Genomic DNA, 101,536 nt, shown 5'->3' with positions numbered 1-101,536 from the left:
AAGGACCGCAGGGATCTGGCCCGTGCGCTGAAGCTGATCTATTCTGCCGTCGATGACACGGCTGCCGAAGCCGCGCTGACCTCGTTCGAGGCGGGCTTTTGGGGCCAGAAATTCCCGGCCATCGGGAACATGTGGCGGCGCGCCTGGCAGGAGGTCATTCCCTTCTTTGCCTTTCCCAGGGACGTGAGGCGGATCATCTACACCACCAACGCAATAGAGGCCTTGAATTCCAAGCTGCGACGGGCTGTTCGAGCCAGAGGGCACTTCCCTTCTGACGAAGCTGCGACGAAACTCCTGTATCTGGTCTTGAACAGATCGGAGAAAGCGTGGAAAATGCCACCCAAAGAATGGGCGATGGCAAAATCCCAATTCGCCGTTCTCTTCGCGGACCGCTTCCACGCCGCGAGGGCGTAAAACGAAATGTTTAACCGCACGCCCGTACACGAAATTCCTGACACTCCCTGATAGTGACCTCCCACCGGACGGCTTCTCGACGGACTTCCGCAGCCTCTCGCGGTCGCGACGATAGAGAAGTCGACCCATCGTCTTCCGCTTCGCTCCCGACTGATCGAAGCCCCGAGACTCAAGGATGCGAAGGGCGTCGGCGATGACCGCCTTGAGCGGAGCAGGCACGTCGTCTCCGGACTCCTGTACTCGTGCAAGATAGACCGACACTGCTGCAGAAAGGGCAGTGTCGACATGGCACGCTTCGGGCACCGCTGCTGTCCGCAGTCCCGCTCTCCAGCGCTCGGTTGCGCGTCGTCCTGTCTCGTTGCTCGGATCAGCTACCCTCGGCATGACCGTCACTCCCTCTCGTCACTACGGGAATGATCGGCTTCGGCGTTGCAAGCGACTAGCCGTTGCAACAGGCTCGGCCGTGGAGGATGATCTCCGGAGATGGTCGAGCGGAGCAGCGCGTAGCGTCTGCGAGAGACGTAAGTCTCTCCCCCTCCGGAGGGTGAATCATCACTCCTTCACTACGGAAACCACCGACAAAAATGGCTCTGTAGAATCTCTTAAGAATATCCGGGCTCTTGACCCCCGACCTGACAAGTCCACGCCTAGTGCCGTCAACTTCTTAGTGTCGGAACTTGTCATCGAAACCCACTGTCTATGTCGGAACTTGTCATTCCTGTCGACTCCCTGCATGGCCCGACTTAGTCATCACTACGGGATCGGGATGCGTCTCTGTCGGAAAACTTGCGCCACCCGACATAATCTCCTTGCCCCATTCCGCCGGCGGACAAATCATTGTTGCAGGACAGGAGACAACGTATGCGCAACACATTCCATCGCCGCCCGGCAGACAAGGCCCCGATCACTGGCGCCGACCGCAGCGGCATCCAGGGCGATCTCTCGGCAGTCCTCGACAAGACCCGCATCGAGAAAGAGGATCCACGTGCCGAGCGGCCACTGGTGATGATCCGGAGCCTGCGCTACGTCGGCGAGACCGAAGGCGCGACACCTGCTGCGGCGATGTCAGCCAAGAGCCACGCTCTCTACGAGTACCTGATGGCTTCCGCCCGAACCCAGATCGCGAAGACCGAGGATCATGTCGTGCCGTTCGCTGCCGCGCTGGCGTATCTGGACACGCCGAGGGCTGACCGGATTCGTGAATACGTCGAGTCGATCAACGGCACGTTCGTTGCGTACGATTTCACTGACGAAGACGGATCTCGTCGTGCCGCCAATCGCATCCAGCTCCTGCAGTGCGAAGACGTCACACGCCCGTCCGGCACTCGCGTGATCGAGTACAGAATGCATCCTTCAGTGCGGAAGGTAATCCTGGCTGCGACTCAGTATGCGCACCTCGAAGTCGCCGCCTTCGCGCGCTTCCGTTGCAAGTATTCGGCCCGGCTCTATCCGAAACTGGCTTACGTCGCTGGCCTCGATGAGCAGCATCCGCTCGTCTACAAGCCGGAAGACCTGGCCGCCGAACTCGGGTGGGTCGGCAAGAGGGGGAGGTTTCACTGGGGGCACTTCGAGAGCGACGTGCTCAAGCCCGCGATGGACGATATGTTCGGCGCCGCAGACGGCTCAACATCCGCCAAGGTCCGCCGCTTTTCTGGGGACTACGAACTTCGCCGCGCCGCGACCCGAGGTCGTCCAGTAGAGGCGGTTATCATCCGAGTCGGAAAGGCGAAGAAGCACCTCGCCGAGACCCAGAAGCCGCCAATCGACGCAACGGAGCGCGATCGCATCCGGGAGATGTTCGAGCGCGCGAAGCTCGACACTGCGACCGAAGTTCCCAGCGAGGAAATCTTGGCCCAGGCAGCGGGCAAGCTGAAGGTTGATGTCATTCTGGTCGCGGAGCGCTGGATTACGACGATGTCGCTCGCGAAAGAGGATCCCGATATTCTTATCGGCTCTCTCGGCATCCTGACAGGCCGTCAGATCCTGACGGCGATGGCCACAGAGGGCATCCGCGATGCGTTCACGAGATGGCTCGCGGACTGGAGAGAGCCTGACGGCATCAACTACCGCCATGGGCACGAGCCCGCAGTGACTCCGGTCACCGAAGTCGCCGAGATCGATCCCGAGGTCGAAGCCGACGATTCCGAAGAAGGCGCGGAACTCGACACCTCGACGCCGCTGCTGCTTACGCTCGCGACAGGCTACCGCGTCTCTGATGCGGAGGCTGTTCTTCAAGGACACACGTGGTCCGGCAAGAAGCCGATGACGATCCGCCTGGTCGCGCCGAATGCGGATGGATCTCAACGTGAGCACAGCGTCGAAGTGACACCGACCGCACTCGATCTCGGGCGCTTAATGCGAGACCACAATCACATCATCACAAACCTGGAGTACGCAGCATGAGCAAGCAACTTCCGAATACAACCCTGACTGCCAATCTCCTGGCTCTGGTCGCTTCCGAGGCGACTACCGACGGCGAACATCGCGCTCGTTTTGATCGCCTGGTCGCGCGGATCAAGAGCGCACTGGCCGCAGCTCAGGGACCTGAGGTGATCCACGACCGCGGCCTGGACTCGGACTTCGCTGAGGCGCGCCTCATAGCTAAGGATAAGCTCCGGATGGCACCGAAGGAGTTCGAGAGCGTCGTGGCGGTTCTCACCACCCCATTCTCGCGTGTTGTCAACACATGCCCGGGCGGCAAGGATCCCCGAAATATTCCTGACTTTCTGAAGATGCCTGATGACGAGATGCGCTTCGCCTACGATCTCAGGACGCCGTATGATGCCGCGTTCTTCATCGTCAGGCACGGAAAGACCTGGGGCTATTCGGAAGCTCAGATCCTGAAAGCCGAAAGCGAACTGAGACCGCTGGATCAAGCGCGTCGTAAGAAAATCGCCGAAGCCGACGCGCGAGCGTCAGCAGGGTACACCGCGACACTGTACGCGGCTGACGGAACTTCGCGGACATATCCGTGAGTTCGATCGCCACTCATTAACCCTGCCGACGCCTCGTCGCATTGGCGGGGCTCACAACTCCTCCGGGTCCTGTTACTAAGGATTCGAACAAGGACACCACCGATGACCGCAGGACTCCGAATAGCCATAGCCGCCTGACTTCCGCACCAAGCGGAGCCGCTCGTCTATGCCTATTCTCGGAGTCTTCCCGTGCCCTTCGTCCGCAAGTTCTATACGTCAGACACTCACTTCAATCACGCCAACATCCTGCACATGCAGCCGCGCCCGTTCTCGACGATCGACGAGCACGACGATCACCTGATTGCGCGCTGGAACGCCGTCGTCGGCGAACACGATGTTGTCTATCACCTTGGCGACTTCGCGATGGGCCTCAACAATCCCGAGCGCATCCGCGAGATCTTCTCCCGTCTGAAAGGTCGCAAGCACCTCGTCTACGGCAATCACGACGTCCGCCGAGACGGCGATCTCCACCCCACTATCCTTGCTCTCGATTGGGCAGCGCGGCCGGAAGCTATCATGTTTGTGAAGGACGAAGGCCAGCATGTCGTCCTCAGCCACTACGCGCAGCGGGCTTGGCAGGGCCACCTGAAAGGCCACTGGCACTTCTACGGCCACGCCCACGGTCGACTGCCGGCCGAAGGCCGCTCCCGGGACGTCGGTGTCGACATGCCCGACGTGGACTTCACGCCCAGGACGTTCCGACAGCTCACGAAGGGAATGCTCGATGTCTGATGACCACATCCCGTCCGGTTGGTCCGCTCTCGTCGCCGATCTGCGCAGCACCCTCCGCCGCGACTATCCCGACGTCCGTGTAAACGCACTGACGGCCGACCGCGGATGGCTCCACGTTGATGTCGATCAGACCAGCATCGACCCCGGCACGGCATATCAGCTCGGCCGCCGCATCCAGGGTTTTGTCACCCAGTCGCTGTCGACGTGCGGCTGCTGCGGGTCTGCACACGCCAGAGATCGGGGGAACGGCCGCATCGTGACCTGCGATGAGTGTGAGGAGGCTTCCTACGATGCATGATCCCGACTTCCCGCGTATCAAACTCGACGACCTTGTTGCCGACTATCCGGGTGTCTTCGACTCGGCACGCTACGTAGACGTCGGCATCGGGTGGCTCGGTCTCGTCCGCGATTTCGTCGCGGAGGCGCTGCCCCATGATCCCGCGCTCGTTGTGCACGAGATCAAAGAAAAATGGGGCACGATGCGGGTTTGGTGCGACACCGATGTCTTGGCAGCGCGGCTCGCGAAGGGCAAAGCCGAAGCGAAATCGGGCATGACGTGCGAAGTCTGCGGTGCTGAGGGCTGGCTCAGACGGCCGCCGCCGGGGCGTATGGCCTGGTGGCGGACGCTGTGCCAGGAGCATGCGTCGCCTGATCAGGCTGCTTGGGGACAGCAGGCCCGGTGGACGGCGGGAACGATGCAGGTGTCGGGCCAGTGGTACCGATACGATCTTGAGACGGACACCATGATTGAGATCGAAACCCCGGAGAGATTTCGTTGACGACTGCGCAGAGACGCCGTCTCGGTCTGCCGCCGGTGACAATCCACGTAGAATCCATGGACAGAGAGGATCTCGTGATCGCCGCTCTAACTCGCTGCCGCGACATCGAGACCGTCCTCGACCTCCACGCTTTCGACGACGACGAGACCGTTGAAAGGATCGGATGGCACATGGCGAGCAGGACTGGCACCGATTTCCGCATCGGCAGGCGCTTGCTGCAGCTCCTGTCGCCGGGCGGCTACCTTCTGCCTCCGAAGGAATTCCGGCTGAGCCGTGTGACGGAGCCGACCGACGAGGAGATGTACTGCGCGCCGTTTGTGACCCCTTGGAGCATCCAGCTCTGGCAGTCGGGCAGCACGCCAGCCGAATGGCGGGTCAACGGATCCGTCTATCACCGGGACTGGGAGCCGCGCTGTGGAGCAGGCTGCTGTATCTCAATCGTCCGAAATCGATGGCGCTGACGACCAAGGCTGGGTTCGACTCGGAAGGAGGATTTGATGACTGAGGATCGTAAGAAGGAACTCTCGCAGATGTGCCGTCTCGAAATCCGGAAGACGTCGGTGCTGATGAAAATGGCGCTGGCTGAGTACGGATACCACTTCGCGGAGAGCGTTTTCGATGTCGAGTTTGCGGCTATGTTTGAACGACTCAATCAGGAGTCCGTGTTGCCGGATGATTACGAGATTCTTGGCAATCTCGTGCTTTCCGATCTCTGGCCGAGACTCAAGCAAGCTCACCGTGAGCAACGCGAGAACGTCTTCGGGCATCTGAAAACGATGTACCCGGAAACGATCTCTAGCGATGCCGAATTCGCGTTCGACATGGGCTGGGCAGGTCTGGTCCAGGACGCGGTCCCCCGGATCCAGTCTTACCCGGCGGCATGGCGAGCGAAGATCACGGGCGGCAAGGAAAAGCTGGGTTGCCTCGTTCTCCACATCGCATGCGACTATGATCACCCAGGGTGCCGGTCAGAAGTCGAGCGGTTGCGGGAAGAGGTCCGGCTCCGAAGCCTGGCGACGTGCGAGATCTGCGGCGGCCAAGGTCGGCTGCGGCTCTCGTCTGTGGCGAAGACGGTCTGTGCCAAGCACGCTGCCGTGCTCGGAGAGATGCGAGAAGACGACGGTCTCTGGGCGGATGCGTATCGCTGGCGCGACGAGCAGCCGATCGAGGACCACATCGCTGACGTCATCGCTACCGGAAGAGCTGTCATTGGCGCGGTAGAATCTGAACGCAACAAGGACTGATGTTGATTATTTCCGACCAAAAGGTGGAGAATGTCTGAAATTTCCGTCGCTAGCGGCTGGCAGCACATCCTCGCCGAAGCCGTTGAAGAAGCATCGCGGCTGCCTCCGGAGTGGTGCTTCGAGATCACCCATGCTGAGACCGTCGACGGCGCGCTGCGGCTGTCGGCGACCTATGTCAGCGGCGATATCCCGCTGGATGACCATCTGCCGCCCGAGCGCAAGATGCCGCATCCCTGGCGGAGCATGATGCGGATCCGGGAGAACGCCAAACAGCAATCCCTGGTGACGTGCGAGTGCTGCGGCCGAGAAGGGCGGCTGGTCGGTGTCGGTGATGAGGCGCGGGTGCGGTGCGGGCGGCATGAGTATGTCGTCGACGTCGCGGAATGGGAGGAAAAGCGGGCGTCGATGCGGACGATGTTCGAGACCGAGGAGGGAGCGGTCGAGCATTTTAGGCAGGACTACGGCAAGGGCGTCGATATGATGCGGGATCTGCAGACGGCTGTTGAGCAGGATTCGGGCGAGCCCGATCCGACGTCGAAGCACTGAAAACTGGCACCCAGTGCTCGAGGAAGGGAATCCTTGGGCACTGGGATAGGCTCTGGGTTACTCGGCGGCGTCTAGGAAGGCTGTTTTTTCAGCCTTCTGGCGTTCGTATTCGTCGAGAACGACGTCCGCCCAGATCTTCATCGCTTCCTTCTTCAGCTTGATATACTGACTGCCGCCGTAAGCCATCTTGGTGATCCTGGCGGTGCGAAGACGCTGAAAATCATCTCGTTCGCGTTCTGATGCAGTGACAGCAAGAGCTTCTTTTTCGTGGATATCATGGGCGAGGATGACGGTCGCGCCGCCGGGCAGACCATGCTCGTCGAGAACGTTGGTGATTGTTCTCCGGAGGTCGTGGAGGCTCCACCAATCAATGCCAGCCTCAGCGAGCAGATCACGTCGAGCTTCCTTTGCCTTCGGCACTTTCTTGCCCTTGAGGTCGCCGCGTGGCTTATGCTCCTTATCGCGACCGGCGAGGCGGTACAGGATCCTGTAGACGCCGGACGCGGTCGCATGAACGCCGACTACCTTCTCGGAAGGAAAGGCCCAGTCGTGGCCGTCCGTGTTCGCGTGCTTGCCTTGCTTGATGAGTGCGTTGACATGTGACCATGCGCGGTCTGGGATGGGCAGGACGTGTGCCATCCCCGCTTTCATGATGTCCTCAGCCCACACAGCGAGCAGGAATTCGTTCGATTCCGGATCAGTGACCACGTCATGAGCTAGCAATGACATCCCTGCAGTAGCGCGCTGGCACGTGAGGACGAGCCACCAGAGACCAGCTAGAGTGCCTGGATTCACGCCCGATTTCTCTACAGCGCGACCAGGTAGCCTTTTACCGAGGTATTCCTCCGCGATAATCATCGTCTTCACGATCGCCTCGACTTCGGGTCGACGGCTGCGCGGCTTGATTTCGTAGGGTGCATTCAAGAACATCCACCACGAATCCACTTTCTCCAAGCCGCTCTGACCCGCGTGGTTGCGGGCGCAGTACGTGAAGACGGCACGGGTATACGTGATCACCTTCGTCGCCGGAGATGCACCCACGTTCTTCTTGACCCAGTCTCGGACCGACTCGATGTCGCCCCGGGTGACCAAGACGGCAGGCTTGTCGAGAATCTTCTGGAAGCATTCACGTCCAAAAGTGCCACGGTAATCTTTCACGGTGTTGTCGGTGATCCGGTTCTTCGCGTCGGGTGCCGTCTTTCCGGCGATGGTCTGCTCGACGCACTCGCGCAGCGTCCATGTGTCTGCAGTCTTGTGAACGGCCTGCAGCGCGGCGCTCTTGCTCTGTCCTGACCAGTGCGCGTCTAGGAACGGCCGCGCCTTCTTCGGATCGTCCTTGAGGATCCCCATGACGGTTGCCGCCAGGTCGCGGACGGTCTTCGGCGCGGTGATCGTGCGATCTCCGACGGGGTGGACGTATCCGATCGTCACGGAGTTGTCTCCCCACCGCACGATCCAGGATGCTTTCTTCGCCTGGACCAGCAAGCGAAGGCCAGTGAACTTTTCGTCGGTGAAGATGAAGGGCTTGCCGTCCGGGGTCTCTCCAGCTTCAGCCATCTTCTTCGCCCGCCCGATCTCCTTGTCCGTGATCACCAGCTTTTCAGTCGCCATACCGCCCGCACTCCGTTCTATACCGTCGCCAAAATCTATACCGCTCCTATACCGCTTCCAAATTGGTTGACAAGAGCAGGCAGTACCGAGCCTGATCCAGCTTGCTGAAACAAGCAAGAGGGGCGTAATTGTTGACAACGCTATGATTTTGCTGATTTTTGTAGAAGGGAGATATCGTGATTTCGACGCTTGTCAACAAACTTGCAAATGGGCTATGAATGAGACATTAGGATTGAAAATCCGCGTGTCGGTGGTTCAAATCCGCCTCCGGGCACCATTTTTCCCCTTGACTGTGAATTCGGCGGAATTGGTCTATTCGCCTGCGGCTCCGCAGGACGAACTTCCGAGGTCCTCACCCGCCCTCATGCAGCCGATACCCCACTCCGGTCTCCGTCAGGATGTATTGCGGCTGGTCCGGCGTCTTTTCGATCTTCTGCCTGAGCTGCCGAACGTAGACGCGGAGATACTGCACGTCCGTCAGCCCGTCCCAGACGTGTTCCAGCAGGAAGCGGTGGGTCAGCACCTTGCCGGCGTGCTGCACCAGGATGCGCAGGATGTCGTATTCCTTGGGAGAGAGCTTGATCTCCTTGTCGGCCACCTTGACGATGCGCTTGACGAGGTCGACGGAGAGTTCGCCGGTCTGGAAGACCGGTTTTTCGCCCTGGGCCTGCAGGCGGTGGCGGAGCGCCACGCGGATGCGGGCGCCGAGTTCGTTCATGCCGAAGGGTTTTGTCATGTAGTCGTCGGCGCCGAGTTCCAGCGCCTTGACGATGCCCGCCTCGTCGGTGCGGCTGGAGAGGATGACGATCGGCAGGTCGAGGCCTTCGGCCCGCCATTTGGCCAATAGGTCGTGGCCGGACATGTCCGGCAGGCCGAGATCGAGGATGATGAGATCCGGCTTCTCCGTCCTGACCAGATCGATCGCCACCTTGGCGTTCATCGCCTCGCTGATGGCGTAATCCTGGGCGGAAAGGCCGACCCGGATCAGCTTGCGGATGGGTGGCTCGTCATCGACGATCAGGATGCGTACGGCGGTACTGGTCATTCGTTCTCTCCCGGCTGGGGCGCTTCGGCCGGCGCAAAGACGTTATCCGCGACCGGCAGGCGGATGGTGAAGATCGCGCCGGACGTGTCCGGCCCGTTGCCGGTTCGGTTGGCGGCGCGGATCGTGCCGCCCATGGCCTCGATGAAACCGCGGCAGATCGAAAGGCCGAGCCCGGTGCCGGCCCGCACATGATCGCCCTTCCGCACCCGGTAGAAGCTGTCGAAGATCCGTTCCAGGTCGTCGGGCGGAATTCCCGGCCCCTCGTCCATCACCGATATCAGGATCGAGCCGCCGTCCCGCCAGCCGCGTATGTCGATCACCGTGTCGTCGGGCGCGTATTTGGCGGCATTGTCGATGAGGTTGAACAGCACCTGCTCGAAGAGGACGGGATCGACCTTCAGCATCGGCAGGTCGGCGGGAATGCTGACATTGACCCGATGGCGAGCCGTGATCTTCGCCGTCCGGGAAAGCGCCGTGCCGACGATGTCGCCGGCGAAATGGAAGGCGTAGTTGGGTTCCATGGCGCCCGAGCCGATGCGGGTCATGTCGAGCAGGTTGGAAATGAAGCGGTTGAGCCGTTCGGACTCGTCGACGACGGTCGACAACAGGTCCCTGCGGGCCTCCTCGTTGAGCTGCGGGCCAAGGTCCCTCAGCGTATCGGCCGAACCCATGATCGCAGCAAGCGGCGTCTTCAGATCGTGCGAAATGGAGGTCAGCAGCGCGGTGCGCAGCCGGTCGGTCTCCGCCGCGAGCTTCGCTTTATCGACGTCGGAGACGAGCTGGACGCGTTCGATGGCGAGCGCCGCCTGGTCCGCCAGCGCATCGAACAGCCGCTGCTGTTCCGGCGTGAGCAACGGCCCCTGCCTGTCGTTGTCGAGGCCGATGACGCCGACGGCCTCACGGCCGGTGCGCATGGGAAGATAAAGGCGCTTGGCGCCCGGCAGCGTATCGGCGGCACGGCCGGCAGGGCGGTTATGCTCCCAGGCCCATTTGGCGGCGGCGATGTCGGCGTCCACCAGCGTGTCGTCCGGCGGATAACCCGCCTTGACCGCGATCGAGCCGCCTTCCGGCAGCAGGATGACGACGCGGACCTTCAGCATCGAGGCGATCTGGAAGGCGGTCGCCCACAGCACGTCGTCCAGCGTGCCGGTGCCGGCAAGTTTCTTGGAGAAGAGATAGAGGTCTTCCGTCGTTCGGGCCCTGAGCCGTGCTGCGGCGGCCTGGCGCTGCACGGCGGCCGTGAGGTTCGAGGCGATGATCGCGACGCCGAGATAGAAGAACAGGGCGACCAGGCTTTCCGGATCGCGGACGGTGAACGTGTAGCGCGGCTCCAGGAAGAAGAAGTTGAAGGAAAGCGCGCCGAGAAGCGAGGCGAAAAGGCCTGGGCCGAGACCGCCGCGCACGGCCGCCGCCAGCACCGCCATCAGGAAGACGAGCGCGAGGTTCTGGACGTTGAGGGTCTGGTCGAGCATGGCCCCGGCGAGAACCGCCAGCGCGACGAACCCGACGCTCAGCAGGTAGGGTTTGATGCGGAAGGGTTTCGGCGGCTTGGCGGCCTTCACGCCGCGCCGCATCTCGCTTTCCTTCGTGTCGCCGGAAATCACGTGGACGCTGATGTCGCCCGCGTAACGGATCAGGTCGTGGGTGATCGAACCGTGCCACCATTGCCGCCAGCGCGGCTTGCCGGGCCTGCCGACGACGATATGGGTGAAGTTGTGGGCATTGGCGTAAGCGATGATGTCCCGCGACGGATTGACGGCCGGCAGCGTCACGGTCTCGGCGCCGAGCTGCTGGGCAAGCCGCATGTTGGCCGCCAGCCGGTCCTTGTCCTCGTCGGAAAGGTTCATCGCCTGCGGCGTTTCGAGGTGCAGCGTCGTCCAGGGCGCGCGCAGCCGGTCGGCCTGGCGGCGGGCGTAACGGACGAGGCTCGCGCCGTTGCGGCCGTGGTCGAGGCAGACGAGCAGCCGGTCGCCGGCGGCCCAGGGGCCGGAGATCGCATGCGTCTGCATGTGGTTCAAAAGCTGCTCGTCCACCCGCTGGGCGGTGCGGCGGAGCGCGAGCTCGCGCAGCGCCGTCAGGTTGCCCGGCGAAAAATAGTTCTCAATGGCGCGCCGTGCGGTTTGCGGCACATAGACCTTGCCGTCATGCAGCCGCTTGATGAGGTCGTCGGGCGTGATGTCGATGATCTCGACGTCGTCGGCGCGGTCGATGATCAGGTCCGGCACCGTCTCGCGGACGCGGACGCGGGTGATCTGCGCCACGACGTCGTTCAGGCTTTCGACATGCTGGATGTTGAGGGTCGAATAGACGTCGATGCCGTTCGAGAGGATTTCCTGCACATCCATGTAGCGTTTCGGATGGCGGCTGCCGGCGGCATTGGTGTGGGCAAGCTCGTCGACGAGGACGAGGGCGGGACGGCGGGCAAGAATGGCGTCGATGTCCATCTCGTCGAGCATCTGGCCGCGATAATCGATCTTCCTGCGGGGGATGACCTCGAAACCCTCGACGAGCACCTCGGTCTCCTTGCGCCCGTGGGTCTCGACCACACCGATCACCACGTCCACGCCGTCCGCCTTGCGGGCGCGGCCGGACATCAGCATTTCATAGGTCTTGCCGACGCCCGGTGCGGCTCCGAGAAAAATCTTCAGCCGGCCGCGCGCCTCCCGCTCGGCATGCTCCAGAAGTGCATCCGGCGAAGGCCTGTTGTCGGTATCGCGGCCGTTCTCTCGATTGGCGTCGGGCATGAGGATAGTCTTTCTTGCATGTCGGTGCGTGCGGCCCTCTCACCCGGCCTCCGCTTACGCTCGGCCATCCTCTCCCCGAGGGGTAGAGGGGAACGGTGACGTTGCGGCAATTTCCCTTCTCCCCAGCGGGGAGAAGGTGCCGGCAGGCGGATGAGGGGGCTGCACGCTCGAAGCTTTACCGCGTCATAGGTGCATCAAGCTTCATATTAAGCGCAAGCACATTGACGACAGGTTCACCGAGTAAACCGAGTTCGCGACCCTCAATGCTCTGATCGACCAATGCACGAACCTTAACTTCATCCATCGCTCTCGCCTTCGCCACACGCGGCACCTGGAAATAGGCGGCTTCCGGCGAGATATGCGGGTCGAGGCCGCTGCCGGATGCAGTGACCAGATCCACCGGCACATCCGCATTCGGGTTGATCGCCTTGGCAGCTTCGTAATCAGTCTTCACGCGGTCGATCAGTTTCTGGCTGGTCGGGCCGAGGTTGGAGCCGGAGGACGAGGCGGCATTGTAGCCGTCGCCGGCGGCCGAGGGGCGGCCGTGGAAATACCGGTCGCCGGTGAAGGCCTGGCCGATCAGCGTCGAGCCGATCACCTGACCGTCCTTCTCGATCAGGCTGCCGTTTGCCTGGGCCGGAAAGACGGCCTGGGCGATGCCGGTCATGCCGAGCGGATAGATGAGGCCGGTGATGGCGGTGATGGCAACGATCAAAACGATTGCCGGACGAAGTTCTTTCAACATGATGTCAACTCCTTAGGCGAGGCCGATGGCCGTGATGGCCATGTCGATCGCCTTGATGCCGATGAACGGGACGATGATGCCGCCGAGGCCGTAGATCAGCAGATTGCGGGAAAGCAGTGCGCCGGCGCCGATCGCCCGGTATTTCACACCCTTCAGCGACAGCGGGATCAGCGCGATGATGATCAGCGCGTTGAAGATGATCGCCGAGAGGATGGCGCTCTGCGGGGTTGCGAGACCCATGACGTTCAGCACGCCGAGTTGCGGATAGAAGGCCAGGAACATCGCCGGGATGATGGCGAAATATTTGGCGATGTCGTTGGCGATCGAAAACGTCGTCAGCGCCCCGCGCGTCATCAGGAGCTGCTTGCCGATCTCGACGATCTCGATGAGCTTCGTCGGGTCCGAGTCGAGGTCGACCATGTTGCCGGCCTCGCGGGCGGCGACGGTGCCGGTGTTCATGGCGACGCCGACATCGGCCTGGGCAAGTGCGGGAGCATCGTTGGTGCCGTCGCCGCACATGGCGACCAGCTTGCCCTTGGCCTGTTCCTCGCGGATCAGTGACAGCTTGTTTTCCGGCGTCGCCTGGGCGAGGAAATCGTCCACGCCGGCTTCCGCGGCAATGGCTGCGGCTGTCATGGGGTTGTCGCCGGTGATCATCACGGTGCGGATGCCCATGCGGCGCAGTTCCGCAAAGCGTTCGCGGATGCCGCCCTTGACGATATCCTTCAACTGGATGACCCCGAGCAGCCTCCCGTCGCGGGCGACCGCAAGCGGTGTGCCGCCGGCCTTGGCGATCTCCTCGGTGATCGCCTGGAGTTCGCGCACGGCTTCCGACTGATTGAAGGAAACGGCGGCAGTGGTGCCTGCGACCGGCAGCGCGCCCGAGCCCACATAAGACAGAACCGCGTCGACGGCACCCTTGCGGATCTGCGAGCCGTCGAAATCGACGCCGCTCATGCGCGTCTGGGCGGTGAAGGGAATGAAGCTCGCCTGCAGGCTCTGCATGTCGCGGGCGCGGATGGCATATTTCTCCTTGGCCAGCACGACGATCGAACGGCCTTCCGGCGTTTCGTCGGCGAGCGAGGCGAGCTGGGCGGCATCGGCCAGCTGTTCCGCCGTCACGCCGCGAACCGGACGGAATTCGGTCGCCTGGCGATTGCCGAGCGTGATCGTGCCGGTCTTGTCGAGAAGCAGCGTATCGACGTCGCCGGCGGCTTCCACCGCGCGGCCGGACATGGCGAGCACGTTGAAGCGGACGAGGCGGTCCATGCCGGCGATGCCGATGGCTGAAAGCAGCGCGCCGATCGTGGTCGGGATAAGCGTCACGAAGAGGGCGACCAGCACGATGATCGGGATCGAGCCGCCGGCATAGGCGGCGAAACTCGGGATCGTCGCGGTGGCGAGCACGAAGATCAGCGTCATGCCGGCGAGCAGGATGTTGAGCGCGATCTCGTTCGGCGTCTTCTGGCGTTCCGCACCTTCGACGAGCGAGATCATCCGGTCGAGGAAGGTCGAGCCGGCGGCAGCGGTGATGCGCACCCGGATCCAGTCGGAAAGCACCTGCGTGCCGCCGGTGACGGCCGAGCGGTCGCCGCCGGATTCGCGGATGACCGGGGCGCTCTCGCCGGTGATCGCCGCTTCGTTGACCGAGGCGACGCCTTCGATCACTTCGCCGTCCGACGGGATGATGTCGCCCGCCTCGACGATGACGATGTCGTTCACCTTGAGGCTGGTGCCGGGAACCATTTTGTAGACCGTGCGGTCGTTGCCGGTCAGAAGCTTGGCCTGGGCCTCCGTGCGGGTCTTGCGCAGCGAATCCGCCTGCGCCTTGCCGCGGCCTTCGGCGACCGCTTCCGCGAAATTGGCGAAGAGCACGGTGAACCAGAGCCAGAGGTTGATCTGGAAGGAGAAGGCGAGATCGTCGCCGCCCGTGACGAGGTCGCGGACGAAGAGGATGGTGGTGAGCACTGAGACCGTGGCCACGACGAACATGACCGGGTTTCGGGCAAGCGTCCGCGGGTTGAGCTTGGTGAAGGCGGCGCCGACCGCCGGAACGAGGATGCGACTATCCATGATACTCGCGGATTTGGACTGGCTCATAAGAGACTCCAGCTTGAAAATGGGGCGACCGGAGGGCCGGTCAGCCGTGCAGGATTTCGACTGCGCAGACGATGGCGAAAACGCCCGCCATCATCGCGAGAATTATATTGGAACCGCACCAGCGGTCTGTTCCCCGGGGGCCGATCTTGCCCCGCTTCTGCGAGGCAAGATCGGACTGTCTGCGGAGGGCATGGCGGATGCTCATGACATTGTCCCCCTGGCGGCTCAGAAGGTCTGGCCGGCGATCATCACCAGGTGTTCGACCACCGGACCGAGCGCCAGCGCGGGCATGAAGGTGAGGCCGCCGACGATGAGGATCGTGCCGGCGAGCAGGCCGACGAAGAGCGGACCGTCGGTCGGGAAGGTGCCGGCCGAGGCGGGCACCGTCTTCTTGGCGGCGAGCGAGCCGGCGATGGCGAGCGCCGGGACAATGACCAGGAAACGCCCGATCAGCATGCCGATCCCGAGCGTCACGTTGTACCAGGGCGTGTTGCCGGTGAGCCCCCCGAAGGCCGAGCCGTTGTTGGCGGCAGCCGACGTATAGGCGTAGAGGATTTCGGAGAAGCCGTGCGGGCCGGCCGTGCCGACCGAGGCCACCGCCGACGACAGCACGCTGGCGATCGCCACGAAGACCAGCATGGCGAGCGGCAGGCAGAGGATGGCGAGCACGGCCATCTTCATTTCCTTCGCCTCGATCTTCTTGCCGAGATATTCCGGCGTGCGGCCGACCATCAGGCCTGCCACGAAGACGGCGACGATGATGAACAGCAGGATGCCGTAGAAGCCTGCGCCGACACCGCCGACGATGACCTCGCCGAGCTGCATGTTGATGAGCGGGATGAGGCCGCCGAGCGCCGTGAACGAGCCGTGCATGGCGTTGACCGCGCCGCAGGAGGCGGCGGTGGTGATCACCGCGAACAGCGACGATAGCGTGATGCCGAAGCGGACTTCCTTGCCTTCCATGTTGCCGCCCTCGAGGCCGAAGGCATGCATCAGCGGATTGCCTGCGGTTTCCGCCCAGTAGGTGACGATCACGCCGGCAATGAACAGCACGCCCATCGTCGCGAGGATCGCCCAGCCCTGGCGCTGGTTGCCGACCATGCGGCCGAAGACGTTCGTCAGGGCCGCGCCGATCGAAAAGATCGACACCATCTGGATGAGGTTCGAGATCGCATCAGGGTTCTCGAAGGGATGGGCGGAGTTGGCGTTGAAGAAGCCGCCGCCATTGGTGCCGAGCATCTTGATGGCAAGCTGCGAGGCGACGGGGCCGAGAGCGATGGTCTGCTTGGCGCCTTCGAGCGTGGTGGCCTCGACATAGGGCCCGAGCGTCTGCGGTACGCCGAGCCAGACGTAGACGAGCGTCAGCACGATGCAGAGCGGCAGCAGGAGATAGAGCGTGGCGCGGGTCATGTCGACCCAGAAATTGCCGATCGCCTTGCCGGATGCCCGCGAGAAGGCGCGGATGAAGGCAACGGCGATGGCGATGCCGGTCGCGGCGGACACGAAGTTCTGCACGCTGAGGCCGGCCATCTGGGTGAGGTAGGACATCGTGCTTTCGCCGCCGTAGTTCTGCCAGTTGGTATTGGTCACGAAGCTGACGGCGGTGTTGAAGGAAAGTTCGGGCGGCACGGCCGCCATGCCGGCGGGATTGTAGGGAAGTCCGGCCTGCAGGCGCATCAGCGCGTAAAGCACGAAGACGCCCAGGAGGTTGAACATCAGCAGCGCGAAGGCGTAGGCAGTCCAATGCTGCTCCTCGCGTTCGTTCGTGCCTGCCAATGCATAAAGTCCCCGTTCGATCGGAACGAGGACCGGCGAGAGGAATGTGCGTTCGCCTGAAAAGACGCGTGTCATGTAACCGCCGAGCGGTTTGACGAGCGCGATGAGAATCCCGCAGAAAACGAGAATCTGTAGCCATCCGTTGAGGGTCATGGGAGGAAACTTTCAAATACCCGGCTGCTTCTCTCAGAAGCGCTCGGGTCGGATGAGAGCGTAGGTGAGGTAGGCGGTGAGGAAAACGGTTACGGCACCGCTTAGGACATAATCGAAGATCATGGGTGCTCTCCTTTCAAAGCCTGTCGCAGGCTCGCGTATAGGCAAAGCAGAGGGCGAAGAAGACGGTCGCCGTGCCGAGTAGAATGATATCCATCATCGATCTGGACTCCTGGTTGTTCATGGAGCAAGACGAGGCAAAGGGCGCCTTCCGGGTGGAGGCGCCTTTTGTGCTTTCTGGCTGCGAGATGTTCTGTGCTGCATCTCGCCCATTAATATGCGTCTGGAGCGCATAGGGGTTCGAGATTGGCCGGATAGGAAAGATATAAGAATCCTATAGGAATTTCTCTTTCCCGATTTTGGAAGAGGGGCAAATTTCGATAGGATGGAGGCCCTTTTCGGAGGTGGCTCAAACCGCCGCCAGCGTAATCGCATAAGCCACGCCAAAAACCACGAGCATCACGCCGAGCATGCCGAGAATGATATTGGAGGCATGCAGGCTGTCGCGTTCCGAAAGCGCCCGCGAGCGGGGATAGACATGGCCGCGCACCCGGTCGACAGGATGAGGCATCGCCATTCTCCTCAGGTCCTGCCGACGATTTTCGGACGGAAGCGGGAGCCGGCATGCCATGTTTCGAAGGCCGGGCCGAGGCTCAGGGTTTCTGTTTCCGGCACGCAGCAGACGGCGCCCGGCGTGTGGTCGCTCTCGAACATCGCGAAATGCACGGCCGCGGCGCGGTCGGTGAAGAGCCCGCCGACAAGGCCGTCGCGGTCGGAGACGATCCAGCGGCCATTGGCGTCGCGGCCCACCGTGAAACGCACGCCCCGTTGTTGCGGCTCGCTTTTCGGCGCGTCTTTCGTACGGGTCCTGTTCATGGCGATCCCCCTCAAGCCACCATGATGGCGACCGCGCCGGCGGCGCAGAAGCCGATGCCCAGGACGCCGAAGAGCCTCAGAAAGATCCCGAGGTTCGCGTCGGCGGGGCTGAGGTTCGATGCGGGTTCCTCACGGCGGCGGGCGTCGCGTTCGGCAAGCTGCCGCGCCAGATAGAGATTGCCCAAACGGCCAAACATTTCAGTCACTCCTTTTTGGGATAGGCTCCGCCGATGTCGCGGAGCGGGCATCGCAACCGATGCACACCAGAAAGGTAGCGAGCGCCCCATAGGCTTTCGATTGGGGGTGGAGGACGAAGAAATAGGGAAGTCATAGTGGCAATCGCGCCGATGCCGAGCGGAGAAGGGAGACAGGCGGCCTCGCAGCCTCTATGCATGGCCGGTCACGGCAGGTGAATCGGGTTCTGTATGGATCGGCAGTTTTTCGACAGGGGTTCGGTGGAGGTCGCTCGCGGCCTGATCGGCGTGGAACTCGACGTTTCCGGTGTCGGCGGGGTGATCGTCGAAACCGAAGCCTACGAACCGGACGAGCCGGCGTCCCACAGCTTTCGCGGCCCGACGCCGAGGAATGCCGTGATGTTCGGCGAACCGGGCCATGCCTATGTCTATCGGTCCTACGGAATCCACTGGTGCCTGAACTTCGTCTGCAGGCCCGGCAGCGCCGTGCTGATCCGGGCGCTTCAGCCGGTCCGGGGACTGGCGGAGATGGAGAGCCGTCGCGGCCTTGCCGATCCCTTGCTGTTGTGTTCCGGGCCCGGCCGCCTCTGCCAGGCGCTCGCCATAACGATCGAACACAATGGCCTGTCGCTGGCCGAGGCGCCGTTCGAGCTGACGCCGCCCGAAACGCCGCCGCTCGTCGTCGTCGGAAGGCGCATCGGCATTTCCAAGGCCGTTGACCTGCCCTGGCGCTTCGGACTTTCGGGTTCGCTGCATGTCAGCCGGAAGTTCACCGGCAAGGGCGGACTTGGGGATGACCTTTCGATCGGTTCCCGGCCGAACTAGCCGGTCCTGACCGTCACTTGTTGCGTCCGAGCAGCGACAGCAGCCCGCCGGTCGCAAGCCCGAGCAGCACGCCGCCGGCGGCCAGCAGCAGCGCATAGGACATGATGTTGTCGGAAAGCCAGTTGGCGGCGATCAGGCGGGCGTTCTCGAACGAGAAAGGCTGGGTCGGCATGAACCGGAAGCGGCTCACGGGCACGGCCTGCGGCTCTTTCTCGCCGCCCTCGTAGACGAGGATCCTGCCCGTCATCCCGTCCCACTCTTCCCGCACGGAGAAGGCCTTCATGCCCTCGGCGAGCGATGCGGAATCCGGGGAGATGATCGCCGTCCAGGTGCCGATCTGGGTCGGGTCGCTTTCCTGGGCGATGATCATCCTGGCCGATCTGGGAGGCTTGAAGAATTCGTCCGTCGCCGGCGCGAAGCGCAGCGTCGCCAGGGTCAGGTCGAAATTTTCCCTGGCCCATTCGCTAAGGGTGGCAAACTGCTGGGCGAGGAAGTTGCTGCCGGTGCGCTGCTGCCAGTCTTGCAGGGTGATGGAGGAGCCGGCCGCCGCGTTGGCTGGTCCGCCCGCGGGATTCCAGCTGTTGCGGCTCTCCTGGTCGATCTTCAGCTGGGTCAGGATATTGGCGGGGAATTCCGAAATGGAGCCGACGAAAAGCGCGTTCGAACCGGAAATCCGGGCCGCCGAAATCGTCACGTCCACCGGCAGGACATGGTGCGAGGCGACCGATATCTTGCCGAGGAAGGTGGCCGCCGCCGAAAGCGACTGCTCCTCGATCCGCCCCATGAACAACGAGACCGGATCGGTGCTCGTGCGATAGGGAAAGCCGGTGCCGGCGGTCGCGGCGAGGTTGGGCACCTGGGCGATCCGCGCGAAACCCGGCATGGCGAACTGGGAACTGCCGAAAATCGCAAACCGCGGCTTGTTGTCGGCCGTCGCGCCGGGGGAGCAGGCGGCGTCCTTCCGGGTCAGGAGCGAGGCTTCTATGACGATCGTGTTCACGCCCGGCTTGAAGTGCCGCAGGGTCAGCTTGATCGGCAGGTGGCGCAGCACGGCGCCTCTGGAGGAGGTGACCGGTACCGTCGAGGCGATGTTGCCGTTGACGAAGATATCGATATGGCTGCCCGGCAGGACGTCGGACGAATAGGCGGCATCGAGCAGGATGCGCGCCTCGCCATAGGCGTTGGCGTAGAAATCCGACGGAACGCCGATGGTGAAGCGGGTGCGGAACAGCCGGCCGGCGAACTCCTGGCTGTCGATGCCGAGCTGCGTGAAGTCGAGCAGCGCGTTGGAAAACAGGAAGGGCGTATCGATGCCGTTCCACGCCTGGGTGGAAAGCGTTTCGCGTCTTTGCGTGGCGGTTCCGTCGGTGGAGGCGACGAAGCTGTCGACCAGCCCTTCGAGCGCCGGCCAGCTCGGACCGGAGAGGATGAGCGTGGAAGCGTGCTGCGTGCCGGGATAATCGAGGAAGCTTGCCACGGCCGCATTGGCGGCGGCAGGAGTCAGCGCCGGCAGCAGCGGGCGCAACTCGTCATAGGTGCCGATGAAGATCGCGAGTTCGCCCGGTTGCGGCAGGCCGCTCGGGGCTTTCTCGAACACGAAGGACTGGTTCGGCATGCCGCCCATCAGCGCCAGCCCCTGGGCGAGACGCATGAGCACGTCGGTCGATCCGAGCTGGTCAAGGGAGGGCACGATCAGCCGGAAACGCGTATTGCCCTTGTCGTCGACCCCGACGGCGCGGATGTCGTCCAGCCGCGAAAACCGGTGGAGGCCGGCCGTATCGAACGACAGGAACGTGCGGCCCGGATCGATCTCCGTCCAGAGTTCGAACGTCGATTCCAGCGTGCAGTCGGTCCGGTGCCGCTGGTCGGCGCGGAAGCGGATGATGTTGGCGCCCGCCTTCAGGGTGCCGGCCGGAACTTCCACCACCTGCTCCCCGACCTTTTCGGCAAAAGCGATCGGCTTGCCGTAGATCGGCACGTCGTTGATGGTGACGCCCAGATGCGAGACCTCCGGGGCCACGACGATCGAATTCTGGTAGCCGAGATGGAGCTTGGCCGGAGCCGCCGCCTGTTCCGGCGTCAGGTAGACCGACCACGAACGCTGTTCGATCTCGCCGGTAAGACGCAGGCTCTTTTCGGGGACGAGATATCGCCGGTTCGCAAGGTCGCCCGGCGAGGAGGGCTGTTGCGCCGGTGCCGAGGCCCGCGCCGCCGGGGCGGGTTGCTGTAAAGACGGCGCTGTCGGCGCCCGCGGGGTCGTAGGCGGTGCAGGCGCAGGCGTCGGATTGGCGGCGGGCGGCCGCACCGGCTGGCCCGTCACAGGCGGCGGAAGCGTTGGCCGGGCTGGCGTCGGCCCGGGAGAAGGCGTCTGTACCGGCGGCGATTGGGCCGGTGGAGTGCGTGCTGGTTCAGAAGGCGCCGGCGATGGCGACCGGACGGCCGGGGCCGGCGGTTGGGCGGGGTTTTCCCGTGCCCGTTCCTGGTTCATGTCGAAGGGGGCGGGCGCCTGGGCCGGCGCCATGCCGGGCGACAGAAGGAAAAGCGCCAGTGCGAGAGCCTTTTTCATCCTGCCCTCCTATTTCTGCGTGACAGACGCACTGTCGCGCGCGGTATTGCGGACGAGATAGGAAAGCCCGCGCACCGTCTGGTACATGGCAAGCCCCAGGAACCAGAGCGTGCCGCCGACGAGACCCGGGTTTTGCCGGCGCGACACCTGGAATTGGCTCCATTGCGCCGAGTTGGCGAAGATCAGGTCGGCGATCAGCCGGTGATCGGTCGCCTTTTCAGGCATGTAGCGGCATCCGATCGCGGTCACGTCCCCGACCGTGTCGAAATTGCGGATCTCGACCGGCAGGTCGCTGACGGGAAGATCGCTATAAGGCTGGAACCGCAGGACGCCTTTCTTCTCCACCGAGATATCCTTGAAGCCTTCGGTATAGACCTGGACCGCCGCGCCATGCACGGACACGTCCTCGATGGTTGCCGTGAACCAGCGGCCGTCGATGCCGAATTCGCAGCGCCGGCTGACCTTGACGCGCCGCGAGGACTGCCGCTCGCCGCGTTCCGACACGACGCCCAGCGCACAGCCGGCCAGGATGATGTTGAGCAGGTTCCAGCCGCCGACCACCAGCGTCACGTCGGCCTTGTAGGGTTCCGCATAGATGCGGTAGACGCTGATCGCGAAAGCGACGAGCAGCACGAAGAAGATCACGAAGAACGGCCGGCTGATCTCCGACAGGCGGCTCACGGAGACGGATTCGTCCTTGGCAGTCACCTTGAAGGTCGGTTTCCGGGGATTGAGCATGACCGAGACGACCGCCGGCAGCAGATGCACCGTCTGGACGTATTCGTAAAGCTCGGAAATCCAGGGCCAGCGGAACGACCCGTAGAGATAGTTCTGCATCATCAGGTTCACGACCATATAGGCCAGCGAATAGACCATGAACTCGCCGCCCGACGAGGTGAAGATTTCCAGATCGAAGAACAGGTAGAAGAGCGGTGCGAAGAGGAAGATCGTCCGCGGAAACGGAAACAGCCAGAACAGCGTCGACGACATGTAGCAGAGCCGCTGCGGGAAGGAGAGCCCGCGCTTGAGCGGCGGAAAGCGGAAGCGCAGGATCTGCATCATGCCCTGCGCCCAGCGGCTGCGCTGGCCGATGAAGCTTGCGAATGTGGCGGGCTGCAGGCCGGCGATCAGCGGCCGGTCGAGATAGAGGCTGTGCCAGCCGAGGCTGTGCAGGTCGAGCGCGGTTTCGCAATCCTCGGTGATGCTGACGCCCGAAAAGCCGTTCGAAACTTCGAGCGCCTTGCGGTTGAGGACGGCGGCCGAGCCGCAGAAGAAGGCGGCGTCCCATTTGTCGAGCCCGCGCTGGATGATGCCGTAGAACATCTCGTTCTCGCTCGGCATTTTCTCGAAGGTGCGCAGGTTGCGCTCCACCGGGTCGGGGTTCAGGAAAAAATGCGGCGTCTGGACGAGGAAGAGTTTCGGGTCCTCGTCGAAATAACCGACGGTTTCGAGCAGGAAGTCGCGCGCCGGCGCATGGTCGGCGTCGAACACGGCGACCAACGATCCAGTCGAATGCTTCAGACCGTTGTTGAGATTGCCGGCCTTGGCATGTTCGTTCTTCTCGCGGGTGAGATAACGGACGCCGAGGTCCTCGCAGAGCTGTTTCAGCATCTTGTGGCGCGTCTCGGCGGCCCGCGCATCGGCGACATTGGCGGATTTGCGCTTCTGCACGGTGCCGCCGTCGTCGAGCAGCCAGACGGTGAGCTTTTCCGGCGGATAATCCATGTTGCGGGCGGCGGCGAGCGTATTGGCGAGCAGCACCTCGTCCTCGTTGTAGCTCGGCACGAAGACGTCGACGGCCGGAAGCTCCCGGTCGCGGCGGCCATAGGGTGGCCGCGGCGGCAGCGGCATGGAGACGACGAACAGGCTGAGCGTCAGCATCAGCACGCTGTACATTTCCGCCAGATAGACGAGCAGGCCCGGAATGAAGTTTTCCAGCTGGTTGGCGGGCGGCAGCGTGCTGGTGGTGCGCCAGTAGACATAGCGCAGCACCATGGCGGTGCCGAAGGCGAGCGCCACCAGGCGCCATTTGCCGCCCGCCTTGAGGATCTTGATCACCGCCATGACGGTCACGGTCAGGAGGCTGGCGATCAGCTGGGTCCGCGTGTTGATCGGCAGCGTCACCAGGATGATGATCAATACGCTGGCGAGCGCCCAGGTGACGGCAGAAAGGAATGTCCGCATCTCGGGCTATCTCCGCCGGCCGGTTGGGGAAGGGTTATCGGCACGCATTGGCGGTTCCGCTGGTCACGTCGGTGCAGGAGGCGGGCGGAATGGTTGTCCGCGGGTTCGCCGCAATGCCGGACGGAGACGGCACGAGCGGTGCGCGGGCGGCGGCCTGCGCCGCGAGCGAGGGCTGGGCGGGCGGCGTCGCTGTCGATAAACCGGGCCTCGGCACGGTGACGCGCGGCACGCCGACCGCCGCCGCGCTTTCGGCAGGCGTGTTTGCGGCGGGTAAGGCCGGTCGGGCAGCCATACCCGGGTTTTGGGCCGGGTTTTGGGCCGGATTGGAGACCGGAGTTATGGCCGAAGTTATAGATTGCGTCGCGACCCGCTGGACGGCAGGCGCCAGCGTCGTGCGCGTATAGGCCGCGGCCTGGCGCTGAGGCAGGACCGGCACGATCGGCTCCGCCGCTGCCGGACGCGGATAGATGGGCGCGCCGATACCGCCGATGCTCGGCGAAACCGGCTGCGGTTCTCCATAGGGGTTCCAGCCGCCGGCATCCACCGAGCCGGTGATCGTATAGTTGTACATGACGGCGAGCAGCCTCTCTTCCGTCGCGTCCGCCTGACAGAGCCGCAGGCGGACCTGGATCGAACCGTAGTTTGCAAGCGGCGAGATGGTGCCGGAAGGGGCGCGGACCTGCTGCCAGGCGTACATGCACAGATCGTTGCCCGCGCCATGGCCGAAGGCGTAGCCGAACGGGCCGTAACCGTTCTGCACGAAGAAGGACGAGCGCGTCATGCGGATGCCGGGCAGGGACTGCCGCATCTCGGAGGCGGTGCCGGCTTCCGTCACGGGCGTCGAAGTAAGCGCGTTGTCGCTAAGCTTGAAGGGGCTGGCGGTGCCGAAGAACTGCACGGTGAACGCATTCTGCCCCGGCGTTTGCGCCGACGTCTTGAGATAGATGTCCTGCGCCACCGCATTGTCGTAGCGCCGCTCGATGACGCTGACGATGCCCGGTCCTCCCGGCGGCGGCAGAAGCATCGCCTGTTCGGAAGGGATGGCCCTGGCGAACGTACCCATCTGCGTCGGCTGGCCGGCGCAGCCGACGGCGAAGACCGGCAGCACGGAAAACAGAATCGCCGCTCTCAGATGGCCGGGACCACTCATTTTCTGCGTTCGAATCAGATGCATTCCCGCCATGCCGCACACTATCGATTGAATGCGGACATTCATTGTCCGCCGAATATCCGAAGAACCGGCACGCAGCATGCGCTTCGCGATCGCGGTTCCCAGGACCGACTCAAGTATTTGATTAGGTAAATCTAAATTGTTCGTTAACCATATGCGTTTATTCTTTCGGAATTAAATTCGCAGGAGCTGAAACCCGTTCGCATGAGGCGCATACGGGAAATGCGCACGGTAGCGGAGTGAGTATGCGGTTTTCGCTCATCTCATTGACAGTCTTGGGCGTTGTCGCAGTGGGACTCTATACGCTGAAAAACCGTCCGCCCGTGGACCTCAATGCGATGACGGGTTCCTTGACGCCGGTTCCGCCCGGTACGGCGACCGCCCGTCCCCCGGCAATCGTTCCGCCGGCGGCCGTTCCGGCATCGGGTGCGGAAAAGACCGAACGCATCGTCTCCCAGCTCATCTATCCGAACAGGCAGGCCGAAGCCAGATCGGGTCCCGCCTCGCTGGTCATCGCCCAGGCTCCGCCGGCACCGGAACCGCAGGACCTATCCTCCGAACCTTCCGAAACGGTGGCGCAGGTCAACCCGCAGACAGTGATCTCGGTTCCCGCGCCGCAGCAGGGAGAGCAGCCGGCGGTCGATGAAAGCGCGCTTCGCTACTTCGCCGCGCGTGGCGATACGGCCCGCCTGCAGGCGGAAATCTCCCGCTTGAAGACGCTTTACCCGAACTGGACGCCGCCCGCCGATCCGCTCGCGGTTCAGCTCAACGCCGACCGCCAGCTCGAAAACATGTGGGCGCTCTATGCCCAGTCGCGTTATGCCGACGTGCGCAAGGCGATCGCCGACCGCCAGGCGGCGGAACCGGGCTGGCAGCCGCCCGCCGACCTCCTCGACCGTCTCAAGCTCGCCGAGGCGCGGACCGGCCTTGTGGCTGCCTCGGATGCGAAGAATTACGATGCCGTGATCCGTTCGGCGGCCGAAAATCCCGGCTTGCTCACCTGCAGCGAAACCGACATCCTGTGGCGCGTCGCCGACGCTTTTGCGAGGACGGACAGGAAGAACCGGGCGCGCGATGCCTATGTCTACATCCTCGACAATTGCGACAATGTTTCGGAGCGTTTCGCGACCGTGCAGAAGGCGAGCGAACTGCTTCCAGCCGACATGCTGGAGGACGTGCTTGCCAAGGAACGCACTGTTCCCGGCAATCCGCCGGAATTCGACGCCCTGCGCGACGACATCGCCCGCCGCCTGGTGGCCGACGGCAATACCGATGCGAAGCTGGCGGTCCCGGAAAAATACCTGACCCGGCTGGAAAGGCTGGCGGAAGCCAATGGCATGGCCTCCGATGCGTTGCTGCTCGGCTGGTACTATTACCGCCGCGACAATCTGGGTTCCGCCGAGCGCTGGTTCCGCCGGGCCTTCGCCAAGGAAGAGACGGCGTCCGCCGCCGAGGGCCTGGCGCTGACGCTGGTCGGCCGGAACTCGCCGGCCGAGGCGGAGACCGTCCTCTATCGCTGGCGCGACTCCTCTCCGGGATCGAAGGAAGCCTATCTGGCGGCGGTCGCCAATCTCCTGGCGCTCGATCCTCCGCCGATCATCGAGGACGAGGTGCTCCGGCGAATGGCGCCGGTCGTCATTTCCGCCCGCAATGCCGATGCAGCCCAGCAGTTCGGCTGGTATGCGCGCGCCATGCGGCAATTCGAAACGGCGGCCGAATGGTTCGGGGCGGCGCTTGCCTGGAAACCCGATGACGAACCCTCCGCCTACGGCCTTGTTCTCACCCGCAACGATCTCGGCGACAGGGCGGGGGTGGCGCAGATCCAGCGGAGCTGGGCCGGACGTTCCGAACGCATCGCCCGGCTGGGCGAACCCGTGACCGAACCGGATGCGCCGCGGCGGCAGCCTCGCATCGCCGCCCGGCAGGAGGCCGATGGCGCGGAAACGCGGGCTCCGGCCGTCGCGTCCGAGTCCGGCCGGAGGGCCGCACCGCCGACAGTCCAGAAGACCGCCAGAGCGGTAGCGCAGCCTTCCGCGCCGCGCCGCGGCCAATGCTCGTCCACGCAGGATGCACGGCAGCTTCAGCCGGACGCGGCGCTCGCCAGAGGCTGGTGCCTGATGGATGTCAACCGGCCGCTCGAGGCGGTTGAGGCATTCGACACCGCCTATGCCAGCTCCTCGGCGGATGTCCGCTCCGATGCAGCCTACGGTAAGAGCCTTGCCTATCTCAGGGTGGGCCTGACCGACAAGGCCTCGGTCGCCGCGGCCGACACGGCCCAGACGAACAAGCGCGCGGTGGAGCTCCAGAGCGCCATACTGGCCGACCGGGCGTTGAACGCTTTCAAGCTCGGACGTTACCGGGAAGCGCTGCTGGCACTCGACCAGCGGGCCCGGATCGCTCCCGAACAGGCGGATCTCATGGCGCTGCGCGGTTATGCGCATCTCAATCTCGGAAGGTATGGCGATGCCCGCCGCATCTTCCAGGCGCTCGCCGACATGGGCGACAGGAGCGGCCTGCGCGGGTTGGCCGACATGGGCGCCACAAACTGATCTGGCCGTCGTAACCGAGCGCCGCGCAATTTCCAGGCATCACACCTACTGCGGGCAATATGCGGTATTCTGAAGCAAAAGAGGCGCTCTTCCATCCTCTATTAACCTTCACGCAAGGAATTAACCATACATATTAGAAACCACGGCGAATTGGGAAACCTGCTGTCTCCCACCAGGCATGAAGCCGCAAAGCCGTACCGGTGACAATCCGGTATCCGCTCATGAAATCCAGGAAAGCCTGCGGTGACCGTGTTGCCCATGCCCGACGGATGTTGATCCGATCAGGCCAGCACCCCCCATTCATCCCCGGCGCTTGGGCCTCAGGAGCCGCATGCAACCCAATCCTCGGGGGATTGGTTCGATTAATTTGGGGACGGTATTGGTGCAGGAAACGCCATCGGATCAGGCGCGACGGAACCAGGCGGGCAGCCTGGGTGAGAGACTGGCATTTGCCGGCCTCGATGCCGACCTGCGCGATCTCCTGCGTCGCCGTCGCCCGGAACTCGACCGGCATCTGAAGACCGGCCTTCGTGATCTCTTCCACCGTCTGCAGACCTTTCCGGAAGCTGCCCGCAATTTCGAGAGCGAACAGCAGATCGAGCGGCTGCACGATCTCCTCGCCTCCCACTGGGGCGTGCTGAGCGATGCCCGCTTCGACGCGCTCTACGCCGAACGGGTCAAGGTCCTCTCCGATACCGAAATCCGCATGGGGCTCGACCCGCGCTGGCACGTTGCCGGCCATGGCGTGATGCTCGAACACCTGATCGCCGGCGCGATCGTCGACATGGCGCCGAAGTCGCTGCTGCCGGGCGGGCGCAAGCGCGAGCAGGAATTGCTGGATGTGGTGGGCGCCATCACCCGCCTCGTCATGGTCGATGTCGAGATCGCCGTTTCGTTGCGCTTCAACGAACTGCGCCAGCGGCACCAGCGCGCGCTCGCCGAGCAACGCGAGGCGGACCATGCCCAGGCCATCGAGACATTTTCCGCGGTCATCGCCGCACTCGCCGACCGCGACCTGACGGCCGCTCTTCCCGCCGACGTTCCCGAGGCCTATCGCGAGCTTGCCGATCTCCTGAGCCAGGCCATCGGCGCCATGCGTTCGTCCGTCGAGACCACTGTTGTCCACGGCGAGAAGGCCGGCGGCCTGACGCAATCGCTTGCCGACGACGCGCGTTCCTTTGCATCGGCCTCCGCCGAACAGTCCGATCGACTGCGGAACGCGGCGCGGGCGCTCGTCGAGATCGGCCTCAAGGTCAAGGACAGCGCCGCCGAGACGGCGGCTGCGGAAAAGGCCGCCGCCGATACCCGCCGCTCGGCTGAAGAGAGCGGCGAAGTGGTCGGCCGCGCGATCAGCGCCATGGCGGATATAGAAACCTCCGCCGAAAAGATCGGCGAGATCATCGGCGTCATCGACGAGATCGCCTTCCAGACCAATCTTCTGGCGCTGAACGCCGGCATCGAGGCCGCCCGCGCCGGCGAGAGCGGCCGAGGCTTTGCCGTCGTCGCCCAGGAAGTCCGCGCGCTTGCCCAGCGTTCCGCCGAAGCGGCCCGCGAGATCAAGACGCTGGTCAACGGCACCAAGACGCAGGTCGATGCCGGGGTCGAGATGGTCCACCGCACCCAGGATGCGATCGGCGGCATCGTGCGCCAGGTCTCGGACATCAACGAAGCGATCGCCGGCATTGCCCGCGATACGGGCGAGCAGGCCACGGGGCTCGATCGCGTGACGTCGGAAATCGGTTCGGTGAGCGAACACGTCGCGTCGAATGCCGGCCTCGCGAGCCGGGCGGGCGAGGGTGCCGACGAACTCCATACGGTCATCCTGGAACTCGGCCGCACGGTGCGCGAGTTCCGGATCGAGCGGCAGAACCGCTTTTCGGACACGCGCCGGCCTGCGGCGCCAAGAACCCAGCCGGCACTCGTCTCGATCGCGCCGGCGACGGCCGAGCGGGTCGATGACGGCGAGTACCTCTTTCAGAAACGACAAGGAATGAGCTGATGGCAGCAAAGAAGGCAAGCCCAGGAAGTTTGAAGCTGTCCGCTGTGCTGGACCTCAACGAGGCTTCGAACCTGCATGGCAAGCTGATGTCCATGCGCGGAAGCGATCTGGTGATCGATGCTTCGGGCGTCGATCGGGTCGGCGTGCAATGCGCGCAGGTTCTGGTAGCCGGCGTCAGGGCTTGGGAAGAGGACAAGAAGTCGTTTCTCGTCGAGAAGGCTTCGGATGCATTTCAGAAGACGATGCAACTTATCGGCATCAATATCGAAAATTTGGTTGCTAAGGAGATCTAGCAATGAAGAAAAAAGTACTGACCGTGGATGATTCACGGACGATCCGGAACATGCTTCTGGTGACCCTGAATAACGCAGGTTTTGAAACCATTCAGGCCGAAGACGGCGTCGAGGGCCTCGAAGTCCTCGAGAACTGCAATCCGGACGTGATCGTCACCGACATCAACATGCCGCGTCTCGACGGCTTCGGCTTCATCGAAGGCGTGCGCCGCAACGAAAAATACCGCGCCGTCCCGATCCTCGTCCTGACGACGGAAAGCGATGCCGAGAAGAAGAACCGTGCCCGCCAGGCCGGTGCTACGGGCTGGATCGTCAAGCCCTTCGATCCCGCCAAACTAATTGATGCGATCGAGCGTGTAACCGCCTGAGCCAGGAATTCCTCCGATGGATATGAACGAAATCAAAGAGATCTTCTTTCAGGAATGCGAAGAGCAGCTCGCTGAACTGGAGTCTGGTCTTCTCAAGCTGAACGACGGGGATCGCGACCCCGAAACGGTCAACGCCGTTTTTCGCGCCGTTCATTCCATCAAGGGGGGCGCCGGTGCCTTCGGCCTGGATGATCTGGTTTCCTTCGCTCACGTCTTCGAAACGACGCTCGATTGCGTGCGTTCCAACAAGCTGGAGCCGACCCAGGACGTCCTGAAGGTCATGCTGAAATCGGCCGACGTGCTGGCCGACCTCGTCAGCGCATCGCGCGACGGCGGAAGCGTCGACGAATCGAGAAGCCGCGGTCTCGTGAAGGAACTCGAGGCGCTGGCGCATGGCGAGCTTCCCACACCCTCGGCCCATGCCGAAGCGCCGAAACCGGCGCCCAAGGCCGCGCCGGCTCCCGCCCCCAAGGCGGAAGCCCCGAAGCCGACCGACGACAGCGGCTTCCAGCCGATCCCCTTCTCCTTCGACGGTTTCGACGCAGACGAGGAGACGACCCTCGAAGGCTCCACCTATGAAGTGATCTTCAAGCCGCGTCGCGAACTCTATTCCAAGGGCAACGAAGCAGCTCTGCTGCTCCGCGATCTCTCCCGCCTTGGCGACATGAGCATCAATTGCGACATGGACCAGCTCCCGGCCCTCGACAAGATGGATCCGGAAGCCTCCTATTTCGGCTGGAAGATCTCGCTCAAGACCACCAAGAGCGAAGACGATATCCGCGCCGTGTTCGAATTCGCGGAATGGGACTGCGATCTCGACGTGAAGCTTTCCGAAGAGGCTGCTTCCGAAGAGGAACTGCCGATGATCCCGGTTCCGTTCGACCTGGCGATCCTCGACGAACCCTCGGCCGCCGAGGAAGAAGAAAAGTCCGTCCAATCCGCGGACGAGACCGTTGCCGCTGCCGTGTCGGCCGCCGAGACCGCTTCGAGCGTCACCAAGGCCGCCGCCCGCGCTTCGGAAAAGAAGGAATCGGCTGCCGCGGCTGCGGCCGCCGCCGCCCAGAACAATGCCGCCGCAGCCGCTGCCGCAGCCGGCCAGACGATCCGCGTCGATCTCGATCGCGTCGACCGCCTCATCAACCTCGTCGGCGAACTCGTCATCAACCAGGCGATGCTTTCGCAGAGCGTCATCGAGAACGATACGACGGGCACCTCGTCGATCAACATGGGCCTCGAAGAGCTGCAGCAGCTCACCCGCGAGATCCAGGACTCGGTCATGGCGATCCGCGCGCAGCCGGTGAAGCCGGTCTTCCAGCGCATGTCGCGTATCGTCCGCGAAGTGGCCGACATGGTCGGCAAACAGATCCGTCTGGTCACCGAAGGTGAAAACACCGAAGTGGACAAGACGGTCATCGACAAGCTCGCCGAGCCGCTGACCCATATGATCCGCAACGCCGTCGACCACGGCATCGAAACGCCCGAAAAGCGCGAAGCCGCCGGCAAGGAGTCGGAAGGCACGATCAAGCTCAGCGCCAAGCATCGTTCGGGCCGCATCGTCATCGAACTTGCCGACGACGGCGGCGGCATCAACCGCGAGCGTGTCCGCCAGAAGGCGATCGACAACGATCTCATCGCCGCCGACGCCAACCTGTCGGACGAGGAGATCGACAACCTGATCTTCATGCCGGGCTTTTCCACGGCCGACAAGATTTCGGACATTTCCGGCCGCGGCGTCGGGATGGACGTGGTCAAGCGCTCGATCCAGGCGCTCGGCGGCCGCATTTCGATCTCCTCGCGCCCCGGTCTCGGCTCGACCTTCACCATGAGCCTGCCGCTGACGCTCGCCGTCCTCGACGGCATGGTGGTCACGGTCGCCGGCCAGACGCTGGTCGTGCCGCTCACCGCAATCGTCGAGACGCTCCAGCCTGAAGCCTCCTCCATCCACTCCTTCGGCGCGACCCAGCGGCTTATCTCGATCCGCAACTCCTTCTGCCCGCTGGTCGATGTCGGACGGATCCTCAATTTCCGCGCCACCCAGGCGAACCCGGTCGAAGGTGTCGCTCTGCTGGTGGAATCGGAAGGCGGTGGTCAGCGCGCCCTCATGGTCGATGCGATCCAGGGCCAGCGCCAGGTCGTCATCAAGTCGCTCGAAGCCAATTACACCCACGTACCGGGCATCGCAGCCGCCACCATTCTCGGTGACGGGCGCGTCGCTCTCATCCTCGATGTCGATGCGGTCGTCGCTGCTTCGCGCGGTCAGTCGCTCAAGCCTGAAATGTCACTCGCAGCCACGGGTTAATCAGTATGTCGTATGCCGTGAAAAACCTCACTCAGGGAAGTCGGGAGCTGATCGCTTTCCGGATCGGTGACCAGGAATTTTGCGTCAACATCATGTCGGTCCGCGAAATTCGCGGATGGACGCCGGCGACGCCGATGCCGCACGCGCCTGGTTATATGATGGGCGTGATCAACCTGCGCGGTGCTGTGTTGCCGATCGTCGATCTTTCTGCGCGGCTTGGCATGAAGGATGCCGAGCCGACGGCGCGTCACGTGATCATCGTCGCGCAGGTAAAAAGCAAGGTAGTCGGTCTGCTGGTCGAAGCCGTTTCCGATATCCTTACGATTACCGACGAGAATATCCAGCCGGTGCCGGAAGTGTCTTCCGACCTGGAAAAACAGTATGCCCGGGGAATCCTCGCCATCGATAAGCGGATGATCTGCATGATCGAATTGGACGCCCTCTTCCCGGAAAAGGAAAGCGAAGCTGCATGAAGCCCTTGGGCGCCATCGAAAGCAGGCAGTCACCGGATGACGTGCTCGCGAGTGGGGAATACCCGCTGACGCGCCGCGATCTCGCCGACATCGCGGCGATGATCTATGCGGATGCGGGAATCTATCTGAACGATTCCAAGGCTTCTCTCGTCTATTCGCGCCTGTCGAAGCATATTCGGGCGCTTGGTCTGCGTGGCTTCAAGGATTATTGCGCGCTGGTGGCCTCGCCGGACGGCGCCGCCGCCCGCCGCGAGATGCTGTCGCACCTGACGACGAACTTCACCCGTTTCTTTCGCGAGAACCATCATTTCGAGCATCTGCGCGACGAGGTCCTGCCCGGTCTCATCAACCGCGCCAAGTCGGGCGGCCGGGTGCGCATCTGGTCGGCTGCCTGTTCGGACGGGCAGGAGCCTTACTCCATCGCGCTCACCGTCCTGTCGCTGCTGCCGAATGCCGTCGACTACGACTTCCGCATTCTGGCGACCGATATCGATCCCAAGATCCTCGCGGCCGCCCGTGCCGGCATCTATGACGAGAACGCCACCGAAACCATGACGCCGGCCATGCGCAAGCAATGGTTCCGCGAAGTCGACGCCGGCGGCCGCCGTAAGCTGCAGATCGACGACAAGGTCAAGAAGCTCATCACCTTCAACGAACTGAACCTGATGGGGCAGTGGCCGTTCAAGGGCAATTTCGACGTCATCTTCTGCCGCAACGTCGTCATCTATTTCGACGAGCCGACGCAGATGAAGATCTGGTCCCGGTTCGCCTCGCTTCTGCCCGAAGGCGGGCATCTCTATATCGGCCATTCCGAACGCGTCTCCGGCGACGCGAAGAACCTGTTCGATAACATCGGCATCACGACCTATCGTTATGCCGGCAAGAATGCAGGGAGGAAAGCATGAGCGCACCGGCACGGGTCCTGGTTGTCGATGATTCTCCCACCATGCGCGGCCTGATCACCGCCGTCCTGAATTCCGATCCGGAGGTCAACGTCATCGGCCAGGCCGGCGACGCGCTGGAAGCCCGCGCGGCGATCAAGCAGCTCAATCCCGACGTCGTCACGCTCGACATCGAGATGCCGAACATGAACGGGCTGGAATTCCTCGAAAAGATCATGCGCCTGCGTCCGATGCCGGTCATCATGGTGTCGGCCATGACCCATCAGGGCGCCAACGCGACGCTGGCCGCTCTCGAAATCGGCGCCTTCGATTGCGTCGGCAAGCCGGCCCCCGGCGACGCCCGTCCGTTCATGGATCTCGCCGAGAAGGTCAAGGCCGCGGCGCGCTCCGGCCACCGCCGCAATGGCCCGGCCCCGGTCGCGTCGGTGGCGCCTGCCGCAGAATATCGCGTCGGCCGGAAGGTCGTGGCGATCGGCTCTTCGACCGGCGGTGTCGAGGCGCTTATCACGGTGCTGCAAAAGTTCCCGCAAAACTGCCCGCCGACCGTAATTACTCAACATATGCCTTCCACGTTTACCAAAAGTTTTGCTGAACGGCTTAATCGTATCTGCGCTCCTGTGGTGCAGGAGGCGACCGATGGCGCAAGGCTGGAGATCGGAAAGATCTATCTGGCGCCCGGTGGTGACCGGCACCTGCAGGTGGTCAATCCGTCGGCTCCCTGTTGCCGGCTGGTCGAAAGAGAACCGGTCAACGGCCATAGGCCTTCCGTGGACGTGCTCTTCGATTCGGTCGCGGAACTGGCGGGTCGTAATGCAGTCGGGGTGATCCTGACGGGCATGGGCCGCGACGGAGCGTCTGGTCTGCTCAAGATGCGCGGCGCGGGGGCGCGCACCATTGGACAGAACGAGAAGACCTGTGTGGTCTACGGCATGCCGAGGGTCGCCTACGAGATTGGGGCCGTCGAGCAGCAGCTGCCGCTAGGCTCCATTGGAGAAGAAGTGTTGAAGTTAACTGCCGCCCGAAAAGAAGGTACCGAATAAATGTCTATCGCTGAAAAAATCAAAGTACTGATCGTCGACGATCAGGTGACCAGCCGCCTGCTGCTCAGCGACGCTCTGACACAGCTCGGCTTCAAGCAGATCACCGCCGCCGGCGACGGTGAGCAGGGCATGAAGATCATGGCCGAGCAGCCGCACCATCTGGTGATCTCGGACTTCAACATGCCGAAGATGGATGGCATCGGCTTCCTGCAGGCCGTGCGCGCCAATCCGAATACCAAGAAGGCCGCGTTCATCATCCTGACCGCCCAGGGCGACCGGGCGCTGGTGCAGAAGGCGGCTCAGCTCGGCGCCAACAATGTTCTCGCCAAGCCGTTCACGATCGAAAAAATGAAGGCCGCCATCGAGGCGGTGTTTGGAGCGTTGAAATGAATGACGCCGCTGCAGCCAGGCGTGTCCATATCATTCAGGGAGAGTACAAGGTCGTAAACGACCCGAACGTCGTCCTCTCGACGATCCTGGGCTCATGCGTGGCTGCGTGTCTTCGCGATCCTGTCGCCGGTGTCGGCGGCATGAATCACTTCCTGCTTCCGGGAACCGGCGGTCCCATGGCATCGGGCGGCGATGCCACGCGCTATGGCGTGCATCTGATGGAACTGCTGATCAACGGCCTGCTGAAGCAGGGAGCCCGGCGCGACCGGTTGGAAGCGAAGATATTCGGCGGCGCCAAGACGATTGCCAGCTTCTCGAATGTGGGCGAGCAGAATGCCGCATTCGCCATGCAGTTTCTCAAGGACGAAGGCATTCCGGTGGTCGGTTCCTCCACGGGCGGGGAACATGGACGCAAGCTCGAGTTCTGGCCGGTCAGCGGCAGGGCTCGGCAGTATCCTCTGACCGGCGCCGAAACCCAGCGGACGGTTGCGATGGAGGAACGTCCGGTCCGGACGCCGTCGAAGCCCGTCGAAAGCTCTATCGAATTCTTTTAAAGACGGGGAAGGTAATGAACGACATCGCAGTGCCGCCAATCGCTTCCTTCGAGGAGTCGCTCCCCGAAGTCCTGATGCGGCTGGTGTCGGAACTTCACGACGTGGCCTATCTCATCGAGCGCGTCGAACCACAACTGATCGAACTCGGCGGCGAGGCCATCCTCACGTCGCCGGACAGCATGAAGGTGCTGCAGGGGATCGACCTCGCGGTCCAGAAAACGCGCGGCATCGCCGAATTCATCGACACGATCACCGGCACCATTCCGGAAACCTGGACGGTCGACGTGTCGACGGCGCTCAGCCTCGTCAAGCTCGCCGAAATGCAGAAGGCGCTGTCGCGTGGCATGCGTCATGGTCATTCCCAGCCGCTCAGCAAGGCGGCCGGCGATTTCGATTTCTTCTGATCCTGCCGATCTTGAGCGCCTGAAAGATTGATCAGGCTTCTCCCGCAATCGTCAAACCCTCATCCGCGAAACGTTCGCGCAAGCTTCGTTTCCTAAGGATGCTCCTGGGCAAAGGGCTCTATATCCTTGTTTGGCGATGTGGGAACAGAATGAATCTGTTGGCTCAATTTTCACAAGTCTTTAAAAATCTGGCCAATTTAGGCCAGACGAGACTTATTGCTTTAGGCGCCGTAGGCGTTGTTTCGATCGCGATCGTGCTTGCCGCGGCCATTTTTGTAAACAAACCCGCATACGAAACGCTTTACGTGGGGCTCGAGACCTCCGACCTCAACCAGGTCAGCATCGCGCTTGCGGAAGCCAGCATGGCTTTCGAAGTCGGGGCGGACGGTTCGAGCATTCAGGTTCCGGTCGGCACGACCGGAAAGGCCCGGCTTCTCTTGGCCGAGCGCGGCCTGCCGAACAGTTCCAACGCCGGTTATGAACTCTTCGACAATGTCGGCTCCCTCGGCCTGACCTCCTTCATGCAGGAGGTGACCCGTGTTCGTGCTCTCGAAGGCGAGATCGGCCGCTCGATCCAGCAGATCCAGGGCGTCTCGGCGGCCCGCGTCCATATCGTGATGCCGGATGTCGGCAACTTCCGGCGGGGTGAACAGAAACCGACGGCTTCGGTGATGATCCGCGCCAGCACCCAGGCCGGCCGCAAGGCCGCATCCTCGATTCGTCACCTCGTCGCTTCGGCCGTCCCCGGTCTCGACGTGGACGACGTGACCATTCTCGATTCGACCGGCCAGCTTCTGGCGGCGGGCGACGAATACGGCGGCAGCGCGGCGAACAAGTCGCTGAACATCGTCCAGTCGGTGCAGCAGGAAATCGAAAGCAACATCGACAAGGCGCTCGCGCCCTTCCTCGGCATGGACAATTTCCGCTCCAGCGTGACGGCCTCGCTCAATACCGACAGCCAGCAGATCCAGGAAACGGTCTTCGACCCCAATTCCCGCGTCGAACGTTCGGTGCGCACCACCAAGGAAGCGCAGAAGTCGCAGCAGACCAACAACGACAACGCCACAACCGTGGAACAGAACGTTCCGCAGGCCGCCCCGCAGCAGGGCGGCGCGACCGGCCCGCAATCGTCTGATCAGTCCGACAAGAAGGAAGAGCAGACCAACTACGAAATCAACCAGAAGACCACGGCCACGACGCGCAACAGCTATCAGATCGAGAAGGTGTCAGTAGCGGTGGTCGTCAACAAGGGCCGCATCGCCAAGATGGTCGGCGAGCCCCTCGACCAGGCCAAGATCGATGCCTATCTCGCCGAGATGCAGAAGATCGTCTCTTCCGCCGCCGGCATCAATTCCGGTCGCGGCGACATCGTGACGCTGACGGCCATGGATTTCCTCGAAAACCAGCTTCTCGACGAGGCTGCCGGCGGCCCCGGCATGATGGAAGTCCTGAGCCGCAATATCGGCGGCATCATCAACTCGCTCGCCTTCGTCGGTGTCGCCTTCTTGGTGGTCTGGCTCGGTCTTCGCCCGCTCATCCGCACCGTCAGCGGCAACGGCATCGCCGGCGACACGGCGGCGGATGGCGGCGGCCTCGAACTCCCGGACTTCTCGCCGACCACGGGCAGCCCGGCGCTCATGGATGGTTTCGGCTCGGACTTCGGTTTCGACAGCTCCGGCGACATGCTGGGCGGCGACGACGAGGAGGGCTTCAACCGCCGCGTCAAGGAAGGCCCGGAAAAACGTCTGGCCCGCATGGTCGAGATTTCCGAAGAACGGGCCGCCAAAATCCTCCGCAAATGGGCTCTCGAAAAAGCAGCCTGACGGAACATCACGAAAATATGATCGCAAGGGGCCGACACGTGTTCGGCCCCTTTCTTTTGAGCCTCGCCACATACTTGGCGGATTTGCCTGCAACGCGAATCAGTTCTGTCATCGCGGAATTGGGGAAATCATCATCTTGGGCAATGGTAATTCCTCATACCTCTCCTACAATGACTATGATTCGCATGGTGAATTCCGGAGGGTCCAGGGAGGGTTGGGCCCGCGGCGGCTCCAGAGGGACGAAACAAAACGGTTACAGAAAGTGGCCCTTTGATGTTTTGCTCAGGGATCGTTTCGGCGTCGGAGAGAGTTGTGCGGTGATCGAAACATGTCGTGATGCGCGCATTCATGAGGAATACGTGGCGCGGCGGGGAGCAGATAACGGATGGAGTTGTCGGGGGTTGACATGACGGCGGAGGGGCGGGTCTATATGGACTCCGCCGGCTCTCGGGTCCTGTCGCGTGAGCAATTGGTGCGCCGTCTCTCGGTCGTGACGGGTTCCAACAATGTTCAAGCGGTGATGCGCTTGCTTGCCGACTACGTGGGTGCCTCCCACTTCCTTCTTGCCCGATATGACCTGATCCAGGAGCAGGGCCTCGATTTCATCGTCACGTCCAACTGGCCATTCGATCTGGTCCGGCGCCTCGGTTCCGAGCTTGCCAGCGGTTACGCGCGTTCCACCGAACTGGAAAAATGCCTGTCGCTGCTGACCCCCAGTTTTTCGCTGCTGCCGGACGACGTGACCCCGCCCGACGACATCAGCCGGCAATATTGCTCGCTGACCTTCTGCGTCGGCAGGACGCGGTTCTCGCTGATGCTGCTCTTCCTCGAAGGTATCATCCTGTCGCAGGAGAGATTGCGGGAAGTAGGCCTCTTCGCCGCCTACGGCGCAAGTTTCGCCGAAAGCGCCGATGCCAGGACGGAGCGGGATTTCGAACTGACCGAACGCGAGCTGGAATGCCTCTTCTGGATCGCCGAAGGCAAGACGAGCGACGAGATTGCGGTCATTCTCGGCATCTCGCGCAACACGATCAACAACTACATCACCAGCGTCATGCGCAAGACGGCGACAAAGACACGCTCGGAGGCGATCGCCTACGCGGTCCGCAACAATCTGGTATAGGGACAGACTTTCGATGGGCTATTCGCGCACCGGCACGGCAGAAGGACCTGGAAGCATCCAGTATCTGCGCCTGCAGCGCGCCTCGAGCCGGTCCGACATCTTCCCCAAGCTCATCGCCATGCAGAAGAACCTGAAGGCGCGCAATTTCGCGGTCTTCCGGATTGCCGGCGCGGGCCTGCCCAACAAACGCAAGCTTGTCTGCGAGCTGGACAACTGGACGACCGGCTCGCTCGAGAGCGGCAACCAGCTTATGCATGGCTACGGCGAGGTACTGCTCGAACATATCGAACTGTCGCTCTTGCCGCTGATCTGGAACGGGTCGGAAAACACCAGCTTCGCGGATGCGGGCGAATTCTCGGCGCTGACGCGGCGCCTGGACGCGGACGTGGTTCCTTTTTCCGGCATCGCCTTTCCGGTTCGGCTCGGCGCGCTCGGCAATGGCTATGTGACGTTTCTGGCAACGACGATGGAGCTCGCGAGCGACGTGATCATCGATCAGCACGTCAGGAGCTGCCAGGTGATGATGGACCTCCTGGCGCTCGACGAGCGCCGCAGCGTGCCGGCCGAATCACTGAGCGAGCGGGAGATCGCCTGTCTGCAGCTCGCCGGCGACGGAAGGATCAGCGAAGAAATCGCCGAGAAACTCGGCCTCTCGGTCCATACCGTCAACGCCTATCTGGGCTCGGCTACGATCAAGCTCGATTCGGTCAACCGTATCCAGGCGATCGCCAAGGCGATCAGGCTCGGCTACATCCACTGAGCGTATGAAAATCGGGCCGAACAGCCAGACTGCCGCGCGTCATGCGCGGGAGGGACGCCTTACTGCGAGGCGCTCGTCCTGACGAACTTGGCTTCCTGCAGGGTCTGGGCCAGGAAGGCGGTGTTGTCGTCGGGGTTCTCGGACGGTTCCTGGAAGGAAATGTGGTCGATTTCCACGCCGGCCTGCCGGTCGGCAAGCGTCAGGCGCGCATAGACCGATACGCCACGAGGCTTGATCTCGAGGTCGAGCACCACCTCGGGCTGGCCGCCCCACTCCAGCGTGTAGTCCCCGCCGGCACCGAAACTCACCGTGCCGGGGTGAAAATAGAGCTCCGCCGCCGACGATACGAGATCGGCAAGGCTGCTGTAGCACTCCAGACGCAGAAGCGAGATGAGATCACCGGCATCGAGCAGGCGAAGTTCGGATGCCACCGGGCTGATTGCGTTGGCGACGATTTCTTCTCGTTCGGTGGAATAGGTGCATTTCTTCATGACGCTCAGCGGGTCCGTTTCTTGAGCGACCGGGATGCGTAGACCCGGTGCACGAGTTCTGCCACGGCCTTGTAAAAGGCTGGTGGGATAACACTATCCACCGAGACTTGCGCAAACATGGAGCGTGCCAGGGGCGGGTCCTCGAAAACGGGGATATCGTTGGCCTCCGCGATTTCACGGATTCTGAGCGCGATCAGGTCCTGCCCCTTGGCGACCACCACCGGAGCGTCGTTCTCCTCGCGCACATAGCGGAGCGCCACCGCATAGTGCGTGGGGTTTGCGATGACGAGCGTGGCGCGCGGCACGTTGTTGATCATGCGCCGCCGGGCGCGGTCGCGGGCCACCGATTTCTGGCGCGATTTGACGATCGGGTCGCCCTGCGCCTGCTTGTATTCGTCCTTGACCTCCTGTTTGGTCATTCTGAGCTGCTGGTACCAGTGGTAGCGCGTCCACAGGACGTCGACCACCGCAAGCAGCGCGGTGGAAATGACGACGACGATCACCATTTTCCTGACGATCGCGTCGAGCTTGACGAGAATCACCTGCGGATCGGAGAACATCGCGTCGAGCGAGGCGAAGAACTCGCCGCGCAGGGCGAAATACATGATGATCGAGACAATCAGGATCTTGAACAGCGACTTGCCGAATTCGACGAAGCCCGGACCGCTGTAGATGCGGCCGAATCCCTTGGAGGGCGAAACGCGCGAAATCTGCGGCCTGACGCGTTCGAGCACCATCGACGGAATGTTCTGCGCAAACGACGATGCGAGACCGAAGATGATGAAAAGCAGCATCGCCGGAATGAGGAACGCCGCCATGGCCCAGCCGAGATGGACGCTCAAGGAGACGACGTCAGTCGTGTTTTCGAGCCGCCATTGATCCGGCTGTTCGAAAAGATCCTTCAGGGTCTCGCCGAGCTTGGCAATGCTCGACGGCAGGAAGAAAACCAGGAAAATGTAGAAAGCGAGGATGGAGGCAAACAGCGGAACTTCGCGCGAGACAGGGACGTTACCCTTCTCCGCCGCCTCGGTCATTCGTTTGGCGGTAGGGTTTTCTGTTTTGCTGTCTTTATCTTCGTCCGACACGGCTTGGGGACCAATCGACCTCGGGGTTGCAGGGACGTGGCTCGAACGAATCGGCCGCCGCCATCGGCATGTTACCGAAACCCCGGTTAGCCGCGAATCGAGTCAACAAAAAGACTGTGGGTGGACGCCCCGGCATCCCTCAAATGCGGCCGGAAATGAAAACGGAGCGGGGAGATGATCCCGCTCCGTCTTCTTCCTCGTGCTTTATTCCTGGCGTCAGGCCGCTTCGTCCTTCTTCTCTTCCTTGAGAATGATCTGTCCCGAATTGGCCAGCCGGATCGCTTCCTGGGCAACCGCGCGACGGGCCATGGCCACTTCGCGCGGATTGAGGTTGGCCGGCTGGGCGGTGAGATCACTCTCGATCATGCGGCGCTGGCGGGGGCTGATCGCCGAGAGCACGCATTCCTTGATTTCGTTGCCGGCGCCGCGCAGCGCCATCGTAAGAATGTCCGCGGCGACGTCGTTGAGCAGCATGACACGGCTGCGTTGCGGCATCGACATGAGGTCTTCGAAGAGGAAGATCTTCGGGCGGACCTTGTTGACCGATTCCTTGCTGATCGTTTCGAGCGAGGTGAGCAGGGTGTCGACCTGGCTCTTCTCCAGCTCGTTCATCAGCTCGGCGACCTTATTCGAACCGTTGGAGTTGCGTTCCGCATCGACGGCGGCGATAAGTTCGATGACGCGCTTCTCGATGATTTCGGCGGCCTTGGGGCTGACCTCCTTCATGTTGACGGCGCGGTTCATGACGTCCGGCCGGCGACTGTCGGGCAGCTGCAGCAGCACCTTGGCGCCGAAAGTGGACGGCATCTGGGAGAGAATGTAGGCGATCGTCTGAGGATGCTCGCGCGACAGGAATTTACCGACGAAGGCAGGATCGGCGTCACCCAGGCGGTCCCAGATATTGGCCTGGTAATCGTCGAACGCGGCGCGACGGCCGAGCAGTCCGTCCACTTCCTCGGGCGTCAGGCCTGCTTCGAGAATGCCTTCGATCGCCGCGGCATTGTCCATGAGGCCGGTGCCTTCGGTGAACAGGTCCTCGAACTCGTTGACGAGCTGGAGAAGTTCATCCGGAGGGATGGACCGCAGGGTCTGCGCACAGGAGATGATATTCTGCAGCTCGCTCTGGGTAAAATACTTGAGAAGCTTGCCTGCGACCCCTTTACCCATGGCAAGGAGAACAGCCGCGGCCTTTTCGGCCTGGGACAACGGTTTGGTCGAGAGCGCGCTGCCACCGAAATCCTCAAAGTCCATCATGGTCTTCCCTCTCTGTCCCAAACAGGGATCAGGTTCTTCTCGTGCTCAGTACTTCCGTCAGTCTCACGCCGAAGCGCGTGTCGTCGTTTTCCAGGACGGTGATCTCACCCTTGCCGATCCGCCGGCCGTTCACCATGATCTCGACCGGTTCACCGATCCGTTTGTCGAGCGAGATCGTTGCACCTTCTTCCAGGCTCATCAGGCCGGAGACCTGCATACGGCTGGTTCCGAGCACGATTTCGACGTCGATCGGAATGTCCATGATCAGGTCGAGATTGGCGTTCAGCGCGCTCCCCGGCGCCTGGTAGGTGGCGGAGCCTGCCGACGAGCCGCCGAAACCGCCGCCGAAATCGTTGCCGCCGAAGCTGCTCGCCGCGCCGCCGAAGCCGCCACCGCCGCCGAAGCTTTCGGTCTGCGCTTCGAAGCCGCCGCCGAAGGATGTCGCATCGGCCGAAAAGTCCGCGGCCGGAGATGCGCCGAAATCGGCATCGAAGCCCGGCACGCCGCCGTCGGCATCGGCCTTCAAGACGCCGCGCAGATCGTCGATGGCCTGATCCAGCTCGACCTCATTGCCGGCCGGCATCAGCGCGTCGTCATCGGTGATAGGTGTCTTCTTCGTAGCCATGCGGTCATTATTCCTGTTGAAACTTGCGTCAGCCTGCCTTGCCGAAGCGCCGCGGGCAAAAGCGGTCCTAGCCTATCAGGTGTCTGAGAATCTCATCGTCGGTACTGATATTATCCTTTACGCGAACTGTATAACGCTCTCCCGAGCGTCCGAATTCGCACGAATACATGTCCTTGCCGTTGGCGCTGACCTGAACGTGGACATCCTGCTTGTCCTGGAAGGCGATCACGTCGCCCCGGGCCAGCCGGGAGATGACGCCGAGCGTCAGTTTTTCGAGGCGGATGCGCGCTTCGAGGGTGACATGCGAGCGGCGAACCTGGTCGTTCATGCGGTCTGTCCATTCCTGCTTGACCTTGGAAGCCTGGCTCGTGGCCTTCGGCGCCGTGACCTTGGTTTTCAGGAATGCGCGCTGCGGGATGACGAGGGCGAATTCCGAGGTGATCGATCCGAAACCCAGCGTCATGCGGATCGCGACGCCGAATTCGGGCCGGGCCAGATCGTCGGGCTTCGGCCGGTCTTCAGCGTTATGCGGCCGTTCGAGGCTTGCCTCGAATCCGCCCGGCGCATTGACGCCGGAGCGGAGCACGTTGGCCATCCGCTCGAAAACCATCACCGCAAGGTCGAGCTCGATGTCCGAAAGGGGACGCTCGATCGGCTGGATGACCGTATCGGCGGCCGCGCCGAGCATCAGTTCCATCAGCGCGATGATGAAGCCGTTGCCGCAGGCGAGAACGAAATTCGGGCACCAGTTGCGTAGCGCGCCGTCCGAGAGGACGAAGCCGTCGCCGAGATCGGCGACCAGATCGTTCATCAGCCCCGACGTGCAGCTGACGAAGGAGCAGTCGATGCGGATGCCGGTCTCGCTGTGGAAGACGTCCGGCAGGAACTCCATGTAGAGCTGAGCGAACTCGCTGCTGATCCTCTCGACCGTCCGCTTGTCGCCGAGGCCGCCCGTCAGTTTTGCGAGAAGCGCCAGGTCCATTCCCGGCGCGGATGCCAAAGTCGCTTGATTTGGGGTCGCTTGGTTGGTCGTCATCATGCCGCCTTTTCACCACCAGGATTCATCATTTCCTGCTCGACCGAGTCGATCGAGGGCCGTTCTTTGTTGGAAATCGTCTTGCGTCCGTATTCGAGCGCGACCTGCGGCACGGAGCCGTTCATGTAGGCAAGCAGGGTCTGCTTGACGATGATGTAGAGGCGGTGCTGCTTGGTGCGGACGATCTTGATCTGCGAGGTCAGCGGATTGCAGACCGAGTAGGACAGGAAGATGCCGAGCATGGTGCCGACGAGTGCGGCACCGATGAGGCCGCCGAGAACTTCCGGCGATTCGTTGATCTTGCCCATCGCCTTGATGACCCCGAGAACGGCGGCGACGATACCGATGGCCGGGAACGAGTCGCCCATCGCGGTGATCGCGTGATAGGGCTTCATCTTGTCGGCGAACATCGTATCGAGCTCTTCGTCCATCAGCGCCTCGATCTCGTGGGAGCGGGCATTGCCGATGATGATGAGGCGCACATAGTCGCAGATGAAGGCGGTGAGTTCCTTGTTCTTCAGCACCGTCGGGGCGGTCTGGAAGATCGAGGATTCGTCCGGATTGTCGATATGGGCTTCGATTTCGTTGCGCGACTTGGTTCGAAGGTCGCGCATGAGGGAATAGAGCACGCCGAGAACGTCGAGATAGTTGCGTTCCTTCGGTACGGTATTCTTGAAGGCCTCGCCGAGCGCCTTGCCCGAATCCTTCACGACCTTCATCGGGTTCGCCATGATGAAGCCGCCGAGACCGGCGCCGCCGATGATCATCAGCTCGAACGGCTGCACGAGAACATCGACGTGGCCGCCCATGGCCATGAAGCCACCCAGAATACAGCCGACGGTGATGACAAATCCGATAACAATATTCATCGCGTAACTCTGCCCGATCGTGTTCGTTGTCTCGGGGATACGGCCTCTGGCTTGCGTGAGGCTGGTTCCTGGACTGCTAAAACAAGGCAAAGAGACGAGCCAGCCTCGCACAAGTCTTCGCGCATAGCTTCCGCCACGATCGGACCGGATTGCCCGTTCCATGAGCGATGTCCGCCGCTTCCGCGGACCTTGGGTTAGCTATCGTGATCACGACCTACACCAGCTATACAATGATCAGCCGCGATCTGCCGAAGTCTCTGGCACGCGTCGCGGAAAAGCCGGATGTCGCCCGCGAGACCGACTATTATCTCTCCAAGATCGGCGGCATCAAAACCGTCGATGACTTCATGGCCGATACGCGCATCTACAATTACGCGCTCAAGGCCCACGGTCTCGAGGACATGGCCTATGCCAAGGCCTTCATTCGCAAGGTGCTGACGGAGGGCGTCGACGGCGAGAAGGATTTCGCCAACCAGCTTTCCGATCCGCGTTACAAGTCGCTGGTCGAATCGCTGAACTTCGCGGCCTACGGCACGACGGCCACCAGTTTCGACAAGGCCCAGAAAGGCGTCGTCGACAAGTTCCAGCGCCAGACGCTGGAGGAAGAGGCCGGCGAAGAGAACATGGGCGTGCGCCTGGCGCTTTATTTCGAGCGCACCGCTCCCACCATCAAATCCGGCATGGAAATCCTCGCCGACGACGCGCTTTCGGAAGTGGTGCGCACGACGCTGAGCCTGCCCGACGAAATCATCGGCGCCGACCTCGACCGCCAGGCGAAGTACATCGAGGACGCGATCGATATCAAGGATTTCCAGGACCCAGCCAAGGTCGGCAAGTTCCTGGAGCGCTTCACCGCGATGTGGGAAATCAACAACCCGTCGGACAACTACGATCCGCTTGCGCCCTTCAACAACCCGTCGAGCGGCATTTCCACGGATCTTCTCATCTCGATCAATAATCTGAAACTCGGAGGCAAATGATATGCAGTCCGGACTTTATGTCGGCATTTCTTCTCAGATCGCGCTCGAGCGTCGCTTGAACACGATCGCCGACAACATAGCCAACATGAACACCGTTGGCTTCCGCTCGACGGAAGTGAAGTTCGACGAGGTTCTGAGCAAGACCCAGAACGACATCAATGCCAAGGTTGCCTTTGTCACCCAGGGTAACGATTATCTGTCGACCAGGACCGGTCAGCTGCAGCAGACCGGCAACCCGCTCGATTTCGCCATCAAAGGCGATGCCTGGTTCGCCATCGAGACTCCGGCCGGCCAGGTGCTGACCCGCGACGGCCGCTTCACCATGGACGAGACCGGCCAGTTGCGGTCGATCCGCGGTTTCCCCGTGCTCGATGCCGGCGGCGCGCAGATCCAACTCAATCGCGAAGGCGGTCCTCCGACCGTCGGCGCCGACGGCATTCTGCGGCAGGACGGCAATCAGGTCGCCACCCTCGGCCTGTTCACGGCGGACATCTCGAAGGGCTTCAACCGCTATGAGAACGAAGGCGTCATTCCCGTCGACAATCCGCAGCCGGTCGTCGAAAGCTTCGAGAACGCCATCGCCCAGGGTTACATCGAGCAGTCGAACGTCAACGGCATCGGCGAGATGACCCAGCTCATCCAGGTCAACCGGGCTTTCGAAAGCATCTCGGCGCTCATGAAGGACAGCGAAAGCTCACTGGACGACGCGATCAAGACGCTGGGCGGTTCCAACTAACGATTAGGGAAGAGGGCCCACCATGATGGAAGCGGCTATCCTCGATGCGGTCAATGGCGGCAGGCTCGCGCAGCTCGCAGGTCTTGCGGCGCGTTACGCCGATCCGGCGGTCTCCGTCGCCCATGGCGGCCATGTGAAGGCGATCGCGGCGGGGCATTACACCGTCGCCGGCCTTTCAAAGCATGTGCGGCTCGGAGAATTCGTCGCCCACCGCAGCGCCACGGGCATTCACCTCGGCGAGGTGGTCCGCGTCGAACAGGACATCATCTATGTCTGCCCGATCGAACCGGGCGAGCCGATCGGCATCGGCGACACCGTGATCCGCAAGGGCGCCTTCCGTGTTGCCCCCGACGACAGCTGGTGCGGCCGCACCATCAGTTCGCTCTGCGAGCCGATCGACGGGAAGGGACCGATTGGCCGCGGTCTCAATCCCCGCTCGATCGCCGCCACCGCGCCACCCTCGATGGCGCGAAGCCGCGTCGAAACGGGTTTCAAGACCGGGGTACGGGCGATCGACATCTTCTCGCCGCTCTGCCTCGGCCAGCGTCTCGGCATTTTCGCCGGCTCCGGCGTCGGCAAATCGACGCTTCTGTCGATGCTCGCCCGAGCCGACGCCTTCGACAAGGTGGTTATCGCGCTGGTCGGCGAACGTGGCCGCGAAGTGCGCGAATTCATCGAGGATACGCTCGGCGAGCACATGGCGAAATCGATCGCCGTCGTGGCGACGAGCGACGAAAGCCCGATGCTGCGCAAGATGGCGCCGCTGGTGGCGATCACCATCGCCGAACATTTCCGCGACCAGGGCGATAACGTACTCTTCATCGCCGACAGCGTGACCCGTTTCGCCCATGCGATCCGCGAGGTGGCGGTCGCCTCCGGCGAACCGCCGATCGCCCGCGGTTATCCGGCTTCCGTCTTTACCGAACTGCCGCGGCTCCTGGAGCGCGCCGGCCCCGGTCTCGAAGGCACCGGCACGATCACGGCGATCATCTCGATCCTCGTCGACGGCGACAATCACAACGACCCGATCGCCGACTCGACGCGCGGCATTCTTGACGGCCACATCGTGCTCGACCGTTCGCTGGCGGAAGAGGGGCGTTATCCGCCGATCAATCCGCTCGCCTCGATCTCGCGTCTCGCCCGCAAGGCGTGGACGGAAGATCAGGAAAAGCTGGTGTCGCGCCTGAAATCGCTGGTGCATCGCTACGAGGAGACGCGCGACCTGCGCCTGATCGGCGGTTATCGCGCCGGCAGCGACCCGGATCTCGACATGGCGATCAAGCAGGTGCCGGTCATCTACGAGGTCCTGAAGCAGACGCCGGGGGAAAAACCGGCCGCCGATGCCTATGCGGATCTCGCGACCGCGCTCCGGGCAGCGGCGGGGCAGGGCAACCCGCAAACGGCCATAGCAAGAAGGTGATAGCTCCATGAGCCTGGACAAAGAAGAGACGGCCGCGCCGCAGAAATCGGAAGCCTTTTCATCGCGGCTTGGGGACAGGGTCCTGGTCGCGACCGGGATCGCCCTTGCGGCGGCATCGGCTTTCTTTCCCTGGTACGTCTTCTTCAACGAGGACAAGTTCGGGATCAGGACCGAGACGCTCGGACGCACCCGCGACCTGCCGCCCGGCAACGGGCGCCAGGTCGTCAGCGTTTCGCCGCTCGCCATGACCGACAGCACCAAGGACGACAGGCCGATTCCGACCGATCCGATGGATGCGCTCACCACCGCGACCACATCGTCGATCGGCGAGACGCGCAACGGCGGCGCGTTCCGCGAAGAGCAGCCGTTCCCCGGCAAGAGCGGCTTTCGGCTGCTGCATGTGGCGAACGGCCGAGCGCTCATCGAAGACGGCTCCGGCATGTATATGGTCCGGGTCGGCTCGATCCTGCCCGACAACAGCAAATTGGCGACGCTCGAACAGCGCGACGGCAAGTGGGTGATCGTTACTTCCACCGGGGAAGTCTATCGCGACACCGGCGCGGCGCGCCCGTAAGTCCGACGCAAGGTTACCGGGCTAGTCTTCAGAGGAAAGATGGAGAAAAGCCTATGCAACCGATTCAACTGTTCGAAATGGCGGGCCGTCAAGCCGAGTGGCTTTCGGTCCGTCAGGAAGTTGTTGCGGGCAATATCGCCAATGCCAACACGCCGAAATTCAAGGCGAAGGACGTAACGCCCTTCGACGCGGTTCTGGACAAGACCCAGAACATGCAGATGGCCCGCACGCATCCCGGCCACATGGCCTCAAGCAATCTCAGCGAAGACGTTGAGATCAAGGAAGCGGAACTGAACGAGGAAATCGGCGTGCAGGAATCCGGCAATACCGTCTCGCTCGCCGAGGAGCTGACCAAGACGGGCGAAATCAAGCGTCAATACGAACTAAGCACAGGTCTCGTGAAGTCGTTTCACAGCATGATGCTGCTGACAGTAAAGAGGTAAGCAAATGGATCCGCTTTCAGCCTCCCTGAAAATCGCCGGATCGGGAATGGAGGCGCAGTCGACGCGTCTCAGGATCGTTTCCGAAAATATTGCCAATGCGCGCTCCACCGGCGACACGCCGGGAGCCGACCCCTATCGCCGCAAGACGATCACCTTCGGTTCCGAACTGGACCGGGCAAGCGGCGTGGACGTCGTCGAGGTCAAGAAGCTCGGCGTCGACAAGTCGAAATTCATCCAGGAATACGATCCGGACCATCCGGCGGCCGACGAGCGAGGCATGGTCAAGCTGCCCAACGTTAACATGTTGATCGAGATGGCGGACATGCGGGAAGCCAATCGCTCCTACGACGCCAACATCCAGACCATCAAGCAGACGCGCGAACTGATCGCCGCGACGATTGACCTCCTGAAGGCCGGGCAATGATCGATAAAATCCAAAACGTAAGCTCCCTCTCTCTGTCCAACGGCATTGACGAGATCGGTTCCACGTCCGGCACCTCGATGTTCGGCGCCCAGGCGGCGACGCCCGGCCAGAATACCGGCATGGACTTCGCCAGCGTGCTGGGAGACATGGCGGTCGACACGATGAACAGCCTGAAGGGCGCCGAATCGATGTCCTTCAAGGCCATCCAGGGCAAGGCGAACACCCGTGAAGTCGTGGACGCGGTCCTGGAAGCGCAGCAGTCGCTCCAGACCGCCATGGCGCTGCGCGACAAGATCGTCTCCGCCTATCTCGAAGTCACCAAGATGCAGATTTAAAGATTAGGACGAAGACATGAGAGCGCTTTCCGTCGCAGCCACGGGCATGGATGCCCAGCAGACCAATCTCGAAGTCATTGCGAACAACATCGCAAACATCAACACGACGGGCTACAAGCGTGCCCGTGCCGAATTTTCCGACCTGCTCTACCAGAGCGAACGCGCCCAGGGCGTGCCGAACCGAGCCAACCAGGCGATCGTGCCGGAAGGCGCCAATATCGGCCTTGGCGTGCAGACGTCCGCGGTGCGCAACATCCATACCCAGGGCGAGCTGAGCCACACCGAAAACGATCTCGACGTCGCGATCGTCGGCCGAGGCTGGTACCAGATCCAGACTCCGGACGGCCAGACCCTCTACAGCCGCGCCGGTTCCTTCAACAAGAATGCCGAAGGCCAGATGGTGACGATCGACGGTTATGCCGTCGTGCCGAACATCACCTTCCCCGCCGATACCAGCGAAACCAAGATCACCCGCACGGGCCAGGTCATGGTGCGCATCGGCAACGACGCCGACTTCACCGAAATCGGCCAGCTGACGATCGCCAACTTCGTCAACGAGGCCGGCCTCCAGCCGCTCGGCGACAACCTGTTCCAGCAGACGGCCGCATCCGGCGAGCCGATCGTCGCGGCACCGGAGGATCCGGGCTTCGGTTACCTGAAGCAGGGTTACCTCGAAAGCTCGAACGTCGATGCCGTGCGCGAGATCACCGACCTGATCTCCGCCCAACGCGCCTACGAGATGAACTCCAAGGTCATCACCACCGCAGATGAGATGGCTTCGATCGTCAGCAAAAACCTGAAGTAAAAACAGGAGACGGGCAGACATGATGTTTCGCCGGAAAAATGCGATTGGCGCCAAGCCGACAAGGATGGCCCTGGCCATGCCGCTTCTGGCAGCGATGCTTGCGGCGGCGGGCTCGCCCGTCCTGGCCGACATGGGGACGGCCGTCGTGCCCAACCGCATCATCTATCCCGGGGAGGAAATCACCTCGGGCGTCGTGGACGAGGTCGAGGTCACCAATCCGAACCTTTCCGGCGACTTCACGCGCAAGGTCGGCGAAGTCGTCGGCATGGTCGCGAAACGCACGCTGCTGCCGGGCCGTACCATTCCCGCTTCGGCACTGCGCCAGGCCTACGCCGTCACCCGCGGCAAGGCCGTCCGGCTGACCTTCAGCATCGGCAACATGATCATCTCGGCCCAGGGTTCGCCGCTCGAAAATGCGGCGATCGGTGACCTGATCCGCGTTCGCAACACCGATTCGGGCGTCACGGTAAGCGGCACCGTCATGGCCGACGGCTCGGTGCAGGTGGTGGCGAAATGAGAAAGAACCGTTTCATCGCAGCTCTGGCCCTCATCGGCGCGCTCCTCGGCGCGACGCCGGCGGCCGCGCAGACGAACACCACCGTTTCCGCCCGCGTCAAGGATATCGCCTCGCTGCAGGCGGGCCGCGACAACCAGCTCATCGGTTACGGTCTGGTCGTCGGTCTCCAGGGCACGGGCGACAGCCTGCGCTCCTCGCCGTTCACCGACCAGTCCATGCGGGCGATGCTGCAGAATCTCGGCATTTCCACCCAGGGCAGCCAGTCCAATGCCAAGAACGTCGCCGCCGTCATGGTCACGGCCAACCTGCCGCCTTTCGCCAGCCCCGGCAGCCGCATCGACGTCACGGTCAGCTCGCTCGGCGACGCAAGCTCGCTGCGCGGCGGCACGCTTGTTATGACGTCGCTTTCCGGCGCCGACGGGCAGATCTACGCCGTCGCGCAGGGCGCCCTCGTCGTTTCCGGCTTTTCGGCCCAGGGCCAGGCCGCCACGCTGACGGAAGGTGTCACCACCGCCGCCCGCGTGCCGAACGGCGCGATCATCGAACGGGAACTGCCGTCGAAGTTCAAGGATTCGGTGAACCTCGTGCTGCAGCTCCGCAACCCGGATTTCTCGACGGCGGTCCGCGTTTCCGACATCGTCAACAGTTTCGCGGCACGCCGCTACGGCGGCCCGATCGCCGAGCCGCGCGACAGCCAGGAAGTGGTCGTCCAGAAGCCGAAATCCGCCGATCTGGCCCGCCTGATGGCGGAGATCGAAAATCTGGTGGTCGAGACCGACACGCCCGCCAAGGTCGTGGTCAACGAACGTACCGGCACGATCGTCATCGGCGCGGACGTCAAGATATCGCGCGTCGCGGTCAGCTACGGCACGCTGACGGTGCAGGTGACCGAGACCCCCCAGGTCATTCAGCCGGAACCCTTCTCGCGCGGTGAGACCGCGGTGCAGCCGCAGACGGACATCATGGCGATGAAGGAAGGCGGCCAGGTGGCGATCCTGAACGGCCCCGACCTGCGCACTCTCGTTGCCGGCCTCAACAGCATCGGCGTCAAGCCGGACGGCATCATCGCCATCCTGCAGGGCATCAAGTCCGCCGGCGCCCTTCAAGCGGAGCTCGTCCTGCAATGACCGAGACCCTGTTCACCATTTCCATATCCAGAAGAATGGCGCGCCGCGTGCTTGCCGCCGCCGCTGTCCTGACGCTTGTCGGCCAGGTGGGCGCCCAGCAGCCGGCCGCGGTGTCCGAAACCTCGACCAGCGACGAGATCCAGAAGTTCTGCACCAACATCGCCGACGCGGCGCGCGACCAGCGCTACCTTCTGCAGAAGCAGGAACTGGACAAGCTGCAGGCCGACGTCGATATCCGCATCAAGGCGCTCGAGGAGCGGACGGCCGAATACCAGGACTGGCTCAAGCGCCGCAACGACTTCCTGGCGCGCGCCCAGGCCGGCCTGGTCGATATCTTCAAGACGATGAAACCGGATGCGGCCGCCCCCCAACTCGCCGAGATGAAGCTTGAGATCGCCGCGGCGATCATTATGCAGCTCCCGGCGCGCCAGTCGGCACTCTTTCTCAGTGAAATGGACCCGGAAAAGGCCGGCATGATCTCGACGATCATCTCCAGCGCGACCGACCCCAACACGTCGAAAGCACGCACTCCCAATACTCCGAAAGCACCCTCATGACGAAACGCATTCCCGCCATCATGGCTGTTCTCTTTCTGGCCGGCTGCAGCAGTCAGACGATCAAGGAGATCGGCAATGCGCCGTCCATGAGCCCGATCGGCAGCGGTCTGCAATATGCGCAGACGCCGCAGATGTCGTCCTATCCGAAGCAGCCGCGCCAGATGGCCAGCGGTTACTCGCTGTGGAGCGACAATCAGGCCGCGCTCTTCAAGGACAGCCGGGCGCTCAATGTCGGCGATATCCTGACCGTCGACATCAAGATCAACGACAAGGCGTCGTTCGACAACCAGACGGAGCGCAACCGCAAGAACTCGACCAGCCTGACCTGGGCCGCCAACCTCAGCAACCTGTTCGGCTGGACCCCCGAGGCAGGCACGACCGGTGATCTCGGGACCGATTCGAATACCGATACGCAGGGCAAAGGTACCACCAAGCGGGCCGAGACCCTGAAGCTGCTCGTGGCCGCGGTCGTCACCGGCATTCTGGAAAACGGCAACCTCCTGATCAGCGGCTCGCAGGAAGTCCGCGTCAATCATGAGATCCGCATCCTGAACGTCGCCGGTATCGTGCGTCCGCAGGACGTCGATTCCTCCAACATGATCTCCTACGACAAGATCGCCGAAGCCCGTATCTCCTACGGTGGCCGCGGTCGTCTGACGGAAGTCCAGCAGCCCCCGGTCGGTCAGCAGGTCGTCGATCTGTTCTCGCCCTTCTGATGACGCCGGGCGGAAGCCTCTTGATATGAAGGTTTGAAGAGCATGGCGGAAGAAGCGCAGGGAACCGACGCCGGCGGTAAAAAAAAGGGCGGCTCGATCATGGTAATCGCGGGCGTCGCGATCGTGACGCTCGTCGGCGCCGCCGGCGGCTGGGTCGTCGGTGGAATGATCGCGCCCAAGGATCCAGCGGCTGAGGCCAAGCACGAAGAGGCGGCGGCCGGCGGGCATGGTGAAGCCGGCAAGAAGGAGGAGGGACTTCCCCATATCTCCACCGAGGCCAACGGCGTCGTGCTTCTGGAGCCGATCACCACCAATCTCGCCTATCCGTCGGAGAACTGGATCAGGCTGGAAGTGGCGCTCGCCTTCAAGGGGCCGCCGGAAATGCCGCTTGCGGAAAGCATCCATCAGGATATCCTCGGCTACATGCGCACCGTCTCGCTGCAGCAGATCGAGGGCCCGCGCGGCTTTCAGTATCTGAAGGACGACATCCAGGAGCGCGTCGATCTGCGCTCGCAGGGTAAGGTCGCCAAGGTGATGTTCCGCACCTTCGTCATCGAATAGACGGTGCCCGCATTGCCCTTGCCCGCGGACGTCCGGCCCGCGGTGCCATATGAACACCATAAGCCCCGAGCAAATGTTTCCTGTTAGCTCGCGTGAGGCTACCCCTCAACCTTGAGAACGTGCTGCCCATGTCCAGGATTTTCTACACCAAGCCGTCGATCACCGAAGTGGAAATGCGCTATGCGGCGGATGCGGTGGAGACCGGCTGGGGCGCCAAGTGCTACGATTACATCCATCGCTTCGAGCGGATGTTCCGCGAACATCTCGGCGTCGAATATGCGATCGCGACGTCGAGCTGCACCGGCGCCATGCACATGGGCCTCGCCGCGCTTGATATCGGCTCCGGCGACGAGGTGATCCTGGCGGATACCAACTGGGTCGCGACCGTGGCGCCGGTCATGCATCTCGGCGCGGCACCTGTTTTCGTCGACATTCTTCCCGATACCTGGTGCCTGGATCCAGTCCAGGTCGAAAAGCACATCACCCCGCGCACCAAGGCGATCATCGCGACTCACATCTACGGCAATCTCTGCGACATGGACGCCCTGCTAGCGATCGGCGAAAAGCACGGCATCGCGGTGATCGAGGATGCGGCCGAGGCCCTCGGCTCGGCCATCAACGGCAAGCGCGCCGGTTCGATGGGCCGCTTCGGCACCTTCTCCTTCCACGGCACCAAGACCGTGACGACCGGCGAAGGCGGCATGTTCGTGACCAGCGATCCGGACCTCTACGAGCGCGTGCTGACCTTCAGCAACCACGGACGTGCCCGCGGTCAGACGAAGCAGTTCTGGCCGGATGTGATCGGCTTCAAATACAAGATGTCCAACGTGCAGGCGGCGATCGGCTGCGGTCAGATGGAACGCATCGAGGAACTGACGGCCCGCAAGCGCGAAATCCTTCAGGCTTACAAGACAAAGCTCTCCGGCATTTCCGGCATCGAACTCAACCCGGAACATCCAGGAACCGTCAACGGCGCATGGATGCCGACGGTGGTCTTCTCGGAAGGATGGGGCATCACCAGCGAGGACCTGCAGAAGGCCTTCCACGACGCCGATATCGACGCGCGGGTTTTCTTCCATCCGCTGTCGAGCCTGCCGATGTTCGAGGACAAGCGCGACGAGGGCAACGCCTACAACGTCAACGCCTGGGGCATTCCGCAGCGCGCCATCAATCTTCCCAGTTACCATGACATGACCGACGAGGATATCGACCGGGTGGCCGCGACGCTGCTCGATCTCGTGGCAGTGCGCGGCCGCCAGTCTCGTTCGGCTGCCGCTAGATAACAGCAATCCGGAAATTACAGGGCTTTGGAAATCACATGACCACGAAGGACGATCGGCTCGAATTCGAAGAGCACAAGAAGAAGATGTCTCTGGCGCTGGGTGAGGACGAGGCTGCATTCCAGCAGTCTTTGAACACCATGATCACGCTGGACAAATACGACTACTTCTATCTCTGGTCCTGGATGGGTCTGCCGATCATCCAGACGCCGGCGGATATCATGGCGACGCAGGAGGTCATCTGGAACACCAAGCCGGATATCATCATCGAGACCGGCATTGCCCGGGGCGGCTCGCTGATCTTCATGGCGTCGCTGCTGGCGGCCATGGGCAAGACCGACGCCAAGGTGATCGGCGTCGATATCGATATTCGCGCGCATAATCGTGAGGCCATCGAAAGCCATCCCCTGTCTCGTTACATCAAGATGATCCAGGGCGGCTCGGTCGACGCCGACATTCTGGAAGCCGTCAAGGCCGAGATTCCGCCGGGCGCCCGTGTCATGGTCGTGCTGGATAGCGATCATTCCCGCGAACACGTCCTTGCTGAATGCCGCGCCTATGGCGAACTGGTGACGGAGGGATGTTATCTCGTGGTGGCGGATACGCTGATCGGCCATCTGACCCCGGAACAGGCTTTCACCAAGCGTTCGAAAGTCTGGCTGCAGGGCGACGAACCTCTGCAGGCGCTGAAGGAATATATGGCCGAGAACGATATGTTCGAGGTCGATCCGGTCCTTAACGGCAAGCTCGTGCTTTCTTCTTCGCCGGGCGGTTATTGCGTCCGCAAGGGCGCGAACTGATCCGATTTCGTTCGGGCCAGCGAAAGACATCGCCAGATGAACCTTTCCGACATGCGTTCCTTCAAGGATAACGGCGATCCCGCCATGCGGCTCGTCGTTGCCATCCGCGATGAAACCGGGCGGCTGCTCGGGGAACTGCATTGCCTCGACCGGGCGCTGGCGGAAGAAGATGGTCTTGCCGGCGATCTGACCGAATGGCGCAATGCCGCAAGAACATCGTTTCTGACACAATTCGAAGCCAGGGTGGAGAGAACCGCATCCTGGCTTCAGAATGTCGTTCTATCAGCCAGCGACCGCGTTCTTTTCATTGTTCGGGGCATCGAGGGCGAGCGGCTCGGTCACATCGGCATCAGCAACATCGCGCCCGGCAGGGCCGAGGTGGACAACGTCATGCGCGGTCGCCCCGGCGGCGAAAAGAGCTTGATGTTCTACAGTGCTGTCGCCCTGATAGCCTGGATGTTCAGGAGGCTTGCCGTCCCGGTCGTCCAGCTTCATGTCTTTTCGAACAACACGGCGGCGATCAGGCTCTACGAGCGTCTCGGCTTCGAGATCGTCGAACGCTCGCCGCTCCGGCGTATCGAGGAGCCCGAGATGGTTCGATACGCCACAGACGGTGAGGAGGGGGTCGAGGTCGACTTCGGTTACCTGCGGATGGAAATACCGGTCGCGCGTTTCCACGCGCTTCATCCCTGGGCGCCCGTCTCCGATTGAACCTTCGGGTTCGACGCTCTTTCCAAAAAGTTACCAGTGCGCGATTGGGAGGAGGCCGGACCGTCTCTCCCGCAACGAGCTTGTCGTCGTCATTTGATTTCCAGTTGCGGCACGGCGGTGACGAACTTTGTTCCCTGCTCGGCGAGCGAAGCGAGCTGCTGGCGAACTTCCGCTGCGATATTCCAGGGCAGGATCATAACGTAGTCCGGCCGGCGCTGTGAAATCGCGTCCGGATGCAGGATGGGGATATGGCTGCCCGGCATGAACTTGTTCTGCTTGGCCGCCGCGGCATCGCAGACAAAGGGAAGCAGGTCCGGTTTGACGCCGGCGAAATTGAGGAGGGTATTGCCCTTGGCGGCGGCGCCGTAGGCGGCCACCGTCTTGCCGTCGCGCTTTGCCTGCAAGAGGAAGGCGAGCGCGTCGTTCTTCACCGTCTCGGCCTTTGCCTGGAAACCGGCATAAGGAGTCGTGGTGCGCATGCCGCGGCGTTCCTCCTCGGCAAGCAGCGCGGTGACTGCTTCGGTGGTCTGCCGGGCATCCTCCGCATGGCAGCCGTAGACGCGTAGGCTGCCGCCATGGGTCGGCAGTTCCTCGACGTCGAAGACGCGCAGGCCGGTGCTTTCGAAGATCCTGCCGACCGTGAAGAGCGACAGATAGGAGAAGTGCTCGTGATAGACGGTGTCAAACTGGTTCTGTTCGAGAAGCCGCATCAGGTGCGGGAATTCGAGCGTGATCGTGCCGCCGGGTTTCAGCGCCGCCTTCAGGCCGCGGGTGAAATCGTTGATGTCGGGCACATGCGCATAGACGTTGTTGCCGAGGATGAGGTCGGCGCCTTTGCCGTCGCCGGCCAGCTTCTTGCCGAGCTCTTCGCCGAAAAATTCGCGCAAAACCGGAACGCCGAGCGCTTCGGCCGCATCCGCCGTGCTGTCGGTCGGCTCGACACCCAGGCAGGGAATGCCGGCCTTGACGAAATTCTTCAGGAGATAACCGTCGTTGGAGGCGACCTCGATGACCATGCTGTCCCGGTCGAGGCCGAGCCGGGCGGTGATCATCTCGGCATAGCGGGCCGCATGGGTGAGCCAGCTCGTCGAGGCGCTGGAGAAATAGGCGTATTCGGCGCTGAACAGCTCGTCTGCCGCCGCATAATCCTCGGTCTGGACCAGCCAGCATTCCTCGCAGGTCTTCAGCCGCAGCGGAAAATAGACTTCCGGCCTCGCAAGGTCCTCGGCCGTCAGGTAGGCGTTGGATGGCGGCGCGAAGCCGAGATCGAGGAAGTCGCAGCGCAGTTCGCTGCCGCAATGACGGCATTTCATGGCGTCAGTCCTGTAAATTGTTCTGTCAGATATGGATGGTTACGGTCCCGCTCGGACATTTCGCCGATGATCAGCGGCCAGGTTATGGCAAGCGTCGGATCCTGCGAATTGAGCGCGCCCTCGAAACCCGCGGCGTGGGGAGCCGAATGGAAATAGAGGAGCTCGCAATCGTCGGTCAGCGTCTGGAAGCCGTGGGCGAAACCCTCCGGGATCAGCAGCGAGCGGCGGTTTTCAGCCGACAGCTCTTCCGCATGCCATTTCAGGAAGGTCGGCGATCCGGCCCGCAAGTCGACGGCGACATCAAAGACGGCGCCGCGCACGCAATTGACGAGCTTCATTTCCGAATGCGGCGGATGCTGGAAATGCATGCCGCGCACGGTACCCTTCTTCGCCGTCATCGTCAGGTTGATCTGCGCGATCGGCTTTTCCCAGCCGGCCTCCGCGAGTTCATCGGCGCAGAACATGCGCGACAGGAAACCGCGCGAATCGCCGAGGTTCTGGCGTTCGACGCGCTTCAGGCCGGCAAGCGGCAGATCGGTCACGGCAAAGCGGCTCAAGGGCGTGCCTCGTAGTCGGCGATTTCGGCCTCGCAGAGCGCGCGGGCGTCGGTGCCGTCGCGCTGGGCGCGATACCATTTCATCGTCCGGTCCACGGCTTGCGCAAGCGACCAGCGCGGCTCGATTCCCAAGATATGCCGCGCCTTGGCGGTTTCCAGGGCGAGCCAGCCGGCTTCATGCGGGCCTTCGGTGCCGTCGCCGTATTCCACCTCGCCGCGGCCATAGGATGCGCGGGCGATCTCGATCACCTGCCGCACCGGTGCGGCTTCGTGGCTGACGGGGCCGAAGTTGAAGGCGTTCGCAAGCGATGCGTCACCCCATAGCCGTTCGGCCAGCACGAGATAGGCGCAGAGCGGTTCCAGCACGTGCTGCCACGGGCGTTTTGCCTCGGGGCGGCGCACCTGCAGGATATTGCCGGCCTGCCAGGCGCGTACCGCATCCGGCAAAAGCCGGTCGGCCGACCAGTCGCCGCCGCCGATGACGTTGCCGGCGCGGGCGCTGGCGACCGCGGTTCCTTTTTCCCTGAGGAACGAATCACGGTAGCTCGAAATGACGATCTCGCTTGCCGCCTTGCTGGCGCTGTAGGGATCGTGGCCGCCGATATGGTCGGTTTCCCGGTAGGGAAAGGCATGTTCGAGGTTCTGGTAGACCTTGTCGGTGGTGATCGCCACGACCACCCGCGCCGATCCGGCCTGCCGAACGGCTTCGAGAAGATTCGCCGTACCCTGAACATTCGTCGCGAACGTGCCGAGCGGATCGCGATAGCTTGCCCTGACCAGGGCCTGCGCGCCGAGATGCAGGACGATCTCCGGCGCGGCGGCCCTCACGAGATCGGCAAGCGCCTCCGCGTCGCGGATATCCTGGAAATGGCTCTGCTTCAGCTCCGGGCGCGCAAGCACAAAAAGGCTGGGCTCGGTTTCAGGCGGCAGCGAAATGCCGGTGACCTCGGCGCCGAGCCGCGTCAGCCAGAGGGACAGCCAGCTGCCCTTGAAGCCGGTGTGTCCGGTCAGAAGGACGCGTTTGCCGGCCCAGAAGCCGGCATCGGGCATGGCTCCGCCGGTCACGACCATATCTTCCAGGGAGCATTTCCGGAGGCCCAGAGGTCTTCGAGCATGTTCTTTTCGCGCAGCGTGTCCATCGGCTGCCAGAAGCCTTCGTGCTCATAGGCCATCAGTTCGCCCATCGAGGCGAGCGAGGTCATCGGCGTGGCCTCCCAGGGCGTGCTGTCGGCTTCGACGAGGTCGATGCTCTTGGGCGACAGCACGAAGAAGCCGCCGTTGATCATGCCGCCGTCACCGCGCGGCTTTTCGACGAAACCCGTCACCTGGCTGCCGGAACGCTCGAGCGCACCGTAGCGGCCGGGGGGATGGACGGCGGTTACCGTCGCCATCTTGCCGTGAGCGAGATGGAATTTGATGACTTCGGAGATGTCGACGTTGCTCAGGCCGTCGCCATAGGTGAAGCAGAAGGCCTCCTCGTTGCGCAGATATTGCCCGACGCGCTTCAGGCGGCCGCCGGTCATCGTCGATTCGCCGGTATCGACCAGGGTGACCTTCCACGGCTCGGCGCTGCGCCGGTGCACCTGCATCTCGTTATAGGCCATGTCGAAGGTAACGTCGGACATGTGCAGGAAATAGTTGGCAAAATATTCCTTGATCACATAGCCCTTGTAGCCGCAGCAGATGATGAATTCGTTCACGCCGTGGGCCGAATAGAGCTTCATGATGTGCCAGAGGATCGGCCGTCCGCCGATCTCGATCATCGGCTTGGGCCTCAGATGCGTCTCCTCGGAAATGCGGGTCCCCAACCCGCCGGCGAGAATAACAGCTTTCAATTCGGTATCTCCTACCACTGGGGTCGGGTCCCGGGTTTCCCGGGATCCGGCTTGCCCCTCTTGCCATCATCCGGGATGGCTCGCAGTTCTAGATCAGGATGGTCTGGATAAGGTCTTCCTGGGCGAACACCATGTTCGGCGGATATCCGAGATCGACGAAGCGCTGGCGCTGTTCGGGAAGAAAAACGAGTACCGCGGCCCGGTTCGCGAATTCGGGCGAATGCTCTGCCGGCTCGTTGATGATCGCAACCCGCTCGGGGAAATTGACCTTCGCGATGCGTTCCTTGATGATTTCCGCGTCAAGGAAGCCGGAGATGATCAGATTGTCGATCTCAGCCGCAGCATTCACCTGCCAGGCAAGGGTTTCGAGAGCCGCGGCAAGCCCAAGGCCGTCCCGAACCTTGGTAACTTCCGGATGCGTATCGAAGCCGCCGAAGATCAGTCGCGTATAGACTTCGTAGGCCTTCACGAATTCTCTGAAGCCGACGAGCAGCCGCAGCGCCACGGTCATGCGCACCATTGTGAACGTGCGGCACATGTGTTCCTGCGTCAGCTTGTCGTCGTCCTGGGCGCGGATCTGGCCGCGCTTGGTGCCGAAGTAGAGGAAATATTCCAGGCCGCCGCGATACTGATCCCAGCCGGACATGGCGATGTCGTGACCGCCCTGGCGCCTGTCGCGGCCGTGTTCCGACCGGCCGACCTGCTTGTAGAAGGGCTCCTTGAGGAATGCGACGTCGCCCTTGTCGAGCAGATGCGCCAGCATGGGGAAGGCGTAGAAGCAGATGTCGCGCGGCACCCATGTCGCTCTCAGCGCGTCGGTGCGAAACACCGCGATTTCCGGGAATATGTGCCCACGATACATGAAGTTGAAAACTTCGCCGAAGCTGTGACGCGGGAAGATGACATCTTCTTCGACCTCGTAGAACTTGCCGGTATCCACTTCAAGGACGCCGTCATAGAGGTACCAGGGCGCATGGCAAACCAGGACGGAGGGATGCGTATCCAGAAATTTTATCGCATTCAGGAGGCCTTCCAGAACGAGCCGGTCGTCGTCTGCCAGATAGACCGCGTATTCGCCGCGCGCACGCCGGAAAGCGGCGTTCACGTTGATGACGGCGCCGTTGTTCTCCGCCCTCACGAAGTAGTTGATCGGCATGTGAGCGGCAAATTCCCGGGCGACCTCGGCGGTATTGTCCGTCGAGGCGTTATCGGAAATGACGATCTCGTAGGGGAAGCCGAACGTGAATGCCTTGATGCGTTCCAGGCACGAGCGAAGGTGCGGGGCACGGTTGTAGGTTGGAATGCAGATGCTGAGCTTGATGGAGTTCACTGAAATTTCCTCGACCGGAGTTTGCCGAGCCGTGCGGGCCTGACTCGTCGGCAACGGCTTAGCGGTGTTGTTGGCGATGCGGGTCCGGTGGCGTCGCCGTAGTTGGAGACGGCCTCATCACAGACATCCGCACAATTGATTCGTATTCAGGCTCCCCGCGCCATTGTGAGATTGCTGATCAGACGCTAGCCGCCGAGACTTGTGCAAAACTGAAGCCCCGCCTTCCGGCTCTGCCTGCCCGGGATGTCAGCCAGGGGGCGTTTCCGTGCATCTTCCTGTTCACGAACGGCCGCTTCCTCCGGCCGGCTGTTGACCTTGCTCGTCCCGGGTGACTATCGAAGGTGATGCAACGGACCTCGTGATCGCATGATTCGGCTGATCTATCTGCTCGTCGCCCTAATCGCGACACCTGGGCTGGCACTCGCCCAGCAATCGCCTGCGGATCTTCTCAATCTGCCGGTCGATGGTTCCGCTGCCGCATGGATCATCCGCACCTTCGGGCTCCTGACGGTCCTTTCCGTCGCGCCGGGCATCCTGATCATGGTCACGAGCTTCCCGCGTTTCGTGATCGCCTTTTCCATTCTGCGGTCCGGCATGGGTCTTTCGAGCGCGCCTTCGAACATGATCCTGATCTCGATGGCGCTGTTCATGACCTTCTATGTCATGTCGCCAACCTTCGACCGGGCCTGGAACGAAGGCGTCCAGCCGCTTCTGCAGAACCAGATCACCGAAGCGGAAGCCGTGCAGCGCATTGCCGAGCCCTTCCGCGTCTTCATGTCGGCCAATACCCGCGACAAGGACCTGGAGCTTTTCGTCGAGATTGCCCGCGAACGCAATCAGTCGGTCGGAACCCCGCAGGCGATCGACTACCGGGTGCTCATTCCGGCCTTCATGCTGTCGGAAATCCGGCGAGGCTTCGAAATCGGCTTCCTGATCATCCTGCCGTTCCTGGTGATCGACATGATCGTCGCTGCGATTACCATGGCGATGGGCATGATGATGCTGCCGCCGACCTCGATCTCTCTGCCGTTCAAGATTCTCTTCTTCGTGCTGATCGACGGCTGGAACCTGCTCGTCGGCAGTCTTATCCGTTCTTTCGGATAGGATCAGGCAAGGGGAAGGGCCGGGAAACTCCCGGCCGCTTGTTTTTCGAAGAGATTATTCCGTCCGGGTGATGAAGGCGCCTTCGCGCGGCGGCAGCGCCGGGACCGCGAAATGGTCCGGCTTCTTCTTTGCCTTAGCCCGGTCGACCATCATGGTATAGGCCGTTTCCAGGTGGCGGCAGAAGCGTTCCGCGTCGAATAGCGGTTCGCTGAAGCGGTTCCTTTCGAGCCGCCCGCGGATTTCGGCAAGCTCTTCCCGGTGGTTGAAGTAGTAGACGGCGCGTTCGACATAGTCGTCCATCGTCTCGCAGATCATTTCGGGTATGCCGACGGCGTTGAGCAGGCTTTCGCTCACTCGCGAAGCGAAGTTGACGCCCTTGTGGGTCAGCATCGGCAGGCCGCACCACAGCTTTTCCGAAGTCGTGGTGTGACCGTTGTACGGATAGGTGTCGAGGCCGAGATCCGTCTTTGCGATACGGTCGAGATAGGCCGCATAATCGATGACGCGATCGCCGAACAGGATACGGTCGGCGTCGATGCCGGCATCCGTAAAGCCTTTCAGGAGGTTTTTGCGCGAGCCATAGGCTTCCTTGCAGATGAGGAAGAGATAGCTGCCCGGCGTTTCCTTGAGGATCCGGATCCAGAGGTCAAGCGTCGTGCGGCTGATTTTCCAGTGTGTATGGAAGGACGAGAAGATGAAGGCATCTTCCGGCATATGGCAGATGCGGCGGTCGATCTTGCGCGGCAGCGGACGATGGATGGCGTCGTTGGGGAAGAAGGTCTCCGGCATCCAGCAGATCTTCTCGTAATAGTTCGCGAACGAGCTTTCCGGAACCACCGTGCGGTCGGCGATCAGGTAGTCGATGTCGACATTCACGACGGTGCCGGGATAACCGAGCCAGGTGGCGTGCACGGGCGCGGTCATCTCGTTCATCAGCGTCACGCGCGTATCGGCCGTATGTCCCTGCAGGTCGATCAGGACGTCGATGTTCTCCGCCTTGATCGCATCGGCGGCCTCGTCGTCTGTCATGCTGCGGATGGAGATGATCTTGCCCCAGGATTCGCGGGCGGCCGTATTGCTTTCCTTAATCGTCTTTTCGGACGCGTTGCAAAATAGCGTGATGTCGAACTTGTTCTTGTCATGCGCTTCGAGCACGCCGCGGAACGCCTTCATGACGGCGTGTTCGGTCCAAAGGTCGGAGGAGAGGTAGCCGATCTTGATCTTGTCGTTCCACTTGTGCGGCATTGCGTGCCGTTTGGCGGTAACGCCCGGCGGTTTGCGGACGCGCGCGGCGCCAGCGATCGCGTTGACGCGCTCGTCGGTGCACCAGCGGATGTTGTAGAGCGAGATCTCGTCGTAGAACGGCTCGAACTGCCCGGCATCGATTTCCGCCTTCAGGATCGGGTCGTATTTGTCGATGACCTCGTAATTGTTCGTGTCGCGCATGACGGTTAGATAGTAGTTGCGCAATATCTTGTCGTCGGGTTCTCTCTCGAACGTATCGACGATGAGCTTGTGTTCGTCCTCGCTGCGCGTCGTGATCCTGATCGAGCGGATCGAGAACCGGCGGTGTTCGGGATTGTCGCTGGCCGCCAGCGTTTTTTGGAAGACCGAGGAACCTTCCATTTCCTGGCGCATCAGGGCGCCGGACATGAGAAGCGCCATGTCGGGATCGGCGATCGCCTCGTTGAGGATCTTTCCGCCGATTCTAAGCAGGCTGATGTCGTCGTTGTTGGCGAAATGAAGTCGCATCGCTTCACGCAGATATTTCAGCCGATGTCGCGATTCCTGCTCGCCGGCGAGCTGGAAGGCCTGCGCCGCTTCGGTCTTCATCTGCATCTTCACGAGCGTGGCGCCGAGGAGAGCATAATGGCGCGGATCCCGATCGACGTTCAGCAGACGGTTAATGATGGCCAGGACGTCGTGATACTGGCGTTTGTCGAAGCTTTTCTGAGCTGCGACATAGTCGCGTTGAACCTTTAGCGATTTCAAGTCATTCCACTCCGGTAATAGGCTTGCGCCGGCGCGAAACCGGTCTCCTTGACCATGGTGACAGCCCAACCTTGCTTGAAACCGTCGTCCGTGCGGGAGGGGTCCGGCGCCGATATACCGTCGGTTAACCATAAGACCAGAGCCCGTTTGGAAGGGTGGCAAATTAAAGAACTTGGCAAGGAATGACGTGCCAAATTCCCCTCACACGACGGGTTTGGTATCTCTTCCGAGGCGAAGGAACCGAGTTGGCATGATGCCGGACCGAAGTGACCGGTAACCTTTCAAGTCCGGTATGTCCCCCCAAAAAGTATTTCGTTCAAAGGGACAATCCAATCATGACTAGCGTTCTTACCAACATCAACGCAATGGCCGCTCTCCAGACGCTCCGTTCGATCGGCAGCCAGATGGAAACGACCCAGGACCGCATCTCCTCGGGCATGCGCGTTGGCTCTGCTTCCGACAACGCCGCCTACTGGTCGATCGCGACCACGATGCGTTCCGACAACGCCGCTCTCTCGTCCGTTCAGGACGCCATGGGCCTCGGCGCTGCCAAGGTCGACACCGCTTACTCCGGTATGCAGGCAGCCATCGACGTTGTTCAGGAAATCAAGAACAAGCTCGTAACCGCCGGCGAATCCTCTGCCGACAAGTCGAAGATCCAGGAAGAAATCTCCCAGCTGCAGAACCAGCTGAAGAGCATCTCCTCTTCCGCTTCGTTCTCGGGCGAAAACTGGCTGCAGGCCGACATCGGCGGCAAGCAGGACTCCAACGCCTACCTCGCTGTTGCTGGCGACGCGATCACCAAGCAGATCGTCGGTTCCTTCACCCGCGACGCTCAGGGCAACGTTTCGATCCAGACGGTTACCGTCAAGCTCGACCAGACGAACGTTCTGTTCGACCTTTCCGGCGGTGACGCCGGTCTGCTCGACGCCAGCATCGCCAAGGGCGCACGTGCCGTCAAGGACACCTCGGGTCTCGATCGTTATGCCCGCGTCAACACCTCGGCCATGAACGACACGACCGCTGTCTACAAGGAAATCGGCGGCGATATCTGGATCAAGGGCGACACCCAGGGCAACTTCACCGAAGGTTCGACCGGCAACTATCTGATGAAGGTCGGCGGTGCATTCATTGACGCCGTCTACTCGACCGGCGCCAAGGAATACCAGGTCTCCACGGCTGCTCTGATGGCCACCAACGCCACCATCACGCTGGCAACCGGCGTTTCGGTCTCCGAACTCGACATCACCAAGCTCGACGACTACCGCAAGACCGGTGGTGCGAAGAACCTGGGCATGGGCGACGGCACGAACGTCACCGACGATCAGCTGATCGCCGCTCTGACCTCCTTCGTTGATCAGCAGCTCGACAAGATGACCAGCGCAGCTGCAAAGCTCGGTGCCGTATCGAGCCGCATCAACATGCAGGAAGACTTCGTCAACAAGCTGTCCGACTCGCTTGATCGCGGTGTGGGCCGACTGGTTGACGCCGACATGAACGAAGAGTCCACGAAGCTGAAGGCCCTGCAGACCCAGCAGCAGCTGGCGATCCAGTCGCTCTCGATCGCGAACTCCGACTCGCAGAACATCCTGTCGCTCTTCCGTTAATCGAAACAGGCGAAATGGCGCGGAGGCTGACCGCGCCACGGAGCTCCAAAAGAGGCCGCGTCCGAATTCGGACGCGGCCTTTATATTTTTCGAATTCGCTTCAATGTTCATTAACCATATTGAGGTTACCTAGAGCCATCGAAACGGCGAGTTAACCAAACAAATTAACTGGTTAGCAAGCATGACGCTGTGCGCCGTTCCCGGTGTGACCCGGAATGTCCCTTTTCGTAATCAGCCACTCAAGGGGCACCTAAACAATGACTAGCATTCTCACCAATATCGCAGCTATGTCTGCGCTCCAGACCCTGCGTCAGCTCGGCTCCGATATGGAGAAGACCCAGGCTCACGTTTCGTCCGGCCTGCGCGTCGGCTCTGCTTCCGACAACGCCGCCTACTGGTCGATCGCGACCACGATGCGTTCGGACAACGGCGCCCTCTCTGCCGTTCAGGACGCTCTCGGCCTCGGCGCCGCGAAGGTCGATACTGCCTACTCCGCCATGGAATCGGCTATCGACGTCGTTCAGGAAATCAAGAACAAGCTCGTTGCCGCCTCCGAAGCCGGCGTCGACAAGGCGAAGATCCAGGAAGAAATCACCCAGCTGCAGAACCAGCTGAAGAGCGTTGCTTCCTCCGCTTCGTTCTCCGGTGAAAACTGGCTGCAGGCCGACATCGGCGGCAAGCAGGACTCCAACGCCTACCTCGCTGTTGCTGGCGACGCCATCACCAAGCAGATCGTCGGTTCCTTCACCCGCGACGCACAGGGCAACGTTGCCATCCGCACCGTTACCGTCAAGCTCGACGAAAGCAACGTTCTGTTCGACCTTTCCGGCGGTGACGCCGGTATCCTCGACGCCAACGCCGCCAAGGGCGTCCGCGCTGTCAAGGATACCTCGGGTATCGACCGTTATGCCCGCGTCAACACCTCGGCCAGGAACGACACGACCGCTGTCTACAAGGATATCGGCGGCGATATCTGGATCAAGGGCGACACCCTCGGCAACTTCACCGAAGGTTCGACCGGTTCGTACCTGGTCAAGGTCGGCGGCGGCTATGTTGATGCCGTCTACTCGACCGGCGCCAAGGAATACCAGATCAGCACCGCTGCTCTGCTCGCCACCAACGCCACCATCACGCTGGCAACCGGCGTTTCGGTCTCCGAACTCGACATCTCCAAGCTCGACGACTACCGCAAGACCGGTGGTGCGAAGAACCTGGGCATGGGCGACGGCACGAACGTCACCGACGACCAGCTCATGGACTACCTGATCTCCTTCGTCGACGGCCAGCTCGAGAAGATGACCAGCGCCGCCGCCAAGCTCGGCTCGGTCTCCATGCGCATCAACATGCAGGAAGACTTCGTCAACAAGCTGTCCGACTCGATCGACAGCGGTGTGGGCCGCCTGGTCGATGCGGAAATGAACGAAGAGTCCACGAAGCTGAAGGCCCTGCAGACCCAGCAGCAGCTGGCGATCCAGTCGCTCTCGATCGCGAACTCCGACTCGCAGAACATCCTGTCGCTCTTCCGTTAATCCGGAAAAGACAGTCATCGAAAAAGGCCGCGCCCTCCGGGGCGCGGTTTTTTTGTGCGCGTCGATTTTTTGTTAACTTTGGTAAAAGCGGTTTAACCTTTGTTAACCATTTGTCTCCTAAATGGGGTCATCGAAACGATGGGTTAACCAAGACGAAGAAGAGGTTAATAGGCATCAAGGCCCAAGCCATCGTTCACCGGTGAAATCCCGGAATGTCCCTTTCATCTAGCCAATCAAGGGGCACTCAAATGACCAGCATCCTGACCAATATCGCAGCCATGGCTGCTCTCCAGACCCTCCGCTCGGTGGGTTCCGATCTCGAAAATGCACAGAAGCGCGTTTCCACCGGCCTTCGCGTCGGCACCGCTTCCGACAATGCCGCCTATTGGTCGATCGCGACCACGATGCGTTCCGACAACGGCGCCCTCTCGGCCGTCCAGGACGCCCTCGGCCTCGGCGCCGCCAAGGTCGATACCGCCTACGCCGCCATGGAATCGGTTGTCGACGTCGTCACCGAAATCAAGAACAAGCTCGTCGCCGCTTCCGAAGCCGGCGTCGACAAGGCCAAGATCCAGGAAGAAATCACCCAGCTGCAGAGCCAGCTGAAGAGCATCGCTTCTTCCGCTTCGTTCTCCGGCGAAAACTGGCTGCAGGCCGATATCGGCGGCCGTACCCATGCGACGACCGGCGAAATCTATGCCGGCGAGCCGCTGATGAAGCAGGTTATCGGTTCCTTCCTTCGCGATGCCAACGGCAACGTGTCCGTCCAGCCGATCCCGATCAAGCTCGACGAAAATACGGTTCTCTTCGACCTTTCGGGCGGTGACGCCGGCCTTCTCGACGCCAACATGATCAAGGGCTACCGTCAGGTTCAGGACAGTTCCGGCGCCGATCGCTACGCCAGGGTCAACACCTCGGCCATGGTCGACACGACCGCTGTCTACAAGGAGATCGGCGGCAACATCTGGATCAAGGGTGATACGCTCGGCAACTTCACCGAAGGTTCTTCGGGTGCCTATCTCAGCAAGGTCGGCGGCGCGTTCATCGACGTCAGCTACTCCACCGCCGCCAAGGAATATCAGATCAGCACCGCTGCACTGCTTGCAACCAACGCCTCCATCACGTTGACCAACGGCGTTTCGGTCTCCGAACTCGACATCACCAAGCTCGACGACTACCGAAAGACCGGCGGTACGAAGAACCTGGGCATGGGTGACGGCACCAACGTCACCGACTCGCAGCTCATGGATGCGCTGATCTCCTTCGTGGACCAGCAACTCGAAGGGCTGATCAGCTCGACGTCGAAGCTCGGCTCGATTTCGATGCGCATCGACATGCAGGAAAACTTCGTCTCCAAGCTGACCGACTCGATCGACAGCGGTATCGGCCGGCTGGTCGATGCGGACATGAACGAGGAATCGACGAGGCTGAAGGCGCTCCAGACGCAGCAGCAGCTGGGCATCCAGGCGCTTTCGATCGCCAACACCAATTCCGAGAATATTCTGTCGCTTTTCCGTCAGTAAGCGGGCCCGTTGGCTAGAGCGGGTTCGTCCCCGCTCTGACACGACAGCAATATTCAGGAAAGAAAACCGCGTCTCGAAAGAGGCGCGGTTTTTCGTTGTTGTGCCGTGGCTTGCGCGAAACCTGCACGATTACCGTATCTTGCCGTTAAGGCCCCATTAACGTCTTGCCAATCCGTAACTGCCTTTGATAACTGTCGCGTTAACGATTTGTTAAGAACGACAGGCCGCCGGCATCCTGGATGCATTGGGGCGGTAAGCATGATGCCTCTGGTCGTTTCCGGTCAACAACTCCGGATTCTTCAGATTATTTGACCGAAGGCACGGCCAATGACCAGTATTCTTACAAATATTGCCGCTATGGCGGCGCTGCAGACTTTGCGTTCGATCGACCGCGATATGGAAACGACGCAGGCGCGCGTTTCCTCGGGCATGCGTGTCCAGACTGCCGCCGACAATGCCGCTTATTGGTCGATCGCCACGACGATGCGTTCGGACAATCACGCCCTTTCGACGATCCAGGACGCTCTCGGCCTCGGCGCCGCGAAGGTCGATACCGCCTATACCGCGATGGAAAGCGCCATCGACACGGTCATGGAGATCAAGTCGAAGATCGTTGCCGCCTATGGCGTCGGCGCCAACCGCAACAAGATCCAGGAAGAAATAGCCCAGCTCCAGGAACAGCTGAAGAGCATTTCGGATTCAGCGACCTTCTCCGGCGAAAACTGGCTGCAGGATTATATCAGCGACGGTGGCACCAATGCCCAGGAACGTCCCGTCACCAAGCAGGTCGTCGCCTCGTTCACGCGAACCGCCTCGGGCGAGGTCGCCGTCAAGACCGTTGACTATAAGCTGGATTCCAAGACAGTCCTCTTCGACCTCAATGGCGGCAATCTCGGCATTCTCGACTCCTCGGTGGAGTTCGTCGCGGAGAACGAGACGGCCGTGACCGCCACGACCACGAACGGTACGAACGGTTCGACGGAGGCCTCGTACGCCGTTTCGTTCCTGAGCCAGAGCCAGCTGACGGCCCTCGGCACCGATGCGAACGCGGCAGACGCCCGCATCTACCAGGTCGGCGGCAATTTCTACCTGCAGGCGCTCGAGGGCGAGTGGGTGCAGGTCACGACGACTGACCCCGCAACGGCGCCCGCCGTGACGACGCCCGTACATCAGGTCGGTGCGACGAAATATTACTATGTGGTTAATGCGGCCAACAATCTCGACAATCGAAAGCTGGGTATCTCCGTCACGACGTTCGATATCGACAAGCTGGATGATCTCGCTACGAAGATGAACACCATGGTTCCGGGTTCCGCACCGAACAACGAGGCGGTCCTGGATATGCTGGAACGGTTCCTCGACAAGCAGCTCATGGCGATGACCAGCGCCGCGTCCAGCCTCGGTTCCATCCAGAAGCGCATCGATCTCCAGGAAAATTTCGTCGCTTCGCTGACGGACGTCATCGACAAGGGCGTCGGTCGCCTGGTCGACGCGGACATGAACGAGGAATCGACGCGGCTGAAGGCGCTCCAGACGCAGCAGCAGCTCGGCATCCAGTCGCTGCAGATCGCCAACACCAACGCGGAAAACATCCTTCAGCTCTTCCGGCAATAGTAAGCCGAGGCTTTCGATCGCGCGGCGGGGCCGGGCGTCCGGCCACCGCGTCAGGACTCCTGCCAAACCTGTGCACGTGATGCGATGCGGCATCTTCATCCTCGCACAAGTTTGACTTCCTACCGTTCCATTGCAGTCGGGCGAATATTGATCCGATCGCCTCGAGACGAATGAAAATGGCAACCTTATCGGGATGATGCGATGATGGCAGCGGCGAAATTTCGCGCCTTCGGCGGGTTCATGAAGAACTCCGCGCGGACGGCTGTGGCGGGGCAGGGAGCTCTCCGATGAGTGCTTCGCTTGCCCGCTACCTGAAGGATTTCAGCGAACCCGAGGCTGCTCCGATGCCGATGATGCCCGACGCCTTCGGCGGCGGCTTCGATGACGATCTGCTTCCGCCGGCGGTCGAGCAGACCGTCGACATCGAAGCGGAACGCGCCGAAGCCTATGCGAAGGGACACGAAGCGGCATCCGAGGAGTTGCAGCAGCGTTTCGATGAGGAGCGCCAGGCGCTTCTGGCGGCGCATTCCGGCGAGCTGGCAGCACTTCGCGAGAAATATGAAAACGAGGCTGCCGCTGTCATTGCCGGCCGGCTCGAAGAGATTGCCGGATTGACGGCTCAGGCGGTCAGCGATCAGACAGCGCGCATTCTGTCGCCGCTTGTCGACGAAGCGCTGGTTGCGAAGGCCGTCTCCGACATGGCGGACATCATTCGTGCGGCGATCCTCGAAGGTGATGTGGGAACGTTGACGGTGCGCGGTCCGCTGCATCTGTTCGAGAAGCTGAAAATCGCGCTTGGAGCCTCCACTCCGCTCCTGCGCCATATCGAAGCCCCCGACCTCGATATCGCGGTCGACATCGGTGAAACAGCGCTTGTGACCCGCATGTCGGCGTGGTCGGCGAGTCTGAAGAAGGTACTGGGATGAGTGAGGGCGAGAACCATCACCACGGCAAGAACGAGGTCATCATCGTCAAGAAACATGGCGGTGGGCATGACGACGGCCATCACGGCGGTGCATGGAAGATCGCCTATGCCGACTTCATGACCGCGATGATGGCCTTCTTTCTCGTGATGTGGCTGGTCAATGCCGCCAACGAGGAAACCAAGGCCTCGATGGCGAGCTACTTCAATCCGATCAAGCTCTCCGACGAAACGCCGGCGGAAAAAGGCCTCGAAAAGCCCGTGGATGCTGCCGAGGGCCAGGAAAACGGCGAACGATCGCGCGTCAAGGCGGATGGCGACGTCCAAGGTTCGGCCGCCGCAACGGGCGAGGACATGACGTCGACCTCCGGCGACGAGCCCAATTATTCCGAAGCCGATTTCTTCGAAAATCCCTATTCGGTGCTCGCCGAGATCGCCCAGGAAGTCGGGCAGCAGGCTAATGTCAGCGCCAAGGGCGAGGGCGGCGCCGCCGATTCCGGTCCGGCGACGGGAGCGGACGGCGGTCAGGCGTACCGCGACCCGTTCGATCCGGATTTCTGGACCAAACAGATGCAGGTGGCGCGCGCAAGCGGTCCCGAGCAGGCGGTGAAGACGCTCCCGAGCGATGATCCGCTGGCGCAGCTGGACCAGTCGTCGCAGATGCCGCGATCGACCGAGGCGCAGACGCAGCTGCAATCCAACGAACCGCCGCCCCTGACGCCGGCCCAGCTCGCGATGGCCATTCCGACGCCCCGTCCCGACCCGACGCAGCTCGACAAACCGACGCCTCCCGGCGGTCAGCAGGCCGACAAGGCGGCGAACCTCAACGGGCAGAAGCCCGAGGACGGTGCGAAGGCCGATCAGAAGGCCGCCGAGCAATTGCGCGAGGAGATCCAGCGGCAGATTTCCGGCGTGGCCGGCAAGCTGGCCGAAGGCCTGGTGGTGACGCCGGCCGAAGGCGGTCTGCTCGTGACGATCTCGGATCAGGCCGATGACGCGATGTTCAACATCGGCTCGGCGGTGCCGCGGCGGGAAATGGTGCTCGCCATGGAAAAGATCGGCCAGATCCTGAAAGAACGCAAGGGCAGCGTCGTCCTGCGCGGCCACACCGACGGCCGGCAGTTCAAAGGCACCGAAAACGATAACTGGCGGCTTTCGATGGCCCGTGCCCACAGCGCCTATTACATGCTGGTGCATGGCGGCCTGCTCGAAGGCCGCATCAAGCAGGTCTCGGGTTTCGCGGATAGGCGGCTGCAGGTGCCGAACGATCCGCTGGCGTCGGCAAACCGGCGCATCGAGATCCTGCTCCAGGCGGACGAGGGATAACCATGGCGCTGGCGGGCATACGGTCCCTGTTGATGGCCGGCCTCGTTTTCGGGGCCGCTTCCGCGCATCCGGCGCTGGCCCAGGATCGTGGCGATCTCGCGCCTTACGCAATGCTTCGCTCCCTGCAGTTCGTGCAGGATTCTGTCGTCCGCGGTGACCATTCGGCAGCGGAAATGCAGCGTTTCATGCTGGAGACGATCGATCAGCGGCTGAGAACCGCAGATCCGTCGGTCTTCGAAGATCCGCGCAACGTCGATGCCGCGCTCGTTTATGCGATGAGTGGCGGCAATCCGGGGACCCTGGAATATCTTGCCTCCCGCGACATAGCCGGGCACTTCGACAACCGCGTTGCCGATGCGCTGAGGAAATATCTGAATGGCAAGGGCACGCTGGTCGCCAAGACCCTGAGCGACATGGCGAAGGAATATCAGGACGAAAAGATCGGCCCCTATCTCGCGCTGGTGAGCGGCAACGTTTCGGTGGCGAAGGATCCGAAAAGTGCCCTGGTCTCCTACGACTGGGCTCGGCTGACGGCTCCAGGCACCATTATCGAGGAGGCCGCGCTGCGCCGCTCGGTGGCGATCACGGTCGATGCGAACATGGTTGGCCCGGCGCTCTCCTATTCCCGCAAATATGCCCGGCGTTTCATTCATTCGCCCTATGCAAGCCAGTTCGCAGATTTCTTCGTCCAGCTGGTCGTCGGGCATTTCGGCGAGATAACCGAGGACGACGTCGATGGCGCGCTGGAATTCATGGACGCCGACAGGCGCCGCGAAATTTTCCTGCGCATCGCGCGTTCAGCGGCTATCGCCGGCAAGAACGATCTTGCCCGCCTGATGTCCGGCAAGGCCGAAGCGCTCAAGGGAACGCCGACGCCGGAAGCGCTGGCGCGGCTCTATGGCGGCCTGGCCGGCATTCCCACCAAGGACGTCAACACCGCCGTGCAGGCGATCGACGACGTTCCAGACGAGATGCTGACGCCCCGCGACCGCGCTCTCAGGCAGGCGGCAAAAGCCATTGCCGAGCAAGTCGTTAGCCGGCCAACCGCCGACAGTTTCGCACAAGAAAAGCCTGTCAAGCTGACCAATACAGAAGGCGCGAAATCCCAAGTCGCGCCGCCCAGAAATGAGATCGCTGGGCCTGCCCCCGCCACGGAAAGTCCGATGGCCGGCACCGCTGCCAAATTCGATCCGGCCTTCCAGACATATGTCAACACTGGTCGTTCGCGGTTGAATGCTATCGATGAAATGCTGAAAGAAGAGAGCTCGTCCAAATGATTACCGACATTCTGGGTGGCAAGACCGGAGCTGCTGATGCCGCTTCGTCCGCGAAACAGGCCGTTGCCGGCCGCAAGGGCGCCGACGCGCCGTCCGGCGGTTTTTCGGATGCCCTTTCGAATTACGACCGCGATGCTTCCCCGCAATCGGACGATGTCGTGGACGATGAAGCGACGCCCTCTTCCGCAGAAGACCGCGTGGACGTGAATTCCAGGTCTTCCAGGCCGAAGCCGATCATCGACATCCGGCCCGAGTCTCTGCTGCGCCCCCAGGGAAAAACGGAAACCGCCGCCGAAGTGCAGGAACAGGCTGAGATACGACAGGGCCGGCACATGACGCCGGCGGAAAAGAAGCTTCGTGACGCGCTGATGGCGGCAAAGGCCGTCGCGCGCAAGTCGGACGAGCTTCACGAGAAGAACGCCGAGGCGAGCAAGAAGGTTCAGGAAGGCGAAGCCGACAGCGTCGACACGTCTATCCTCGCTGCTGACGATGCGAAGATCGCCGATGTTCTGTCGCTTCTGACCAGCGGCGAAGCTGTGCCCGCCGACATGAGCGGGATGATGCCGAAGAACGCTGCAGGCGCGTCAGCCAGACGCGATCGGGGCTCCGAGAACCAGGGCCGTGAGGCCGATTCTCTTTCCGTCAGCGACCCGAAGCGTTTCAGCCTTCTCGGCGGCACCGGGCCGGATCCGCTCGCGATGCCGGCCGATCCGGAGGCAGCCGTTCCCGACACGCAGAATTTCCGTTTCACCAACGCCCGCAATGAGAACCAGAGCGTCGACATGGCGATTGACGGCAGGGCCGGCGAGCGTGTGACCGCGGAATTCAAGCCTTCATCGAATGGCGGGGCGGAAAATGTGACCATCCTCGACTCCCGCCGGTTCCTGGGCCTTGCGCCGAATTCCAACGGCGCCAGCCTCACCGCCCTGATATCGGGTGATTCCGAATGGGCGGCCGCGATGCAGCCGAGCTCGGCCCTGTCCAACGCGGCCGCGCAGAGCAGCACCGGCACGGTGGTGAACATGCTCAAGCTGCAGATGAACCCGCATGATCTCGGTTCCGTGACTGCGACGCTGCGTCTGCATGGCGAAGAGCTGAACGTTCATCTGACCGTCGAGACACGTGCCGCCTACAGACAGCTCAGCGAGGACAGCGGTGGGATCATGGACGCGCTCCGCGCGCAGGGCTTCTCCGTTGACCAGGTGACGATCAGCATAGCGCCGACCGCCGATTCCGACGGTGCCGGCAACCAGCCGCAGGGCCAATCCGGCCAGGCGGGCCAGCAGGGCGCGGCTCAAGACGGCCGGCAGGGTTTTGCCGCCGGACGCGGACAGGAGCAGGCGGACGGCCGCCAGAAAGCAGATCAGGGCGCAAGGACGGCCAATGACTCGGTATCGGACAACACCCAGCAGCCGGGTTCTGGTAACGCTCGCCCTGGTCAGCTTTATCTCTGAGGCGCAGGCAGGATCGCTGTTCAGTCCCGGCGGATGGGGCGGATCGGCCGCCCTGCCGCCGACGGCAAGCCAGGTTTCTCCGCCGGTATCTCGGCAGGCGCCGCCCCGGACATCCCCGTCGGCAGCCGTGCGGCAGGTTTCCCGAGGTTCGGCGACTGCCGGCGTGCCGGTCAATGCCGGCGCCTGCGAACGCGAGATCCAGGCGGCGGCGGCCAAGTACGGCATACCGGAAGGCATTCTCTATTCTGTCGGCCTCACCGAGACCGGCCGCAAGGGAAGCCTCAGCCCCTACGCGATGAACGTGGAGGGGAAGGCCTATTTCCCGCCTTCGCAGCAGGCGGCGATGACGACTTTCCACGATGCCAGACAGCGTGGCATGAAGCTCATCGACATCGGCTGCATGCAGATCAACCACCATTTCCATGGCGAGAACTTCTCCTCGCCGGAAGAAATGTTCGACCCGAGGCACAACGTGGAATATGCGGCGAAGTTTCTTCGCAACCTACATGACAGGCATGAAACCTGGACGATGGCGGTAGCAAGATACCACGCCGGGCCGAACAACAACCCCGCGCAGAAGCAATATGTCTGCCGGGTGATCAGCAATCTGGTCGCTACAGGCTATGGGCAATGGACGTCCAACGCCGCCGGATTTTGCAAAAGTTAGACAACCTAGGATTTAAATCCGAATTTGAGGAATCGCAAAATTGCATTGTGACGCTTTGGCGGCACAAATTTGCAGCGCAAGCCCTCTTTTACGATGTGTTAATTTTTCCACCGAAAATTTGTGTGCCGGATTGGGTCAGCCACTACATCTAGTGCAAATCGCAGGCCAATCCTTAATCAACTATTAATTTGTTTGGTTAACTTCACACAGCTTGTCTCCGATTCCCGCGATTCGTACCCATAGAGCCATCGAGGCACCACAACTGATTCGGAGGCGGACGAATGATCGTAGTGGTTGATGAGCGTGAGCTCGTGAAAGACGGATACACATCTCTCTTTGGACGTGAAGGCATTCCTTCCACGGGATTTGATCCGAAAGAATTCGGCGAATGGGTGAACACGGCTGCTGACTCGGATATTGCCGCAGTCGAAGCTTTCCTCATCGGCCAGGGCGAGCGATCGCTCGAATTGCCGAGAGCCATTCGTGATCGGTCCATGGCACCGGTGATCGCGGTCAGCGATCAGCCATCCCTGGAGGCGACCCTTGCCTTCTTCGACTCGGGCGTCGACGACGTCGTTCGCAAGCCTGTTCATCCCCGCGAGATCCTGGCGCGTGCCGCTGCGATCCGTCGCCGGCTGAAGGCGATCTCGAACTATACCGATATCGGCGCGATCCGGGTTTTTTCCGACGGTCGTGATCCGGAAATCGAAGGCGAAGTCTTCGCCCTGCCGCGCCGCGAGCGCCGCATCCTCGAATATCTCGTCGCCAACCGCGGTCGCCGTGTGTCCAAGACCCAGATATTCAACGCCATCTATGGCATCTTCGACGAAGAAGTCGAAGAGAACGTCGTCGAAAGCCACATCAGCAAGCTGCGCAAGAAGCTGCGCAAGCGTCTCGGCTTCGATCCGGTCGATTCCAAGCGTTTCCTTGGCTATTGCATCGACTGGAGCTGATTTTCAGCTGGGCCTTGCCGCTTATTTTCAGCGGAAACGGAAAGCAGACAGCTTCACGCAAGGCCCGCCTCTTACTCTCTTCATCAGACAAAAAGGAGATTTCCTATGAGTATTTTCGGCACGATGAAGACGTCGGTCTCGGGTATGAATGCTCAGGCCAACCGTCTCGGCACCGTCGGCGACAACATCGCCAACTCGAGCACGGTCGGCTACAAGCGTTCCTCGACGGCGTTCTCCTCGTTGGTCCTGCCCTCCACTCAGGGTTCCTATTCGTCCGGCGGTGTCGAAACGAACGTTCGTTACAGCATCGCTGAACAGGGCGGCATCCAGTATACGACGTCGAATACCGATCTTGCGATCCAGGGCGAAGGCTTCTTTATCGTCAGCGACCTCAACGGCTCACCCTATCTGACCCGCGCCGGTGCCTTCCAGAAGGACTCCAACGGCTACCTCGTCAATACGGCCGGCTACCAGCTGATGGGTTATCCCTACGGCTCCAACCCGCCGGCTGCCGTCGTCAACGGCTTCAACGGCCTTGAAGCGATCAACATCAACGATTTCGGCCTGGTCTCGTCGCCGTCCAGCCAGGGCAGCTTCCCGGCGAACCTGGACAAGCGGGCCGATCCGGTCACGGTCGCCGCGAATCTGCCGGGCGCCAACAACGCAACGGCGGTCATCGGCAACAAGAGCTCGCTCACCGCTTACGACCATGCCGGTGGCAAGGTTCTGTACGACTTCTATTATACCAAGACGGGTACGAATACCTGGGAAGTCGCGGTTTACCGCCAGGATCAGTCCACCAATGGTGGTTTCCCCTATGCGGCCACGGCCGATGCACCGACCCTCGTCCAGCAGAAGGTCACACTGACATTTGATCCGAACACCAACAAACTGAAGACGACGGCTCCGGCTTCGGCGAATTCGATCACCATCACCGACCAGAACGACGGTGCGACCCCGGCGCAGACGATCACGATCGACATGTCGGACATGACGCAATTCTCCAGCGACTTCACGCCGGGCAAGGGTATTATCGACGGCAATGCGCCGAGCCCGATCACGGACGTCGAAATCGGCGGAGACGGTTTGGTCACGGCGGTCTACCAGGACGGCGGGCGCCGACCGATCTACCAGGTCGCTCTCGCCACCGTTCCTGCGATCGATAAGCTGAAGCCCCAGAACGGCAACGCTTATCTGCCGACGAATGACTCGGGTGTCGTCACCATCGGCTTCCCGCAGTCGGGTGCCTTCGGTCAGGTTTATTCCGGCGCATTGGAAAGCTCCAACGTCGATATCGCCAGCGAGTTGACCGAGATGATCGAATCCCAGCGCGTCTACACCGCGAACTCCAAGGTCTTCCAGACCGGCTCCGATCTGATGGATGTTCTCATCAACCTGAAGAGATAATCGCCAGGACAATCGAGAGAATAAGTCTCAAGAGGTTAGTAAAAGATGTCGCTTTCATCCGCATTGTCTACGGCCCAGTCGATCTTCACCAATTCCGGCACCCAGTCGGCTGTGGTCTCGAAGAACATCGCCAATGCGCAGAACCCGGATTATGTCCGCCGTTCCGCGCCGGTCATCACGGGCGGCAATGGCGCGATCATCGACGACATCGTACGATCCAGCAATTCTCCGCTGCTGCGCCAGACCATCGAGAGCACCGGGATCGCCAGCGGCCAGCGGACGCTGCTCGACGGCCTCACCGAAATCAAGAACCTGATGGGGGGGAACGACAACGAATTCTCCCCCGCCAAGCTGATCGCGGCTTTCCGCAACGACATGGAAACCTTCGCCTCAAAGGCGAACGATACCGGCATCGGCATTGCGGTGATTTCCAGCGCCCAGGACCTGGCTTCGACCCTGAACACAACGGCCGACAAGCTTCAGCAGATCCGCAAGGACGCGGACGACCAGATCAAGCAGAACGTCAACGACCTGAATGCCCTGCTCTCCAAGTTCGAGCAGGTCAACAACCAGGTCAAGAACGCCACCGCGAGCGGTGCCGATCCCAACGACGCGCTCGACGAGCGCGAAGGGCTTGTCAAGAAAATCTCCGAAATCGTCGGCGTGACATCCTACACCCGCGGCGACAACGACATGGTCCTCTACACCTCGGACGGGGTGACGCTGTTCGAAACGGTGCCGCGCAAGGTCACGTTCCAGCCGACGGCCGCGTTCGATGCCTCGACGACAGGCAATGGCGTCTATATCGACGGCGTCCCGTTAAAGGCCGGCGATGCGGCCAACACGACCGCCAAGGGCTCGCTACAGGCCTATATGCAGCTGCGCGACAAGGTTGCGCCTACCTTCCAGAAGCAGCTCGACGAAATCGCCCGCGGCCTGATCACCGCCTTTGCGGAAACCGGCCCTGCGAGTTCGCCGCAGACGCCGAGGACCGGCCTCTTTACCTATAAGGACGCTTCGGGTGTTCAGCAGACGGCCGTCCCGTCGCAGACGGGTACCGATACGAACGCCGACGGCAAGCCGGATCCGGGTTCGCTTCTGGTCCCGGGTCTTGCGTCCCGGATCTTCGTCAACCCGGTCGTCGTCCCTCCGGCAGGCACCCCCGACAAGCTGCGCGATGGCGGCATCAACGGCGCCGCCTATGTGGTCAATACCGGCGGTTCGAGCTACGGCGAACTGCTCGACAAATATAACGAAAATCTTGAATCTCCGATGGTTTTCGACAGCCTGACGGAAATCGCGGACGCGCCGGATCTCGTATCGCTTGCATCCGACTCCATGGGTTGGCTCGAACAGCTTCGCAGCACGGCAACGTCTGCGGACGAGGTGAAGACAGCATTGCTGACCCGCACGCTGGAAGCCTATTCCAGCACGACGGGCGTCAGCCTCGACGAGGAACTGTCGCTGCTGCTCGACATCGAGCAGTCCTACAAGGCGGGCGCCAAGCTGATGTCGACCGTCGATGATATGATGAAAGCCCTTTTGGAAATTGCGAGCTGATCATGAAGACCTCCTTCATTTCCTCACTATCCATTCAAACCACGATGCGAAATTCGATCGCAGGCGTGCAGCGCGAAATGGTCAAGGCGAACCAGGAAGCGGTTACCCAGAAACATGCGGACCTGGGTGTCACGCTCGGCGCCAACACGTCGCGCGCGCTCGATCTTTCCCGCGACATCACCCGTATCAACTCGCTCCTGAGCACCGCGGCACTGGCAACCCAGCGCCTCGAAAGCGCCGAGCTTTCGTTGAAGAACATGAACGACCTCGGCCTCACCATCCAGAGCGCCATCCTGACGCTTGGATCCTCCGCCGATGAGACGAACCTCGAGACGGCGCGCAAGGCGATGAGCGACGCACTCGACTCCTTCACGACTTTCGCCAATACTGCGGTTCAGGGCGAATATATTTTCGCCGGCATCAATTCCGACGTGAAGCCGATGGAGGATTATTTCGCCCCCGGTTCGCCGGCAAAGGCAGCGTTCGATGCGGAGCTGAATCACTACGTGTCGACGAACGGCATCGGCAGCGTTGCCGCGATGACCGGTACCCAGATGAACGACTTCCTCGACAAACTCGAGGCGAAGTTCAACGGCTCATCGACGGTCACCTCTCCGCCGCATTCGGCGGCAGTCGCGGGCCAGGACTTCTGGACGGCCTTCTTCTCGGATGCCAGCGACGAAAACATGAAGTCGCGCATCAGCCCGACCGAAGTGATCGACAGCTCGACCAATGCGAACAGCCTGGGCATGCGCAACTTCGCCTTCGCCTCGATCGTCTCGATGGAACTCCTGAAGGGCAACATGACCCAGGATGCCCGTTCGGCGGTTGCTACCCGGACGACCTCGGTCATCAACAAGGCGATGAACGGCGTCGATAGCCTCAAGCAGCAGCGGACCACCGTCGGCATCGCGACCGAACGGACATCCAAGGCTGAGGAAAGGTTGCAGGCGCAGGAAGATATCCTGACGAAAAGCCTCGGCAGCATGGAGAACGTCGATCCGGAAGAGGCGGCAACCCGCCTCAATACGATGAAGACGCTTCTCGAAACCGCATATACCGTAACGGCAAAGATACAGCAGCTGAGCCTAGCCAACTACCTTTGATGACTAAAGGTAGGCTCATGAAGAGGATACATGAATGTACCAATTTTCATATGCCGAGATCATGGAAGACGGCGTTGCCAACGCCAAGGATCGTGAGCGGCAGGCCCTTGATCGCTCCATCGAGCTCATGGCAGCGGCTCGCGACGAGGGCAACTATACGCGCACCACGGTCGAGGCCCTCTTCTATACCCGGCGCGTATGGATCCGGTTCATCGAGGATCTGAAGCAACCGGACAACGAGTTGGCCAACGAACTGCGTGCCGACCTGATTTCGATCGCTATCTGGATACTGAAGGAATGCGAGAAGATCAGGAAACGTGAGTCGACGAATTTCCAGGGCATCATCGACGTGACCACCATCATCAGGGATGGACTTAAATGAAAAGTACGCTTCGCATCTCTTTGAAATCCGGCGAGCGGATCTTCATCAACGGCGCAGTCCTGCGCGTTGATCGCAAGGTCGCGCTGGAATTTCTCAACGACGTCACGTTCCTTCTGGAAAACCATGTTCTTCAGCCTGAGGATGCGACAACGCCGCTTCGGCAGTTGTACTTCATCGCCCAGATGATGCTGATCAATCCCGACGGCAAGGAACAGTCGATGGCGCTGTTCCGCAAGTCCGTCGCCATGCTGCTCACCTGCTTCCACGACGACGAGGTGCTGGCGGAACTGAAGCGGATTGACGGCATGGTCGCCTCAGGCCGTGCTTTCGACGCGCTGAAGGCGATCCGGGCTCTCTATCCTGTCGAAGACCGCATTCTGAACAATCAGGAGCTCGCTCCGGCGACCGTCGAGCGCATTCGCAAGGAGATTGCACCATGGCGGTAGATCCTATCACGTCGGCGGCCGCCAACCCTTGGGCGAACGCCGGTGCGTCGAACAGCGCTGCCAACAATGCCAGCTTGAACTACAACAACTTCCTGCAGCTCCTCATCGCGCAGATGAAATATCAGGATCCGACCGATCCGATGGATGCGAGCGAGCAGATTTCCCAGCTTGCGACCTTCTCGCAGGTGGAGCAGTCCGTTCAGACGAACACGCACCTGAAGAGCATGCTGCAGGCGGAAGCCCTGACCCGCGCGACCGATCTCATCGGCAAATACGTCAAGAGTGCCGACGACACCCTTGCCGGCAAGGTCAAGGAAGTCGAAGTCTATTCGGATGGCGTCGTCGCCATTACCGAAGCCAACGACAAGATCCTGCTGCAGGCCGGCGTGGTATTTTCGGATACGCCATTGACGCCCGGCAAGCCCGAGGACAAAGACAGCTCGACTGACGGCGGCGATAGTTCTAAAGATACTTGATCTGCCAGATGCGAATCGGACGAACGCCATGAATGAAGCCGATGCCCTCGATATCATGCAGGCGGCGATCTGGACCGTGCTGATCTCCTCCGGTCCGGCGGTCCTCGTGGCCATGGTCGTCGGCGTGGTCATCGCCTTTATCCAGGCGCTGACGCAGATCCAGGAAATGACCCTCACCTTCGTTCCGAAAATCGTGGCGATCATGATCACGATCGGGATTACCGCGCCGTTCATCGGCAGCCAGATCAATCTTTTTGCCAATCTGGTCTTTTCGCGGGTGCAATCGGGTTTCTGACCCGTTGCGGCCCGCGTCGCTTTTCCTTCCCCATTTTCGCGCAAGCTTCGGCGTTTAGTCAGGATCGTGAACTGGCAGGAGTTCCTCCTGCCGCCATCTCATGAAGAGACGGAAGATCCATGGCGCAACCACCTGCATTATCCATCCCTAAGGTCGCACCGAGCGGCCGCGATATCGGCTTCGCAGCCGGCATCGTCGCCATTCTCTGTATCCTGTTCCTGCCCATCCCGCCGTTCCTGATCGATATCGGGCTTGCCTTCTCGATCGCGTTTTCGGTGCTGATCCTGATGGTGGCGCTGTGGATCCAGCGGCCTCTGGATTTCTCGTCCTTCCCGACCATCCTGCTGATTGCGACCATGGTGCGATTGTCGCTTAACATCGCGACGACCCGCGTGATCCTGTCGCACGGCCACCAGGGCCACGATGCGGCGGGCGGTGTGATCGCCGGCTTCTCGGGCCTGGTGATGTCGGGCGATTTCGTGATCGGCGTGATCGTCTTCATGATCCTGGTGACGGTCAACTTCATCGTCATCACCAAAGGCGCCACGCGTATCGCGGAAGTCGGCGCCCGTTTCACTCTCGACGCCATCCCCGGCAAGCAGATGTCGATCGACGCGGATCTTTCCGCCGGCATCATCGACGAGAAGGAAGCCCAGCGCCGCCGTTCCGAGCTCGAGGAGGAAAGCTCCTTCTTCGGGGCGATGGACGGTGCGTCGAAATTCGTTCGCGGCGATGCGATCGCTGGCCTCATCATCACCGCCATCAACGTCTTCGGCGGCATCATCATCGGATATTTCCGCCATGGCATGCCAATCGGCGAAGCGGCCGACGTCTTCGTCAAGCTGTCGGTCGGCGACGGTATCGTCTCGCAGATCCCGGCCCTTATCGTTTCGCTCGCCGCCGGCCTTCTGGTCACCCGTGGCGGCACGTCTGGCTCGACCGACAAGGCCGTCATCGACCAGCTCGGCGGTTATCCCCGCGCGCTTTCGATGGCCGCGGGCCTCATGGGCCTTCTCGCGATCATTCCGGGCCTGCCCTTCCTGCCGTTCGTGGCGCTCGGCGGCCTGATGGGCTTCGGCGCCTGGCTCGTGCCGCGCCGCATCGAGGCCGAAAACAAGGCTCGTCGCGAGGACGAGGAAAAGAAGGTCGTCCAGACCAAGGAAGCGGAAAAGGATTCGGTCAAGTCGGTCCTCAAGACCGCCGAGATCGAGCTCGCGCTCGGCAAGCAGGTCTCGACCCGTCTGCTCGGCGCGCATCAGGAGCTTGCCTTCCGCGTCGGCAAGATGCGCAAGAAGTTTGCGACCCAGTACGGTTTCGTGGTGCCGGAAATCAAGGTGTCCGACGACATCGCCATCCCGGAAAAGTCCTATGGCATCCGCATCCACGGCACGACGATCGCCTCGAACACGCTGCGCGTCGGCGACGTTCTCGTCGTTACCGGTTCCGGCCGCAAGCCGAGCATTCCGGGCGACGAAATCCGCGAACCCGCTTTCGGCATGCCGGCGGTCTCGATCCTCGAGACCTTCGCGGAAGACCTGAAGCGCGAAGGCTTCCATCCGATCGACAACGTCTCGGTCGTGCTGACGCATCTTTCGGAGGTCATCCGCAACAACCTGCCGCAGCTTCTGTCCTACAAGGACGTGAAGATCCTCATCGAGCGTCTCGATCCGGAATACAAGAAGCTCGCCGACGAAATCTGCTCGTCGCACATGTCCTATTCGGGCCTGCAGGCCGTCCTGAAACTGTTGCTCGCCGAGCGCGTCTCGATCCGTAACCTGCATCTCATCCTGGAAGCGGTGGCTGAACTCGCGCCGCATGTCCGCAAGACCGAGCAGATCGTCGAGCATGTTCGCGTTCGCATGTCGCAGCAGCTCTGCGGCGATCTTGCCGACAACGGCGTGCTGCGCGTCCTGCGCCTCGGCAACAAGTGGGACATGCTGTTCCACCAGGCGCTGAAGCGCGACAACAAGGGCGAAGTGATCGAGTTCGACATCGATCCGCGCACGCTGGAAGAGTTCAGCGAACAGGCGACCAAGGTCATCCGCGAATTCATGGATCGCGGCCTGCCTTTCGTTCTCGTCACGTCGCCCGAAACACGCTCCTACGTGCGCATGATCATCGAGCGGTTGTTCGCGACGCTGCCGGTCCTCTCGCATGTGGAGCTTGCAAAGGGTCTGGAAATCAAGATCCTCGGCGCGATTTCGTGATGGATATCTCGGGGCCGAAATGGAATTCGGCCCTGAAACGCACTAGACTGTCCGCAAAGGACGATTCTCACATGATCACCGACCCGCAGGGGACCATCCTCGCACTCTTCCTTGCGTTCTGCCGCATGGGCGGGTGCGTGATGATGCTTCCGGGCTTCGGAAGCGGTCGCCTGCCGCCGCAGATCAGGCTTTTTGCGGCCGTTGCCATCTCCATGGGGGTTCTGCCGGTTCTGTGGGACCTGATCTATCCCAAGGCGTCGGCGCCCGGCGCCACCTATATCGCGCTCATCTTCACCGAAACCCTGATCGGCATCGTCTATGGCCTGATCGCCCGGCTCTATACGCTCGGCATGCAGTTCGCCGGCACCATCCTCGCCATGTCGATCGGCTTCACCGCTCCCGGCGGCCATGACGTCGTGGAGGACGCCACCGAAAACGCCCTCACCAACTTGTTGACGCTGACCGGCCTTCTGCTCCTGTTCATGATGGATTTCCACCATGTCGTTCTCCGCGCCCTCGTCGAATCCTACGCGGCGACCCCGGTCGGCGCGGTGATCGATTCGCAGAAGATGCTGATCACGCTGACGGATACGTTGCGCGCATCGACCATGATCATGCTGAGGCTCGCAAGTCCTTTCCTGATCTACGGCCTGATGTTCAACGTTGCGATCGGTCTCGTCAACAAGCTCGCGCCGCAGATACCGATCTTCTTCATCTCGACGCCCTTTCTGATCATGGGTGGGCTTTTCCTCATGTATCTGTCGATCGCCGCGCTCGTCCGCCAGTATGCGGATGGTTTTGCGCCGATCTTCACGTCCTTCTAAGGGGGCCGAATGGCAGCTCCGGTCAAAAGGTCAGACAAGCTCAAGCGCCTGGTCGCGGTCCAGCGCCATCTGGAGAAGATGGCGGAGCACGAGCTGGCCGCCACCACGCGTTATCGCGCCGAGGTCAATCAGTCGATGGAAGAGGTCATCGACGCGATCGGTTCGATGAACCCGATCCACCGGCAGTTCTCGCAGCAGTATGCGGAACGTTTCGGTCGCCTGACGACCAAGGAGAAGCAGCTCGCCGGCGTCCAGCAGCTCCAGGAAATGAAGGTCCTGAAGGAGCGGACCAAGGGGGATCGCCTGGAGGAGAACATGAAGGTAGCCCGTGAGCACGAAGACCGCGAGGTGGCCGACAATTCCATTTATGAGCTCATCGAAATCACGCTGGCCCTGCAGATCGCCGATTCCGCCAGGGACTGAGGCCGCCGCAAGAGCGTCTGCGGATCGTTCAAGTGCCGTTAGACGATCCGCATGAACTGGCCAGCCTCCAGCAAGCTTCGAAGGTCATAGTCCCGTCATCGCACTGACCGCCCGGCTCGAATCGTGCTGCAAGGTTCATGTGCCATTTCAAACTGTTGCCGTATGCTCAAGTCCTTCGCGGATGCGGATGCGGCGCTTGTGAAAGGAATTGACGTGGCGATTTCACCTCCGAGCGATCTGGTTCTGGATGTCGTCCGTGCCGCGGATCCCACCGCCGTGCAGGAGGCCCAGGCCAAGCTGAAGGCGAGCAAGGCGGCTTTCGCTGCGACCAGCCTTGCCGAATCCGGCAAGGGTTTCGGTGCCGCCATGAACCTCATCGACCAGCCGGCGACAAAGGCAGGTCTCGGCAATGCGGAGACCCCGAAGAAGATTGCCGAGATGCCGGACGAGTACCGCAAGTTCGAAGCTTCGATCCTGCAGAACTTCGTCAATTCCATGCTCCCCAAGGAAACCGAGGAAATCTACGGCAAGGGTTCGGCCGGTGAGTTCTGGAAGAGCATGATGGCTGAAAAAATCGCCGACGAAATGTCCAAGAAGGGCGGCGTCGGCATCGCGGAACAGATGTATTCGCAGGCGCTCAACAGGATCGAGCGCCAGGGCGAGATCAACGCCAGCACCGATGAAACCGACCGCAGCCGCGCAATGAGCATGATTACCGACTTCGAACGCCAGGTTCTCGGCGTCGGCAAGAAGAATGAGGCCTGATATGATTCAGACTGGGGCAGAAAATATGGAAGTTGTTTCGAATGATTATCGCATCAAGACCGTGCTCGGCCGGCTGGAGATGATAATCGACAACGAAAATCAGCGGATCGGTCGCGATCCCGAATTCGATCTCAAGGTTTCGAACGCTCACAAGAGCCGCTGCCTTTATGAACTGACCATGCTGTTCCGCGGCACCGATCCGAAGGAACTCGCCATCGGCTATATCGATCAGATGCATGGCCTGAAAGACAAGCTGGCGCTGAACGCCCGCCGGGTGGAGGCGCATCTGCATGCGGTCCGCGCCGTGGCCGATCTCCTGAAGAATGCCGCCCGCGATGCGGATGGTGACGGCACCTACACTCAGGAACAGTTCACCTACGGCGAAGTCTGATGATCAAGCTCCTTCTTACAGGTCTTTGGGTCTGCGTCGTCACGCTGGGCGCGGTCTATGCCTCCGTCCAGATGAACAAGCCGGCGCCGCCGGTCGACGAGGAGGCCAAGAAGAAGGAGATGCAGGAACTGGTGCGGGGTGAATCGATCACCGTGCCGGTCCTTTCGAACGGTGCCATCACCGGTTATTTCCTGAGCCGCATTTCCTTCATGATGGACAAGGAGAAGATCAAGGGCGTCAAGCTTCCCATGACGGAACTGACGACCGACGAGCTCTTCACGCTGCTGATCGGCAACAAGATGGTCGATCTCAGCAAGCCCGGCGCGTTCGAGCTGGAGAAATTCCGGTCGAGCATCAAGGACAGCCTGAACAGGAAGCTGGGTGACGGTCTGGTCGCCGAGGTCCTGGTCGAGCAGCTCGACTATCTCTCGAAGGAGGACATCCGCAACAACGCCTCACGCGGCAACAAGAACCCCAATCCCGGTCAGAAGATCGTCGAGGGCGTCAAGATCGAGGAGGCGCCGAAGTCGTCGGGGCACTGATGCCGGCGCAAGCCCGAACATCTGCCGAAGCCGGCCCGGTGGCCGGCTTTTTTGCGTCGGAAAATCCCGGAAATGTACGGATCGCTCGTATTTTAGCGATCGATTTAAACGGGGTTTCAGAGCGTGCTGCTAAGGCTTTGCGAAGATGTTCGTCCCCCATGGGCGAACGCAGTTCGTCCCTTGGGTGGAGCGTATCGATGAACGCATCCGGAGAATTCCTCGTATCGGATCAGCCGCCTACGCTGTTCGGCCAGCGCCTTTGCGATCTCGGCTGGAACGCAGCACTCGGCCTTGCCGAGGGAATGATCTCGCTGCGCGGCAACCGCACGACGCTGTCCTTCTTCGATGAACGCTCGATCCTGCGCCAGGCGCTCGATCTCGGCTATCGGGACCAGCTGAGCCGTCGCCTGTTGCTGCCCGGCGGTGGACGCGCGTTCGGCCTTCTTGCAAGACTGCTGCGCCCGCAATCCCCCTCTGTCCGCTATGCGGCAAAAACCTTCATACCCTCGCTGCTGACCTTCCTGGAAAGAAAACATCGGATCGGCATCGCCGGCGAAGACGCCGGGCGGATCGAGGCCCTGAGCGAGCACCTTGCCCGTCACGCGCCATGGCATGAGGTGGTGGCGATCCACCCCGACCAGGAAATCTCGCGCCGTTTCGACCTGGTGATCGTCGATGCGAAGAACCTCGCCCAGGAAAGGCGGATCGAGCGCCGCCTGTCGTCCGTCCGCACCGGGCTGGTCGTGATGGCGGGATCGGGTCTTTCCGCGATCATGCCGGAAAAGCCGGCGCATCACGCACCGAAAGCCAGGATAGGTTCGCCCCGACCGTCTTTCGCATAAGCGCGCGGCAGATTTTTCAGCTTCCCGTCTGGCCCTGAGGCCGTTGTTTTGAAGGCATTTGCCGCAAAACGGCCGCCGGCGCCCGCTCTGCCCATCGGGAATTAACGTTTTCTTTGCCATGAAAATTTAGACTGCGTTCATCAGTCGCTGCCTGCGGGATGCGGGCAGCTCGGGCATTGCGGTCATCCCATGTATCATTCGGCAGAATTCGAGAGGGATTTGCATCGGAAACCGGTCGCTCCGCGCACCGGAGCCCTTTCGGCGTTCGCGGGAATGCGCTCAGCCATCATCAAGGTCAGTATCCTGACCTTGGCCGGAGGCGCGCTGCCGCTGCTGTTCAGCGATTCGGTTCCGCAGAAGTTCAATGCGGAAGTCCGCCTCAAGGTCGATGCCAGCGAAAGTGCCGTGAACGATGCCGCCGCCCTGCTGCGCTCGAAAGCCAATCTCGACAATCTCGTCCGCGCGCTGAACCTCGGCGCGGGCAGCGAATTTGCGGTCGATCGGCCGACCGCCGTCCGGGTCGTATCCGACATCGTCTCCGGCCAGGAAATGACCGTGACCCAGGCCGAAAGCCGGCTTCGCGAGCGCCTCTCCCAGGCGATCGCCGTCACCTATGATCGCACGGCGCGCCAGGCGGTGATTTCCGTCGCGGCGGCGAGGGCGGACGAGGCGGCGCAGATCGCCAACATGCTCGGCGATACGTTCCGCGACGAAGTCGTCCTGTCGGGTGCGGGCGCGTCGCAGCCGGTGGTGGAGAAGCTGCGCCAGACATTGGAGCATGCCGAAGCCGCGCTTTCCGGTTTCATGGCCGAGACGGATGAACACAAGCTCGCGGAGCTCCGCCGGTCGGAAGAGGAGGATCAGCAGCGCACAATCGAAATCGCCGAAGCCGAGGCGCAGCTCACGGAGCTGAGGCAGAAATCCGCCCAGGCTTCGGCCCTCAAGCTCGCCGACGTGCTGGCTAAACCCCTGCCGGACAGCCTGGAATATACCGGGCTCGATTATCAACGGCAGAGACATGTCGAGGCGAAGCTGCTGGTCGACCAGCTCTCCGGCAATCTGGGCCCGCGCCATCCGAAGCTCCTGGCCGCGCAGGCTGCGCTCGAAGACGTGCGCAACGACATTCAGGATGCGCTGAAGCAGCTCGTCACGTCGCTTCGGCAGCAGGAAGGCGCCGCTGCGAAGCGCCTGGCCGAGATCAAGGCGAAGCAGCGGGCGAAACCGGACGACAAGGAGATCGCCGATTCCGCCGCGCGGCTGAAGATGCTGGAGGCGGCCGTCGGGGAGGCGCGGGAGAATTATCTCGAAGCGCTGCATCGCGCCGATACGGGACCGAAGACGTCCGCCGTCAAGGTCGACATCGTGGCACCCGCGACTGCAGCCGGTGCGCAGCCCGTCGGTCCGTCGTTTGTCGAAATCTCCGGCGGTGGCGCGATGATCGGCTTCTTCCTCGGTGCGGCTCTTGCCTTCTTCACCCGTCGGAAGCCGTTGCGCGAGCCGGAAATAAACGAGATCGAACATGCCGCGGATGGACCCGAGGCGCTCGCTCCCCACTGGCAGGAAGGCTTTTCCGAGCAGGCCGGTGAGTTCGGCGACCGCCACGAGCCTGCCCGCTATGAACCGATCTATGACGAAGACGACTATCGCCGGCAGCAGCCGCTGCAGGCTCGTTATCCCGCTCCCGCCAACGACACGCCCTTCGGCGACCACATCCGCGACATGCTGATGGCCAATCGTCGCCCGGCCCAGGACGCCGGCCTTCCTCCGCTGGTCGCCGCAGTAATCTCCGGCCGCGTCTCCCAGACGCCCGCTTATGCCGTGCCGCACGTCTCCGAGGAGGAGAAACGCAGAGCCGAAGAGGTCCGCCAGCTGCGCCGCCACATGGCGGAATTGCGCGAGCGCATCGAAGTTTATTCCGCTAGCCGTAGCAACGGCCGAAGATAAATAGCTGCGACATCGAATCCGCTTGCTTTTGCCGCCCATCGCCAGCATAGGCTTTGGCGGCAAGTTCGGCATGTCTATGTATACATGAGCAGCAGTTTTAAGCGGGAGGTGCGCGTGGCTGTAGTGATCGATGGGAAAGAGGCGGCGGCATCCGTCATCGCAGCCGTGACCGAAGCGGCCGGTTCTCTGGAAAGGGAAACAGGCGTGAAGCCGGGGCTTGCGGTCGTCATCGTGGGCGATGATCCGGCAAGCCATGCCTATGTCAATTCCAAGAGCAAGATGGCCAAGCAGTGCGGCTTCAATTCGATCCAGCACAGCCTGCCCGAGGATACCACGCAGGAAACGCTGGAAAAGCTGGTTGCGGAGCTGAATGCCGATCCGGCCGTCCACGGCATCCTCGTGCAGCTGCCGCTGCCGAAGCACCTGAATGCCGAACCCGTCATTCTGTCCGTTTCTCCCGAGAAGGACGTTGATGGCCTGCATGTCGTCAATGCCGGTAAGATCGCCACCGGCGACCTTGCGACGGGTCTCATCTCCTGCACCCCGGCCGGTGCCATGCTGCTGGTGAAGCGTATACATGGCGAGGACCTGTCCGGTCTGAATGCGGTCGTCATCGGCCGCTCCAATCTGTTCGGCAAGCCGATGGGCCTGCTGCTGCTTGCCGCCAATGCGACCGTCACCATGGCGCATTCGAAGACGAAGGATCTTGCCGCAGTCTGCCGCAATGCCGATATCCTGGTCGCTGCCGTCGGCCGCCCGCAGATGGTCAAGGCCGATTGGGTGAAGCCCGGCGCGACGGTCGTCGACGTCGGCATCAACCGCGTTCCGGCGCCCGACAAGGGCGAGGGCAAGAGCCGGCTCGTTGGCGACGTCGCCTATGCTGAAGCAGCAGAAGTCGCGGGCGCGATCACGCCGGTCCCGGGCGGCGTCGGCCCCATGACGATCGCCATGCTGATGGCCAACACGGTGATCGCCGCCCATCGCACCGCCGGCAAAAACGCCCCGAGATTCTAATCCCCGATTCCGATCCTTTTCGGACGGATTTTTTCATTTGTTCCACGTCGCTTCCGGAGGGGTTGACTCCTCCGGCAGAGCGTTAAATCTCTTCCCATGTTGCAAACTCCCGGCGAGCTAAAAAGCCGGGACAACGGGAGGATGATTTCATGAAGGCATCGTTTTGGATCGGTACGGCGCTGGCGGTTCTCCTCGCCGGCGGCGCCTCAGCCCAGCAGCTGAAATTCCCGCCGGGCCAGGATCAGCGCTTCAACTGGAAGAGCTACGAGGATTTCAAGGCCGCCCATGCCAACCTCAAGGGGCAGGGCCTGACGCTCTTCGGCCCCTGGCGCGGCGAGGACGAGGTACTCTTCAACAGCGTTCTGGCCTATTTCAATGCGGCGACCGGCATCAATGGCCGCTATTCCTCTTCCGAAAACTACGAGCAGCAGATCGTCATCGATACGCAGGCGGGCTCCCCACCGAACATTGCCATCATTCCCCAGCCGGGCCTGCTGGCCGACCTCGCCGCCAAAGGCTTCCTGACGTCGCTTGGCCAGGAGAATTCCGACTGGGTCAAGACCAACTACGGCTCTGGTGCGGACTGGATCCGCTACGGCACCTACAAGGGCAAGGACGGCAAGGAGGCGTATTTCGGCTTCCCCTTCAAGGCGGACTTCAAGTCCATGGTCTGGTATGTGCCCGAGAATTTCGAGGAGGCAGGCTACGACGTTCCGAAGACCATGGAGGACCTGATCAAGCTCAGCGACCAGATCGTTGCCGATGGCGGGGTTCCGTGGTGCATCGGTCTCGGCTCCGGCGGCGCCACGGGCTGGCCGGCGACCGACTGGGTCGAGGACATGATGCTGCGCACCCAGAAGCCGGAGGTCTACGACAAATGGGTAAGCAACGAAGTCAAGTTCGATGATCCGGCCGTGGTCGGCGCCATCGACGAGTTCGGCAAGTTCGGCAAGAATCCCAAATATGTCGCCGGCGGGGTTGCGGCCGTCTCCTCGACCGACTTCCGCGACAGCCCGAAGGGCCTCTTCGACATTCCGCCGAAATGTTACCTGCACCACCAGGCATCCTTCGTGCCCTCCTTCTTCCCGCCGGGCACGGAACTCGGCACCGATGCCGACTTCTTCTACCTGCCGACCTACGCTTCGAAGCCGGATCTCGGAACGCCGGTTCTCGGCGCCGGCACGATGTTTGCCATCACCAAGGATTCGCCGGCCGCCAAGGCCTTTATCGAATTCCTGAAGACGCCGATCGCCCACGAGGTCTGGATGGCGCAGTCATCGTTCCTGACACCGTTCAAGGGTGCCAATCCGGATGCCTATGCCAATGAAGTCCTCAAGAAGCAGGGCGAGCTTCTGACGACCGCCACGACCTTTCGCTTCGATGCTTCCGACCTGATGCCCGGCAAGATCGGCGCTGGCGCGTTCTGGACCGGCATGGTGGATTACGTCGGCGGCAAGGACGCCAAGACCGTTGCATCCGACATCCAGAAGGCATGGGACGGCCTGAAATAGGTCCTCCGCAGGCGCTGATATCGAACCGCGCCGGTCCCGGCGCGGTCTCATCAAAAAGATCCGCATAGAACGGTGAAAAGGGGAGAGGCATGATCTCGCAGATCGTTTCAGCCGTCGGCGTCGTGATCGCCGGCGTTTTTGTCTGTGCGTTGTATTACTGGCTCTCCGACAAGGCGCTGCAGCTCGCCTTTCCCGTGCCGGAGGACAACGTCCGCGCCGCGTCCGTCAATCTCAACCGGCGCGCGGTGGTGCGCCCCTGGCTGTTTCTCGGCCCGGCGCTGATCCTGCTCGTCGTCTATCTCGTCTATCCTGTCATCGCCACCTTCATCCTGTCCTTCTACGATCGGTCGGGCGGCAATTTCGTCGGCCTCGCGAACTATCGATGGGCAATCCAGGACGGCCAGTTCCGGCAGTCGATCTTCAACAACATCCTCTGGCTTGCCGTGGTCCCGGCTGCCTGCACCTTTTTCGGCCTTGTCATCGCGGTACTGACCGACCGCATCTGGTGGGGCAATATCGCCAAAAGCCTGATCTTCATGCCGATGGCGATCTCCTTCGTCGGGGCCTCGGTCATCTGGAAGTTCATCTACGAATATCGCGGCGGCAACGGAGCGCAGATCGGCCTGCTCAACGCCATCGTTGAAGCTTTCGGCGGCCAGCCGCAGGTCTGGATTTCCTTGCCCTTCTGGAACAACTTCTTTCTGATGATCATCCTCATCTGGATCCAGACGGGCTTTGCCATGGTCATCCTGTCGGCCGCGCTGCGCGGCATTCCGGAGGAAACCATCGAGGCGGCCGTCATCGACGGCGCCAATGGCTGGCAGATCTTCTGGAAGATCATGGTCCCGCAGATATGGGGCACGATCGCCGTCGTCTGGACGACGATCACCATTCTCGTCCTGAAGGTCTTCGACATCGTGCTGACCATGACCAACGGCCAGTGGAACACCATGGTGCTGGCGAACCTGATGTTCGACTGGATGTTCCGCGGCGGCGGCGACAGCGGCCGGAGCGCCGTCATAGCGCTGGTCATCATGGCCGCCGTCACCCCCATCATGATCTGGAACATCCGCCAGGCGAACAAGGAAATGGGGGGCCATTGAGATGACTGCAATCGCAAGCCTCCGCCGCGTCGGCCTTCCCCGCCTCGTCGTCCACGTCTCCGTTCTTCTCATCTGCATCGTCTGGCTGATCCCGACGCTCGGCATTCTCGTCACCTCCTTCCGGGATGCGGGCCAGATCACCGCGTCCGGCTGGTGGACGGCCTTCACCGGCGCGGCCGAAACAAGCGCTGCCCGGCTTGGCGAACCGTCCACTGCCCGGCAGGAGGGTGCGAACTACGTCATTTCAGGCTCGGTCTTCGAAGGGGGACAAGGCGGAACGGTGCGCGCCTTCGGCACGCGCGTTGCAGCGCCGACGGAGTTTCCGGCCGGGCAGACCGCCGACATCGGAAACGGCGAGACGCTGACCATCAACGAGGACGGCAGCTACATCTACTCCAAGAATGCGCCTTTCGAGGGCCGCGGCAAGCGCGTCTACCTTTCCGTCGCGACGCCGCCTTCGTTCACCACCGACAATTATCGTACGGTCTTGACCTCGCAGGGAATCGGTCAGTCCTTCGTCAACTCATTGACGGTCGCCATCCCGGCGACGATCATTCCAATCCTGATCGCCGCGTTCGCGGCATATGCGCTGTCCTGGATGGAGTTTCCCGGCCGTGCCCTGATCATCGCCATGGTCGTGGGGCTCATTGTCGTCCCCCTTCAGATGTCGCTCATTCCGCTTCTCAGGATGTATAACGAGATCGGCAACTTCTTCGGCGTTCCGTCGCGCAGCTATGCGGGCATCTGGCTTGCCCATTCGGCTTTCGGCATGCCGCTGGCGATCTATCTCCTGCGCAACTACATTGCCGGCCTGCCGCGGGAGATCATCGAATCCGCCCGTGTCGACGGCGCCAGCGATTTCGAGATCTTCGTCAAGATCATCCTGCCGCTGTCCTTTCCGGCGCTGGCCTCCTTTTCGATCTTCCAGTTCCTCTGGACGTGGAACGACCTTCTCGTCGCCATGGTCTTCCTCGGCACCGGCAAGGATCAGCTTGTCCTGACCGGTGCGCTCAATGCGCTTCTGGGGTCGATGGGCGGAAAATGGGAGATACTGACGGCGTCGGCCTTCATAACGATCGTCGTGCCGATTATCGTCTTTTTTGCACTGCAACGGTATCTGGTTCGCGGCCTGCTTGCCGGCTCCGTGAAGGGCGGCTGATCAACACGAAAAACGACATAGGATATTGAATGAACATTTCCGCAGACGCCCCCGCAGCACCGGACAAGGACTGGTGGCGCGGAGCCGTCATCTACCAGATCTACCCGCGTTCCTATCAGGATTCGAACGGCGACGGCATCGGCGACCTGAAGGGCATCACCGCGCGCCTGCCGCATGTCGCGGCGCTCGGCGCCGACGCCATCTGGATCTCACCCTTCTTCCCATCGCCGATGAAGGATTTCGGTTACGACGTTTCGAATTATACGGATGTCGATCCGATGTTCGGTTCGCTGTCCGATTTCGACGGCCTGATCGCGGAAGCCCATCGGCTCGGCATCAAGGTGATGATCGACCTCGTGATGTCGCACAGTTCCGACCAGCATCCCTGGTTCATCGAGAGCCGGTCGAGCCGTTTCAATCCAAAAGCCGACTGGTATGTCTGGGCCGACGCCAAGCCGGACGGTACGCCGCCCAACAACTGGTTGTCGATCTTCGGCGGATCGGCTTGGGCTTGGGATCCGACGCGCATGCAATATTACATGCATAACTTCCTGACCTCGCAGCCGGATATGAATCTCCACAATCCCGAGGTCCAGGATGCGCTGCTCGACATGACGCGCTTCTGGTTGAAGCGCGGCGTCGACGGCTTCCGGCTCGATACGATCAACTTCTATTTCCACGACAAGGACCTGCGCGACAACCCTGCGCTCGATCCGTCCCGCCGTAATGCCTCCACCGCGCCGGCGGTGAATCCCTATAATTTCCAAGAGCATCTCTACGACAAGAACCGGCCGGAGAACCTGGAATTCTTGAAGCGGTTCCGCGCCGTGCTCGACGAGTTTCCGGCGATTGCCGCAGTGGGCGAGGTGGGCGACAGCCAGCGCGGGCTTGAAATCGTCGGCGAATACACGTCCGGCACCGACAAGATGCAGATGTGCTACGCCTTCGAATTCCTGGCGCCCGACCCGCTGACGCCGGCGCGCGTCGCAGAGGTGCAGAACGCCTTTGCGGTTGCCGCGCCGGATGGCTGGGCCTGCTGGGCCTTCTCGAACCACGACGTGGTGAGGCATGTCAGCCGCTGGGGCCACGACGTCCTCGACCGCGACGGATATGCCAAGATGGCATCCGCCATCCTGATGAGCCAGCGCGGCTCCGTCTGCATCTATCAGGGCGAGGAACTCGGCCTCACCGAGGCGGATATCGCCTATGCCGACCTGCAGGATCCTTACGGCATCCAGTTCTGGCCGGAATTCAAGGGGCGTGACGGTTGCCGCACGCCGATGGTCTGGGACAGCCAGGCGCTGCAGGCGGGATTTTCAACCGCCGAAAGGACGTGGCTGCCCATTCCGGTGGAGCATCAGCTGCGCGCCGTGGGCGCCCAGTACGGCGACCCCTCGTCGGTACTGGAGCAGTACCGCCGCTTTCTGGCCTTCCGCAAGCAGCATCCGGCTTTTGCCAAGGGCGAAATCCTGTTTCTGCCGGAAAACGGTTCCGTGCTCGGTTACGAGCGGCGATATGGCAACGAAGTCGTGCTCTGCCTCTTCAACATGAGCGCCATGGAGACCGCAACGGACCTGCCGGTCGGAGACTGGGAAGTGCTGACCGGCCACGGTTTCGAGGCCGGGCTGGAAGACAGACGCGTGACATTGCCGGCGTGGGGGGCGTTCTTCGCCCGCCATCTATAACAAAGCACAAGGGGAGGGAAATCATGGCTGGAGTGATACTCAAGGATATCCGCAAGGCCTATGGCCAGGTGAAGGTGCTGCACGGCATCGACCTGGACATTGCTCAAGGCGAATTCGTGGTCTTCGTCGGCCCGTCCGGCTGCGGCAAGTCCACGCTGCTTCGCATGATTTCCGGCCTCGAAAGCATCACCGGCGGCGAGATGTTCATCGACGGCAAGCTCGTCAACGACGTGCCCCCCTCGCGCCGCGGCATAGCCATGGTCTTCCAGTCCTATGCGCTCTACCCCCATTACACGGTCTACGACAACATGGCCTTCGGCATGCGGATCGCCAGGGAAAGCAAGGAGGAGATCGACCGCCGGGTGCGGGCGGCTGCCGAGATCCTGCAACTCACCCCTTATCTCGACCGGCTGCCGAAGGCGCTCTCCGGCGGCCAGCGCCAGCGCGTCGCGATCGGCCGGGCCATCTGCCGCAATCCCAAGGTCTTCCTGTTCGACGAGCCGCTTTCGAACCTCGATGCGGCGCTGCGGGTCGCGACCCGCATCGAGATCGCCAAGCTCAAGGAGCAGATGCCGGACACGACGATGATCTACGTGACGCACGATCAGGTGGAAGCCATGACGCTTGCCGACCGCATTGTCGTGCTTTCCGCCGGCCGCATCGAACAGGTCGGCCCGCCGCTCGAACTCTACGAGCGGCCGAAAAACCTCTTCGTCGCCCGCTTCATCGGGTCTCCGGCGATGAACATCATTCCCGCCACGATCACCTCGGCGGGCGAGGAAACCACAGTCTCGCTGAAAGGCGGAAAGGCGGTCCATGTTCCCGTACCGACCAATCCTTCCGAAAACGGCAAAGCCGCAAGCTTCGGCGTCCGCCCGGAAGATCTCGTCGTTGCAAAGGGAGACGATTACCTCTTCGAGGGCCGGATCTCCATCGTTGAAGCGCTCGGCGAGGTGACGCTGCTCTATGTCGAAGGGCTTGCCGGTCACGAACCCATCATTGCCAAGATTCCAGGCATCCTGGAGGTGAAGAAAGGCGACATGATGCGTTTCTCGGCGGACTCCAGAAAGCTGCACCTTTTCGATACGGAAGGTAAGACTTATCGTATTTAAGGATTTACTGAGCGTTTACCGTGTTTTTGAGACAGCTCGAAAGGATTGTCTCGAAACGGGCCCTCAAAACGCTCTGTTAAACTTCGCCGGCTAGCCTTCTCCTATTAAAAGAAGGAGGTTTGTCGTGAGTGCCGCTCCGACCAAAAGCAATTATCTGAACAAGGAAGAGTCTTTCATGTACGACCGCGAGAAGCGGTTCAAGATGGAAGACACGATGAACGCTGCGCGTATCGAATATACGGAAAAGGGCGTGATGAACATGGCGCAGCGCCGCTGCGACGTTCTTCGCATTTCGCAAAGCGAGGCGGTGCTCGGCATATTGACGCAGTACAACCTGCCGCAGCAGTTTTACCTCGACATTCCCGACGCCCGCATCACCAAGGTCGGCTGCCTGCTGATGCGCACCAATGCCAACAACACGATCCAGGTCCGCTTCCTGCGTCTGCTGACGGAAAAGGAAATGAACCGCATTTTCGTGTTCTCGACGCATCCGAACCACAAGGACAGGACGCTCGATATCCGCTCCTGGTAAAAGCCGGAGGCTTCAGCTGCACCTTCAGGGATCGCCCGGAACTTCCAAGGTTTCGGGCGATTTGTTTTCCGCTGCCTCAGGCCTTCTTCGCCAGCGTTTCGGCGACGAGCTGCTTCAGTTTGAGATCCGGCACCTCGGTAAAGACGATGTCCTCGCGGCCGAAATAGCTCTTCTTGTTGATCGCCGACCAGTCGTTGCAGACGATCTTGAAACGCGCCTTGCCTTCCGGCGCCTTGGGAGAGGCATAGAGGAAGTCGCCGGTGCGGCCGGCAAGCGGAATGTCTCCGTCCTGGTTGCAGCGGGCGAGGATCGCCATCAGCACCGTTGCATCCACGTCCGAAACCATCAGCTTGCCTTCGAAGCGCAGCCCGGCATTGTAATCAAACCGCGTCACGTCGCCGGCCGGCAGGCCGGTGCCGAAGGAGGTATGGCCGATGAAGCCGATATCGGCACCTGTCTTCGCGGCCATCGCTTCTGCCGCAAAGCGGGCGGTCTCGCCCAATGTCATGGCCTTGGACGTCTTCGCGACGACTGTGCGTTCGTCGTCCTTCAGGTGCTTGGCGAGCACGGCTGGGACGAGGTCCTTCAGTACGGCGGAGGATGGTCCGGCCCTGTCAATCTCGATCCGTGCAAGCTCTGGCGCCTTGCCGGCGGCCTTGAAGGTGGCGACCATCATCGCCGACGACCAGGAGCCGGTATGGATGTAGCGCGTCTCACCTTGGCTATGCGTCAGCGTCAGGTGGTCGTGGCCGCCGATCATCAGCGTGCCGTCCGGTACGATCGGCAGGATATCGCGATCCGGAACGACGCCAGCATGGCTGAGCACAATGTTGACGCCTTCCCCGGCAAGCAGCGTCGGCAAATTGGCCTTGGCCCATTCCACAGGCTTCGGGATGTCCATCATCTCGCGCGTCGGTTTCGGATAGGTGCCGATCGCGTCGGTCGCAAATGCGGCGAGTTTTACCTTGAGTCCGCCGATCTCGATCTCTTTGCCGGCCTCGGCGTAGGGTTTGCCGGTGCGCTTGTCGACGATGTTGCTGAGTACGGTGATACCGAGGCCGCGGGCGCGCTCGACGAAATGCGCAAGGTCGTTGTCGAGGTCCGGTTCGTGGTTGCCGATGTTGACGACGGTCGGCGCGAGCTTGGCCAGTGCGTCGAGGAAGGCCCAGTCGATCTCGCCGGCCGAACGGGTGGCGACGACATTGCCGAGCTCGAAGATATCGCCGTTGATCAGGATGATCTGCGGAACGCTCGCCGTTGCGATCTGTCTTTCGATCACGGCGAGAAGCTGGCCCATCCGCTCATAGGCGGAATGCAGGTCTGAAAGAACGATCGCCTGGAAACCCTGGCCGGCTGCCACTGCGATATTGGGGAGGAAGGGGAGGGCCGAGCTCGACGCCATCAGCGTTAACATGTTTCGGCGGCTGATCTCTGCGCACATAGGTGATCTCCCAAGCGGTTGGTTGGCTTGGGAGCTTCTTAGGAAGGCCTGAAGACAGGCGTATGACGGATTGGCCGTACCGGCGTCTTCAGGCGAAGACGCTGGCGCCCTGATCCGCATGGCCGACATTGCGGCGGAAGGCGGCAAAGAGTTCGCGGCCCATGCCGAATTCGTTGCCGGAAAGGTCGGCGACGACGGGCGTGCGAGCCTCAAACTCCGCCGCATCCACCAGCACTTCCAGCGTGCCGGCGACCGCATCGAGACGGATCATGTCGCCGTCCTTGATCTTTGCGATCGGCCCGCC

Annotated in this window: 101 protein-coding genes (1 of these 101 cut by a window edge); 73 read left to right on the top strand and 28 right to left on the bottom strand. The window is 61.8% G+C overall.

Annotated elements, in window-relative coordinates:
* From DMO26_RS05560 to DMO26_RS05520, 9 genes are all read left to right on the top strand, one after another.
* Positions 1-414: transposase (locus DMO26_RS05560; RefSeq protein WP_205421176.1), on the top strand; the 414-nt coding region annotated here is incomplete at its 5' end.
* Positions 415-1,275: 861 nt separating this feature from the next.
* Positions 1,276-2,817, top strand: a complete 1,542-nt coding sequence (locus DMO26_RS05555; RefSeq protein ID WP_117191003.1) for a replication initiation protein — start codon at positions 1,276-1,278, stop codon at positions 2,815-2,817.
* On the top strand, positions 2,814-3,389 hold the full coding sequence (locus DMO26_RS05550; protein ID WP_117191002.1) for a hypothetical protein: 576 nt from the start codon (positions 2,814-2,816) through the stop codon (positions 3,387-3,389). The genes DMO26_RS05555 and DMO26_RS05550 overlap by 4 nt, the downstream gene beginning before the upstream one ends.
* A 189-nt stretch (positions 3,390-3,578) precedes the next feature.
* Complete coding sequence (locus tag DMO26_RS05545; RefSeq protein WP_162894723.1) at positions 3,579-4,121, top strand: metallophosphoesterase family protein; 543 nt, start codon at positions 3,579-3,581, stop codon at positions 4,119-4,121.
* Positions 4,114-4,419: a hypothetical protein gene (locus DMO26_RS05540; RefSeq protein WP_117191001.1), complete on the top strand. Its 306-nt coding sequence runs from the start codon at positions 4,114-4,116 to the stop codon at positions 4,417-4,419. Before DMO26_RS05545 ends, DMO26_RS05540 begins: the two co-directional genes overlap by 8 nt.
* Positions 4,412-4,900 (top strand): hypothetical protein, encoded by a 489-nt coding sequence (locus DMO26_RS05535; protein WP_117191000.1) that lies wholly within the window; start codon positions 4,412-4,414, stop codon positions 4,898-4,900. Before DMO26_RS05540 ends, DMO26_RS05535 begins: the two co-directional genes overlap by 8 nt.
* On the top strand, positions 4,897-5,361 hold the full coding sequence (locus DMO26_RS05530; protein WP_117190999.1) for a hypothetical protein: 465 nt from the start codon (positions 4,897-4,899) through the stop codon (positions 5,359-5,361). Before DMO26_RS05535 ends, DMO26_RS05530 begins: the two co-directional genes overlap by 4 nt.
* A 36-nt stretch (positions 5,362-5,397) precedes the next feature.
* Positions 5,398-6,144 (top strand): hypothetical protein, encoded by a 747-nt coding sequence (locus tag DMO26_RS05525; protein ID WP_117190998.1) that lies wholly within the window; start codon positions 5,398-5,400, stop codon positions 6,142-6,144.
* A 30-nt stretch (positions 6,145-6,174) separates the two neighbouring features.
* Positions 6,175-6,690: a hypothetical protein gene (locus DMO26_RS05520; RefSeq protein WP_117190997.1), complete on the top strand. Its 516-nt coding sequence runs from the start codon at positions 6,175-6,177 to the stop codon at positions 6,688-6,690.
* 57 nt (positions 6,691-6,747) lie between these two features.
* Here the strand turns inward: DMO26_RS05520 and DMO26_RS05515 are convergent, their stop codons facing one another.
* The 11 genes from DMO26_RS05515 to DMO26_RS05475 all read right to left on the bottom strand — a co-directional run bounded on the left by DMO26_RS05515 (position 6,748) and on the right by DMO26_RS05475 (position 17,997).
* The gene (locus tag DMO26_RS05515) at positions 6,748-8,301 is read right to left on the bottom strand and encodes a site-specific integrase (RefSeq protein WP_117190996.1); all 1,554 of its coding nucleotides are present in this window, start codon (positions 8,299-8,301) and stop codon (positions 6,748-6,750) included.
* A gap of 352 nt (positions 8,302-8,653) precedes the next feature.
* Positions 8,654-9,346 carry a response regulator transcription factor gene (locus DMO26_RS05510; RefSeq protein ID WP_117190995.1) on the bottom strand — a complete coding sequence of 231 codons (693 nt, stop codon included), beginning with the start codon at positions 9,344-9,346 and terminating at the stop codon, positions 8,654-8,656.
* Positions 9,343-12,090 carry a sensor histidine kinase gene (locus DMO26_RS05505; RefSeq protein WP_117190994.1) on the bottom strand — a complete coding sequence of 916 codons (2,748 nt, stop codon included), beginning with the start codon at positions 12,088-12,090 and terminating at the stop codon, positions 9,343-9,345. Before DMO26_RS05505 ends, DMO26_RS05510 begins: the two co-directional genes overlap by 4 nt.
* A 175-nt stretch (positions 12,091-12,265) precedes the next feature.
* Positions 12,266-12,835 (bottom strand): potassium-transporting ATPase subunit KdpC, encoded by a 570-nt coding sequence (gene kdpC / locus DMO26_RS05500; protein WP_117190993.1) that lies wholly within the window; start codon positions 12,833-12,835, stop codon positions 12,266-12,268.
* Positions 12,836-12,847: 12 nt separating this feature from the next.
* The gene (gene kdpB / locus DMO26_RS05495) at positions 12,848-14,935 is read right to left on the bottom strand and encodes a potassium-transporting ATPase subunit KdpB (protein WP_117190992.1); all 2,088 of its coding nucleotides are present in this window, start codon (positions 14,933-14,935) and stop codon (positions 12,848-12,850) included.
* A 40-nt stretch (positions 14,936-14,975) separates the two neighbouring features.
* On the bottom strand, positions 14,976-15,140 hold the full coding sequence (locus DMO26_RS33560; protein WP_162894722.1) for a hypothetical protein: 165 nt from the start codon (positions 15,138-15,140) through the stop codon (positions 14,976-14,978).
* 20 nt (positions 15,141-15,160) lie between these two features.
* Positions 15,161-16,864 (bottom strand): potassium-transporting ATPase subunit KdpA, encoded by a 1,704-nt coding sequence (kdpA, locus tag DMO26_RS05490; protein WP_117190991.1) that lies wholly within the window; start codon positions 16,862-16,864, stop codon positions 15,161-15,163.
* A 33-nt stretch (positions 16,865-16,897) separates the two neighbouring features.
* The gene (gene kdpF / locus DMO26_RS05485) at positions 16,898-16,987 is read right to left on the bottom strand and encodes a K(+)-transporting ATPase subunit F (RefSeq protein ID WP_117190990.1); all 90 of its coding nucleotides are present in this window, start codon (positions 16,985-16,987) and stop codon (positions 16,898-16,900) included.
* A gap of 346 nt (positions 16,988-17,333) precedes the next feature.
* Complete coding sequence (locus tag DMO26_RS33555; protein ID WP_162894721.1) at positions 17,334-17,495, bottom strand: hypothetical protein; 162 nt, start codon at positions 17,493-17,495, stop codon at positions 17,334-17,336.
* 11 nt (positions 17,496-17,506) lie between these two features.
* On the bottom strand, positions 17,507-17,800 hold the full coding sequence (locus DMO26_RS05480; RefSeq protein WP_117190989.1) for a hypothetical protein: 294 nt from the start codon (positions 17,798-17,800) through the stop codon (positions 17,507-17,509).
* 11 nt (positions 17,801-17,811) lie between these two features.
* The gene (locus DMO26_RS05475; protein WP_117190988.1) at positions 17,812-17,997 is read right to left on the bottom strand and encodes a hypothetical protein; all 186 of its coding nucleotides are present in this window, start codon (positions 17,995-17,997) and stop codon (positions 17,812-17,814) included.
* 228 nt (positions 17,998-18,225) lie between these two features.
* On the opposite strand from DMO26_RS05475, the gene DMO26_RS05470 reads away from it, so the two are divergent.
* Entirely contained in the window at positions 18,226-18,819 is a 594-nt protein-coding gene (locus tag DMO26_RS05470; protein ID WP_117190987.1) for a DNA-3-methyladenine glycosylase, read from the top strand.
* A gap of 13 nt (positions 18,820-18,832) precedes the next feature.
* On the opposite strand, the gene DMO26_RS05465 is transcribed toward DMO26_RS05470, so the two are convergent.
* Genes DMO26_RS05465 through bcsN form a run of 3 tightly spaced genes read right to left on the bottom strand, consistent with a single transcriptional unit; the run spans position 18,833 to position 24,719 of the window.
* Positions 18,833-21,385 carry a cellulose biosynthesis cyclic di-GMP-binding regulatory protein BcsB gene (locus DMO26_RS05465; protein ID WP_226951193.1) on the bottom strand — a complete coding sequence of 851 codons (2,553 nt, stop codon included), beginning with the start codon at positions 21,383-21,385 and terminating at the stop codon, positions 18,833-18,835.
* Between the two features lie 9 nt (positions 21,386-21,394).
* Positions 21,395-23,569 (bottom strand): UDP-forming cellulose synthase catalytic subunit, encoded by a 2,175-nt coding sequence (gene bcsA, locus DMO26_RS05460; protein ID WP_117190986.1) that lies wholly within the window; start codon positions 23,567-23,569, stop codon positions 21,395-21,397.
* A gap of 34 nt (positions 23,570-23,603) precedes the next feature.
* On the bottom strand, positions 23,604-24,719 hold the full coding sequence (gene bcsN / locus DMO26_RS05455) for a cellulose biosynthesis protein BcsN (RefSeq protein WP_162894720.1): 1,116 nt from the start codon (positions 24,717-24,719) through the stop codon (positions 23,604-23,606).
* Between the two features lie 359 nt (positions 24,720-25,078).
* On the opposite strand from bcsN, the gene DMO26_RS05450 reads away from it, so the two are divergent.
* From DMO26_RS05450 to visR, 14 genes are all read left to right on the top strand, one after another.
* Positions 25,079-27,289: a tetratricopeptide repeat protein gene (locus tag DMO26_RS05450; protein WP_319025390.1), complete on the top strand. Its 2,211-nt coding sequence runs from the start codon at positions 25,079-25,081 to the stop codon at positions 27,287-27,289.
* A 331-nt stretch (positions 27,290-27,620) separates the two neighbouring features.
* Positions 27,621-29,288 (top strand): globin-coupled sensor protein, encoded by a 1,668-nt coding sequence (locus DMO26_RS05445; protein WP_450088443.1) that lies wholly within the window; start codon positions 27,621-27,623, stop codon positions 29,286-29,288.
* Entirely contained in the window at positions 29,288-29,581 is a 294-nt protein-coding gene (locus DMO26_RS05440) for an STAS domain-containing protein (protein ID WP_117190982.1), read from the top strand. Before DMO26_RS05445 ends, DMO26_RS05440 begins: the two co-directional genes overlap by 1 nt.
* Positions 29,582-29,583: 2 nt before the next feature.
* Positions 29,584-29,949 carry a chemotaxis response regulator CheY1 gene (gene cheY1 / locus DMO26_RS05435; protein WP_117190981.1) on the top strand — a complete coding sequence of 122 codons (366 nt, stop codon included), beginning with the start codon at positions 29,584-29,586 and terminating at the stop codon, positions 29,947-29,949.
* A 16-nt stretch (positions 29,950-29,965) separates the two neighbouring features.
* Positions 29,966-32,248, top strand: coding sequence for a chemotaxis protein CheA (locus DMO26_RS05430; protein ID WP_117190980.1), 2,283 nt, complete (start codon positions 29,966-29,968; stop codon positions 32,246-32,248).
* 5 nt (positions 32,249-32,253) lie between these two features.
* The gene (locus DMO26_RS05425; protein WP_117190979.1) at positions 32,254-32,721 is read left to right on the top strand and encodes a chemotaxis protein CheW; all 468 of its coding nucleotides are present in this window, start codon (positions 32,254-32,256) and stop codon (positions 32,719-32,721) included.
* A complete protein-coding gene (gene cheR / locus DMO26_RS05420) occupies positions 32,718-33,626 on the top strand; it encodes a protein-glutamate O-methyltransferase CheR (RefSeq protein WP_117190978.1) in 909 nt (302 codons plus the stop codon). Before DMO26_RS05425 ends, cheR begins: the two co-directional genes overlap by 4 nt.
* The gene (cheB, locus tag DMO26_RS05415; RefSeq protein WP_117190977.1) at positions 33,623-34,663 is read left to right on the top strand and encodes a protein-glutamate O-methylesterase CheB; all 1,041 of its coding nucleotides are present in this window, start codon (positions 33,623-33,625) and stop codon (positions 34,661-34,663) included. Before cheR ends, cheB begins: the two co-directional genes overlap by 4 nt.
* Entirely contained in the window at positions 34,664-35,053 is a 390-nt protein-coding gene (locus DMO26_RS05410; RefSeq protein WP_037087108.1) for a response regulator, read from the top strand.
* Positions 35,050-35,607 carry a chemoreceptor glutamine deamidase CheD gene (cheD, locus tag DMO26_RS05405; protein ID WP_117190976.1) on the top strand — a complete coding sequence of 186 codons (558 nt, stop codon included), beginning with the start codon at positions 35,050-35,052 and terminating at the stop codon, positions 35,605-35,607. The genes DMO26_RS05410 and cheD overlap by 4 nt, the downstream gene beginning before the upstream one ends.
* Before the next feature lie 14 nt (positions 35,608-35,621).
* Entirely contained in the window at positions 35,622-36,011 is a 390-nt protein-coding gene (gene cheT / locus DMO26_RS05400) for a chemotaxis protein CheT (RefSeq protein WP_117190975.1), read from the top strand.
* A 149-nt stretch (positions 36,012-36,160) separates the two neighbouring features.
* Positions 36,161-37,834 (top strand): flagellar basal-body MS-ring/collar protein FliF, encoded by a 1,674-nt coding sequence (gene fliF, locus DMO26_RS05395; protein ID WP_117190974.1) that lies wholly within the window; start codon positions 36,161-36,163, stop codon positions 37,832-37,834.
* Between the two features lie 406 nt (positions 37,835-38,240).
* Positions 38,241-38,957 (top strand): transcriptional regulator VisN, encoded by a 717-nt coding sequence (gene visN / locus DMO26_RS05390; protein WP_226951192.1) that lies wholly within the window; start codon positions 38,241-38,243, stop codon positions 38,955-38,957.
* Between the two features lie 13 nt (positions 38,958-38,970).
* Positions 38,971-39,717 carry a transcriptional regulator VisR gene (gene visR / locus DMO26_RS05385; protein WP_117190972.1) on the top strand — a complete coding sequence of 249 codons (747 nt, stop codon included), beginning with the start codon at positions 38,971-38,973 and terminating at the stop codon, positions 39,715-39,717.
* A 59-nt stretch (positions 39,718-39,776) separates the two neighbouring features.
* Here visR and DMO26_RS05380 read toward each other — a convergent pair whose 3' ends face one another.
* From DMO26_RS05380 to motA, 6 genes are all read right to left on the bottom strand, one after another.
* The gene (locus DMO26_RS05380) at positions 39,777-40,208 is read right to left on the bottom strand and encodes a hypothetical protein (protein ID WP_117190971.1); all 432 of its coding nucleotides are present in this window, start codon (positions 40,206-40,208) and stop codon (positions 39,777-39,779) included.
* A 5-nt stretch (positions 40,209-40,213) separates the two neighbouring features.
* Positions 40,214-41,293, bottom strand: a complete 1,080-nt coding sequence (gene flhB / locus DMO26_RS05375; RefSeq protein ID WP_117190970.1) for a flagellar biosynthesis protein FlhB — start codon at positions 41,291-41,293, stop codon at positions 40,214-40,216.
* Positions 41,294-41,509: 216 nt separating this feature from the next.
* On the bottom strand, positions 41,510-42,547 hold the full coding sequence (fliG, locus tag DMO26_RS05370; protein WP_117190969.1) for a flagellar motor switch protein FliG: 1,038 nt from the start codon (positions 42,545-42,547) through the stop codon (positions 41,510-41,512).
* Positions 42,548-42,575: 28 nt separating this feature from the next.
* Positions 42,576-43,172: a flagellar motor switch protein FliN gene (fliN, locus tag DMO26_RS05365; RefSeq protein WP_117190968.1), complete on the bottom strand. Its 597-nt coding sequence runs from the start codon at positions 43,170-43,172 to the stop codon at positions 42,576-42,578.
* Between the two features lie 67 nt (positions 43,173-43,239).
* A complete protein-coding gene (locus tag DMO26_RS05360; protein ID WP_117190967.1) occupies positions 43,240-44,211 on the bottom strand; it encodes a FliM/FliN family flagellar motor switch protein in 972 nt (323 codons plus the stop codon).
* The gene (gene motA / locus DMO26_RS05355) at positions 44,208-45,077 is read right to left on the bottom strand and encodes a flagellar motor stator protein MotA (protein ID WP_117190966.1); all 870 of its coding nucleotides are present in this window, start codon (positions 45,075-45,077) and stop codon (positions 44,208-44,210) included. Before motA ends, DMO26_RS05360 begins: the two co-directional genes overlap by 4 nt.
* Positions 45,078-45,280: 203 nt before the next feature.
* On the opposite strand from motA, the gene DMO26_RS05350 reads away from it, so the two are divergent.
* From DMO26_RS05350 to DMO26_RS05275, 16 genes are all read left to right on the top strand, one after another.
* The gene (locus DMO26_RS05350; RefSeq protein ID WP_162894719.1) at positions 45,281-46,057 is read left to right on the top strand and encodes a DUF1217 domain-containing protein; all 777 of its coding nucleotides are present in this window, start codon (positions 45,281-45,283) and stop codon (positions 46,055-46,057) included.
* 1 nt (position 46,058) lies between these two features.
* Positions 46,059-46,793, top strand: a complete 735-nt coding sequence (gene flgF / locus DMO26_RS05345; RefSeq protein WP_117190964.1) for a flagellar basal-body rod protein FlgF — start codon at positions 46,059-46,061, stop codon at positions 46,791-46,793.
* A 22-nt stretch (positions 46,794-46,815) separates the two neighbouring features.
* The gene (gene fliI / locus DMO26_RS05340; protein WP_117190963.1) at positions 46,816-48,213 is read left to right on the top strand and encodes a flagellar protein export ATPase FliI; all 1,398 of its coding nucleotides are present in this window, start codon (positions 46,816-46,818) and stop codon (positions 48,211-48,213) included.
* Between the two features lie 7 nt (positions 48,214-48,220).
* On the top strand, positions 48,221-48,787 hold the full coding sequence (locus tag DMO26_RS05335) for a flagellar protein (protein ID WP_117190962.1): 567 nt from the start codon (positions 48,221-48,223) through the stop codon (positions 48,785-48,787).
* Between the two features lie 53 nt (positions 48,788-48,840).
* Positions 48,841-49,230, top strand: coding sequence for a flagellar basal body rod protein FlgB (gene flgB, locus DMO26_RS05330; protein WP_117190961.1), 390 nt, complete (start codon positions 48,841-48,843; stop codon positions 49,228-49,230).
* Between the two features lie 4 nt (positions 49,231-49,234).
* A complete protein-coding gene (gene flgC, locus DMO26_RS05325; RefSeq protein WP_117190960.1) occupies positions 49,235-49,654 on the top strand; it encodes a flagellar basal body rod protein FlgC in 420 nt (139 codons plus the stop codon).
* Positions 49,651-49,989, top strand: a complete 339-nt coding sequence (locus DMO26_RS05320; protein ID WP_117190959.1) for a flagellar hook-basal body complex protein FliE — start codon at positions 49,651-49,653, stop codon at positions 49,987-49,989. The genes flgC and DMO26_RS05320 overlap by 4 nt, the downstream gene beginning before the upstream one ends.
* Positions 49,990-50,005: 16 nt before the next feature.
* A complete protein-coding gene (gene flgG, locus DMO26_RS05315; protein WP_117190958.1) occupies positions 50,006-50,794 on the top strand; it encodes a flagellar basal-body rod protein FlgG in 789 nt (262 codons plus the stop codon).
* Positions 50,795-50,858: 64 nt separating this feature from the next.
* Entirely contained in the window at positions 50,859-51,311 is a 453-nt protein-coding gene (gene flgA / locus DMO26_RS05310; protein ID WP_404947017.1) for a flagellar basal body P-ring formation chaperone FlgA, read from the top strand.
* Positions 51,308-52,438, top strand: coding sequence for a flagellar basal body P-ring protein FlgI (locus tag DMO26_RS05305; RefSeq protein ID WP_117190956.1), 1,131 nt, complete (start codon positions 51,308-51,310; stop codon positions 52,436-52,438). Before flgA ends, DMO26_RS05305 begins: the two co-directional genes overlap by 4 nt.
* A complete protein-coding gene (locus DMO26_RS05300; RefSeq protein ID WP_117190955.1) occupies positions 52,435-52,995 on the top strand; it encodes a MotE family protein in 561 nt (186 codons plus the stop codon). The genes DMO26_RS05305 and DMO26_RS05300 overlap by 4 nt, the downstream gene beginning before the upstream one ends.
* Entirely contained in the window at positions 52,992-53,711 is a 720-nt protein-coding gene (gene flgH, locus DMO26_RS05295; protein ID WP_117190954.1) for a flagellar basal body L-ring protein FlgH, read from the top strand. The genes DMO26_RS05300 and flgH overlap by 4 nt, the downstream gene beginning before the upstream one ends.
* A 42-nt stretch (positions 53,712-53,753) precedes the next feature.
* Positions 53,754-54,272 carry a flagellar basal body-associated FliL family protein gene (locus tag DMO26_RS05290; RefSeq protein WP_117190953.1) on the top strand — a complete coding sequence of 173 codons (519 nt, stop codon included), beginning with the start codon at positions 53,754-53,756 and terminating at the stop codon, positions 54,270-54,272.
* Positions 54,273-54,400: 128 nt separating this feature from the next.
* Entirely contained in the window at positions 54,401-55,555 is a 1,155-nt protein-coding gene (locus tag DMO26_RS05285) for a DegT/DnrJ/EryC1/StrS family aminotransferase (RefSeq protein ID WP_117190952.1), read from the top strand.
* Positions 55,556-55,590: 35 nt separating this feature from the next.
* Positions 55,591-56,352 carry a cephalosporin hydroxylase family protein gene (locus DMO26_RS05280; protein WP_117190951.1) on the top strand — a complete coding sequence of 254 codons (762 nt, stop codon included), beginning with the start codon at positions 55,591-55,593 and terminating at the stop codon, positions 56,350-56,352.
* 36 nt (positions 56,353-56,388) lie between these two features.
* Entirely contained in the window at positions 56,389-57,063 is a 675-nt protein-coding gene (locus DMO26_RS05275) for a GNAT family N-acetyltransferase (protein ID WP_117190950.1), read from the top strand.
* A gap of 89 nt (positions 57,064-57,152) precedes the next feature.
* On the opposite strand, the gene DMO26_RS05270 is transcribed toward DMO26_RS05275, so the two are convergent.
* The 5 genes from DMO26_RS05270 to DMO26_RS05250 form a co-directional block, all read right to left on the bottom strand.
* Positions 57,153-58,376: a class I SAM-dependent methyltransferase gene (locus tag DMO26_RS05270; RefSeq protein ID WP_117190949.1), complete on the bottom strand. Its 1,224-nt coding sequence runs from the start codon at positions 58,374-58,376 to the stop codon at positions 57,153-57,155.
* On the bottom strand, positions 58,373-58,933 hold the full coding sequence (locus tag DMO26_RS05265) for a dTDP-4-dehydrorhamnose 3,5-epimerase family protein (RefSeq protein WP_117190948.1): 561 nt from the start codon (positions 58,931-58,933) through the stop codon (positions 58,373-58,375). The genes DMO26_RS05270 and DMO26_RS05265 overlap by 4 nt, the downstream gene beginning before the upstream one ends.
* Complete coding sequence (gene rfbG / locus DMO26_RS05260) at positions 58,930-60,003, bottom strand: CDP-glucose 4,6-dehydratase (RefSeq protein WP_117190947.1); 1,074 nt, start codon at positions 60,001-60,003, stop codon at positions 58,930-58,932. Before rfbG ends, DMO26_RS05265 begins: the two co-directional genes overlap by 4 nt.
* A complete protein-coding gene (rfbF, locus tag DMO26_RS05255; RefSeq protein WP_117190946.1) occupies positions 59,994-60,767 on the bottom strand; it encodes a glucose-1-phosphate cytidylyltransferase in 774 nt (257 codons plus the stop codon). Before rfbF ends, rfbG begins: the two co-directional genes overlap by 10 nt.
* Positions 60,768-60,855: 88 nt before the next feature.
* Positions 60,856-62,097 (bottom strand): glycosyltransferase family 2 protein, encoded by a 1,242-nt coding sequence (locus tag DMO26_RS05250; protein WP_117190945.1) that lies wholly within the window; start codon positions 62,095-62,097, stop codon positions 60,856-60,858.
* A gap of 366 nt (positions 62,098-62,463) precedes the next feature.
* Here DMO26_RS05250 and fliP point away from each other — a divergent pair, with 366 nt between their 5' ends.
* Entirely contained in the window at positions 62,464-63,201 is a 738-nt protein-coding gene (gene fliP / locus DMO26_RS05245; RefSeq protein WP_117190944.1) for a flagellar type III secretion system pore protein FliP, read from the top strand.
* A 54-nt stretch (positions 63,202-63,255) separates the two neighbouring features.
* Here fliP and DMO26_RS05240 read toward each other — a convergent pair whose 3' ends face one another.
* Positions 63,256-65,193, bottom strand: a complete 1,938-nt coding sequence (locus DMO26_RS05240) for an O-linked N-acetylglucosamine transferase, SPINDLY family protein (RefSeq protein ID WP_162894718.1) — start codon at positions 65,191-65,193, stop codon at positions 63,256-63,258.
* Positions 65,194-65,528: 335 nt separating this feature from the next.
* On the opposite strand from DMO26_RS05240, the gene DMO26_RS34905 reads away from it, so the two are divergent.
* From DMO26_RS34905 to DMO26_RS05080, 32 genes are all read left to right on the top strand, one after another.
* Positions 65,529-66,800, top strand: a complete 1,272-nt coding sequence (locus DMO26_RS34905) for a flagellin N-terminal helical domain-containing protein (RefSeq protein WP_117190942.1) — start codon at positions 65,529-65,531, stop codon at positions 66,798-66,800.
* 257 nt (positions 66,801-67,057) lie between these two features.
* Positions 67,058-68,329: a flagellin N-terminal helical domain-containing protein gene (locus DMO26_RS05230; protein WP_117190941.1), complete on the top strand. Its 1,272-nt coding sequence runs from the start codon at positions 67,058-67,060 to the stop codon at positions 68,327-68,329.
* A 248-nt stretch (positions 68,330-68,577) separates the two neighbouring features.
* Positions 68,578-69,852 (top strand): flagellin N-terminal helical domain-containing protein, encoded by a 1,275-nt coding sequence (locus tag DMO26_RS05225; RefSeq protein ID WP_117190940.1) that lies wholly within the window; start codon positions 68,578-68,580, stop codon positions 69,850-69,852.
* 327 nt (positions 69,853-70,179) lie between these two features.
* Positions 70,180-71,466 carry a flagellin N-terminal helical domain-containing protein gene (locus DMO26_RS05220; RefSeq protein ID WP_117190939.1) on the top strand — a complete coding sequence of 429 codons (1,287 nt, stop codon included), beginning with the start codon at positions 70,180-70,182 and terminating at the stop codon, positions 71,464-71,466.
* Between the two features lie 287 nt (positions 71,467-71,753).
* Positions 71,754-72,392, top strand: coding sequence for a hypothetical protein (locus DMO26_RS05215; RefSeq protein WP_117190938.1), 639 nt, complete (start codon positions 71,754-71,756; stop codon positions 72,390-72,392).
* Positions 72,389-73,714 carry a MotB family protein gene (locus DMO26_RS05210; protein WP_117190937.1) on the top strand — a complete coding sequence of 442 codons (1,326 nt, stop codon included), beginning with the start codon at positions 72,389-72,391 and terminating at the stop codon, positions 73,712-73,714. Before DMO26_RS05215 ends, DMO26_RS05210 begins: the two co-directional genes overlap by 4 nt.
* A 2-nt stretch (positions 73,715-73,716) precedes the next feature.
* Positions 73,717-74,991 (top strand): chemotaxis protein MotC, encoded by a 1,275-nt coding sequence (motC, locus tag DMO26_RS05205; protein ID WP_226951191.1) that lies wholly within the window; start codon positions 73,717-73,719, stop codon positions 74,989-74,991.
* Positions 74,988-76,445: a flagellar hook-length control protein FliK gene (gene fliK, locus DMO26_RS05200; RefSeq protein WP_117190936.1), complete on the top strand. Its 1,458-nt coding sequence runs from the start codon at positions 74,988-74,990 to the stop codon at positions 76,443-76,445. The genes motC and fliK overlap by 4 nt, the downstream gene beginning before the upstream one ends.
* A gap of 127 nt (positions 76,446-76,572) precedes the next feature.
* The gene (locus DMO26_RS05195; protein WP_117190935.1) at positions 76,573-77,112 is read left to right on the top strand and encodes a transglycosylase SLT domain-containing protein; all 540 of its coding nucleotides are present in this window, start codon (positions 76,573-76,575) and stop codon (positions 77,110-77,112) included.
* A gap of 281 nt (positions 77,113-77,393) precedes the next feature.
* Positions 77,394-78,065 carry a transcriptional activator Rem gene (rem, locus tag DMO26_RS05190; RefSeq protein ID WP_117190934.1) on the top strand — a complete coding sequence of 224 codons (672 nt, stop codon included), beginning with the start codon at positions 77,394-77,396 and terminating at the stop codon, positions 78,063-78,065.
* A gap of 105 nt (positions 78,066-78,170) precedes the next feature.
* Entirely contained in the window at positions 78,171-79,472 is a 1,302-nt protein-coding gene (locus DMO26_RS05185) for a flagellar hook protein FlgE (protein ID WP_117190933.1), read from the top strand.
* Between the two features lie 45 nt (positions 79,473-79,517).
* Positions 79,518-81,032, top strand: a complete 1,515-nt coding sequence (gene flgK / locus DMO26_RS05180; protein ID WP_117190932.1) for a flagellar hook-associated protein FlgK — start codon at positions 79,518-79,520, stop codon at positions 81,030-81,032.
* Between the two features lie 2 nt (positions 81,033-81,034).
* Complete coding sequence (locus DMO26_RS05175) at positions 81,035-82,138, top strand: flagellar hook-associated family protein (protein WP_117190931.1); 1,104 nt, start codon at positions 81,035-81,037, stop codon at positions 82,136-82,138.
* 34 nt (positions 82,139-82,172) lie between these two features.
* Entirely contained in the window at positions 82,173-82,520 is a 348-nt protein-coding gene (gene flaF / locus DMO26_RS05170) for a flagellar biosynthesis regulator FlaF (protein WP_117190930.1), read from the top strand.
* On the top strand, positions 82,517-82,966 hold the full coding sequence (gene flbT / locus DMO26_RS05165; protein ID WP_117190929.1) for a flagellar biosynthesis repressor FlbT: 450 nt from the start codon (positions 82,517-82,519) through the stop codon (positions 82,964-82,966). Before flaF ends, flbT begins: the two co-directional genes overlap by 4 nt.
* Complete coding sequence (gene flgD / locus DMO26_RS05160) at positions 82,957-83,442, top strand: flagellar hook assembly protein FlgD (RefSeq protein ID WP_117190928.1); 486 nt, start codon at positions 82,957-82,959, stop codon at positions 83,440-83,442. Before flbT ends, flgD begins: the two co-directional genes overlap by 10 nt.
* A gap of 28 nt (positions 83,443-83,470) precedes the next feature.
* Positions 83,471-83,737, top strand: a complete 267-nt coding sequence (gene fliQ, locus DMO26_RS05155) for a flagellar biosynthesis protein FliQ (protein ID WP_117190927.1) — start codon at positions 83,471-83,473, stop codon at positions 83,735-83,737.
* A gap of 119 nt (positions 83,738-83,856) precedes the next feature.
* The gene (gene flhA, locus DMO26_RS05150; protein ID WP_117190926.1) at positions 83,857-85,944 is read left to right on the top strand and encodes a flagellar biosynthesis protein FlhA; all 2,088 of its coding nucleotides are present in this window, start codon (positions 83,857-83,859) and stop codon (positions 85,942-85,944) included.
* A 71-nt stretch (positions 85,945-86,015) separates the two neighbouring features.
* Complete coding sequence (gene fliR, locus DMO26_RS05145) at positions 86,016-86,768, top strand: flagellar biosynthetic protein FliR (RefSeq protein WP_117191054.1); 753 nt, start codon at positions 86,016-86,018, stop codon at positions 86,766-86,768.
* A 9-nt stretch (positions 86,769-86,777) separates the two neighbouring features.
* Positions 86,778-87,191, top strand: coding sequence for a hypothetical protein (locus tag DMO26_RS05140; RefSeq protein ID WP_117190925.1), 414 nt, complete (start codon positions 86,778-86,780; stop codon positions 87,189-87,191).
* A gap of 213 nt (positions 87,192-87,404) precedes the next feature.
* Positions 87,405-87,956, top strand: a complete 552-nt coding sequence (locus DMO26_RS05135) for a rod-binding protein (RefSeq protein WP_117191053.1) — start codon at positions 87,405-87,407, stop codon at positions 87,954-87,956.
* A gap of 25 nt (positions 87,957-87,981) precedes the next feature.
* Entirely contained in the window at positions 87,982-88,347 is a 366-nt protein-coding gene (locus DMO26_RS05130) for a hypothetical protein (RefSeq protein ID WP_117191052.1), read from the top strand.
* Positions 88,347-88,889, top strand: coding sequence for a hypothetical protein (locus tag DMO26_RS05125; RefSeq protein WP_117190924.1), 543 nt, complete (start codon positions 88,347-88,349; stop codon positions 88,887-88,889). Before DMO26_RS05130 ends, DMO26_RS05125 begins: the two co-directional genes overlap by 1 nt.
* A 197-nt stretch (positions 88,890-89,086) precedes the next feature.
* Positions 89,087-89,731 (top strand): hypothetical protein, encoded by a 645-nt coding sequence (locus DMO26_RS05120; protein WP_117190923.1) that lies wholly within the window; start codon positions 89,087-89,089, stop codon positions 89,729-89,731.
* A 273-nt stretch (positions 89,732-90,004) separates the two neighbouring features.
* Positions 90,005-91,675, top strand: a complete 1,671-nt coding sequence (locus DMO26_RS05115) for a GumC domain-containing protein (RefSeq protein ID WP_162894717.1) — start codon at positions 90,005-90,007, stop codon at positions 91,673-91,675.
* A 114-nt stretch (positions 91,676-91,789) separates the two neighbouring features.
* Complete coding sequence (folD, locus tag DMO26_RS05110) at positions 91,790-92,689, top strand: bifunctional methylenetetrahydrofolate dehydrogenase/methenyltetrahydrofolate cyclohydrolase FolD (protein WP_117190921.1); 900 nt, start codon at positions 91,790-91,792, stop codon at positions 92,687-92,689.
* Positions 92,690-92,838: 149 nt separating this feature from the next.
* On the top strand, positions 92,839-94,200 hold the full coding sequence (locus DMO26_RS05105; protein ID WP_117190920.1) for an ABC transporter substrate-binding protein: 1,362 nt from the start codon (positions 92,839-92,841) through the stop codon (positions 94,198-94,200).
* Between the two features lie 89 nt (positions 94,201-94,289).
* Positions 94,290-95,303, top strand: a complete 1,014-nt coding sequence (locus tag DMO26_RS05100; protein WP_117190919.1) for a carbohydrate ABC transporter permease — start codon at positions 94,290-94,292, stop codon at positions 95,301-95,303.
* A 1-nt stretch (position 95,304) separates the two neighbouring features.
* On the top strand, positions 95,305-96,462 hold the full coding sequence (locus DMO26_RS05095) for a carbohydrate ABC transporter permease (protein ID WP_117190918.1): 1,158 nt from the start codon (positions 95,305-95,307) through the stop codon (positions 96,460-96,462).
* Positions 96,463-96,491: 29 nt separating this feature from the next.
* Complete coding sequence (bglA, locus tag DMO26_RS05090) at positions 96,492-98,147, top strand: beta-galactosidase BglA (RefSeq protein ID WP_117190917.1); 1,656 nt, start codon at positions 96,492-96,494, stop codon at positions 98,145-98,147.
* Between the two features lie 23 nt (positions 98,148-98,170).
* A complete protein-coding gene (locus tag DMO26_RS05085) occupies positions 98,171-99,259 on the top strand; it encodes an ABC transporter ATP-binding protein (RefSeq protein WP_117190916.1) in 1,089 nt (362 codons plus the stop codon).
* 175 nt (positions 99,260-99,434) lie between these two features.
* Positions 99,435-99,791, top strand: coding sequence for a hypothetical protein (locus DMO26_RS05080; protein ID WP_162894732.1), 357 nt, complete (start codon positions 99,435-99,437; stop codon positions 99,789-99,791).
* Between the two features lie 76 nt (positions 99,792-99,867).
* Here the strand turns inward: DMO26_RS05080 and DMO26_RS05075 are convergent, their stop codons facing one another.
* Both DMO26_RS05075 and edd read right to left on the bottom strand, forming a co-directional pair.
* Positions 99,868-101,232: a metallophosphoesterase gene (locus DMO26_RS05075; RefSeq protein WP_117190914.1), complete on the bottom strand. Its 1,365-nt coding sequence runs from the start codon at positions 101,230-101,232 to the stop codon at positions 99,868-99,870.
* An 88-nt stretch (positions 101,233-101,320) separates the two neighbouring features.
* A protein-coding gene (gene edd, locus DMO26_RS05070; RefSeq protein WP_117190913.1) for a phosphogluconate dehydratase crosses the window boundary here: on the bottom strand, positions 101,321-101,536 show its final stretch. 1,602 nt of this gene lie beyond the right edge of the window; the window shows 216 of its 1,818 coding nt (coding positions 1,603-1,818); its start codon lies beyond the right edge, outside the window; the stop codon is at positions 101,321-101,323.

This window comes from Rhizobium terrae (assembly GCF_003425685.1).
In the GTDB taxonomy this organism is placed as follows: domain Bacteria; phylum Pseudomonadota; class Alphaproteobacteria; order Rhizobiales; family Rhizobiaceae; genus Neorhizobium; species Neorhizobium terrae.
This window is presented reverse-complemented; position numbering and strand designations above follow the sequence as displayed.

Coding starts and splice junctions, on each gene's coding strand:
- bglA (WP_117190917.1), top strand. CDS start 96,492: ATGAACATTTCCGCAGACGCCCCCGCAGCACCGGACAAGGACTGGTGG.
- kdpC (WP_117190993.1), bottom strand. CDS start 12,835: ATGTTGAAAGAACTTCGTCCGGCAATCGTTTTGATCGTTGCCATCACC.
- DMO26_RS05285 (WP_117190952.1), top strand. CDS start 54,401: ATGTCCAGGATTTTCTACACCAAGCCGTCGATCACCGAAGTGGAAATG.
- DMO26_RS05525 (WP_117190998.1), top strand. CDS start 5,398: ATGACTGAGGATCGTAAGAAGGAACTCTCGCAGATGTGCCGTCTCGAA.
- DMO26_RS05445 (WP_450088443.1), top strand. CDS start 27,621: ATGCAACCCAATCCTCGGGGGATTGGTTCGATTAATTTGGGGACGGTA.
- DMO26_RS05450 (WP_319025390.1), top strand. CDS start 25,079: ATGACGGGTTCCTTGACGCCGGTTCCGCCCGGTACGGCGACCGCCCGT.
- flgC (WP_117190960.1), top strand. CDS start 49,235: ATGGATCCGCTTTCAGCCTCCCTGAAAATCGCCGGATCGGGAATGGAG.
- DMO26_RS34905 (WP_117190942.1), top strand. CDS start 65,529: ATGACTAGCGTTCTTACCAACATCAACGCAATGGCCGCTCTCCAGACG.
- fliF (WP_117190974.1), top strand. CDS start 36,161: ATGAATCTGTTGGCTCAATTTTCACAAGTCTTTAAAAATCTGGCCAAT.
- cheT (WP_117190975.1), top strand. CDS start 35,622: ATGAACGACATCGCAGTGCCGCCAATCGCTTCCTTCGAGGAGTCGCTC.
- visR (WP_117190972.1), top strand. CDS start 38,971: ATGGGCTATTCGCGCACCGGCACGGCAGAAGGACCTGGAAGCATCCAG.
- DMO26_RS05515 (WP_117190996.1), bottom strand. CDS start 8,301: ATGGCGACTGAAAAGCTGGTGATCACGGACAAGGAGATCGGGCGGGCG.
- DMO26_RS05280 (WP_117190951.1), top strand. CDS start 55,591: ATGACCACGAAGGACGATCGGCTCGAATTCGAAGAGCACAAGAAGAAG.
- DMO26_RS05115 (WP_162894717.1), top strand. CDS start 90,005: ATGCGCTCAGCCATCATCAAGGTCAGTATCCTGACCTTGGCCGGAGGC.
- DMO26_RS05300 (WP_117190955.1), top strand. CDS start 52,435: ATGACCGAGACCCTGTTCACCATTTCCATATCCAGAAGAATGGCGCGC.
- cheB (WP_117190977.1), top strand. CDS start 33,623: ATGAGCGCACCGGCACGGGTCCTGGTTGTCGATGATTCTCCCACCATG.
- cheD (WP_117190976.1), top strand. CDS start 35,050: ATGAATGACGCCGCTGCAGCCAGGCGTGTCCATATCATTCAGGGAGAG.
- DMO26_RS05535 (WP_117191000.1), top strand. CDS start 4,412: ATGCATGATCCCGACTTCCCGCGTATCAAACTCGACGACCTTGTTGCC.
- DMO26_RS05105 (WP_117190920.1), top strand. CDS start 92,839: ATGAAGGCATCGTTTTGGATCGGTACGGCGCTGGCGGTTCTCCTCGCC.
- fliP (WP_117190944.1), top strand. CDS start 62,464: ATGATTCGGCTGATCTATCTGCTCGTCGCCCTAATCGCGACACCTGGG.
- flbT (WP_117190929.1), top strand. CDS start 82,517: ATGAAAAGTACGCTTCGCATCTCTTTGAAATCCGGCGAGCGGATCTTC.
- DMO26_RS05465 (WP_226951193.1), bottom strand. CDS start 21,385: ATGAAAAAGGCTCTCGCACTGGCGCTTTTCCTTCTGTCGCCCGGCATG.
- cheY1 (WP_117190981.1), top strand. CDS start 29,584: ATGAAGAAAAAAGTACTGACCGTGGATGATTCACGGACGATCCGGAAC.
- DMO26_RS05320 (WP_117190959.1), top strand. CDS start 49,651: ATGATCGATAAAATCCAAAACGTAAGCTCCCTCTCTCTGTCCAACGGC.
- DMO26_RS33560 (WP_162894722.1), bottom strand. CDS start 15,140: ATGAGCATCCGCCATGCCCTCCGCAGACAGTCCGATCTTGCCTCGCAG.
- DMO26_RS05470 (WP_117190987.1), top strand. CDS start 18,226: ATGGATCGGCAGTTTTTCGACAGGGGTTCGGTGGAGGTCGCTCGCGGC.
- DMO26_RS05440 (WP_117190982.1), top strand. CDS start 29,288: ATGGCAGCAAAGAAGGCAAGCCCAGGAAGTTTGAAGCTGTCCGCTGTG.
- DMO26_RS05085 (WP_117190916.1), top strand. CDS start 98,171: ATGGCTGGAGTGATACTCAAGGATATCCGCAAGGCCTATGGCCAGGTG.
- fliR (WP_117191054.1), top strand. CDS start 86,016: ATGATCACCGACCCGCAGGGGACCATCCTCGCACTCTTCCTTGCGTTC.
- DMO26_RS05360 (WP_117190967.1), bottom strand. CDS start 44,211: ATGATGACGACCAACCAAGCGACCCCAAATCAAGCGACTTTGGCATCC.
- DMO26_RS05125 (WP_117190924.1), top strand. CDS start 88,347: ATGATCAAGCTCCTTCTTACAGGTCTTTGGGTCTGCGTCGTCACGCTG.
- DMO26_RS05130 (WP_117191052.1), top strand. CDS start 87,982: ATGGAAGTTGTTTCGAATGATTATCGCATCAAGACCGTGCTCGGCCGG.
- DMO26_RS05425 (WP_117190979.1), top strand. CDS start 32,254: ATGTCGTATGCCGTGAAAAACCTCACTCAGGGAAGTCGGGAGCTGATC.
- flgG (WP_117190958.1), top strand. CDS start 50,006: ATGAGAGCGCTTTCCGTCGCAGCCACGGGCATGGATGCCCAGCAGACC.
- motA (WP_117190966.1), bottom strand. CDS start 45,077: ATGAATATTGTTATCGGATTTGTCATCACCGTCGGCTGTATTCTGGGT.
- flgD (WP_117190928.1), top strand. CDS start 82,957: ATGGCGGTAGATCCTATCACGTCGGCGGCCGCCAACCCTTGGGCGAAC.
- DMO26_RS05095 (WP_117190918.1), top strand. CDS start 95,305: ATGACTGCAATCGCAAGCCTCCGCCGCGTCGGCCTTCCCCGCCTCGTC.
- DMO26_RS05270 (WP_117190949.1), bottom strand. CDS start 58,376: ATGAAATGCCGTCATTGCGGCAGCGAACTGCGCTGCGACTTCCTCGAT.
- fliI (WP_117190963.1), top strand. CDS start 46,816: ATGATGGAAGCGGCTATCCTCGATGCGGTCAATGGCGGCAGGCTCGCG.
- DMO26_RS05210 (WP_117190937.1), top strand. CDS start 72,389: ATGAGTGAGGGCGAGAACCATCACCACGGCAAGAACGAGGTCATCATC.
- fliK (WP_117190936.1), top strand. CDS start 74,988: ATGATTACCGACATTCTGGGTGGCAAGACCGGAGCTGCTGATGCCGCT.
- flgK (WP_117190932.1), top strand. CDS start 79,518: ATGTCGCTTTCATCCGCATTGTCTACGGCCCAGTCGATCTTCACCAAT.
- DMO26_RS05335 (WP_117190962.1), top strand. CDS start 48,221: ATGAGCCTGGACAAAGAAGAGACGGCCGCGCCGCAGAAATCGGAAGCC.
- DMO26_RS05380 (WP_117190971.1), bottom strand. CDS start 40,208: ATGAAGAAATGCACCTATTCCACCGAACGAGAAGAAATCGTCGCCAAC.
- DMO26_RS05475 (WP_117190988.1), bottom strand. CDS start 17,997: ATGTTTGGCCGTTTGGGCAATCTCTATCTGGCGCGGCAGCTTGCCGAA.
- kdpA (WP_117190991.1), bottom strand. CDS start 16,864: ATGACCCTCAACGGATGGCTACAGATTCTCGTTTTCTGCGGGATTCTC.
- DMO26_RS05505 (WP_117190994.1), bottom strand. CDS start 12,090: ATGCCCGACGCCAATCGAGAGAACGGCCGCGATACCGACAACAGGCCT.
- DMO26_RS05430 (WP_117190980.1), top strand. CDS start 29,966: ATGGATATGAACGAAATCAAAGAGATCTTCTTTCAGGAATGCGAAGAG.
- DMO26_RS05550 (WP_117191002.1), top strand. CDS start 2,814: ATGAGCAAGCAACTTCCGAATACAACCCTGACTGCCAATCTCCTGGCT.
- DMO26_RS05480 (WP_117190989.1), bottom strand. CDS start 17,800: ATGAACAGGACCCGTACGAAAGACGCGCCGAAAAGCGAGCCGCAACAA.
- DMO26_RS05100 (WP_117190919.1), top strand. CDS start 94,290: ATGATCTCGCAGATCGTTTCAGCCGTCGGCGTCGTGATCGCCGGCGTT.
- DMO26_RS05520 (WP_117190997.1), top strand. CDS start 6,175: ATGTCTGAAATTTCCGTCGCTAGCGGCTGGCAGCACATCCTCGCCGAA.
- fliQ (WP_117190927.1), top strand. CDS start 83,471: ATGAATGAAGCCGATGCCCTCGATATCATGCAGGCGGCGATCTGGACC.
- flgH (WP_117190954.1), top strand. CDS start 52,992: ATGACGAAACGCATTCCCGCCATCATGGCTGTTCTCTTTCTGGCCGGC.
- bcsN (WP_162894720.1), bottom strand. CDS start 24,719: ATGAGTGGTCCCGGCCATCTGAGAGCGGCGATTCTGTTTTCCGTGCTG.
- DMO26_RS05230 (WP_117190941.1), top strand. CDS start 67,058: ATGACTAGCATTCTCACCAATATCGCAGCTATGTCTGCGCTCCAGACC.
- DMO26_RS05120 (WP_117190923.1), top strand. CDS start 89,087: ATGAACGCATCCGGAGAATTCCTCGTATCGGATCAGCCGCCTACGCTG.
- DMO26_RS05305 (WP_117190956.1), top strand. CDS start 51,308: ATGAGAAAGAACCGTTTCATCGCAGCTCTGGCCCTCATCGGCGCGCTC.
- flaF (WP_117190930.1), top strand. CDS start 82,173: ATGTACCAATTTTCATATGCCGAGATCATGGAAGACGGCGTTGCCAAC.
- DMO26_RS05225 (WP_117190940.1), top strand. CDS start 68,578: ATGACCAGCATCCTGACCAATATCGCAGCCATGGCTGCTCTCCAGACC.
- DMO26_RS05275 (WP_117190950.1), top strand. CDS start 56,389: ATGAACCTTTCCGACATGCGTTCCTTCAAGGATAACGGCGATCCCGCC.
- DMO26_RS05215 (WP_117190938.1), top strand. CDS start 71,754: ATGAGTGCTTCGCTTGCCCGCTACCTGAAGGATTTCAGCGAACCCGAG.
- DMO26_RS05555 (WP_117191003.1), top strand. CDS start 1,276: ATGCGCAACACATTCCATCGCCGCCCGGCAGACAAGGCCCCGATCACT.
- DMO26_RS05510 (WP_117190995.1), bottom strand. CDS start 9,346: ATGACCAGTACCGCCGTACGCATCCTGATCGTCGATGACGAGCCACCC.
- DMO26_RS05080 (WP_162894732.1), top strand. CDS start 99,435: ATGTACGACCGCGAGAAGCGGTTCAAGATGGAAGACACGATGAACGCT.
- DMO26_RS05410 (WP_037087108.1), top strand. CDS start 34,664: ATGTCTATCGCTGAAAAAATCAAAGTACTGATCGTCGACGATCAGGTG.
- DMO26_RS05290 (WP_117190953.1), top strand. CDS start 53,754: ATGGCGGAAGAAGCGCAGGGAACCGACGCCGGCGGTAAAAAAAAGGGC.
- visN (WP_226951192.1), top strand. CDS start 38,241: ATGACGGCGGAGGGGCGGGTCTATATGGACTCCGCCGGCTCTCGGGTC.
- DMO26_RS33555 (WP_162894721.1), bottom strand. CDS start 17,495: ATGCCTCATCCTGTCGACCGGGTGCGCGGCCATGTCTATCCCCGCTCG.
- flgA (WP_404947017.1), top strand. CDS start 50,859: ATGGCCCTGGCCATGCCGCTTCTGGCAGCGATGCTTGCGGCGGCGGGC.
- fliN (WP_117190968.1), bottom strand. CDS start 43,172: ATGGCTACGAAGAAGACACCTATCACCGATGACGACGCGCTGATGCCG.
- flhA (WP_117190926.1), top strand. CDS start 83,857: ATGGCGCAACCACCTGCATTATCCATCCCTAAGGTCGCACCGAGCGGC.
- cheR (WP_117190978.1), top strand. CDS start 32,718: ATGAAGCCCTTGGGCGCCATCGAAAGCAGGCAGTCACCGGATGACGTG.
- flgF (WP_117190964.1), top strand. CDS start 46,059: ATGCAGTCCGGACTTTATGTCGGCATTTCTTCTCAGATCGCGCTCGAG.
- kdpF (WP_117190990.1), bottom strand. CDS start 16,987: ATGATCTTCGATTATGTCCTAAGCGGTGCCGTAACCGTTTTCCTCACC.
- DMO26_RS05185 (WP_117190933.1), top strand. CDS start 78,171: ATGAGTATTTTCGGCACGATGAAGACGTCGGTCTCGGGTATGAATGCT.
- kdpB (WP_117190992.1), bottom strand. CDS start 14,935: ATGAGCCAGTCCAAATCCGCGAGTATCATGGATAGTCGCATCCTCGTT.
- DMO26_RS05075 (WP_117190914.1), bottom strand. CDS start 101,232: ATGTGCGCAGAGATCAGCCGCCGAAACATGTTAACGCTGATGGCGTCG.
- rfbG (WP_117190947.1), bottom strand. CDS start 60,003: ATGGTCGTGACCGGCGGAGCCATGCCCGATGCCGGCTTCTGGGCCGGC.
- fliG (WP_117190969.1), bottom strand. CDS start 42,547: ATGATGGACTTTGAGGATTTCGGTGGCAGCGCGCTCTCGACCAAACCG.
- DMO26_RS05220 (WP_117190939.1), top strand. CDS start 70,180: ATGACCAGTATTCTTACAAATATTGCCGCTATGGCGGCGCTGCAGACT.
- flgB (WP_117190961.1), top strand. CDS start 48,841: ATGCAACCGATTCAACTGTTCGAAATGGCGGGCCGTCAAGCCGAGTGG.
- bcsA (WP_117190986.1), bottom strand. CDS start 23,569: ATGCGGACATTCCTTTCTGCCGTCACCTGGGCGCTCGCCAGCGTATTG.
- DMO26_RS05140 (WP_117190925.1), top strand. CDS start 86,778: ATGGCAGCTCCGGTCAAAAGGTCAGACAAGCTCAAGCGCCTGGTCGCG.
- DMO26_RS05175 (WP_117190931.1), top strand. CDS start 81,035: ATGAAGACCTCCTTCATTTCCTCACTATCCATTCAAACCACGATGCGA.
- DMO26_RS05540 (WP_117191001.1), top strand. CDS start 4,114: ATGTCTGATGACCACATCCCGTCCGGTTGGTCCGCTCTCGTCGCCGAT.
- motC (WP_226951191.1), top strand. CDS start 73,717: ATGGCGCTGGCGGGCATACGGTCCCTGTTGATGGCCGGCCTCGTTTTC.
- rem (WP_117190934.1), top strand. CDS start 77,394: ATGATCGTAGTGGTTGATGAGCGTGAGCTCGTGAAAGACGGATACACA.